We start from the raw sequence: 86,999 nt of genomic DNA, 5'->3' as shown, positions 1-86,999 counted from the left end.
GCCCAGGCGCCCAGCCCCACCGCGTACGCCCCGCCGAGCCACGGCCCCAGGCCCGGCACCTCCACCGCCGCGAAGGGCACGGCCGCGAAGACGCGCGTCAGCACGAGGAGGAGCTCCGACGCCCAGGCGCCTGCCCACAGCACCGGCGTCGCCACGACCGGCGCCACGACGAAGAGCGCCGCGCCGCCCGCCGCGAGCCCGGTGAGCACGCCACACAAGGGCAGGGCGACGATGTTGGACACGAGCCCCGCCAGGCTCACCCTTCCGAACGCCGCCGCCACCACGGGCAGACCCACGAGCGTTGCCGCGCCGCTCGCGCACAACGTCTGCGCCACGGTCTCCCGTGCCTGGGCGGCCCACCGTTTCATTCTCCGGGGCTCGGAAGGAGACGGCCGATCCAGGGGGAGGGCCTCGCGCAGCGCGGGCGACAGCAGCACCAGCCCCAGCACCGCGAGGAACGACAGCCGGAGCGACAGGTCCACGACACTGGAAGGCGTCCAGGCCACGAGCACCAGCGCCGCCAGCGACAAGCCATTCAGCCCATCCGCGCGCCGCCACAGCGACAGGCCCAGCAGCACCGCCGTGGCCATCACCGCCGAGCGCACCGCGGGCGCCTGGTTCCCCGTGAAGAGCACGTAGGCCCAGACGAAGGGCACCGCGGCCGGAGCCGCCCAGCGCCGTGCCTCCAGCGTCCGCCAGCGTCCACCCAGCCGCACCATCCCCAGCCTGAGCAGCGCGAGCGTCATCAGCGCGAGCGCCGCCACGTGAAGCCCACTGACGCTGAGCACATGCGCGAGCCCCGCCCGCGAGAACGCGTCCTCCCAGGAGGCATCCAGGTCCGCGCGCTGCCCGGCGGCCAGCGTGAGGAACAGCGCCGCCGCGTCCGCCGAGGGCGCGACCCCATGCACCGCCGTCGTCAGCCGTCCGCGCACGTCCTCCAGCGCGAGCCGCCACGAGGGGGCAGGGGAGAGCGCCAGCACGCGCCCCGGAACGAAGCCGCCCGTGAAGGCCACGCCCTGCCGCCGCCGCGCCGACGAGAAGTCCCGCTCGCCCGGATTCGAAGGAGGCGCATCCGGCGCGAGCCGCGCTTCCACCCGCACGCGCTGCCCGGGGTGCAATTCCAGACCCTCACCTCGTCCGGAAAGGCTGACGCGGAAGCGGGCGGCGGCCGGAGGCTCTGGAATCAGCCCCGCGCGGGCCACAGCGAGCCGCAGTCTCACGGCGCCATCGAAGCGCTCCACGCGCTCCAACTCGCCTTCAAGGACCGCGCTGCCGCCTTCTCTCAGGGAGGGAGGGAGGTCGACCCGGGCCTCCAGGGCGGAAAGCCCCGCGCCTGTCAGGGCCAGCGCGCCGAGCACCGCCAGATGTGCTCCAGGCAAGGGGCCGAGCGCCACGCCCAGCCCACCCAGGCAAAGCGCGCAGAGGAGAAATACCCCGGCGAAGCTCTCTGTTCCGGTTGCCCAGAGGGCGCCGAGCAAGAGGCTCAGCGCTGGAAAGAACAACGGACGCGTACCCAGGTCGCGCCACGAATAACGAACCAACACCCACCCCCACCCACCGCCCCGTCCGTCTCGCGGCGCTCACACCGAGCGACACCGCACACAAAACCGGACACCGTAGTGTGGCTGTCATCGGGTGGTCAAGGCGATTTCGTTGCCCGTGGATGTAGTTTGTGGTAGTAGTGGCGGGCGTGAAGGCCGGGGTCGAAGCTTTCTCCAAGGAGGCAGTTAGTGCAGACCAGCTTCAAGACTGGTGACAAGGCGGTTTATCCGGGCCAGGGCGTCGGTGAGGTGATGGGCATCGAGCACACCGAGGTCGCCGGGCAGCGCCAGTCGTTCTACGTGCTGCGCATCCTGGAGAACGGGATGCGGATCATGATCCCGATCAACAAGGTCGGATCGGTCGGCCTCCGGGAAATCATCAGCGAAGAGGACGTCAAGCAGGTCTATTCCATCCTCCGCGAGAAGGACATCTCCGTCGACTCCACCACGTGGAACCGCCGGTACCGCGAGTACATGGAGAAGATCAAGACGGGCTCCGTCTTCGAAATCGCCGAGGTGCTCCGCGACCTCTACCTGCTCAAGGGCGACAAGGACCTGTCGTTCGGCGAGCGCAAGATGCTCGATACGGCGCGCTCCCTGCTGATCAAGGAGCTGTCGCTGGCCAAGGACTGCACCGAGGAAGAGGTCGAGTCCGACCTGAAGAAGATCTTCAACCTCGCCTGAGTCCCCGCGTGACGCGAAGGCCCCAGTGGCTGTCGCGTTCGCACCCCGCGCCCCGGGTTCCCTCGATGGAATCCGGGGCGTCGTGTTTCTGGGGCCCGGCACGCGCCAGGCCCCGTGAGCCTCAAGGCGCCTGGGTGGCCAGTGCCGCCAGCTGTGAGTGGGCCTCGGCGTTGTCCGCGTCGTACTCGAGCGCGGCGGTGAAGGCCGCGCGGGCGTCGGCGAAGCGCTGGGCCTGAACGGCTTCCTGGCCCATGCGCACGTACAGCCCAACGAGCTGGCGGCGGAGGGCGACCCCCTGACGGCTCCAGCCCTGGGACAGCTCCTTGTCCGCCCGCACGGCGGCGCTGAGCGCATCGAGCGCCCGGGGACGGTCCTTCTGCGCCAGGGCGGTCCGGGCCGTGGCTTCGGCGGTCTGGAAGCGGGTGAGCTGTTGCACCAGGGGCGTGAGGTTCGCGCGCTTCGCCTGGGCCAACGCCCCGGCGACGTCATCAGATTCATAGCGAGCGAGGATGTCCGCGCGCTGGCGCTCGTCCGGAGGCCCCGCCTGTTCGGTCGAGGGCAGGGATTTCCGTCCGGACGCGGCAGCGACCTGGCCCGCGCTCGAAGAGAGCGTATGGGGTTCGCCCGCCTTCGCGGCCCCCGAGCCCTTCGCGACCTCCTGGGCGCTCGGAGCGGCGTTCCTCGATGTCGCCCCGGTGCTCGGATGCAGGCCGCGCGCGATGTCCGAGGCACTCGGAGACACCTGGCCCGATTGAGCCCTTCGCGAGATGTCCGAAGCGCTGAGGTCCTTCGCCGCTCCCAGGCTCCCGTGATTGGCATCCTTCGCGGGCGTCGCCGCCTCGATCTCCTGGGCTTCCTTCGCGGGCGCCGCTGGAGTCCTGGGGGGCTGAGCGGGCGCACCTTCCTCCGGAGCCCGCGCGGGATTCCGGTCCGCCGTACGCACGGCCACCACGCTGATCAACGCCGCGACCGCGGAGCCCACGACCGCCGCGGCCACCGCCACAGCGACCCCATTCCGCCGGCGCTTCGCCATGCGAGGCAGCAGCGGATCGAACGCCGTCCGGCTCACCGTCGGCCCGGCCCCTGAGCCGCGCAGCCGCAAGGTCGCGTTGCCCAGGCTCAGCTCGTCCCCAGGCTTGATCTCCACCTCGCCCTTGATGCGCAGGCGGTTGACGAAGGTGCCGTTCTGGCTGCCCAGGTCGCGCACCATGAAGACATTGCCCCGCCGGGTCAGCTGGGCATGGCGCCGGCTGATGGACGCATGCTGGAGCCGCAGGTCCGACGTGGAGGACCGCCCCAGCGTGATGGAGCCCTGGCGCAGGGGCACGAGCTGCCCGGCACCCGGCCCGCGCTCCACGTACACGAACGCGGGCGTCAGGCCCGGATCCGAGTACTCCTTCGCCCAGTCATACCGGGGAGACAGCTCGCGGTCCGACCGGGCGCGCTCGCCCGGGCCTCGCCGCTTCGCCTTCCGGGGGCCTGCCGGATACTGGGGCACGCGCTGCGGGCGAGGATCATCCGCCTGAAGGGGGGCCACCTCGTCGTCGTCGAACGGGAGCTCCTCCGACGGGTCATCCGACGACGCCTGCTGCCCCGGAGGGCGGGGAGGGCGCGGCGGACGCTTCGGATTCGGCGGAGCCATGCGGCGATTCTCCCTATCCGACGCTTCCAACGCCAAGTGCTGGCCTGTGTGGGACCCGGGATCCTAGAGTGTGTATCGCGTTGCGCAAGTGCCGCGCCCGCCCTGTTCCCAAAGGAGGACCCTCCACCGTGGCCCCCTCATCCATCCGGCTCTTCAACACGATGTCCATGCAGAAGGAGCCGCTGGAGCCGCTCGTGCCCGGCGAAGTGAAGGTCTACGTCTGTGGGCCTACGGTCTACAGCTACATTCATATCGGGAATGCACGCACCTTCACGTCGTTCGACGTGGTGGTCCGATACCTGCGCTACCGGGGCTTCAAGGTGACGTACGTGCGCAACTACACGGACGTCGACGACAAGATCATCAAGGCCGCGCACGAGACGGGCGAGGCGCCCGTGGACCTGGCCTCGCGCTTCGTGGAGGCCTTCCGCGAGGACGCCCGCGCGCTGCACCTGCGCGAACCGGACGTGTCCCCGCGCGTGAGCGAGACCATCCCGGAGATCGTCGCCATCATCCAGACGCTCGTGGACAAGGGCTACGCCTACGAGGCGAAGGGCGACGTGTACTTCGCCGTCGACAAGGACGAGGACTACGCGAAGCTGTCCAAGCGCCACCTGGACGACCTGTGCCAGGGCGAGCGCGTGCATCCCGGCGACCTCAAGCGCCAGCCGCTGGATTTCGCGCTGTGGAAGACGGCGAAGCCCGGTGAGCCGTCGTGGGACAGCCCCTGGGGCAAGGGCCGTCCGGGCTGGCACATCGAGTGCTCCGCGATGAGCGAGAAGTTCCTGGGCCGCACGTTCGACATCCACGGCGGGGCGTTGGACCTCATCTTCCCTCACCACGAGAACGAGATCGCCCAGAGCGAGTCCGCCACCGGCCAGACGATGGCGAAGTACTGGATGCACTGCGGCTTCCTGGACCTGGAAGGCGCGAAGATGTCCAAGTCGCTGGGCAACGTGGTGCGCCTGCGCGACGCGCTCGCCAAGGTGGACGCGGAGGCCCTGCGCTTCTTCTTCCTCTCCACGCACTACCGCCACCCGCTCAACTTCGGGGAGAAGGCGCTCCAGGACGCGGAAGGGCGCATGGAGTACTTCTACGAAACGCTGCGCAAGGTGGACGAGCGCGTGGCGGGCAAGGACTTCGGCAAGGGCCCGCTGCACGGCGACCCCGCGCGCTTCCTCACGGAGTTCGAGTCCGCCATGGACGACGACTTCAACACCGCGAGCGCGCTGGGCGCGCTGTCCGGGCTCTTCGGCTTCATGAACGAGCTCACCGACAAGCCGCCCGTGAAGGACAAGCCGCTGGTGGGCCGCACGCTCCAGGCGCTGCGCGAGCAGGTGCGCGAAACGTCCCGCGTCCTGGGCGTCTTCGAGGACGACCCGGGCGAGTGGCTCCTGCGCCGTCGCGACCGCGCGGTGCGTGAGCGCGGCATCGACGTGGCGGAGGTGGAGCGGCTGCTCTCCGAGCGGACCGCCGCGCGCGCCGCGAAGGACTTCGCGAAGGCGGACGAGGTGCGAGGCGCCCTCAAGACCCTGGGCGTGGACATCATGGACACGCCTGCCGGGACCTCCTGGAAGGTGGCGGCGCCCGCCTCCTGAAAACCCGCTGGGGGGCGCCCGTGCGGCCATGCTACGCACGGGCCCATGAGGCTCCTCCCCGCGCTGTTCGTCTCGCTGTGCTCCCTGGGCTCGGTGCCCGTCCTGGCGGCGGGCGCGCCCTCTGTCACGCCGCAGGAGAAGACGGCCGAACAGGCCATCACGGCGGACCTCCTGCGCGCGCACGTGCGCTTCCTCGCGAGCGACCTGCTGGAAGGCCGCGGCCCCGGCACGCGCGGCGACGCGCTGGCGCAGGAGTACATCGCCACGCAGTTCGAGGGCCTGGGCCTCAAGCCGGGCGCGGAGGACGGCAGCTACCTCCAGCGCTTCGACCTGATGGGCATCCACAGCCGCCCGGGCCCCATGACCTTCCAGGCGAAGGAGGGCCGCGTGGAGCTCCAGCCGCGCGAGGACTTCATCGCCGTGTCCGGCGTGCAGGCCCCGGAGGCGAAGCTGGACGCGTCCGAGCTGGTGTTCGTGGGCTACGGCATCGTCGCGCCGGAGTACCAGTGGGACGACTTCAAGGGCGCGGACCTGAAGGGCAAGACGCTGGTCATCCTCAACAATGATCCGGAGGACGACCCGCGCCTCTTCGGCGGCAAGGCGCGCCTCTGGTACGGCCGCTGGGACTACAAATACGAGCAGGCGGCGAAGACGGGCGCGGCGGGCGCCATCATCATCCACACCACGCCCAGCGCGGGCTATCCGTGGCAGGTGGTGCGCACGTCGTGGACCGGAGAGCAGTTCGAACTGCCCGCGGGCGACGGGCCCCGCCTCCAGGTGAAGGCCTGGACGACCGAGGACGCCACGAAGCAGGTGATGAAGCTCGCGGGGCAGGACCTGGACGCGCTGCGCGCCTCCGCGCAGAAGCGCGACTTCCGCCCGGTGCCGCTGGGCGTGACGCTGTCCCTGCGCCTGTCCAACGAGGTGCGCCGCCGGCCCACCGCGAACGTGCTGGGCCTGCTCCCTGGCAGCGACCCCACGCTGGCGAAGGAAGTGGTGCTCTACAGCGCGCACCATGATCACCTGGGCAAGAAGGACGACGGCAAGCCCGGTGAGGACGTCATCTACAACGGCGCCCTGGACAACGCGGCCGGCGTCGCCTCGATGCTGTCCGTGGCCCGCGCCTTCACCTCGCTGCCCACGCCGCCGCGCCGCTCCATCCTCTTCGCCGCGGTGGCCGCGGAGGAGTACGGCCTGCTGGGCTCCGCGTACCTCGCGGCGCATCCTCCCGTGCCCTCGGGCCGCATCGCCGCGAACATCAACGTGGACGGCGGCAACGTGCTGGGCCGCACGCGCGACATCACCGTCATCGGCCTGGGCAAGTCCTCCCTGGACACCTTCGTCACCGCGATGGCGAAGACGCAGGGCCGCACGGTGAAGGCGGATCAGCTCTCCGACCGCGGGTTCTTCTACCGCTCGGATCAATTCAACTTCGCGCGGCATGGCATCCCCGCCGCCTACTTCGGCAGCGGCATGGACTTCATTGGCCGGCCGGAGGGCTGGGGCAAGGCGCAGCGCGGCCAGTGGGAGGCGAAGCACTACCACCAGCCCTCCGACGAGGTCCGCCCGGAGTGGGACCTGTCCGGCGCCGTGGAGGACACCCGGCTGTTCTTCCTCGTGGGCGCCCAGGTGGCGAAGGCCCAGCGGATGCCCGTGTGGAACAAGGGGGACGAGTTCGAGGCCGCTCGCCTGAAGTCCCTGGAGGCACTGAAGGCCCCGGCCGTGAAGTAGGCGGGCGCCCCGTCCTTTGTCGGACGGACGTGCACGAAGGTTCAGTACACAAGCAGCGGGGATGTTAGATCTGTCCCCTATGCCGGAGTTCGAACTCGTCAGTGAGCACAAGCCAGAAGGCGACCAGCCCAGGGCCATCGGGGAGCTGACCGAGGGCCTGCTTCGCGGCGACCGCTACCAGACCCTCCTGGGCGTCACCGGCTCGGGAAAGACGTTCACGATGGCGAACCTCATCGCCAACGTGCAGCGGCCCGCGCTGGTCATCGCGCACAACAAGACGCTGGCGGCGCAGCTGTACGGCGAGTTCAAGTCGCTCTTCCCCAGCAACGCCGTCGAGTACTTCGTCTCGTACTACGACTACTACCAGCCCGAGGCCTACGTCCCGTCGACGGACACCTTCATCGAGAAGGACTCGTCCATCAACGACAACATCGAACGGATGCGCCACTCGGCGACGCACAGCCTGCGCACCCGCAGCGACGTCATCATCGTGGCCAGCGTGTCCTGCATCTACGGCCTGGGCGCCGCGCGCAGCTACGTGGACCTGGCCATCCGCGCCAGCGTGGGCGAGGACATGGGCCGCGACGGCTTCATGCGCAAGCTGGTGGAGGCCCAGTACGAGCGCAACGACCTGGACTTCCACCGCGGCACCTTCCGCGCCCGCGGCGACACCGTGGAGGTGTTCCCCGCCTACGAGGAAGAGCGCGCCGTGCGCGTCAGCTTCTTCGGCGACGAGGTGGAGCGCATCACCGAGTTCGACCCGCTGCGCGGCCAGACCCTGGGCCAGCTGGAGAAGATCGTCATCTTCCCCGCCAGCCACTACGTCGCGGGCCCCGAAGCGCGGCAGAACGCCATGCGCACCATCCGCGACGAGCTTGCCGAACAGCTCCAGAAGTTCAAGGCGGAGGGCAAGCTGCTGGAGGCGCAGCGGCTGGAGCAGCGCACCATGTTCGACCTGGAGATGATCGAACAGGTCGGCTACTGCAACGGCATCGAGAACTACTCGCGCCACTTCACCGGGCGCGCGCCGGGTGAGTCGGCCCCGTGCCTCATCGACTACTTCCCTCGCGACCTGCTGGTGCTCATCGACGAGAGCCACCAGACGGTGTCCCAGATTGGCGCCATGTACCGCGGCGACCGCGCCCGCAAGGAGACGCTGGTCAACTTCGGCTTCCGCATGCCCAGCGCGCTGGACAACCGGCCGCTGAAGTTCGTCGAGTTCGAGGAGATGGTCCCCCAGGCCGTCTTCGTCTCCGCGACCCCCGCCGAGTACGAGCTGCAGAAGTCCAAGGGCGTGGTGGTGGAGCAGATCATCCGCCCCACCGGCCTCACCGACCCGGAGGTGGAGACGCGCCCCGCCGGCAACCAGGTGGACGACCTGCTGGAAGAGGTCCGCGTGCGCGTGTCGCGCAAGGAGCGCGTGCTGGTGACGACGCTCACCAAGCGCATGGCGGAGGACCTCACCGAGTACTACAGCGACGTGGGCGTGAAGGTCCGCTACCTGCACTCGGACATCGACGCCATCCAGCGCATGGCCATCATCCGCGACCTGCGCCGGGGCGAGTTCGACGTGCTCGTGGGCATCAACCTGCTGCGTGAGGGCCTGGACATCCCGGAGGTGTCGCTCGTGGCCATCCTGGACGCCGACAAGGAAGGCTTCCTGCGCAGCCACGTGTCGCTCATCCAGACCATTGGCCGTGCGGCGCGCAACGTGAACGGGCGCGTCATCATGTATTCGGACCAGATGACCGACTCCATGAAGCGCGCCATGGAGGAGACCGCGCGCCGCCGCGACATCCAGCGCGCGTACAACCTGGAGCACGGCATCACGCCGCGGTCCGTGAAGAGCAACATCACCGACTTCACGGAGAACATCCCGGACTACGACGCGGGCGCGGGCGCGCTGCCCATGGCGGCCGAAGGCGAGAACGACCTGCTGGAGCCCAAGGAGATCCAGCGCCTCATCAAGGAGTTCAGCGCCGACATGCTCAAGGCCGCGGACGAGATGCAGTTCGAGAAGGCCGCCGAGTTCCGCGACCGCGTCCAGCTGCTCAAGGACATGGACCTGGGGCTCAAGCCCGCTTCTCGCTCGCTCTTGCGCGCGCCGCCCAAGGCGGTGGACCAGCCCGGCACCACGCCCAAGAAGGGGCGGGGACGCGGACGTCCGTCCTCGTCGGGTGGCAGTTCTTCTGGCGCGTCCGGGGCGTCCAAGCCCTCGGCCCGTTCGCGGTCACGCAAGAACTAGCGAGGCCCGCCATGGACATCCGGCTGCAGGAGAAGCTGGACGCGCTGCCCACCGAGCCCGGCGTGTACCTGATGAAGGACAAGCGCGGGACCATCATCTACGTGGGCAAGGCCATCAACCTGCGCAGCCGCGTGCGCAGCTACTTCAACCGCTCCGGCGACACCCGCGTCTTCGTGTCCCTGCTGGACACGATGCTGGGCGACCTGGAGACGGTGCTCGTCCACAACGAGAAGGAGGCACTGCTTCTTGAAAACGAGCTGATCAAGAAGCACAAGCCGCGCTTCAACGTCCTGCTCAAGGACGACAAGCAGTTCATCTCCCTGCGCCTGGACCGCAGCCAGTCGTTCCCCCGGCTGGAGGTGGTGCGCAAGTACGAAAAGGACGGCGCGCGCTACTTCGGGCCGTACTCCAGCGCGGGTGCCATCCGCGAAACGCTGCGCCTCATCAACCGCTTCTTCCGCCTGCGCACCTGCACGGACCACGTGCTCGCCAACCGCAAGCGGCCGTGCCTGCTGCATCAAATCGGACGGTGTCCGGCCCCATGCGTCTACCCGGTGCCCCCGGAGGACTACCGCAAGAGCGTGGACGAGGTGGCCATGTTCCTGGAGGGCAAGGCCGGGCAGCTCATCGAAGGGCTGCGCGCGCGGATGAAGCGCGCGTCCATGGAGCTGAAGTTCGAGGAGGCCGCGCGGGTGCGTGACCAGCTGCTCGCCATCGAGCGCAGCCTGGAGCGCCAGAAGGTGGCCACCACGGACTTCAAGGACCAGGACGTGTTCGCCCTGTTCCGCGAGGGCGACCGCATCCTGTTCTACGTGCTGCACGTGCGGCAGGGCCGGCTCAACGGCGGCCAGGCCTTCCCCTTCGGCAGCCAGGAGTTCCCGGACGACGAGCTGCTCGCCTCGTTCGTGAACCTCTACTACGACCAGGGCGGCTTCGTGCCGGAGGAGATCCTGCTGCCCCTGGAGCCCGGTGACGGCACCGACGGCCTGGAGGCCCTGCTCACGGAGCGCAAGGGCGAGCGCGTGCGCGTCTTCGTCCCCAAGCGCGGGGAGAAGCATGAGCTGGTGAACATGGCGGTGAAGAACGCGGAGCAGGCGTTCGTGGAGCGCAAGCGCACCAAGGACGAAACGGACACAGTCCTGTCCCGGCTCCAGTCCAAGCTGGGCCTGCGCAACTTCCCGCGTCGCATGGAGTGCTTCGACATCTCCCACTTCCAGAGTTCTTCCATCGTGGCCTCACAGGTGGCCGTGACGGACGGGGAGACGGACAAGTCGCGCTACCGCAAATACAAGATCAAATCGGTGGAGAAGCAGGACGACTTCGCCAGCATGTACGAGGTCATCACCCGCCGGCTCAAGCGCGGCCTGGAGGACAACGAACTGCCGGACCTGCTCGTCATCGACGGCGGCAAGGGTCAGCTCGCCAGCGCGCACGCGGCCATGAAGGACCTGGGTGTGGAGGGCGTGGACGTGGTGGGCCTGGCCAAGAGCCGCGATCAAGAAGTTTTTGACCGGGACGCGGAGAGCGCGAAGAGTCCCGAGCGCGTCTTCGTCCTGGGTCGCAAGGATCCCATCGTCCTGCCGCAGAATTCAGCGGAAATGTTCATGCTCACGCGCATGCGGGATGAGGCGCACCGCTTCGCCATCACCTTCCAGGGCAAATCCATGCGCAAGAGTTCCTTGCGTTCCGCGCTGGAGGACATCCCCGGCGTGGGGGAAGGCCGGCGGAAGATGTTGCTGCGCCACTTCGGTTCTCTCAAGCGGGTGGGCGAGGCCAGCATCGAGGAGCTGACCGAGGTCGTGGGCCCGGCGATGGCCGAGCGCGTCCACGCGGGTCTGCATGGCGACCCCGAGGACGACACCGAGGACCCGGTGCGCGAGGCGTCCCTGGATGACGCTTCCGAACCCGTGCACGAAAAAGCGGATGGAGGGTCGCCACCCGGTGCGGCATGATTAAGTTCCGCTTCGGACGCCGGGGGGACTGGCCGCTGGAACCCGCGACGTTCCTAGGGTTTTTCATTGCGACCATGCTCCGCGCTGATTTATAGCGGTTGAAGATCCGAGCACGTTTGAAGAGGACGAGGGACCGACATGAGGCTGTATCCGAAGGTGATCCCGATCATCTCGCGCGAGGCCATTCAGCAGCTCATGCAGGACGGGGACATCGAGGTGGAGCCGATGCGCGTGGCCGACGCCGAGATGGATCTCTCCGCCATCATGCGCGAGTACCTCGCCAACGAAGAGCGTGTGAACCAGGCGACGCGCGAGGCCCTGGAGCGTCGGGGATATGACTACTCCAAGTTCAACCAGGTGAAGCGCGAGATGGCGGACGTGCGCGGCTTCAAGATGGGGGACGAGGGCATCGAGTACGTCATCAACCAGATGATTGAGTTCCTCCTCATCAGCCGGAACGTCGAGGAGGTCTACTCCCCCGACAACGTGCTGCGTCAGAAGATGTTCCAGGGCATGAAGAAGCACCTGGACGTCGACGACGAGATCGACCGGGAGGCCCGCTCGCGGCTGAAGCACCTGCAGGAAGGCACGAGCGCCTTCGACATCGAGTACAACAAGACGGTCGAGCAGATCCGCCGCGCCCGCGGTCTGATTTAGTCCCGGGGCGTGCCACGGCCCGCTCCGCTGCCTACCTTCAAGTTCAAGGGAGGCAGCGTCGATGGCGGGTTCAATCACGAGCATCTTGCTGTCCGGTGTCCTGGCGGCGGCGCCAGGGAGCGACGGGTTCACGTTCGAGGGCCGGGAGGCCAGCGCGAGGACCGAGCGGCCGGACGGTTACTTCTTCGAAGGTCCCCTACCGTTCAACGACTTGACCGAGCGGGGCACGGGGCAGGCCTCGTTCTCCGTGAGGGATCGGGTCGGCATGCCGAACGCGACCTTCGGCGACAAGGCGCAGCTCTCCGCGAGCCTGCGCGTGGGTGGCACCGAGTACCGCGTGGAGCTGACGCAGACGGGCTTCCCGCCGGTGCAGTCGATGTCGCCGGTGCCCGCCGGGCCGCTCCCCCCTCCGCCGCCGCACCTCATCGAGGGCGGGGTGCTGATGGGCACGCCCATCTACGGCGAAACAGGCATTGGCTGGCGCGCCACGACGCGCGCGCACGCGGCGATGGCCGTCTGGGGCATTGGCAGCGTGTGGCGCAACGGGACGCTGCTGACGGACTCGGCGCTGGTGCACGCGGCGGCGTTGGACGCGGGCACGTTCTCGGATGACGACACGACGCGGCTGTTGCGCGAAGCGCGGCCTGGGGACACGGAGCTGGTGGTGGTGGTGTGGAACCTGCCGCCGCAGGCGGAGCCGCGCGGGTTCATCCAGTTCCTGTTCGACAACGTGTCCATCGAAGTGGAGGGGACGCGGGTGCCGTCGCTGGCGGTGGTGCCCACGACAGGGGAGATGCCCTCGTCGCTCGCGACGCTGACGCCGGTGGCGCCCACGGCGTTCCCGGCGGCGGTGGCGCCCATGTCCGCGCCACGCTTCGCGCAGGGCACGGGCGGCAGCGGCACGGTGGGGACGACGGGTGTCGCGACCACGGCGGGGCCGGGGACCGGCGCGGTGATTCCGGAGGTGGGCGCGGCGGGGACGACGACGGTCATCCTGCCTTCGGCGCCCGCACTGCCTTCGGAAGCGCCTTCGACGTACAGCGGGTCGTTCGCGCCCTCGGCGCCCACCAATCCGCCCTCGGTGGTGTCGGGAGTTACGCCGGGCTCCGCGGCCCCGGTGGGGCAGGGGACGTTCGCCACGCCGCCGACAGTGGCGGGCGTGTCCGTGGGGGGCTTCACCGCGCCGCAGATGTCCGCGCCGGACTTCAACAACTTCGTGGGCACCAGCCAGGTGAGCCCGGGCATCCTCGCCACGGTTCCACCGCTGTCGCAGTCCGCCAGCACGCCGGCGTCGCCCATCCTGGGCACGCCCGCGCCGCTCAACACCGGAACGCCCGGGCCGCTCCTGGGGACGCCCGCGCCGCTCAATTCCTCGCCGAGCATCGCGTTGCCGGCCACCCCGTCCCCGGCCAACGCCGCGCCCGCCACGGCTCCCGCGGCGGCCCCGGCACCGGCGGGTGGTGCCGCGGGGCCCGCGCCCTGAGGGAGTGTCGCGACGCCGCCGTGACCTGCCCGCCCGATGCGATTCAAACCTGTCCGACAGTCGGACAGGTTCGCGAGCCGCGCCTCTGACGGGGCCGCGTTTCGCACCGGCGGGCAGGGGGTGGGAAAATTGACCGGGCGCTACGGACCTGTAGCGTCCTGAGCATGCCCCCTCCCGTGGCAGCCCTCGCCACCCCCGCGATGTTGCGCCGTACCGACCCCGTTCGCGGGGCCGTGGAGCGCCTGGCCCGGACGCTGCCCGTGCGCGAGGACGCCACCGTCCTGCTGGACTTCGTGGAGGACGACCTCCGCGAGGGCCTGGATGCCCTGGGCGACGTGCAGGCGCACTTCTACGATCTGCTCCTGGCCCTCCACCGCGAGACGCTCACGCCGGTCGCCCTGATGAACGCGGGCGAGAACCTGCACGTGCTCCAGCGCCTGGAGGACCTGAACGAGGTGGTGACGCAGCTGCGCCGCCGCTTGTCGCAGGCCGCCGGGATGATCCGCAACGGCTGAAGCCGGGCGCTACATCGACTGGAGGAAGCGCACCAGCGCGTCCCGGTCGCTGGCGGACAGGTTGCGGAACCCCTCCCGCGCCCGCTCCGCCTCACCACCGTGCCACAGCACGGCCTCTTCCAACGTCCGGGCCCGCCCGTCGTGCAGGTAGCCCGAGTACGGAAGAATCGTCTGTGTCAGTCCCAGGCCCCACAGGGGCGCAGTGCGCCACTCGGTGCCGGTGGCGTCCCCATCCGGCCGCCCGTCCGCCAGGTCCGCGCCCATGTCGTGCAGCAGCAGGTCCGTGTACGGGTGGATGCGCTGATGCGACAGCTCCGCTACCGGGTGCTCCCCGGTCTCCAGCGTGTCGCGGTGGCACTTCACGCAGCCCAGGTCCTTGAACTTCGTCTCGCCGCGCTTCACCGCCGCGTTGTCCAGCGCCGTGCGCGCCGGCACCCCGAGCGACTGCGCGTAGAACACCGCTGAGTCCAGCGTCTTCATGGGCAGCTCGAAGCCGCCCCCCGCGTCCGGGAAGAGGGGATTCGTAATCCCCATGTCGTTGAAATAGGCCTCCGCTGACTGCTGCCGCAGGTTGGGGCTGTTCGCCTTCCACCCGAAGCGCCCCGGCACCAGCGCGAGCGCCTGCACGTCCCACACGGTGTTCAGCCGGCCGGAAATCCCGTCGCCGTTCGCATCCGTGGGGTCTTCCAGCGCCCGCAGCGTGGCCAAGTCCACCGCTTCCAGCAGTCCCAGTCCCACCACCGGCGGCGGCAGGCGCAGCGACGTGAGCATTCCCGCGGACGGGGACGAACCGTCCGGCATCACGATGGTGATGCGCGGCGAGCGCAGGCCATAGGCCGTCCCGTCCGCGTACTTCCCCGCGCGCTCCTCCCACGCGAGCGTCACGGTGGCCTCCGGCGACGCGCCGTAGACGGCCTGGTCTTGAATCTGGAGCCCCAGCCCGGGCACCGGCACCGAGCCGTTCGGGTGCTCTGGCGTGCCGTCCGGAAGGCTCACGCGCACCAGCAATTGCGTGCGCGTCGGTCCGCCCCCCATCACCGGCATGCCCCGCCCGTTGCGCAGGTGACAGCCATTGCAGGAGGCGTTGTTGTACGCGGGCCCCAACCCCGGGTTCACCGGGGCGGGGCCGGGCACGAAGACGGCCGCGAAGGCGGCGTCGCCCTCGCGGTGAAGCGCTTCATGCTCCGTGGTGAGGTTGGGGGCGGGCTGCGCGAACGCTCGCGACGTGCGGTCGTCGATGGTCGTGTCGCCCCCCGCGCGTGGCGAAGCCCCAGGGGCTTCGGCTTCCGTGCCGCAGCCCGCGAGCCACAGCAGCAGTCCGAGTCCCAGCGTCTGTCGCATTGCGTTCCCCCGCTCCCACATCAGGGAAGGATGATAGCCTTCACGTCCACCTGGAAGGTGTCGTGCAGCTTGCGGATGGCGGCCTGCGCACCCTCGATTTCATCCGCGGAGGCCGGGTCCTTGATGGACACCGGGAACGGCTCCGGCACCTTGCCCAGCGCCGCGATGGCCGCCGCGATCTCCGCCTTCACGCGCGTGTCCAGCGCCGCGTCGCGCTCCTTCACCACGTCCGACATGGACAGGCCCTTCTGCGCGGTCTCCGGGCGGTGGCCCAGGTAGACGTTCTCCACGCTGCGCATGTTGTTGGTGAAGTCAGACAGCGAGTTGAGCGCGAACTGGCTCTCCACCAGGTTCGCGTCCTTCGCGTCGTACGGGTCGGCGATCTTCCCGTTGGCCACCTCGTCCAGGATGACCAGGATGCCGCCCAGCATCTCCTGCGCGCCCGCCTCCACCGTGGGGTACGCCGTGTTGCCAGACCCACCCGCGGTGGCCAGCGTGTCGCGGTACGGCGCCTGGCCGTTCACGCCGGTCGCCCAGGACGCCGCCAGGTTGCCGGACACCGTCTTCAGCTCCGCCGTCAGCGCGAGCAGGTACTCGAACTGGCGCGCGTTGAACTCCTCCGGCTTCTTCACCTGGCCCTCGCCGAAGAGCAGGTACTCCGTCGTGTGGAAGCCCTTCTGCGTCTCCTGCAGGTTGCTCACGTACTGCTGGGACAGCGTGTCGTTGTTGCCGAGCACCGCGTCCAGGTCCGTGCGGTTCACCGGCCAGCTGTCCATCGCCGGGTCCCACCCGTTGCTGTCCACCGGCCCGAACAGGAAGGACTCGCTCTGCTCCCACGGCACTCGCGCGGCGAACCACGCGTCCTGTGCCCCCTTCAACGTCGTCGTGCTCGGGGCGTTCCTCAGCGCCTGCGCCGCCGCGTCCAGCTCAATCATGCGCGTGGCGAGCAGGTTGTACGTGGGCACCACCACGTTGTCGGCGAAGTTCACGACGAGCTGCTGATCCAACGACTCCAGGTTGGTGTCGTCGTCATCGCCACAGGCGCCCAGCAGGAGCGCTCCGCCCACGAGCAGGGAGAGTTTCAGGGAACGGGAGGACATGGGGTGTACCTTCAATGCCTTTCTTTGCGACAGCGTTTGAGACAGTCGGGGATGGCGGATCAGTAGACGAAGCCCGTCGACATCCGGAGCGCGTTCTCAGGCCGGAAGACGGAGCTGCCCATGCGCCGCTGGCTGAAGTCGAGCTTCAGCACGGCGAGCCCCGCGAGCGTGTAGCTGGTGCCCACCGTGTAGACGGTGCGCTCGAAGCGGGGGGGGTCGAACAGCTCGGCGCGGGGCTTGAACTGCGAATCCATGTAGTCGATGCGGACGTAGGGCTCCAACCGGTGGTTCCCGTCGAGCCCCAGCCAGGGCGCGATGTCGTAGCCCAGCTCGCCCCACGCGGAGAGCGCGTTGTCGGACACCGGCGTGCGCAGCACGTTGAGCAGGTTGGACAGACGCGCGTTGCGCGCGGACACCGCCGCGGCGTTGCCCAGGTGGCCGTACATCACCATCGCGTGCGCGCGCCACCGGTTGCGATTCACCGACAGGTGCACGTCCGCGATGAACAGGGGCGCGCTGATGTATCCGCACGGCGCCACCATGTTGGGGTTCGCGTCGTCGCACTGCTTCACCAGGTCCGGCTTGGGCCGGTTGCGCGTGGTGCCGCCGTAGTACGCGGACACGCCGAAGTTGAAGCCCTCGAAGCGCCGCACGTCCGCGCGCAGCACCCCCGCCAGGTCCGACGCGCGCACCAGCTCGAAGCGCTGCTGCAGGCCCGTGGCCACCCACGTATTCGAATTGAAGCCCGTGGAGTCCAGCCCGTTCACCACCTGCCCGGTGAGCCGCACGCCCCAGGGCGTGTCCCATCGCAGCTGCATCCCCATGTCGTTCCACGTGTTGGGGATGATGCGCGTCTCCGCCTCGGAGCGGATGGTGGCCAGGTAGGACGTGGGCAGGTAGTCCGCGAAGAGCGTGCCCACCGCGACGTAGAAGCGGCCCACGGACAGCTCCACGTCCCGGCCCAGCTTCTTCGTCAGGTACAGCTCCTCCACCAGCGCTTCACCGGCCTTCTCCACGTCGGTGTCGAACTCACCGAACTCCTCGTACTCCAGCTCCATCGCCGCGCCCGCGCCGCCGTGCTCGAACTCCACCTCGAACTCGGCCTCGAGCCCGTACTCCGGCAGCCCCGCTTCCAGCTCCAGCACCAGGCGCGTCGTGTCGAACACGAGCCGCGAGTCCTTCTGCGAGCCGTTCGCCCGGTTCTGGTTCTCGCCGTAGTTGAAGTACGCGAACTGGAGGTCCGCGTACGCGTTCACGGACAGGTCCAGCTTCGGCTTGCTGCCTACCGTCAGGACGCGCTCCTTCTCGTTCTCACCGACGCGGCCTTCGTCGGCGCGGGCCGCGGAAGGCATCAGGAACAGGGGGGCGCACAGCAAACTCAGGAGGGGGTGCAAGTGTTGGGGACGCATCGAGCGGCGCGCACCCTACGCTCGGATTTTTGATTTTGCAGACCATTCTCAACTTTGAGGCAATGAAAAGCCCGCGCTCCATGCGGGAGGCGGGCCTGGGGCGGGGGCTCAACCCCGCGTCACCACTTGAGATCTTCCTTGCCCTGCGCCTCCAGGGGTTTTTCACCGGGGCGCTTCACGCCGGTCAGCGTCAGACGCACCGCGCCCAGGTCGATGGCGCCCACGGCGGCCAGGGGGAGGCGGCGGTCGTCGTCGGAAATCCACACGTGGATGTCGCGCGTCTGCGACGGCCGGTCGATGCGCACGGCGGTGCCGGCCAGGTGCCAGGCGTCGAACTCGCCCAGGGGCAGCGACACGTGCTCGCGCTCCACCACGGTGGCCGTCATGCGCCACATGCGGCGGATGCCGTACACGTCGAAGCACACCGGCATGTCCTTCTTCAGGGGCAGCTGGCGGATGAGGTAGATGGCGCCCGCGACGTCCAGGCCGTCCTTGTCGTAGGCGTAGTCGAAGTGGCCCTTGGGGCGATCCCCAATCTGGTAGTCCACCTTGACGCTCTTGTCCTGCGCGCTGAAGTCCACGTTCACCTTGCGGCGCTGCTCGTTCTCCACGGCCTCCTCGGTGTAGCGCGAGGGGCGCAGCGTCTTGGGGTGCAGGTAGCTGGTCGCGCTGCCGCGCACGCGGCGCACCTTGGAGAACAGCGTGTTCGTCTGAGCCTCCACCAACACCGGCAGCGAGCCGTTGGCGGGGCGCTGCACGCGCATGGTGAGCTTGCCCGCCTTCGCGCCCATGGCGTCCATGTCGAACTCGAGCAGCTCCCCCGGCTTGAAGGCCAGCGGGGAGCGCAGCACGGGCAGGCCCTGCTCACACGGCTTCACCGCGACCACGGGCTCGTCCGGGGCCGGGGTGGAGGACGCGTCGCCGGTGTTCTCCGCGGTCGCCGCGGGCTTCGCCGGGTCGGAGGGGTCCGTCACCGTCGGGAGCCTGGAGGGACTCAGGATGTTGATGGGACGGGGCTGGGCCTCCTGGGCCTGTCCCGGGATGGCGCCAAGGGCGCTGAAGGCGAGGCAGGCCGCGACGAGGGTGCGCATGGGCTTCATTCTGCTTCCTCCCAGGGGGGAGTGACTACGGGGTTCCCCCGGAAGTCCGACGTCCGGAGCGCTTCGCTTGTTCAGCCGATTTCCGCTTCACGATGCGCTCGGTCACTTCCTTGCGCACCGCTTCCCATTCCGCCGGGTCCCGCGTGATTTCGTACCCGGACTTCGCCAGCCGCTTCGCCGCCGCCTTGGCGAAGGCTCCGTCGCCCAGGGAGGTGAGCAGGCGCAGGTATTCGTAGTCCTCCAGGCCGTCACGGATGTGTTTCAGCCGCAGGGAGACCACGGGTTGATGCTGCGTACCCCCCAGCTTCGCGGGCGTGCCCGGGTAGAAGAGGGTGCCGTCGCCGTTGCCGCCGAACTCGAAGAGGTCCGCCCAGACATCCTTCTTCGTGTTGTAGGCGAAGACGGTGTCGAAATAGAGCTCGCCGTCCACGCCGCTTTCGAAGGCCAGAGGGCCCATGGCGCGGTTGAGCGGGGCAGGGTGGTCCACCATGTACGAGGCCCAATCGCTGTACGCCTTGTCCAGCGCCCTGTCCGGCGGCGGGCCGCCCGTGCAACCATGGGCCATACAGCTCTGGTACCACCACACCTTCGCGCGCGAGCTCAGCTTCGTGCGAGCGGTCGAGGCGTTGGCCACGTTGTGGCACGTCTGCGGGCCTTCGCGCGGATAGAAGCAGTTGATGATGGGCGTGAGGATGTCCACGGAGCCCATGAGCGCGGGATTCAGCGACGTGGTGACGAGCACCGGGATGTCCCCCCCCGCGTCGCGCACGCGCCTGGACTGCGCCTTCACCAGCGGGAAGTCCGCGGGCTTGGGTTCGTCCTTGGCGTAGAAGAAGAGCTGCGCCTTCCAGCCCTTGTCCTCGAAGTGCTTCTGGAAGGCGCGGTAGTACGCGCTCTTCTCCGCGTCCGTGGAGGCCTTGCGGTTGTCACGCACGTCCGCCGTGGTGAAGCGCGCGCCGGAGGGCAGCACGCTTCCGTCCAGGAAGGGTCCCATCTCCGCGTCGTACGCGGTCCAGTCCAGCACCGCGCGGCCGTCCTGGAACTTCACCGGCGGCGGGTCCATGCCCATGCCGTGCGCGCTCACGCGGTGCTCCAGCAGCGCCTTGCCGTACTCGCGCAGGAGCGCCTTCGCCTCCGGAGACTCCGCCGGGATGCCGTGCCCCTTCGCGATGCTGTACAGCGAGATGCCGAAGCTGTTGGGCAGCGACGACGTCGCGGGCAGTTCGAAGGGCTGCACCTCCACGCGGAAGGGAACGGCCGGCAGCTCCTTTCCATCCACCGCCGCGCTCAGGCTCCCCGCATAGGTGCCAGGGGCCTGCTTCGCCGGAACGCAGACCTCCACGTAGACGACCGTCGGATGTCTGGGATTGGCGGGCGCCGACAGGGGCACCAGCGCGTCGGGCCACGGGCCCGTCTTGCCCTCGCCGTTGGAGGGCGTCTTCACGTCCAGGTAGGCCTCGCGCCACGCGTCCACGGTGAGCGGCGCGCCTGGCCCCTTGAGGGCCAGGGGCTTCATCGTCACGCGCGTCACGCCCTGGGGGAGCACCAGCTGCGTGCCCTCGCATTCACCCCGGGCGGCGCTGAGGCGGGCCTCCTTCGCGCCCTTCGGCGTCGCGTCCGGCCGCACCTTCACCAGCGGCGACACCACCTGCACTCCGCCCGGCGCGGCGGAAAGCGCCGCCGCCACTGCCCATGCCCAACCCACGCCCATGCCCCCTGCCTTCCCCTGGTTGGCGGACGACGCTTTTCAGTCGCCCGAGTTGTCCGCCCGGGCCACCGCCACCACGCGGCCCGGCTTGTAGTCCGTCAGCTCCGCCACGACGGTGCCCAGCGCGAAGTCCGCTTCGATTCGCACCGGCACGTGATGCGCATCCGCGCTGAGGTACGCCACCAGGTCGCGCTTGGATTCCAGCTTGCCGCCGAAGTCGGTGTGCACGCGCACGCGGAAGGTGTCTCGCGCTCCCGCGGGCGTCGTCACCGTCTCGCGGCCCTCCACCGTGGCGCTCATGGTGAACTGCTTGCTGCCGGTGAACACCGGGTAGGAGTAGGAGCGGCCCACCACCAGCTCCTGGCCGCGCAGCGCGAACGTCGCGCCCGCCACGTCCATGGTGCCCTCGGGCAGCGTGTGCTCGGACTCGCGCGGCGGGTCGCTCTCCTTCTGCTTGATGACCTTCGCGCCCGCTCCGTCCGCGGAAAGCTGGATGCGCTGGCGGCGGCGCTTGCGGTTCTCCTCCGAGTGCAGGTCGCTTCCCGTCACCCGCTGGCTGCCCGCGTCCCAGTACGACACGAAGCGGCTCTTGAGCGGGTAGACGCCCACCAGGTCGTCCGACTTCGCCATGGACACGATGGGCCACACGCTCTGGCCCCACTGCGTCATGGGCGCGCCCACCGTCACCGTCGCCGTGCCGGCCGTCAGCCCCAGGTAGCGCACCCGGTACTGGGCCTGCTCACCCGGGCCGAACGCCGCGCCGGTGGGCTCCTGGGCATGCGCCAGCGTGGACCCCATGAGTCCCACCACCGCCGCCGTGAACCCCCACCTGGACAGACTGCGCATCGGGTGTGCTCCCTTGCTTGCAAGTTAGGTGGCCGGCCCGCCCAAGCCAACCGCGCCCCTCAACCGCCCCCGCCACCGGACATTTCCAGGACGGGCGGCCGTGGGACAGCATTCAAAGCCGTCTGGCCGCCCTCCGGACGCGCCTGGGAAAGACTGACAGGGGACGGAAATGGCGGCCCGCAGGGGTACACGCCCGCAAGGGTCGCTGACAAATGGCGGACAGTCCGGCGCGCCTGCCTGGATGCCTGGCAGGGCACCCCCGGACGCAACGCCCGGTGCTAGCGTCCGGGGCCATGGCCAACGACTTCCACTTCGACGACGACGACTTCGCCAAGGACTCGGGCTCCGGCGGCAGCCGCGTGTTGAAGGAGTTCGACTGTCCCGGCTGCAACGCCAACAACCCCGTGGACGAGACGTTCACCGACGGGGACGAGGTGCGCTGCAACTACTGCGGCTGCGAGTACAAGGCGCTCGTCAACCAGGAGGGGCGGGTGCGGTTCCGCGAGCTGTGAGCGGGCTTCAGGCGCGCTCGCCGAAGATGGCGGTGCCCACGCGCACGGCGGTGGCGCCCTCCAGGATGGCCTGCTCGAAGTCGTGCGTGGTGCCCATGGACAGGGCCCTCAGCGCATGCGTCGCCGCCAACTCGCGCAGCCGGGCGAAGCCCTCGCGCATCCGCGCCACGTCGTCCGTGGGCGGCGGCAGCGCCATCAGCCCCACCACCTGGAGGTTCGGCAGCTCGCGCACCTGCGACAGGAAGCCGCCCAGCGCGTCCGGGGTGAGCCCGTGCTTGGTGTCCTCGCCGCCCAGGTTGAGCTCCACGTAGCAGGGCAGGGGAGGGGAGCCCGCGCGCCGCTTCGACAGCTCCGTGGCGACGTCCAGCCGCTCCAGCGCATGGAAGGCGTGCGCGACGCGGGCCACGTACTTCACCTTGTTCGTCTGCAGCGACCCGATGGCGTGCCAGCGCAGTCCGTCCAGGTCCTTGAGCTCCTCTGCCTTGTCCCGCAGCTCCTGGGCGTAGTTCTCCCCGAAGTCGCGCTGCCCCGCGGCGTACGCCTCGCGGATGAGCGCCGCGGGCTTGAGCTTGGACACGGCCACCAGCGTCACCGACGACTCCGGCCGCCCCGCGCTCGCGCAGGCCTTCGCCAGGCGCTCGCGCACCCGCGCCAGGTTGTCCGCCACGCTGCTCATCGCTGACCTTCCGTCCAGGGCAGCGGCATGCCCACGCGCTTCAGCAACGCCAGCGTCTCTCCCAGCGGCAGGCCCACGACGTTGGAGTGGCTGCCGTCAATTCCCTGCACCAGGAAGCCGCCCTTGCCCTGGATGGCGTAGGCGCCCGCCTTGTCCAGCGGTTCGCCGGTGTCCGCGTACCAGGCAATCTCATCCGGCGAGAGCGTGCGAAAAGTCACCTGCGTGCGAACCACCTGGGCGTCCCGGGCACGGCCGGCCACCGCGATGCCGGTGAAGACCTCATGGATCCGGCCGGACAGCCGGGCGATCATCCGCCGCGCCTCCGCCGCGTCCCGGGGCTTGCCGAGCAGCTCCGACCCCAGGGCCACGGTGGTGTCCGCGGCCAGCACCCATGCGTCCGGGTGTCGGGTGGCGACCGTGCGAGCCTTCTCCACGGCCAGCCGGAGCACGTAGTCCGACGCAATTTCTCCGGCCATCGGCGTTTCATCGATATCCGCCGCCGCCACGGTGAAGCGAAGGCCCAACTGGGCCAATAAATCCTTGCGCCGGGGCGATGCGGAGGCGAGAACGAAGCGTTCGGTTGGATCCATGGGCGGGTGCGGGATGTTTCGCGCTCGCGGGCCTTAGCAGACTTGCGCTCCAGAGGGCACCTCGATGAATCCCGCGGACCTCCTGTCGGCCATGAAGCGGACAGTGGAGCAACTGGCCGCCTACAACGAGATGGCCAAGGCGCTGACCTCCACGCTGGAGCTGCGCGAAGTGCTCGCGCTGGTGATGCAGAAGGTCAGCGCACTGCTCAAACCGCGCAACTGGTCGCTCATCCTCCAGGACGAGCGCAGCGGAAAGCTCTACTTCGAAATCGCCGTGGGGGAGGGCGCCGAAGCGCTCAAGGGCCTCCAGCTCAATCCGGGGGAAGGCATCGCCGGGGCGGTGTTCTCCTCGGGCGTCGCGCGGCTCGTCCACGACGTGGCCGGCGATTCCAGCTTCGCGCCCCGCTTCGATGAGGCCTCCGCCTTCCACACCCGCTCGCTGCTCGCCGTGCCGCTGGTGGCGCGCGAGCGCGTGCTGGGCGTGATTGAGCTGGTCAACGGCCCCACCGAGCCCGGCTTCACGCATGACGACCTCACCGCCCTGTCCGCCATCGCGGACTACGCGGCCATCGCCATCGAGAACGCGCGCAACTTCCGCCGCGTCCAGGAGCTCACCATCACGGACGAGCACACCGGCTGCTTCAACGCGCGGCACCTGCGCGCGCAGCTGGAGCAGGAGGTGAAGCGCTCGGCGCGCTTCCGCCACCCGCTGTCGCTCGTGTTCCTGGACCTGGACCACTTCAAGTCCATCAACGACCGGCACGGGCACCTGGTGGGCAGCGCCACGCTCAAGGAGGTGGGGGACCTGCTCATCAGCCTGGGCCGCCACAACCTGGACGCCGTCTTCCGCTACGGCGGCGACGAGTTCGCGGTGATGTTGATTGAGACGGACAAGGAAGGGGCCCAGGTCATCGCCCAGCGCATCTGCGAGGCGTTCCGCGGCCAGCGCTTCCTGCGCGCGCAGGGGCTGGACGTGGCGCTCACCGCGAGCGTCGGGGTGGCCTCCTTCCCGGAGCACGCCACCACTTCCACGGACCTCATCCGCGCGGCGGACTTCGCCATGTACGCGGCCAAGGGCCGGGGCCGGGACCGCATCGCGGTCTCCGAGGCCCCTTCGGCGGAGGGGACCCCGCTCGAGGTCCCCTACGCCCGCTCCGGCGGGTGACTACCCCGCGGCGCCCAACACCGAGTCGATGGCCTCGTTGTTGGTGACGACGTTGCCGCTCTTCTTCAGCGACTTGAGGAAGGACTCCGTCAGCTCGATCTGCTTGGCCTGACGGGCCTGGGTGCGCAGCTCCTCCTTGCGCTTGTCGAAGCCCGCGGTGTCCGGCTTCTCGCGCTCCACCACCTGCGCGACGATGTTCGCCTCGCCCACGGTGAAGACCTCGCCCAGCACCGCCGGACCGCTGGCCTCGAAGGTGGCCTTCACCAGGCCCGGCGCCGGACCCAGGTGCGGCACGGAGTCACCCTGAGCGGTGAAGCTGTCCGTCTCCACGGCCTCCGGCTTCGTCTCCGCCTCGAAGCGCAGCAGCGCGGGCTGCTGGCCGGCGGGGACCGGGAACTGCTCCTTCAGGGACTTGCCGGCCTTCGCCGCCGCCAGGGCCTTCTCGGCCTCCGCCTTCGCCAGCCCCTTCGCCTGCTCCTGCTTGTAGAGGCTGGTGGCGATCTCGCCCTTCACGTCGTCCAGCTTCTTGGCCTGGGCTTCCTTCTTCTCCTCCACCTTCACCAGGTGCACGCCCAGCGCGGACTCCACCGGCTGCGTCACTTCCCCGGCCTTCAGGGAGAACGCCGCGTCGGCCAGCGCCGGGTCCCACGTGGTGCGCTCCACCCAGCCCAGCTCGCCGCCCTTCAGCTTGGTGGCGTCGTCGTCGCTGCTCGCCTTGGCCAGCGTGGCGAAGTCCTTGCCGCCGTCCAGCTCCTTGCGCAGGCCTTCCGCCTTCGCCTTCGCCTGGGCCTTCTGCTCGGGCGTGGCGTCCGGGGCCACCTTCACCAGAATCTGGCGGGCGCGGATCCGCTCCGGCACGTTGTAGACGAAGCTGTTCGCCGCGTAATAGTCGGCGATCTCCTTCTCGTGCGTCTTCTGGAACTCCGCGAGCTTCGCGGGCGTGGGCGCGGGGACCTTGTCCGCGAACATCGTGGGCAGGAAGCGGGCGAACACCAGCTTCGCCTGGTTGCCTTCCTTCTCGTAGCGGGCGCGGACCTCGTCGTCCGACACCACGGCACCCGTGCGCACCACGTCCAGCATCTTCTGGGCGGCCATCTGCCGGCGCAGCTCCTGCTCGTACTCCTGGGGCGTGCGGCGGTAGAAGTCGCGCAGCACCTGCTGGTAGCGGGCGAAGTCGAACGCGCCTTCCTTGCTATGGAAGTCGGTGTTCTCGTGGATGAGCTTGCGAAGCTCCTCATCCGAGGGGCTGATGCCGTGGCGCTCCGCCGACTGGGCGAGCAGCTCCGCGTTCACCAGCCGGTCGAGCACCTGCTTGTCCAGGCCGAACTGGCGGGCCACCGACTCCGGGATGGGGTTGCCCTGCGAACGCAGGAAGTTCATCTGCCGCGACCAGGCCATGCTGAAGTCGCGTACAGGGATCTCCTTGCCATTCACCGTGGCCACCGCGCTGGCGGTGGGCGCCTGGCTGCCCTTGTCCGCGAACCCGTTGCTGCCAGGGCCGAACTGGAGCGTGAACACCACGGCGATGCCGATGATGAACAGGAGGGAGAAGACCTTCCGGGGATTCAAACCGTCCATTGTGGTCACTTCACGGTCGGAAGCGCCCGCGAATCACCTTGCGGAAGGTCTCGCGGCGCCGTGTTGTTGGTAGCCCGGCCGGTGGGGATGCATGAGTGTCAACACCCCCTCATCCGGGCCTTGACTGCCTAGGACAACAGACCGGAAAATGCAAGCGATTCAGCCAGCTTAGCCCGACCCTCTCCCCCTTCCATCCGCGTCCTTCGCCCACCCCGGGAAAGCCCCCGTCCGTGCTGTCTCTTCTCAAGCGGTACCGCCGCTTCCTCCTCGTAGCCGCCCTCCTCCTGTACCCCCTCGGCGCCTTCCTGCTGGGCGGGCGGCGTGGCCGCGACCCGAACTTCGTCGACCGGGGCGTCATCGCGCTCACGGCCCCCGTGCAGCAGGGGCTCACCGCCGGCATCGACGGCGCCGTGGCCGCGGTGCGCAACTACCTGGACCTGCGCGGCGTCCGTCAGGACAATGACGCGCTGCGGCTGGAGAACCTGCAGCTGCGGGCGACGGTGCAGGCCCTGGGCGAAGCCCGCTCGGAGAACGGGCGGCTGCGAAAGCTGCTGGCGTACGCGGAGGCCGTGCCCGGACCGGAGATTCCGGCGCGGGTGGTGGGCGTCAATCCGGTGGCCAAGCTCCTGTCGGTGCGGATCAGCAGCGGGGAGAAGGACGGGGTGTTCCGGGGCATGTCGGTGGTGACGCCGGACGGGATTGTCGGGCAGGTCATCCGGTCCACGGGCGGCTACGCGGACGTGGCGCTGGTGACGGATCCGCAGAGCCGGGTGGCGGTGCGGGTGCAGCGCTCGCGGGCCCGAGGCACGGCGGCGGGCGCGGGCAGCGGCCCCCTGACGCTGGAGAACATGCTGCGCACGGAGGACGTGGAGGACGGCGACCTCATCATCACCTCCGGCACGGACGGCATCTATCCTCCGGGGCTGGTGGTGGGGCGGGTGACGCAGCTGGAGAAGAAGGAGCACGGCATGTTCCAGGGCGCGGACATCACTCCCGCGGTGGACACCAGCCGGCTGGAGGAGGTGTTGGTGGTGGGCAGTCCGTACAGTGAGATGACCGCCACCGGCGGGGCCTCCACGGAGGGCACGCAGAAATGAAGTTCCTGGTGACCGTCATGCTGGCGCTGGTGCTGCTCACGCTGGAGTCCGTGTTCGTCCAACAGGCAGGGCTGGTGCTGGGCCGCGTGGACGTCACGGTGGTGCTGGTGGCCTTCCTCGCGCTCCGGGCGAGCCTCACCGAGGGGGCGTGCTCCGCCTTCGCGGTGGGCTACCTGCTGGACCTGATGAGCGGCCAGCCCACGGGCCTGTTCACGTTCCTCGCGGTGTTCACCTTCCTGGTGGGCCGCCTGGTGGCGTCGTTCGTGGACGTGCGAGGGCCCGTGGCCTTCGCGCTGTTCGCCATGGGCGCGGACCTGGGGCACGCCCTCTTGTCCACGTTCTTCACGTGGCTCACGCTGAAGGACGGCTCCACGGCGCCGCAGCTCTCCGGCATGCCGGTGCAGCTGGCGCTCACGGGCGTGGCGGCCCTGTTGCTCTTCCCGCTGTTCAAGCGGTTTGAAGTGGCGCAGGAGCGCCCGGCGGGGTTGCTCCGTTGACGCCTCCGACCATTGGCAACACCACTCCAGGCCGGGACCTGAAGCGCCGCTTCCTGTGGCTGGGCCTGGCCATGTCGCTGGGCATGGTGGCGCTGGCCATCCAGCTGTACCGGCTCCAGCTCATCCGCCATGAAGAGTACGCCGCCAAGAGCGTGGCGAACTTCGTGAAGGAGGTGCGCCTGCGCGCCGACCGCGGCGTCATCAAGGACGCGCGCGGCACCATCCTGGTGGACAGCCGTCCGTCGTTCGACGCCTTCGTCACTCCGGCTTTCTGCACGGACTGCTTCGAGCAGGTGATTCCCCGCCTGGGCGAGCTGCTCCAGTGGGACCCCGAGCAGCGCAAGAAGATTGAAGACCTGGTCCGCTCGAGCCGCCGCAACGCGCCCTTCCAGCCGGTGCCGGTGCGCGTGGACCTGACGCGCGACGAGTACGACCGGCTCAACGCCCGGCGCGACATCCTGGACGGCGTGGAGGTGGTGCCCGTGCCGCACCGCAACTACCGCGCGGACACGGTGCTGTCGCACGTGCTGGGCTACATGAACGAAATCACCCAGGAGGAGCTGGAGCGCCTCAACGGGGACGGCGCGAAGTACGCGCTGGGCGACTACATCGGCCGGCGCGGCCTGGAGCGCTACTTCGAGTCCAAGCTGCGCGGGCGGGACGGCGTGCGCAAGGAAGTGGTGAACGCGCGCGGCCAGACGATTGAAGAGCTCAACGACAAGCTGGGGGAGAACGCCGTCATTCCGCCCACGGCCGGCAGCAACGTGGTGCTCTCCATCGACATGCGCCTCCAGGAGGAGGCGGAGCGCGCGTTCCCGGGCGTGACGGGCGCGGTGGTGGCCATCGACGTGAACACCGGCTTCATCAAGGCGCTGGTGTCCCGCCCCGGCTTCGACCCCAATCTCCTGACGGGCCGCGTGACGCCGTCGCAGATGGCCACGCTGGCGAGGGATCCGCTCCACCCGATGATCAACCGCGTGGCCGCGGAGCACTACAGCCCGGGCTCCACGTTCAAGGTCGTGACGCAGCTGGCGGCCTTCAAGTCCGGGGCGTTCCGGCCGGAGACGGTGGTGCACTGCTCCGGCGGCTACCGGCTGGGCGCGCGCGTGTGGCGCTGCCACAAGGACAGCGGCCACGGGCCCCTGGACGGCCGGGGCGCCATGAAGGCGTCGTGCGACGCGTGGTTCTACAAGGTGGCGGACACCATCGGCCTGGACCCCATCGCGGAGATGGGCAAGTCGCTGGGCCTGGGCCGCCCCACCGGCATCGGCGTGGTGGCGGAGGTGCCGGGCATCATGCCGTCCAGCGCGTACCACGACAAAGCCTCGCCGGGCGGCTACACCAAGGGCATGGCGCTCAACAGCGCCATCGGGCAGGGCGACGACAACGTGACGCCCCTGCAACTGGCGCTCGTCTACGCGGCCGTGGCCAACGGCGGGAAGCTCTACAAGCCGCAGATGGTGCAGCGGCTGGAGAACCTGGACGGGCAGGTGATGGAGGAGTTCAAGCCGGAGGTGGTGTCTCAGACGGACATCAACCCCGCGCACCTGAAGGCCATCGTGGAGGGCCTGGAGGCGGTGGCGCAGGAGCCCGGCGGCACCGCGTACCGCGCGAAGCTCAAGTCGGGCCTGCCCGCGGACTTCCTGGTGGCGGCCAAGACGGGCACCGCGCAGGTGGCGCGCATCGGCGCCGTGCGTCTGAAGACGCACCAGATGAGCTACTTCGAGCGCGACCACGCGTGGTTCGCCGGCTTCGCCCCCGCGAACAAGCCGGAGCTGGCCGTGGTGGTGCTCAACGAGCACGGCGGCCACGGCGGCGTGGACGCGGCGCCCACGGCGCTGGCCGTGATGAAGAAGTACTTCGAATTGAAGGCGCAGGACGCGACGTCACCGCCGCCCCGCGCCAACCAGCCCTACACGCCGTCGCTGCCGCCGGCGCCCAGCCTGGATGAAGCCTCGCTCACCCGCGCGGTGCCGCCGCCCAAGGTGAACCTGCCGGGAGAGCCCATCCAGCCGCCCTCGGAAACCGGAGACGACAGTGCAACTGCGGATTGAGCGCCGGATGATGCCCCACGTGCCGTGGGGGCTCGTCGTGTGCGTGCTGGGCGTGTGCGCGCTGGGCATCTGGAACCTGGCGTCCGCGTCCCGGCCCCCCATGGCGCCGGTGTGGACCAGCCAGGCGCTCTACCTGGGCGTGGGCCTGGGCGCGGTGCTGATGGTGTGCCTGGTGGACTACCGCTGGATCCAGCGGATGGCCTTCCCCATCTACGTGCTCAACATCCTGGCGCTGCTGGCGTTGCGGCTGGTGGGGCATACGGCCAAGGGCGCGGAGAGCTGGTTCGTCATTGGCCCGTTCCGCCTGCAGCCCGCCGAGTTCATGAAGATTGGCGTCGTGCTGATGCTGGCCAAGGTCTACCACGACGACTTCCAGCCCAATCAGCCGTCCTACGGGCTCGTACGGCTGTGGAAGCCGGTGCTGGTGGTGATGGTGCCCTTCACGCTGGTGCTGGTGCAGCCGGACCTGGGCACCGCGCTGATGATCTTCCTGTCCTCCGGCACCGTCATCCTCTTCGGCAAGGTGCGCTGGTACCTGGGCGCCACCATCGTGGCGGGCGTGCTGGTGGGCGGCCTCATCATCTGGAACGACTACGTCCGGGAGATGCCCGAGCCTCGCAGCACCGTCGTGCGCCACTACCTCAAGAAACACCAGAGCCAGCGCATCTCCGGGTGGTTGGACCCGGAAGCGGACCTGCGCGGCAGCGGCTATCACGCCGCGCAATCCAAGATTGCCGTGGGCTCCGGTGGCCTCACCGGCAAGGGCTGGCGTGAGGGAACCCAGACAGGTCTGCGCTTCCTGCCGGAACAGCACACGGATTTCATCTTCTCCGTGTGGGCCGAGGAGCACGGCTTCTTCTCTTGTCTCCTGTTGCTCGTGCTCTACGGCGGCATCTTCATTCTCGGGCTGGGCGTGGGATTCAGTGCACGAGACCGTTTTGGAGCGTTCGTCGCGGTGGGGGTGGTGGCCACACTTTTCTGGCAGGTGTTCGAAAACATCGGCATGGTCATTGGCCTGTTGCCGGTGACGGGCATCACGCTGCCCCTCATGAGCTACGGCGGCTCCTCGATGCTGTCGGTGATGTTGTGCATCGGGCTGCTGGTGAACATCAGCATGCGCCGTCACATGTTCTGACGGCCGCGGAGGCTTCCGATGGTGGTGCAGAGGAAGGGTGTGACGACGGCGAAGGCCGGCACGGCGGTCCGCGGGCCGGAGGACACGCAGGCACCCCGGCCGTTGGTTCCGCCGGTGGGCACTTCACGCAACGTGCCCCTGCCCAGCGCGGTGCCCCGCATCGAAATGAACCAGGGGGAGCCGGAGCACCGGCACTTCCCGCGCGCGCAGCTGGCCACGCACTTCGACCTCTGGATGGAGGACGACGCGGGCGGCCGGCGCTTCTCCGCCGGGCTCACGTCCGTGAACGTGAGCGTCAGCGGTGCCTTCCTCGCGAGCACCTTCTTCCTGCCCATGGGCTCGGTGGTGCGCGCGCGCTTCGCGCTGGAGGAGGGGGCCGCCCCCGTGGAGGCTCGCGCGGAGATTGTGCGGGAGGAGCGTGGCCCGGAGGAGGAGGGCCGCAGCGGGTTCGCCCTGCGCTTCCTGGACTTCTCAGGTCAGACGGAGGTGGCGCTCGCCCGGCTCTTCCTGGGCATGCGCCTGAGGGCCTTCACGGAGGACTACCTCAAGTCCCAGCGCGCCCGCTCCCTGCCCAATGAGCTGGAGCGGGTCATCGACGTGATGGCGGCCTGGGAGCTGCTCAAGGCCACCACGCCCGGAGACCCCTGGCGCGGCGAGTAGGGCCCCGGTACGGGGGTCAGGCGGGCTTGCCGGTGGCGATCTGCCTGCGGCGCTCGGCCTGGTAGTGCGCGGAACACAGGCCCTTGGAGCGCTGCTCGCGGGTGCAACCACTCACCGTGCAGCGGCGGTCCATGGGCACCGGCCCGCCCGCCACCGTCTTGGGGGGACGGCCGCGGCGGCGACCCGCCATCACCGCGCCATTGCCCGGCGACGCCGTGACGGCGCCCATGCTCGGCATTCCCGTGTTCAGCGCGCGCAGCATGCCGCGGCCGATGGCATCACCCAGGGCCTCCGCCCACGACGTCAGGGCAGGGGTCAGCGGTGCTTGCGAGGTCAATTCTTTGCGAAGGCGTGCCATGAAAACTCCTGTAGAAACTCGCCAATCAAGACAGGCGTGTACTCGCGACTTCTGTCTGTTGTGGCGAACTCTGTCAACAAGACATGTTGGGGTCGTGTTTGACTCGTAATGCAATTTCAATGTCTGTTGAACAAAACACGACGGGAGGATCGCCCAGCCGTCCCTGTCGGGCGTTTGTCTCAAGGGCAGAGAAATGTCTGCGTCAGGGGGCAACCTGCACCCGGTACGTGAAAGCCCTTAGCGTCGCGGTGAGTTGTCTTTCTACAGACATATCGAACCGCCAGGCATGTCACGCCGGGGTGTCTGGTTGGGAGCCCAGACGCAGCGTCCCCTCTCACCGGGCGCGGAGTCTGGCGGTGAGAGCCAGCGGCGCCGTGGGTGGGAGGGGACGAAGGAGACGGCCGCGAAGCGCGGGCCCGTCACCGGGGACACACGGACTTAGAGACTCTTCCGGATCGCGTCCTCGATGCGCGACTTCGGCACCGCGCCGACAATCTGCTCCACGACCTTGCCGCCCTTGAAGAGCAACAGGGTGGGGATGGAGCGGATGCCAAACTGCTGAGGCGTGTCCTGGTTCGCGTCGATGTCCATCTTCGCGAACGTCACCTGGCCCTTGTACTGGGCGGACAGCGCCTCCACGGAGGGCGCGATGGCGCGGCAGGGAGCGCACCAGGTGGCCCAGAAGTCCACGAGCACGGGTTGTTGAGAATCCAGGACCTGCTTCTGGAAGTCCGAATCACTGATGTTGATCACGTCGCCAGCCATGTCGTCACCTCGTGTCTACTGCTTGAGTAGGATACGTCCTGAGCTTCGCGTCCGGCGGGTGCCAGGGGGGCGGGAAGGCCGGGCCGCTTCCGGTGGAACGGATGCCGCATCTGGCCGGAGGTTGCACCCCATTTCCAGGCCCGCCGGACATGAGGGTGGTGTAGTCTGTGGGGCGTGACGAAGCTCTTCCTGTCCCAGGCCCAGCTCGAGGAGTGGGCGCTGGAGGACAAAGCAGACCTGCGCGAGGGCCGCCTGGTGGTCGCCGCCGAAGGCGGGAGCACCTGGCCGCTCACACCCGCTGTCCACGTGGTGCAGCTGGTGTCCGGGGAGGACACGCACCAACTGGTATCCCGGGTGAAGACCGAGGAGCAGCTCGGCCGGCTGGGCGCCGAGCAGATGGCCGACTCCATCCTGGTCGGGGACTCCGCGTACGAAGTCGTTCCGGGTTATGTCGCGGAGGTGGGGGCGCCCGCCCCCGAGCGCAAGCCCAATTCGGAGACCGACCTGCTGGCGGCCTTCATTCTCAATAAAATGTAAAACGGGCTGAGGCAGGACTGAATGCCTCCTCGGCCGGGGTTATGAGCCTGCCGCCATGAGCCATACGCTCGTCTCGCTCGCCTGCCACGCCTACGGCCTGGCCGCGCTCGTCTACCTCGCCTTCCTGGTCCGCCAGTCCCAGGTGCTCGCCGTCACCGGCCGGGTGCTGGTGGGGACCGGGCTGCTGATGCATTGCGTTGCGCTCATGGGCCTTCTGAGCGCGCAGGGGGGCCGGTTGGTGGGCCCCGCGCAGGGCATGTCCACCTTCGCCTTCCTGCTGCTAGCGCTCTTCCTGGCGCTGGATGTGCGCTACCGCAAGCCCGTCATTGGCGCGTTCCTCACGCCGCTGGCGGTGGCGGTGCTGCTCATCGGGATGCTGTTGCACGGCGGGTCCACGCCGCTGCCGGACGCGGTGCGCCAGCCGCTGTTGCCGGTGCATGTCACCATCGCGCTTCTGGGCATGACGGCCTTCGGTGTGGCGGCGGGGGTGGGCGTCATGTACCTGCTGATGGAGCGGGAGGTGAAGGCCAAGCACTTCGGGCTGCTCTTCTCCCGGCTGCCGTCCCTGGAGTTCCTGGACACGCTCAACCGGCGGCTCGTGGTGTGGGGGTTCATCGCGCTGTCGCTCACGCTGGCGACCGGCGCCCTGTTCACCACCACGCTGCGGGGGCTCGCCTGGGCGCTCGAAGCCAAGCACGTGGCGACGTTCGTCGCCTGGGGCGTGTTCGCCGCGCTCGTCAACGCGCGCATCTTCGCCGGCTGGCGTGGCCGGCGGGTGGCGCTGCTCACCATGGCCGGCTTCTGCCTGGTGCTGGTCTCCTTCCTGTCGTCCTACGACCTGTCCGCCGCTGGCCCGGGGATGCCGTAGCCATGGAAATCATCTGTATCGGCGTGTCACACCGCACCGCGCCCCTGGGTGTCCGCGAGCGGCTGGCATTGCCTGAAGCCCGGCAGTCGGAAGTGTTGCAGCGGCTGGCGCAATCGCCCGTGGAGGCGCTCTGGGTGTCCACGTGCAACCGCGTGGAGGTGTACCTGGCGGCCCCCAGCGCGGAGCTGGCGCGGGAGCGCGCGCGGGAGACGCTGCACTCGCTGGGCGGCGCGGAGGCGTTGGAGCACCTGTACGAGCACCAGGGCGAGGCGGCGCTCGTGCACCTGTTCCGCGTGGCGTCCAGCCTGGACTCCATGGTGCTGGGCGAGGCGCAGATTCTTGGGCAGGTGAAGGACGCCTTCGAGCGCGGTCAGGGCGCGGGCGCGGTGCGCGGTGAGTTGACGCGTGCGTGCGCGGCGGCGTTCGGTTGCGCCAAGCGCGTGCGCACGGAGACGGCGGTGGGTCGCGCGGCGACGTCCATGGCGTCCGCGGCCGTGCAGCTGGCGAGCAAGGTGTTCGACGGGCTCAAGGACAAGACCGTGCTGGTGGTGGGCGCGGGAGAGATGGGTGAGCTGGCGGCGCGGCACCTGAAGAACGCGGGCGCCGGGAAGCTCATCGTGACCAACCGCACGCTCGCCCGCGCGGAGGCGCTGGTGGCGGAGGTGGGCGGTGTGGCGAAGCCCTACGAGGAGCTCTTCACGCTGCTCGGCGCCGCGGACGTGGTGGTGACGAGCACCGCGTCGCCGGTGCCCATCTTCACGCGCGAAAATGTCGGCGCGCTGGGCAAGGCGCGCAAGGGACGGCCGCTGTTCATGGTGGACCTGGCGGTGCCGCGAGACATCGACCCGGCGGTGGGGACGTTGGACTGGGTGCACGCGTACGACGTGGATGACATCCAGAAGTTCGTCGCGGACAACACCGCCGCGCGCGCGGAAGAGGCGCACAAGGCGGGCGGGCTGGTGGCGCAGGAGGTGGCGCGCTTCGCCCGGGAGCGCGCGCTGCGCGACGGCATGCCCGTGCTGGCGCGCCTGCGTCAGCGCGCGGAGGCCATTGCCCGCGCGGAGGTGGAGCGCACGCTGCTGGGCCTGGGCGACGGCCTCACCGACAAGCAGAAGAAGAGCATCGAGGCCATGGGGCGAGCCATCGTGAACAAGCTGTTGCATGAGCCCACCGCGCGCCTGCGCGCCGTGGGCCCGCAGGGTGAGGGCAACCGGTTGGCTGGCGCCGCCGCGGAGCTGTTCGGCCTCACGGAGGCGGAGGCCGCCGCCATCGCTCCGGAAGAATCCGCCGCACCTCCACAGGAGGCGCGCAACACCGTGGTGGCCACCGGGAGCCGGCGATGAAGGCGATGAAGACGGTGCGCATCGCGACGCGGGAGAGCCCGCTGGCGCTGTGGCAGGCGAATCACGTGGCCTCGCTCCTCACCGAGCGCAACCCCGGCCTGGAGGTCACCCTGGTGAAGATGATCACCGAGGGCGACCGCTTCCTGTCCGCGCCGCTGTCCGCGGTGGGCGGCAAGGGCCTGTTCGTGAAGGAGATTGAGCAGGCCCTGCTCGACGGCCGCGCGGACGTGGCGGTGCACAGCCTCAAGGACATGACGTCGGTGTTCCCGGAGGGGCTCATCCTGGCGGCGGTGCCGGCGCGCGAGGACCCGCGCGACGCATTCTGCAGCCCGGACGGGCACACGCTGGCGATGCTGCCCGCGGGCGCGAAGGTGGGCACGTCGTCGCTGCGGCGCAGCTGCATCCTGCGCGCGCGCCGGCCGGACCTGGAGATCGTCTCCCTGCGCGGCAACGTGCAGACGCGCCTGCAGAAGACGCGCGATTTGCAGCTCGCGGGCGCCATGCTGGCGGCGGCGGGGCTCAAGCGCCTGGGATTGGACCACCACATCACCCAGGTGGTGCCGGTGGCGGAGAGCCTGCCGGCGGTGGGGCAGGGCGTGTTGGCCATCCAGTGCCGCGAGGCGGACGCGGACGTGCGCGCGCTGCTCGCCCCCCTGGAAGACGCCCTCACGCGCAACGCCGTGCGGGCCGAGCGCGCCTTCCTGGCGAAGCTGGAGGGCGGCTGCAGCGTGCCGCTCGCCGGCCACGCCACGGTGGAGGACGGCCAGGTGTACCTGCGCGGATTGGTGGGCCGGCCGGACGGTTCGCTGGTGGTGCGGGGCGAGGTGAAGGGGCCCGTACCGGAAGCGGAGCGGCTGGGCGAATCGCTCGCGGACGAGCTCCTTTCGCGCGGGGCGGGAGACATCCTGCGCGATTTCGGCCGCCGCGAAGGCGCGTCCCGCGCCTAGAGTGCCAGCCCGTGGACCGGCGACTGGATGGCATCCGAATCTTGGTGACGCGCCCCCGTGAGCGGGCAGAGGAGCTGTGCTTCCTCCTGGAGGACGAGGGCGCGGAGGTCCTCAGCCTGCCGCTGTTGGAGCTGCATCCGCCGGAGGACCCGCGCCCGCTCGCGTCCGCCGCGGAGCACGTGCAGCGCTACCACTGGGTGGTGTTCGCCAGCCCCTCCGCCGTGGAGTCCTTCCTGGAGGCCCTGCGGCTCGCCGGCACGTTGGACCGGCTGTCCCGCGTGAAGCTGGCCGCCGTGGGGCCGCGCACCGCGAGGGCCGTGGAGGGCTTTGGCCTGAAGGTGGAGGCAGAACCCCACGAGGGCACCGGCGCGGCGCTCTTCACCGCCCTGCGCGACGTGCTGGGGCCGGAGGACGACGTGCTCCTGCCCGCGGCGGAGGAGGGGCGGCGGGAGTTGGAGGACGGCCTGCGCGACCTGGGCGTGCGTGTCACGCGCGTGACGGCCTATCGCAGCGCGCCGGCCGCCGTCGACCCGGAGGCGCTCGCCCAGCTGGCCGCGTCCCCGCCCCAGGTGGTGCTCTTTGCTTCGCCGCGCACCGCGGAGGCCTTCGTGGAGGGGGTGGGCCGTGAGCCGCTGGCCTCCGCGAAGGTGGTGGCCATTGGCCCCACCACGGCGACCGCGCTGACGCAGCTGGGAATCCCCGTGGCCGCCGTGGCCGAGCGTCCCACGCCCGAAGCGCTGGTGGATGCCACCGTTCGCGCCGTTCACGGGTAGACTGCGCGCCCGGTGACGTCCGGGCGCCCAGTCGGAGCGCCCCGTGCGGACGTGACGTGACGAGGTGCGGGTGATGATGCGTGGGACGCAGCGGAGTGTCTTCCTCCTTGGACTGCTGGCGCTGGCCACGACGGCGCAGGCCCAGGGGGGCTACCAGTTCCTGGATCACTGGGTGCTCAACAACAGCCAGGACCCGTTCCCGTACTACGTGGACGCGCGCAACAACCAGCCGGCGGGCAATGACATCTCGCTGGTGGAAGACGCGGTGAAGAAGTCCTTCCAGGCCTGGCAGGACGTGGACTGCGCGTGGCCCGCCTTCACGTACAAGGGCCGCTCCACCATCGTCCCCATCCCGGACGTGAACGATCGGCTGGACGGCTTCAGCGTCGCCGCCATCTGGGTCACCGACCCGCTCAGCACCCAGTACAAGGACGTGCTCAACGAGACGAGCGTGTCCGTCGCGGTGCCTCTGAGCCACGGCGGCAACGTCTACCAGTGCGACATCTTCCTCAACGCCGTGCGCTACAAGTTCACCTCGTTCACCCCCACGCCCGCGGGCTTCATGGACATCCAGACGGCGGTGATGCGCGAGGTGGGCCACTGCCTGGGCCTGGGCAGCACGTATGAGTACCCGGACTCGGTGATGTACTTCGCGCAGGAGACGGGCGTGCAGCGGCGCACCCTGTCGTCCTATGACCGGGGCGCGTTCTGCCAGCGCTACCCGCAGACGGGAGCGGTGGGCTCGCCCTGTGACACCACCGCGTGCTCCGCGGGGCTCACCTGTGTCACGACCCAGTCCACCACCAGCGGCAACTCGATGAAGATCTGCTCCAAGGCGTGCCCGTCCGGTGCGCCCGGAGCCTGCCCGGACCCCTACCAGTGCCGCGCGTCCACGCTCATCGCCGGCTCGCAGTTCGCCTGTCTGCCGGAGGCGATTGGCACGGGCACCAAGGTGGGCAACCCCTGCGCCAGCGCCTCCTCGTGCGGCGCGGCGGATTCGCGCTGCCTCACGGACGCGGACAAGACCCCCGCCTTCCCGGCCTGGAAGGACGGCTACTGCACGGAGTCCTGCGTCGCCAACGCGGACTGCCCCACCGGCTCCACGTGCGCATCCGTGGGCTCCGTGGGCAAGCGCTGTCTGAAGAACTGCCGCCCGGGAAAGGGTGACTGTCGCGACGGCTATACCTGCAACACGCTGCCCAACGGCGGGGGCGACGTGTGCGTCGCCGACTGCTCCACCAACAACGACTGTGGCTCCAACTACGCCTGCCGCTCGTGCGACCACGCCTGCGTGCAGCAGCTGACGGGCACGCGCAGCGTTGGCGACCCGTGCCTCCAGGATTCGGAGTGCGGCTTCAACCAGCAGTGCCTGAAGCTCAACGGCAACCCGCAGGGCGTGTGCGCGGAGCCGTGTTCGGTGGCCGCTTGCACGTGCGGCCCCGGCAGCACCTGCCGCTCGGCGGGCACTGGCGAGGACCGCTTCTGCTTCCGCGACTGCGGCACGGGCACCTGCTCCTCGCCGCTCCAGTGCGTGCCGTTCCAGGAGGGGACCGCCTGCATCGCCCCCTGCCGCACCAACCAGGACTGCCCCAACGGCCTGTACTGCGGCAATGGCGGCCAGTGCTACGACCCGTACGTGAAGACGGACGGCGGCACCTGCACCCTGTGCAGTGACGGTGGCACGCCGCCGCCCCCTCCGTTGGACGGCGGCACGGGCGGAACGAACAACGACCCCGGCGGTTGCGGCTGCCAGAGCGGCCCGTCCTCCGCGGCATTCCTCGTGGGGCTCGGGGTGTTGCTCCTGGCCACCCGCAGAAGGAGGAACGTGTGACCCAGGCGCCTCCCCCCGGAAGCAGCGGCCCCTCGCGCGGCGCCACGGATTTCACTCTCGGCTTCGTCCTGGAGGCCCTGGTCGCCCAGCGCCTGCTGACACCACAGCAGGCGCAGGAGGTGCTGGCGCGAGAGCCCGCCGCGCGCGCCCGCGTCATCAAGGCGCAGGCCGGAACGGGCAAGGACGCGGCACGCTATGACGTGTCACCCGTGGAGCTGGTCGCGGCCTTCCAGATTCCGGCGCCGGGGGGGCGTGGCGTGCTGGACGAGGACCGCGTCACGGAGGCCGCCGCGCGCGCCGCGGGGCTGGCCTACCGGAAGTTGGATCCGCTGAAGATGGACATGGCGCTGGCCACCCGCACGGTGTCCCGGCCCTACGCGCAGAAGCACGTGCTGCTGCCCCTGGAGCGCACCGAACAGGGGCGGCTGCGCGTGGCGGTGGCCAACCCCTTCGACCGCGAGCTCTTCGAGTCCTTCCACCGGCTCACCGGCGAGCCGGTGGAGCCCGTGCTGTCCGCGAAGACGGACATCCTCCGCTCCATCGCGGACATCTACGGCTTCAAGAAGACGCTGGCCCAGGCCGCGGACGACTTCAGTGGCGCGAACGCGCAGATCGCCAACTTCGAGCAGCTGGTGTCGCTCAGCGGCACGCAGGAGCTGGAGGCGTCCGACCGGCCGGTGGTGCAGGCGGTGGACTACCTGCTGCGCTACGCGTTCGACAATCGCGCGTCGGACATCCACATCGAACCGAAGCGGGCCACCGCCGTGGTGCGCCTGCGCATCGACGGTGTGCTGCACCCCGTCTACACGCTGCCCGCGCAGGTGCACCCGCCCATCGTGTCGCGCGTGAAGATGCTGTCGCGCATCGACATCTCAGAGAAGCGCCGCCCCCAGGACGGCCGCATCAAGACGGAGCGCGACGGCCGCGAGGTGGAGCTCCGCGTCTCCACGCTGCCCACCGCGTTCGGCGAGAAGGTGGTCATCCGTATCTTCGACCCGGAGACGCTGGTGCAGGACATCGCCCAGCTGGGTTTCGATCCGGACGAGAAGGGCCACTTCGAGTCGTGGATTGATCAACCCCACGGCCTCATCCTGGTGACGGGCCCCACGGGCAGCGGCAAGACGACGACGCTCTACTCCGCGCTCAAGGCGGTGGCGGGGCCGGACGTCAACGTCACCACGATTGAAGACCCCATCGAAATGGTGTGGGACACCTTCAACCAGGTGCAGGTGCAGCCCAAGGTGGGCCTGGATTTCGCGGGGGCGCTGCGCCACATCCTGCGCCAGGACCCGGACGTCATCATGGTGGGCGAAATCCGCGACGCGGAGACGGCGGAGAACGCGATTCAAGCCGCGCTCACCGGCCACCTGGTGCTCTCCACGCTGCACACCAACGACGCGCTGGGCGCGGTGGCGCGCATGAAGGACCTGGGCGTGCCGGCCTTCCTCCTCGCTCAGAGCCTGCTGGGGGTCATGGCCCAGCGCCTGCTGCGCCGCGTCTGCGTGCACTGCGCGGAGGACGCGGTGCTCACGCCGGACGAACTGCTGGCACTCGATGCGCCGCTGCCGCTGTTGCCCGGCGGCGTGAAGCTGTCCAAGGGCGCGGGGTGCGTGCGCTGCCGCGGCACAGGCTTCTCCGGCCGCACCGGCGTCTTCGAAATCGTCTCCACAAACCGGGAGGTGCGTGAGCTCATCGCCCGCGAGGCGCCCTACGAGCACCTGGTACAGGCGGCGCGCCGCGGTGGCATGCGCACGCTGCGCGAGGCCGCCGTGCGCAAGCTGGCGCAGGGCCTCACCGCCTTCGACGAGGTGGTGCGGATGACGTCCGCCTTCTAGAAACACGAAGGGCCCGCCGTGATGCACGGCGGGCCCCGCGAAGCTGCCCGAAGAGGGCAGGGCGGCCTAGAAGCGCGCCTGCAGCAGCGTGTTGAAGCCCAGCGCGTGCGGCTTCTCGAAGTTCGGCTGCGCGATGCCCGTCACGTCGTCCTCGAACGTGGTCCGGTTGGTGTCGTACGTGTAGTAGACCTCACCCACGGCCGCGACCGTCTCCGACAGGTCCCACCGGAAGGTGGCCTTCGCGGACCAGATGAGCTCCGCCTCGCAGGCGCTGGTGCCACCGCAGGTGCTGGGCAGGATGCTCAGCTGGTTGGCGTCACGCACCACGACCGTGCGCGTCCCGGTGAGGCTGGGGGGCGGGTTGCTGCCGCCCACGAGCGGAACCGGGCTGCGGAAGGACGCCGGCTGCTGCGCGCCGATGATGAAGCCCGGCGTCAGGTGCAGCTTCTCGATGTTGTAGTCCACGCCCAGCGCGCCGAAGACTTCAGGCTTCAGGACCGTGCCCGTGGGGAAGTCCTGGAACGGGGGGAAGCCCGGCACGTCGAACTGGATGAAGGACAGGCTGCGCACCAGCGCCAGCGCGTTGAAGCGGAACCGGTTCAGCTTCGCGCGGCCCTGGAAGGCGAGCGCCACGGCCCCCTGGGGCTTGGTGGCGCCGAACTTGTCCGGGTCCTGCAGGGTCTGCGTGAGGTAGCTGCCCTCCAGCGACAAGGAGTACGACAGGCCACCCGGGTACGTCTCCGGCGCGAAGAAGCGCTGGTAGATTTCCGGGTCGTTCTTGTAGAGCCGGAAGTCCACGCTCGTGCCCACCGGCACGCCCACGTGGTAGACGACCTGCCCGGACACGCCGGCCGAGTTGACGCCCGCCTCGATGGACTGGTTCGCCAGACCCGGGACGATGCCCTTCTGGAAGTAGCCGCCGCCGGCCTCCACGCGCAGCGTCTCCAGGATGTCCCAGCCCGCGCCGGCCATCACGCCGTAGAGCGTTTCCTGCTCCAGGATGAGGTCGTTGAGCACCAGCGCCGTCTTGCCGCCCACGTACGCGTACCAGCGGTCGCGCGTCACCTGGAACTTGGCGCCCGGCACACCCGCCGCGGACGCGCGGTTGGTGAAGATGGAGCTGCCGCCCCAGGAGATGCGGTACGCATAGCCCAGACGGAAGCGGTCCGCGGACACCGGGAAGCCGGTGAGCGAGATGCCTTCCTTCTCACCCCAGCCCGGCGGCTGGTAGTTCAGGCGCACGTAGCTGGAGTTGTCGAGGATGTCGACACCGCCAGACGGGCGCTCCAGCACCAGCAGCGTGAGGGCCGCCTCCGTCGTGAGGCCCTCGAAGAACGCCGGCATGCGCTTGTAGAGCACGACGTTCGACAGCGACTCGAAGCCGGAGAACCGGGTGTTGAAGTTGTCGTAGAACTGCGTGTTCTGGTTGCCCGCGCCAAAGCGCGCGTTCGGGCTGTTGGGAGTGGTCTCTCCCGCGCCCGCCAGCACGTTGTCGTCCGCGAAGACGAACGACAAACGGGTGTCCACGAAGTCCCCGGCCCAAGCGGGCGCGGAAAGGGTTGTCAGGCCCGCCAGGGCCAGCGTCTGCAACGTTTTCAAATTCCCTCCAGGAAGCGGTCCGGGGGAGACCGCTCCTCCCAGCGCCCCGGCTTACCGCCGGGGCGCGCAATGCGACTGCTCAAATCAAAGGTGAATGGCGACTACGGGCACGGCTTGATGGGCTTCGGGCACTCCATCCCGGGCCCGGGGTAGCAGCACAGGTCGTCCTGGTCTCTCGGCAGGACGTTCCAGCGCGGACGCGCCGGACCCACGTGCTTCAGGTGACCCACGACGTCGAAGGTGGCCGCGCGCAGCTGCTTGCACTGGAGCGCCTTCGCCGCGTCGGCATCGTTCTCGTTGCAGTCCGGGTTGAGGTCCGGCACCGCGTCCTTGATCTGCAGGCTGATGCGCGAGCGCGTGTCCGGAGCGACCTTGCACGCGGCGTTGGCCGTGGCGGCGGCGTCGCGCACCAGCGCGACCGTCACCTCGGAGCCCTTCAGCGTGTACTCGAAGCGGGTGTTGGCCGCGATGAGCGTGTCCGTCTGGTCCGCCGTCACGCTCACCGGGCCGAAGCGCGCGTGCACCGGCTGGGTGCAGATGATGTTCATCCGGTAGCCCTGGGGCAGCGACTTGTCCGGCCGCACGGGCGTGGTGCCCACGTTGACGTTCATGATGCGGTTGGGGACGGACTCGTCCATGCCCATGGACGCGGGACCGGTGGCGTTCATCTCCACCACGAACTGACCGAAGCTCGTGTACGTCGTCTTCTCCGCGCAGATGGTGCCGGCGTACTCGCCAATGCCCAGCGTGCAGTCGATGACGCACTGGCGCTCCGGGAGATCCGGATCATCCGGCGGCTCCTCGAAGCAGTTCTGCCAGGTGCGCGACGCGCTGCTGCCCACCGGGCAGAACATGGGCATGTCGTTGTTGCCGTTGGCGTCGCAGTTGCGGAACACCTTGGGGAACTTCACCCGGCGCAGCTTCACCAGCGAAGACTCCAGGCTCTCCATCTTGTAGTTCTTGTAGCTGTAGCCGCACAGGATGTCGTCCAGGTACGGCGAACCGCTGTAGCCGCACAGCCGGCCGTTGATCTCCACGGGCGGCACCTGGGCCAGGTACTTGTTCCACTGGTCCTGCGGCAACAGGCGCACGTTCTCCCGCAGCGTCCAGGCGGGGAAGCTCATCTGCGTGGTGTTGGTGAACTCCGCCACCGTGCCGGACAGCGTCCAGAGCAGGTCGCCGGAGTCCAGCCCTTCCGGGAAGGAGTAGTTGTAGATGTAGATGCTGTTGAAGCGGCCCGGGTTGAAGCCATCCGGCTCCGCGGTCTGGACGTTCGCGCCCGTGACGCTCTTCTCCAGCACGCGGCAGGCCGTCATGTCCGTGACGTAGAAGCCGCTGGAGTCCGTGCCCGTCACCAGCAGCATCATCTGCTTGCCGTTGTTGGGGTCGGACGGGTCGCAGTTCTGCGTCAGCGGCTCGCCGGACTCCGGATTGCGGCCCACGCGCATGAACTGCTTGATGAAGACGCTCGTCTCCGAGCCGCCCTCGGGCAGGTTGATGGTGGCCAGGGAGGGCTCCTCGAACCGGATGCCGTGGGACAGGCCGGTCGCGAGGGTGCGCGTGGCCGGCTCCTGGGGCAGCTGGGAAAGGTCGCCCACGACGCCGCCGTCCGCGTAGACCAGCTCCAGGTCCTGGTCCTGCACCCAGACGTGCGTCTCGCCGTACAGGTGGGCCACGCGCACGGTGCCGGTGCCCTTGCCGTTGGTGAGCTGCGTCCAGCGCTGGCCGTACTCACCGGTGAGGTCGCCCGGGATGACCCGGAAGGACACCGGCCCGTTGAAGGTCGTCATCTCCCCACCGGTGCCGTCCAGCGCGGTGATGGACAGACCGATGTCCACGTCCGACCGGGGCAGGGTGTAGGGGCAGTCCGTGGTGCCACGCACCTCGGGCGGCACCGCGGCCTGGTCGTTGCCGTACTTCCCGGCGCAGGCGTTCACCACCGGCAGCAGCGTCGCGGCGGAACCCCCGGTGGTGATGCTCGTCACCTCCACGCGGAAGGACGTGAGTCCGGTGGGCTCCTCGGACTCCTTCGTGTAGCAGCCGGCCGCCAGGGCCAGCGTGGACAGCAGGAAGAGTCGCTTCATTACTTCACCCTCCGCCCGATGCGGCCATCCTCGATGGCGCTCGCGATGGGCATGGCTGTGGGCTTCTCACAGAATGAACGCAGCTGGCTCGTCACGTTGCCGCACGTGGGGTTGTTCCCCGTCAGCAGGTCCCGGCAGGTGCAGCGGCCGGTGTAGGGGCCTTGCGGCAGCGCGCACTGCTCCAGGGCCGCCTGCTTCGTCGTGTCCGCCAGGCCGCACCGGGCCATGGCCGCCGGCTGCTCCTGGGCGTTGTCGGTCACCTTGAGCAGGTCCCGGCACGAGCAGCTGCCCACGGTCTTGTCGAGCCCTTCCTCGAAGGCCTTGGACACCTTGCAGGAGTTCAGCGTCTTCTCGTCCACCGTCCACTTGCCGCCGACCAGCGAGCCGCAGCGCGTGCCGTTGCTGGACGTCTCCCGGCCGTTGAGCAGGTCGTCGCAGTTGCAGAAGCCCTGCATGTAGCCGATGAGCGAGTCGCGCAGGCTGATGCCCGTCTCGATGCGCGTGGTGTTGCGCTTGAGCACCGTGAAGCCGGAGCCGCCCTTGGCGATGTAGTCGTTCACCGCGACCTTGTACGTGCCGTTGGTGTCCAGCGGCCGGCCGTTGATCTCGATGTTGATGCCCGGGTGCGCCCAGCAGCGCGAACCCGCGGTGTCCTCCAGGCACTGCCAGGGCGCGTGGCCCTCGCGGTTCTCCTGGGGGCAGGCGGTGGCCACCGTGGCCGGGGTGCACGCGACGCGCAGGTCGTTGAGCTGCACCTGGGCACAGTCCATGGTGAAGCGGGCGCCGGAGACCTGCGCCTGGCTCACGCACCCGCGCTCCGCGGAGCGCTCGGTGACGAAGTCGAACATCTCCTGCATCTCCGCGCCGGACAGGTACATGATGTTGATGGTGTTCTCGAAGGGGAACACGTTGAACATCGCCTCCTGCGTCACCACGCCCGCGTAGAGGTTGTCGCGGATGCCCAGGGAGTTGGTGAGCGCCATCTCCGCCTCCACGCGGTTGCGCTTGCGCATGGAGTCCGCGGCGATGTTGCCCAGCGGCGAGTCACCGCCGTTGGAGTTGTTGCGCCGCTGCACGTCCAGGGGGGCGTAGGAGAAGATGGAGGTGAGCTGCAGCTTCACGTCCATGCCCAGCAGGTACGGGATGAGCAGGTCCGTCACCTGCGCGTCCTCCTGACGGCCGCACTCGGCGATGGCCTCGCGCACGCCCGGCGCGTTGATGAACTCGCCCGGGTCCCAGAAGATGTTGTCGTCGAAGCGGTACTTGCGCATCGCCTCGTTGCACCAGAGCGCGTCCACCGGGAACGCGTGGTAGTCCTGGCTGACGACCTCGGCGCCCTCGCCCTCGCCCAGCTGGTTGGGCATCTTCACGACCAGCTCCAGGCGGCCCACGTACTTGGCGAACGCGCCCGAGTGCGACAGCACGACCTTGCGGCCGGCGGGGTCCGTCACCAGCTGCGGCGGGTTGAGCACCACGTGCAGGTGGCCGCCCAGGATGACGTCCATGCCGGTGACGCCCGCGATGTGCACGCGCACCACCGACTTGTCGTTGCCTTCCGGCCCGAACCACTCCAGCACCTTCCACGCGTCGTGCGAGCGGTTGATGAAGGGCTTGGCGCGGCCGTACTCATAGTAGCCCTCGTAGCCCTGGATGAGATCCTGGTCCTCGGTGAGGCCCAGGTGGCTGACGATGACAATCAGGTCCGTCACCGGGCGCAGCAGCTCCACGTAGGCGCGCGCGGCCTCGTTCTGCTCCAGCGGCGTCACCTGGAGGCTGTTGCCGCCCTCCACGATGGAGTTGAGCGAGGAGATGTTCGCCATGCCGATGACGCCCACCCGCAGGCCCTTCACCGTCCGGATGCTGTAGGGGGCGGTCACCATGGAGGCGCCGTTGGTGCCGGTCGTCTTCGGGTCGTCCCAGTAGTAGTTGGCGGCCAGCAGCGGGAAGTTGGCGAAATTGCGCGCCTTCTGGACGAAGTTGAGGGCGCCCGCGTCGAACTCGTGGTTGCCCACCACGGCGGCGTCCAGACGGGTCTCGGAGAGGAAGCGGAACTCCGCCTCGCCCGTGTTCACGTTGAAGATGGGCGCGCCCTGGAAGCAGTCTCCAGAGTCCAGGTGCAGGACGCGGTCGCCCTTCGCGCGCTCGCGCTTGAGGATGGACCCGATGCGCGTGGCACCGCCAAAGGGACCGGCCTCCGGGATGAGCTCCAGGTCCTGGTCCGTCTTCAGCGGCGTGAAGTCGTACGGGACGAGCCGCGAGTGGATGTCAGAGGTATGGAGGAGGGTAAGCCGCACCTCCTGACCTTCGAGGTGGTAATCCTGGCCTTCCAGCACAGGCATGCACGAGGCGAGGGCCAGGGCGCAGGCGCAGAAGAGGCCGAGCAGTGCGCGACACATTCGTGGCGGATCCGTGATTCGTAGAGAGTGACGACTTGAGGACGGCGCAACCTACGGGATCAAGGGTGCACGGGCAAGCAACGCCACCGTGGCACCTCCACCTACCAGGACACCAGGAGAGCAGGCAGACATGCGTCCCAGCAGTTCCAATGTAACTGACATCGAGATCATCGAGGATTTCTCCGCCACGGCGCGTTGTGACGAGGGTTTCCTCCGAGTGCGTCGGCTGCGCTGCCGCAACCGGCGTGCGGATGGCTCGTCGTCTCCGGTGTACCGGGTGGATGTGGTGGACCGGCCCCGGTTGGACGCGGTGTCGGTGCTCATCTACCGCCGTGCGTCGGATGGAAACGTGGAAGTCCTGACGCGGATGAACCTGCGCCCCGCGGCGTACTTCCGCCGCGAGCAGACCGCGTCCATGACCGTGCCTGACACGGTGAGCCATCTGCGCGTGGAGGAAATCGTCGCGGGGCTGCTGGAGCCTGCTGACAAAGGTGAGGAGGGGCTTCGCCGCCGCGCGGCGGAAGAAGTGAAGGAGGAGGCGGGCTACACGGTGCGACCGGAGGACATCCAGCTGTTGGGCGGCGCGTTCTTCCTCGCGCCGGGCATCCTGTCGGAGAAGGTCTTCCCGGCCGCGGTGGACGTCACCGGCGTGGCGCAGGGCGAGGTGGAGGGGGACGGCTCTCCATTGGAGGAGGGCATCCACCTTCAGTGGCGGTCGTTGAACGCGGTGCTGGACGCGTGCCGTCGGGGTGACATCGCGGACGCGAAGACGGAGGTGTCCCTCACGCGACTGCTCGCCCGGCTTTCCTGACGCCGCTTGCTGTTTCCGGGGGGAGGACGGACGGGGTAGGGTGTTGCCCCGTTCCGCTTCCTCCTGCAGGCGAGGTTCGTCGCATGTCGTCGCTGCCCCCGTGGCTGGCCCAGCTGCTCCCCATCGTCATCCTGCTCGGGGCCATTGGCCTGGTGCTCTCACGGCTGCCGAAGGTGGAGCTGGGGCATACCGATGCGTTCCGCCGCCGCCGCTTCTTCAACTGGTTCCCGCTGGGCCTGACGTACGCGTTCCTCTATATGGGGCGCTACAACGTCAACGTGGCGACCAGCGCCATGGGCGCGCAGACGTCCAACGCGGACTTCGCCACCATCTTCTTCTGGGGGACGCTGACCTACGGCGCGGCCTTCCTCCTCAATGGCCCGCTGACGGACAAGCTGGGCGGCCGCTTCACCATCCTGCTGTCCGCGGGCGGCAGCGCGGTGGCGAACATCGCCATGGGCGGGCTGGTGTACGCGGTGCTGAAGAACGGCTGGGCCCCGCCGGGCGGCGTGGTGGCGTGGCTCGCGTTCCTCTACAGCGTGAACATGTACTTCCAGAGCTTCGGCGCGGTCTCCATCGTCAAGGTGAACGCGTCGTGGTTCCACGTGCGCGAGCGCGGCCAGCTGGGCGGCGTGTTCGGCATCCTCATCTCGCTGGGCCTGTACTTCGCGTTCGACTGGTGCCGCTTCATCGCGGACGCGGCGCCGGTGTGGTGGGTGTTCTTCGTGCCCGCGACGCTACTCCTGGGCTTCCTGGTGCTGGACTTCTTCGTCATCCGCGACACGCCGTCGCAGACGGGCCACCCGGACTTCGACACGGCGGACGCTTCCAGCGGGGAGACGGGCCCGGCGCTCACCGTGCCGCAGATGTTCGGCAAGCTGTTGAGCAACCGCGTCATCCTCATCATCCTGGGCGTGGAGTTCTGCAGCGGCTTCCTGCGCAACGCGGTGATGCAGTGGTTCCCCAAGTACGCCAAGGCCATTGGGGAGTCCGGCGGCTTCGTGGCCTCCAACTGGGGCATGCTGTCGTGCGTCGCCGGCATCCTGGGCGGCATGTTCGCGGGCGTCATCAGCGACCGCATCTTCGACTCGCGCCGGGGCCCCGTGTCCGCGGTGCTCTACGCGGGCCTGCTCCTGGGCGCTGTCGGCGCGGTGTTCCTCCTGGGGACGCCGGGCGCCGGCTGGTCCGTGGTGTTCATGTCCCTGTGCGTCATCGGCGTGCACGGCATGCTGTCCGGCACGGCCACCATGGACTTCGGCGGCAAGAAGAACGCGGGCATCGTGGTGGGCATCATCGACGGCGCGGTGTACGCGGGCACGGCCATCCACGCGCTCGTCTACGGGGCCATCCTGCCCACTGGCGACGCCATGAAGGACCCCGCCAACTGGAAGCCCTGGCCCCTGGCCATGCTGCCGCTGGCCGTCGTGGGCCTGGTGCTGGCGACGCGGGTGTGGAACGCGAAGCCCCAGCCCAAGGCGGCGCCCCTGCCGGTGGGCGACGTCGTCCCGGGCGCCGTGCCGGGTGCGTCTTCTCGTACGGGCACCAACGGTTGAGGCTCCAGCGGAAGGGCGTCCGGTGTGCCCCCCCTGACGCTCTACTGCCCCGAAGTGAGGGTGACTCCCGTGTGACAGCCCTGTGACATAGACTGGAGTCTGTGTCCCAGGTACCTGAAGCGCTCCACAGCCGATTCGACGTCCACGATCGCAAGCAGTTCGAGATCAAGCTCGAGTACCAGCCCACGGGCGCGGATGAGACGCGCTACCTGGTGGAGGCCTACCTCTTCCTGCCGTCGAGTCTGAACATCGACGCGGAGACGTACCCTCGCGCGGACTTCTACGCGGACATCCACAACTACGTGCGCTTCAAGACGCCGGTGATGGGGCTGGGGGAGCTCCTGTCCTCGGAGGGCTCGCCGCTGGTGAAGCTGGAGGCGTGGCAGCGCATTGGCCTGGCTCCGGAGTCGGACGTCGTCTACCAGGCGAAGCTCTTCTCGTGCGTGCTGCGCGGCGCGCTGCGCAGGTTCGCCACCACGGTGGAGACGCGCTGTGACGCCAAGACGGGCGAGGCGGGAAGGGTGGACCTGGAGACGGTGGTGCGGCAGGCGGGGGAGTCCGTGCCCGTGGTGCTGGAGCGCTTCCGTGCGTGGCTGCGCGCCACCGGTGAGGCGAAGCTCCAGGAGAAGACGCGCGCGTCGCTGCGGCTGGTGGACGAGTACGTGAGCCTGCTGGTGGAGCAGTTCTTCCGCCGCGCGGTGGCGGACATGGACGCGCTGCCGCGCACGGGGCCGTGGCTGCCCTTGCGCAAGGGGCTGATGGAGGCGGTGCTGCGCGAGGAGTCCTATCGCAAGGAGCACCGGCTGCGCTCCGTGTTGAGCCCCACCGGGGACAACGAGGAGTACATGCAGCGGCTGGGCTTCCTGAAGAAGTTCTGCATGAACGTGCTCTTCCTGTCCTCGCGCCGTCGCCAGCGGCGGCAGGGCTGGGAGGAGGTGCTGTTCGCCATCGCGGCGGGCGTGGCCATGGCCTTCGCCACGTCGGTGGCGCTCTGGGCGCAGGTCCGCTTCACGCAGGTGAGCCTCAACTTCTTCCTGGTGGCCGTGGTCGGCTACATGATGAAGGACCGCATCAAGGAAGGGCTGCGGCGCATGTTCAGCCGCGTGGCCGCCACGCACCTGTACGACCGCACCACGGACCTGGTGGACCCCGTCACGGCGCGCGCCATTGGCATCTGCGAGGAGCGCGTGGACTACGGCGCGGCGGTGAAGGTGCCGCAGGCGGTGTCGTCGCTGCGGCTGCAGGATGACTTCCTCACCGTGTCCCAGGGCGAGCTGTCGGAAGCCGTGATCCGCTACCAGAAGCGCATCGTGCTGGACGCGCGCCTGCTGCCCCGCTCCGAGCGCGGCCTCACGGGCGTCACGGACATCCTCCGGCTGAACGTGGGGCGCTTCCTGCGCGACATGGACGAGCCGGAGTTCGCGCTGGAGTACGTGGACCTGGAGGACTTCTCCGTGGGCCACATCCGCGGCGCGAAGCGCTACCCGGTGGACCTGGTCTTCCGCTTCACGGTGATGGAGGACGGCGTGCGTCATGAATCCGCGCAGCTGGTCCGCCTGGTGTTGGATCGCAACGGCATCCAGCGCATGCAGAACTTCGCCCGGGCCCCAGAGGCTCGGGTGGAGGCCTCGGAGCCCGCGGGGTCGCTGCCCATCCGGCCGGCCGCGTTGCGCCAGGGCGCGTGATTTGATGGCCAGCCTCGCGCCGGGGGCATGTATCTTCCGGCGTCCATGGCATTTGAAGATCTCAAGCAGCGCGTGCGGCCGGACTGGCGCGACACGCTCCAAAGCATCCTGGAGAAGGCCCGCTCGCTCGGTCCGCAGGCCGTCCTGGCGTTCGACCTGGACTCCACCCTCTTCGACAACCGGCCCCGCCAGGCGCGCATCCTGCGCGAGTACGGTGACGCGCGGTCCCTGAGCCTGCTCTCCGTGTGCGAGCCGCGCCACTGGGACACCGGCTGGGACATGCGCGCCGCCATGCGCGCGTGCGGCATGGAGGACGCGGAGGTGGAGCAGCGCTATGCGGACGCGCGCGCCTTCTGGCAGGAGCGCTTCTTCACCAGCGCCTACTGCGTCTCCGACGAGGCGATTGACGGCGCGGCCGCCTTCACGCAGGCGGTGGCCGCCACGGGCGCGCAGGTCGTCTACCTGACGGGCCGCCATGAAGCGATGCGTGAAGGCACCGTGTCATGCCTCGCGCGCTGCGGAATGGTGACGCCCCCCGGCGCGGACGGGCGCGTGCACCTGGTCATGAAGCCCACGCTCGCGGAGAACGACGACGCCTTCAAGCGCGAGGCGCACGCGCGCCTGGGCCGCATGGGCACCGTGGTGGCGGCGTTCGACAATGAACCCACGCACGCCAATGACTACCGTCACCGCTTCCCGGAGGCGACGGTCATCCACCTGGCCACGGACCACTCGGGACGGGTCGTGGAATTGAAGGATGGCATCGTGTCGGTGCCGCATTTCTCCATGGAGGATGTGACGCACCGCGCCTGAAAGAAAGGCACGGTGGACGACGGTTTCTGAAAGGCTTTGGAAGTCCCTTGGCCGCGCGCTAAGAGGCGCACGGCGTTCGCCGCCCTTCCCCCTCGGGTCTTCAAGGGGCGGCCCAGACGGAGGCATGCCGCGGTGGCCAGCGCGTACTCGAAGAACCTGTTGTTGACGATGTACCGGAAGATGTACCTCCTGCGCCGCTTCGAGGAGCGGGCCGGCCAGCAGTACACGCTGGGGAAGATCGCCGGCTTCTGCCACCTCTACATCGGCCAGGAGGCCGTGGCGGTGGGCTGCAACGAGGCCATCCGCCCGGATGACTACATGCTGTCCGCCTACCGCGACCACGGCCAGCCGCTGGCGCGTGGCAGCGACGCCGGGATGGTCATGGCGGAGCTGTTCGGCCGGGGCTCCGGCTACAGCAAGGGCAAGGGCGGCTCGATGCACATCTTCGACATCGAGCACCACTTCTACGGCGGCTACGGCATCGTCGGCGGGCAGATTCCGCTCGCGGCGGGCATGGCCTTCGCCAGCCGCTATCGCAACGAAGACCGCGTCACGGTGTGCTTCTTCGGCGACGCGGCCGCCAACCAGGGCGCGTTCCACGAAACCTTCAACATGGCGCAGAAGTGGAAGCTGCCGGTCATCTACATCTGCGAGAACAACCGCTACGGCATGGGCACGGCCATCGCGCGTACGTCCGCGGTGCCGGAGATCCACAAGCGCGCCTCCGCGTACGGCATGCGCGGTGAAGCGGTGGACGGCATGGACGTCCTCAAGATGTACGAGGCGGTGAAGGACGCCGCCGAGTACTGCCGCGCGGGCAAGGGCCCCGTGCTGATGGAGGCGAACACCTACCGCTTCCGCGGCCACTCGATGGCGGACCCGGCGAACTACCGCACCAAGCAGGAGGTGGAGGAAGAGCGCAAGGGCGACCCCATCCCGAAGCTGCGCGAGTTCGCGATGAAGCAGGGCTTCAACCTCACCGACGCGGACTTCGAGGCCATCGAGGAAGAGGAGAAGCGCGCGGTGGACGCGGCGGTGAAGTTCGCCGACGAGTCGCCCGAGCCCAGTGTGGACGAGCTGTGGCGCGACACCATCGTGGAGGAGGGCGAGCAGGACGTGCGCCCGCGCGAGCGCGTGCTGGGCGTGAAGGTCACCAACTGGCCGAGCTACCCGACGGGCCAGGAGCTGAAGGTGACCTGGGACCTGGAGCCCCGCGCCGAGGCCGAGCAGGCGGACAAGAAGGCGGGCCTGATCCGCTAGCGCTCACGTTCCCTCAAGCCACTACCCTTTCGAGATTCGAGTTCGGAGCCGACGATGCCCGAGTTGATGTATCGCGAAGCGTTGAACCAGGCGCTCGCCGAAGAGATGGAGCGCGACGCCAATGTGTTCCTCATTGGCGAGGAAGTGGGCCGCTACAACGGCGCTTTCAAGGTGTCCCAGGGCCTGCTGGACAAGTTCGGGAGCGCGCGCATCATCGACGCGCCCATCAGTGAGCTGGGCTTCACGGGTCTCTCCGTGGGCGCGGCGGCGGTGGGTCTGCGCCCGGTGGTGGAGATGATGACCTGGAACTTCGCCATCCTGGCGATGGACCAGATCGTCAACAACGCGGCCAAGCTGCGCCACATGAGCGGCGGCCAGCTGCGCTGCCCCATCGTGTTCCGCGGCCCGGGTGGCGCGGGCGGCCGGCTCTCCAGCCAGCACAGCCAGTCGCTGGAGGCCAACTACGCGCACTTCCCCGGCCTGAAGGTGATTGCCCCGGCGACCCCGGCGGACGCCAAGGGCATGCTCAAGAGCGCCATCCGGGACGAGAACCCGGTGGTCATGTTCGAGGGCGAGCGCCTCTACGCCATCAAGGGCGAGGTGCCGGAGGGCGAGCACATCGTCCCCCTGGGCAAGGCGGACGTGAAGCGTGAGGGCACGGACGTCACGCTGATCACCTGGAGCCGGATGTACTACTTCTGCATGGAGGCCGCGGAGGCCCTGGCGAAGGAAGGCATCAGCGTGGAGGTGCTGGATCTGCGCACCCTGCGGCCCCTGGACGAGGAGGCCATCCTCGCGAGCGTGCGCAAGACGAACCGCGTGGTCATCTGCGAGGAGGGCTGGGCGCTGGCCGGTATTGGCGCGTCCGTGGTGGACCTCATCCAGTCCCAGGCGTTCGACGACCTGGACGCGCCCGTCGCGCGCGTCACCGGGTTGGATGTGAACATGTCCTATGCGGCGAACCTGGAGAACGCGACCCAGCCGGACGCGCCCAAGATCATCGCTGCCATCAAGAAGGTCCTGTACCGCGAGGGAGCCTGAACGCGTATGGCGACGCCCATCCAGATGCCCAGCCTTTCCCCGACGATGAAGGAGGGGAAGATCGTCAAATGGCTGAAGAAGGTGGGAGACAAGATCTCCTCCGGAGACGCCATCGCCGAGGTTGAGACGGACAAGTCCAACCTCGAGGTGGAAGCCTTCGACGACGGTTACCTCATCCAAATCGCCGTGCCCGAGGGCGAGGTCGCCGCGGTGGGTTCGCCCATCGGCTTCCTCGGCGCCAAGGGTGAGAAGGCCACCGGTGGTGCGCCTTCGGCTCCGGCGCCCCAGAAGGCGGAGGCCCCCAAGGCCGCCGCTCCCGCCGCTGCGAAGCCTCCCGAGCAGGCCCCGGCTCCCGCCGCCAGCGGCGCGGGCGAGGGGATTGCCATCCTGATGCCCTCCCTCTCCCCGACGATGACGGAGGGGAAGATCGTCAAGTGGCTGAAGAAGGAGGGGGACAAGGTCTCCTCCGGGGACGCCATCGCCGAGGTGGAGACGGACAAGTCCAACCTCGAGGTGGAGGCGTACGACGACGGCACGCTCGCGCGCATCACCGTGCGCGATGGCGACATGGCCAAGGTCGGCGCGCCCATCGCGTTCCTCACGCCCAAGGGCGCCAAGGCCGGGGCCTCCGCTCCGGCGGCCGCGCCCCAGGCTCCGAAGGCCCCCGCCGCCGCGGCTCCGTCCGCGCCCGCCGGAGGACAGGTCGTTCCGCTGCGCCGCGAGCCCCAGGCTCCGGCAGCCGGTGGTGGCGCTGGCGGCCGGCTGCGCGCCAGCCCCCTGGCGAAGCGCATGGCCCAGGATCGCGGGCTGGACATCAGCCAGGTGCGCGGCACGGGCCCGCTGGGCCGCGTGGTGAAGCGCGACGTGGAGCAGGCGCTGGGCCAGGGCCTGGCGAAGGCTCCCGCGCAGGCGCCGGCGGCGAAGAAGGCCGGAGCGCAGCCGGAGGTTCGCGCCTTCGGTACGCGTCCGGAGCCGCAGGCGGTGCCCATGTCCTCCATGCGCAAGGTCATTGGCCAGCGCATGTCGGAAGTGAAGCCCGGCGTGCCGCACTTCTACCTCACGGTGGAAGTGGAGATGGACGCCGCGGTGAAGATCCGCGAGGAGGCCAAGGCACTGGACCTCAAGGTGTCCGTCAACGACATCATCGTGAAGGCGGCGGCCATCGCGCTGCGCCGTTCACCGAAGATGAACGTGTCGCTCCAGGGCGACCAGGTGCTGCACTTCGGCACCGTGGACGTGGGCATCGCCGTCGCCATCGAGGATGGGCTCATCACCCCCATCATCCGCGACGCGGACCTCAAGGGCCTGCAGGCCATCTCCGCCGAGTCCCGCGACATGGCGGAGCGTGCCCGCAAGCGCTCGCTGAAGCCCGCCGAGTACACGGGCGGCTCGCTCACGGTGAGCAACCTGGGCATGTACGGCATCGACCAGTTCATCGCCGTCATCAACCCGCCCCAGTCCGCCATCATCGCGGTGGGCGCCGTGGCGGAGAAGGCCGTGGTGCGTGACGGCCAGCTGGCGGTGCGCAAGATGATGACGGTGACGCTGTCGGGTGACCACCGCGTCATCGACGGGGCCACCGGCGCGGAGTACCTCCGCGAGCTGAAGGGGCTCCTGGAGCACCCCTCGCGGCTGTTGTTCTAGCGGTCGAGCGGTCCGCCGCCTCCGCCCCCGTGTGACACGCACGGGGGCGGGGCATGGCCTGGACTACTCCCGCGTCGGCTCGTCCGACTCGACGTCCTTCTCCAACTTGCGCTGGGCCTCCGTGACGTCCGCCTGTTCCGCGCGGCGCGTGCCCGTCTCCAGGTCTTCCTCGTGCTCGCGGCTGCGGCCCTGGATGCCAGGCCACGGCTCTGGACGCGTGGCTTCCACGTGCTTCACCGGCTTCACGTCCTCGTTCTTCTTGTTCGCCATGGTGCGTCACTCCTCCCTGAAGTCAGGGGTGTGGGTAGGACTTCCGTGGCGGTACGGTGGGATGCCCACGCTGGCGTGGCCACCCGGTGGGATGGAGGGGCAGAGCGCCTGGCTGCCTGACTCCCTTCGGACGGCGAAAAAAGGTCGGCAGGCGGCGCGGTTCGCTGCTTAACTTCTTACTCAATGAACGACGACATGACTCGCGAGCGCCTGGGACTTGGACTGCGGGAGGTGGAGCCTTCACCGGCCCCCCTGACTCCGGCGGTGTCCCTGGCGCACTCGCTGCAGCAGGCGCTGCGCGGCGCGGTGTATCCGCTCAGCGCGGAGCAGTTGGTCTGGGTGGCGCGGGAGAACGAGGCGCCGTCCCACGTGGTGTCGCTGCTGGGCACGCTGCCGCGGGGCCGTTTTCCGTCGGTGGACACGGTGGCCCTCGCGCTCGGGAACGCCTCCGTCTGAGGCGGAGTGCTTTCGCGCGACGTTCTCTTTCGGCCTGGGTACAAGGTACCCCCAGGCGCGCTGACGGACGTGCGCGTTATCTTCGGCGCGACCAGCCTGTCTTCCGGATGAGGAAGCCATGGTCTGGAGGAGCTCCATGAACGCCTCGGACCTGCCCGCCGTGCTGTACGTGGACGACGACGCCCTCAACCTGAGGGTGTTCGACGCCAACTTCGGGCAGCGGTTTCGCATCTTCCGGTGCTCGTCTCCCAACGAGGCCCTGGCGCTGCTGGAGCAGCGACGCCTGGAGATTGGCGTGGTGCTGTCCGACCAGCGCATGCCGGGGATGACGGGCGTGGAGTTGTTGGAGCGCGCTCGCACCATCGCGCCTGACGCCAAGCGCATGCTGGTGACGGCGTACGCGGACATGCAGGCCGTCATCGACGCGGTGAACCGCGGCCAGGTGACGCGCTACTTCGTCAAGCCGTGGGACCGCGCGGAGCTGCTGGCGGCGCTCGAGGACGCGCTCAAGATTGCCCGGTTGGAGCTGCGCATCCGCGAAGTGGAAGGCCGGATGATGAAGTCCGAGCGTCTGGCCACGCTGGGACAGGTGACGGCGGGCATCGCGCACGAGCTGATGGGCCCGGTGGGCTACCTCACGCAGAACGTGTCGTCGCTCCAGCGCGACATGGAGCGGGTGGTGCAGTACGTGTCGCGGCACCTGGCCACGGATCCGGACGCGGAGGTGTCCTCCACCATCGAGGACCTGCCGTCGCTCATCAAGGACCTGTCCGAGGGTGCCAGCCACCTGCGCGGCGTGGCGCTGGGCCTGCGCGCGCAGGCGCGTGGCGAGGACATGGAGGCCACCGCGGACGTGGCGGAGGTCGTCTCCTTCGCGGTGAAGCTGGCGCGAGCGGAGGTGCGGGACCGGGCGCGGCTCAGCAGCAACGGGGAGCCCCTCCGCATCGTCTTCGGGCCGGTGAAGCTGTGCCAGGTGCTGCTCAACCTCATCGTCAACGCGGCGCAGGCCATGGAGGGCACGGGCCGTCCGGGCCGCATCGACGTGCGGTGGGATGCGCGCGACGAGGAGGTGGTGCTGACCGTGTCGGACAACGGCTGCGGCATCCCCGTGGCGCTTCAGGAGAAGGTGTTCCAGCCGATGTTCACCACGAAGCCCGTGGGCATCGGCACGGGGCTGGGCCTGTCCATCTGCCGCGAGCTGGTGATGCAGTTCGGCGGTCAGCTGCGCCTGTCGTCCACGCCGGGCGAGGGCACCGAAATCGAGCTCATCTTCAAGCGAGCCCTGCTCCCTTGAGCCCGAAGGCGTTGTGCAGGAGCCGCCACACCCGGTAGAGGGTGTCGCTCTCCTGCGCCCGTACGTCCCGCACCAGCAGTGCGCGCCTGGGCGCTGTTTCCGGGCCGTACTCCACCACCAGTGAGTATCCGCCCTTCGGAGGCTGGACGATGTGCACCGCGCGCACGTCGTCGAAGGGGAACACCTCCGTGCGCGCCGCGCCCGGGGCCCACGCGAGCGTCTCCAGTCGCAGCGACTCCGTCTTGAAGTGCAGCACGAAGCGCCGCCGTTGAAGCCGCGCCTCCGTCACCAGCGCGCCGCCCACCATGGCTCCCGCCAGCACGAGTAGCAGGGCCGCGGCGCCCGGCGTCCGGGCCGAGTCCAGGACGAGCAGCAGCAACCCCACCCCCGTGCACACGGCGGCCAGGGCCACGAGGAGCGTGGGCAAGAGCCGCAGCGTCCAGGCTGGCGGTAGGGATTCCCCCACCAGGCGGCCCCCGTCGTAGAAAAGCCGGACGTCGCCCAGCCGCGGCGGCACCCGGTTCTCCCGCAGCGCGTCTTCGAAGCTCACCGGGAGAGCATAGTGGTCGCGACTGTTTCCCACCCTCGAAGTTGGACGAGAGCTGTGCGATCCTCCCAATTCATGGATCTCCCGTTCGAGACCGGTGAAGGTGAAGGGGAAGGGCGGGGGACGCTCGCCTCGAAGGTGCTGCTGGTGGATGACGAGCCAGTGGTGCTGGATATCTGCGTGCGCCTGTTGGGGCGGGAGGCGGACCTCATCGTCTCCCCCGTGGGCAGCGCGGAGGAGGCGCTCGTCCTCTTGAAGGACCAGCGCTTCGACGTGCTGGTGACGGACAAGAACCTGCCCGGCATGGGTGGGGTGGAGCTCATCGCGGAGGCGCGGCGGATGCAGCCCGCGCTGGAGGCGGTGATGATCACCGCCTACGCCAGCTCCGAGTCCGTCATCGCCGCGTTCGCCGCCGGTGCCAGCGACTACATCGTGAAGCCCTTCGATGATTTGCGCGTGCTGCGCGCCAAGGTGCGCGCAGCGTTGGAGCGCCGCTCGGAGCGCGTGCGCACGCGTGACGGTGCCCGGGAGATGGCCCGGCAGGCCGCCGCGCTGCTGGACGCCGGGCGGGATGCTCCGGAGCCCGCGCATGAGGCGCTGGAGACGGAGCTGCGCAACTACGAGCAGGCAGTGCGCCTGGGCCACACCGGCAACGTCGCGGTGGTGGGCAGCGCCGAGGCCGTGAAGGTGCTGCGCGACGCGTCCTTCGAGGTGGTGGAGCTGCCGCCGTACTCGCCCCAGCTGGAGAGCGCGGACGTGGTGGTGGTGGAGACCGGGGATCCGCAGTGGCACACGCTGGCGGAGCGGCTTCAGGGGCGCTCGCCGGACGTGGTGCTCCTGGCTGGCGCGGACGCGGACCTGAGCGACCTGCTGGAGGCCATCACCCTGCGCATGGACCTGGTGGGCTACGGCCAGTCCAACGCCACCCGCGTCCTGCCAGAGAAGGTGCGGATGCTGCTGATGCGCCGGGGCATCCAGCGCGCCCAGCAGCGGCTCACCGCCGCGTTGGACACCTTCCGCCAGAGCATCGCGACCCCGAACTGAAGAGGAGCGGCGCCCGAGCCTCGGGGCCACCGGGCCGCGTCCAGGGGCCTGGACGCGGCACTGCCCGAGGTCTGTCCGGAAGGACAGGGCGGAGTGCGGTAGCCCGCAAAGCGAGACGCCCACCTTCGTTTCCGAAGGTGGGCGTCTCTGAGTGACCCTGCCGGGATTCGAACCCGAGTTTGAGCCGTGAGAGGGCTCCGTCCTAACCGCTAGACGACAGGGCCGGCTTGCTTCCCTACAACCACTGTGTTTCTGCTGCTGCTTCCTACATTCTCCGTTCTGACCAGTCAACCGGAGATTTTCAGCTGGGGAACTAGGATTCGAACCTAGATAAGCAGAGTCAGAGTCTGCTGTCCTGCCGTTAGACGATTCCCCAAGGGGCTGCTGCTGCGGTGCTGCTTGTTGCGGGCGCTTCTACTACCGACTTCTGCTGCTGACTTCAACTACTTCGTTTTCCTGACCGGCTTGCCTTCAGTCTTCTTCGCCGGCTTCGCCGCCCCCTGCAGCGGGACGACATAGATGCGAACCTCTTCGTTCGCTTCGTAAATGTTCAGCCCCTCGAAGTTCTTCCCCGAGGGGTTGGAGATGTGCACGGCCTTGACGCCCGGCTGGTTGACGATCGACCGCCTCGGGTAGCTCGAGGTCGGGTAGACGTTCTTGTAGTAGTCGAGCGTCGCTTCGAAGTCTCGCGAAGCCCGGTACCTGTTCTCGCCCACCTTCTGGGCACCATCCGGAATCTGTGCGCCGTTCACCAGCTCGGCGCCGGAAGCCGTTGCCCAGAGGGCCAGCAGCACCGCCCCGAGCGGGCGCGCCTTATAGAAATGGGGTCGCAGGCTGTCAAGCGGTCGCGTCATCGCCGGCCAAGATAGGGCCCGGCGATGCCCGCGTCCACCGTCAATCTCACGTCCCGCGAGTCAGCGCCGCGTCGATGCGCCGCAGGGCTTCGTCGCGCCCCACGAGCAGCAGCGTCTCACCGATGCCGGGGCTGGTGGTGTTGCCGGTGATGGCCACGCGGATGGGCTGGGCCACCTTGCCCATGCCCACCTGGGCCGCCTCGCTCACCGTCTTCACCACGCCGTCCAGCGGCTCCACCGTCCAGGCGGGCAGGGCGGCCAGCTGCTCCCGGGCCTGGCGCAGCAGATTGAGCGAGTCCCCGCTCAGGTGCTTGGCGGCGGCCTTCTCATCCAGGGTGACTCCGCTCTTGAAGTAGATGGACGCGGTGTTCGCCATCTCGTCCAGGGTGCGCGAGCGCTCGCGCAGCGCGAGCACCAGCGGCTCCAGGCGCGCGTCGCCCTTCGCCTGGAAGCCGCGGGCCTCCAGGAAGGGGACCAGCCGCTCCGCGACCACGGCCGGGGGCAGCAGCTTGAACCACTGCTGGTTGAGCCACTGGAGCTTCTCCGGGTTCCACACGCCGGAGGTGCTGCCCACGCCGTCGAAGTCGAACCACTCCACCATCTGCTCGCGGGTGATGACCTCGTCGTTGCCGTGGCTCCAGCCCAGGCGGATGACGAAGTTGAGCAGGGCCTCCTGCATGATGCCCGTGCGCTTGTGCAGCATCACGTCCGCTTCCGGATGCTTGCGCTTGGAGAGCTTCTCGCGGTCCGGCCCCAGGATGAGCGGCAGGTGCGCGAAGTCCGGCGGCGTCCAGCCCAGCGCCTTGTAGAGCATCAACTGCGGGAAGGTGGAGTTGACGTGCTCCTGGCCGCGCGACACCAGGGTGATGTCCATCAGGTGGTCGTCGATGACGCAGCCGTAGTTGTAGAGCGGGATGCCGTCCGCGCGCATCATCACCCAGTCATCCAGGTCCGAGTGCGCCTTGGTGATGGTGCCCAGCACCTTGTCGTCGAAGGACACGGTGCCCTCGCCCGCGGGCATGCGGAAGCGGAGGACGGCGTCCTCCTGCTTCTTGCCGGGGGGCGGGCCCTTCAGGTCGTGGCAGGTGCCCTCGTAGCGGTAGCTGCCCTGACCCTTCGCCTTCTCCACCGCCTCGCGGCGCTGGGAGATCTCCTCGCGGGTGCAGTAGCACCGGAAGGCCTTCCCTTCCGCGAGGAGCTGGTCCGCGTGCTTGCGGTACGTGTCCAGGCGCTGGGTCTGGAAATAGGGACCGTACTTCGGGTCCTCCTTGCCGGGGCCCTCATCCCAGTCCAGTCCCAGCCAGTTGAGGCCATCCAGGATGGCCTTGACGGACTCGGGCGTGGAGCGCTCCTGGTCCGTATCTTCCATGCGCAGGATGAAGGTTCCGCCGTAGCGCTTCGCGTAGAGGTAGTTGAAGAGCGCGGTACGGGCGCCTCCGATGTGGAGGTATCCAGTAGGTGACGGAGCGAAGCGGACGCGGGGTTTTGACGGAGCCATGGGCAGGCGCGCGATAGCAGGACGGGTGCACGAGGGTCAACGCAAGCCGCCCGCTTGGGGTTAGGCTGCGCGGCCAAGGAGACTATCCATGCCGATTCGACACGCGGTTCGCACGGTGGTGCTGGCCACCCTGCTCGGAGGGCTGCCGGTGGGGGCCACCACGATGCTGCGGGCGGACCTGCCGCAGATGGCGCAGACGTCGGACACGGTGGTGCAGGGCGTCGTCCGCCGCGTGCAGAGCCGCTGGAGCGGGGACAAGCGCCGCATCGTCACCGACGTGGAGATTCAAGTGACGGAGGCCCTCAAGGGGCAGCCCGGCGGCACGGTGGTCGTCACCCAGCCGGGAGGCCGGGTGGGGGACATTGGCCAGGTGGTGGGTGGCCTGGCGTCCTTCTCCGAGGGCGAGGAGGTCGTCGTCTTCCTGGAGAAGCGCGGCGCGGCCGCGTTCCAGCTGGCGGGCATGGCGCAGGGCAAATACCAGGTGCAGCGCACCGGCCCGGGCACGATGGCGGTGCCGGCGTCCACCGGGGACGCGGTGTTGATTGATCCGAAGACGCGCCAGGAGACGGCGTCCAACGCGAAGACGGTGACGCTGGAGGAGCTGAAGGCGTCCGTGCGCGCGGCGGTCCAGGCGCAGCAGGCGGCGCCCTCGAAGAAGGGGGCGAAGTGATGGGCGCGCTCGCGTCGTGGGTGGTGCTGGCGGCGGTGATGGGACAGAGCTCCGCGCCGTACGTGCGCAGCCGCGTGTCCCCCGGGGATGAGAACACGCAGTGCCTGTATTGGACGCAGACTCGCGTCACCTATCAGCAGAGCACCGTGGGCAACCCGAAGGCGACGAACCACACGGAGTTCGACGCCATCACCCGCTCGTTCCAGAGCTGGCAGGACATCTTCGCCAGCTGCGGCAACCTGACGCTGGCGGAGGGTGCGCGCGTGAACTCCCGGACGGTGGGCTACAACCGCTCCGGCGACAACATCAACCTCATCCTCTTCCGGGGCCGCGCCTGTCGCGAGGTCGTGGACTCCAACGACGCCTGCTTCACCCAGGACACGTGCGCGAACACGTACGACTGCTGGGATGACAGCGACGGCACCATCGCCATCACGCTCACCACGTACGACGAGCGCACGGGCATCGTCTACGACTCGGACATCTCCTTCAACGCCGCGCGCTTCAACTTCACCACCGGCAACGCCGGGCCGTGCGGCATCGTGGCCACGCCGGACTGCGTGGACACGGACGTGCAGAACACGGCCACCCATGAGGTGGGCCACTTCGTGGGCCTGGACCACACGCTGGCGACGGGCTCCACGATGAACCCCAGCGCCCCTCCGGGCGAGACGTCCAAGCGCAACATCGACCCCGGTTCGCGCAGCTTCGTGTGCGCCGCGTACCCCAAGGGCAGCGCGAGCCAGCCCTGCTTCCCGGTGACCAACTCCAACGGCAACGGGAGTGGAGATGGCGACGGGGACGGCGATGGCTGCACCGCGGCGGCTGGCGGACTGGCGGTGCTGCCGCTGCTGGCCGCGGCCTCGCTGCTGGCGCGCCGCCGGCGGGGTGGACGGTGAGTTGTCGCCTGCTGCTCCTGGGAGTGCTTCTGTGCGCGGGAGCGGCGGGCGCGCAGCAGGACTTCAAGCGCACGCTCGTGCCGGGCCGGCCGTTGTGTCTGGTCTGGCCGGGGCGTGACTACGTCTACCACCTGGACGCGGCCGGCAGCACGCGCACGCCCGGGGACACGGAGGTCGTCGCCATCGAGGCGGCCTTCGACGCGTGGCGGGCGCTGTCCTCGACGTGCAGCGACTTCCGTTTCATCCGGGGCGAGGATTGGTCGCGCCCCGTCGAGATCGGCTACGACGAGGAGCACCGCTTCGACAACTACAACGTCGTCACCTTCCGCGAGCGCAACTGCCAGGACGTCGCCCCGCCGGACGATGCGTGCTGGGCGGAGGAGACGTGCGGCAACGTCTACCAGTGCTGGGCGCACGGGGGCGCCACCATCGGGCTCACCACTTCGTCGTTCAGCTTCAAGGACGGCTCGGTGGTGGACTCGGACATCGAGCTCAACGCGGCGGAGACCGACTACGGTCCCAGCTTCCTCTTCACCACCGTGAATGGGCCGCCGTGCTCGGGCCCACCGTCCACCGACTGCGTCGCCACGGACGTGCAGAACACGATGACGCATGAGATTGGCCACGTCGTCGGGCTGGACCACGTCTACTCCGCGGGCTCCACCATGGAGGCCACCGCCTCCCAGGGCGAGACGTCCAAGCGAGTCATCGACGCGGGCTCCGCGTCCGGCTTCTGCTCGGCCTATCCGCGCGGCCTGCCTCCCACGCAGTGCCGCATCCCGGAGGACCCGGGCTTGAAGCTCGTGGCGGACGGGAAGGGCACCGGCTGCGGCGCTTCCGCGGGAGGACCGGGTGTGGCCGTCGTGCTGCTCTGGGGCGTGGCGCTGATGCGCAGGGGCAGGCGGTCAGCGGCCCCTCGGGCTGGCCTCCCCGGCGCTGCCCCGGGCGGACCTCGCGGTTAGACTCTGACCGTGGCCGTCGCCTTCTTCGACCTGGACAGGACGCTGCTCGCCGCCAACTCCGCGTCGCTCTGGGTGCGCCGCGAGCTGGCGTTGGGGCACATCTCCCGCTGGGAGGCCCTGCGCGCCAGCCTGCTGCTCGCGCGTTACCACCTGGGCTTCGTGGCCATGCAGGACGTGCTCCTGCGCGCCACGGCGCTGCTCTCGGGCTCCGACGCCAGGGCCCTGGAGGCGCGCTCCGCGGACTTCTACGCGGAGGCCGTGCGCGGGCAGTACCGGCCCGGGGCCCTGCTCGCGCTGGAGGCCCACCGCGAGGCCGGAGACCGACTGGTACTGCTGACCTCGTCCTCGGGCTACCTGTCCGACCTGGTGGCGCGCGAGCTGCGCCTGGACGGCGTGCTGTGCAACCGCTTCGAGGTGGACGCGGCGGGACTGCACACCGGGCGTCCGCTGGGGGCCGTGTGTTTCGGCGAGGGCAAGCGGTTCTACGCGGAGGCCACCGCGAAGGAGGCGGGGGTGCCGCTGTCCGCGTGCGCCTTCTACACGGACTCGTACTCGGACCTGCCGGTGCTGGAGGTGGTGGGGCGCCCGGTGGTGGTGAACCCGGACCACCGGCTGCGCCGTGAGGCGCGGAGGCGGGGCTGGCCGGTGGTGGACTGGGGCGTGCCTTCTGGAGGCGCCACCCCGTCCGTCCCTCCGTCGCCGCCGCTCGTTCCCTCCACCGGCCCTTGAAGGACGCGGTGGAGGCGCGTTGCTTCTTTCAGCGGCGCGGGGACACGAGCCGCATGGTGAACGTGTAGTCCACGTTCGCCGGGCGGCCCTGGTACTGGATGGGCTTGTAGACGCGCGACTGGAGCGAGTCGAGCACCGCCTTGTCCATGTGCTGCACCATCTTCAGGATGCGGCAGTTCTCCACGCGCCCCTTGTTGGTGATGGTGCAGCGCACCGCCACGAGTCCCTCCGCCTTGATGGCGAGCGCCTCGCGCGTGTAGGCGATGTCCCGGCCCTCCTCCAGCAGCGTCGGCCGCTCCATGGCGTCGTTGAAGGGGATGACGGCGTTCGGGTTGACGGGCGCGAGCGCGCCAGTCGTGAGCGACGGCACCGCGAGGCTGCCCGCCGCGCTGACCGGTGCCGCGGCGGACACGCCCACCGCGCCCGGCGCCTTGTCCGTCGTCGTGGCGGGGACGGCCGCGGGGGTGGCCGGGTTCGCCGTCATCATCACTGGCGCCGCGAGTCCACCCGGCGTCGCCGGGGCCACGTTCTCGAAGTCCTCGGGGGTGGAGGCGGTGGCCAGGTCCACGCGGCTCGGGCGCTCACCGCCGCCCCGGCGCTTGGTCAGCTTCTGGGACAGCACCACCTCACCGGAGCCGCCGGTGATGATGGTCTCCGTCTGGTAGCCCTCCAGCGCGAAGGTCAGCTCCGCGGTGATGCTGCCCTCGCTGCCCAGCGGCAGCTCCAGCATGAAGGGCGTCACGCCCTTTTCCTTGCCCTTGTAATAGACGCGCGCGCCGGACGGCTGGCTCATCAGCCGGAAGCGCACCTTGCCCGGCGCGGGCGCCGCCGTGGGGGCTTCCGCCACCGGGGCCGGTGCGGCGGGGGCCGTGGCCTGGGTCACCGGCTGCGCGGGCTGCTCATCCGGGCTGCCGCCGCGCAGGAAGAACAGCGTGATGCCCACCAGGCCCGCGACCATCACGCCACCCAGCGCGCCCATCATGAGCGTGCGCTGGCGGGCGCGCTGCACGTCCGCCGGCACCTCCACGCTGATGTCCACAGCGAGCCCACCGTCCGCGGGCTCCGCGTTGCCCACGTTGGCGAACAGCGGGGACGCGTAGGGGCCCGTCGTCGGCGGCGAGGGGTAGGGGCCCGTCGTCGAGGCGCCGCCCAGCCGGCGGAACACGCCGCTGTTGCCGCCCGCGGCCATGTGCGCCTCGCGCAGGCCCTCCAGCACTTCGTCCATCGTCTGGAAGCGCCGCGCCGGATCCTTCTCCATGCAGCGGCGCACCACCATCTCGATTTCCGGCGGCACCGCGAGATCCGGGCGCACGGCCTGGAAGGTGGGGGGCGGTTCCTTGTAGTGGGCGAAGATGAGCTCGATGTGGTCGCGCGCGATGAAGGGCGGCCGGCCCATCAGCATCTGGAACAGCATGATGCCCAGCGAGTACACGTCGCTGCGCGCGTCCGCCACGTTGCGCGCCTGCTCCGGCGCCATGTACTGCGGCGAGCCCAGGAACGTACCGTTCTGGGTGATTTCGGGGCTGACCGGCCCCTCCTGCGGCCCCACGGACTTCACGAGGCCGAAGTCCAGGACCTTCACCAGGTCCTGATCCGCCTCATTGAGGATCATGATGTTCGCGGGCTTGAGGTCGCGGTGGATGATGCCCAGGGCGTGCGCCTCGCGCAGCGAGCGGCACACCTGCTGCGCCACCGACACCGCGCGCGCCCAGGGCAGGGGACCGGCTTGACCCAGCACCTGCTGGAGCGTGCGGCCCTCCAGGTACTCCATCGCGATGTAGTAGATGCCGTCGTCCGTCTGCCCGTAGTCGATGACGGTGACGGTGTTCGGGTGCCGCAGCTTCGACGTCAGCGACGCCTCGCGCAGGAAGCGCTTCTGGAAGCCGGGGTCGCGGCTACTAGGGAAGGTGGGGTTGAGCACCTTGAGCGCGACCACGCGCTCCAAGGGGGCCTGGAGGGCGCGGTATACCTTGCCCATTCCACCGACGCCCAGGGGCTCCAGAATGCTGAAGCGGCCGTTCAACGTCCGGCCGATGAGCGGATCCGTTCCCGGGGCCTCAGGGCTCGGGGAATCGCTCTTGATCATTCGTGTCCCCTAGAAGCTGCGTGCAACATGGTTTCTCCGGCAAAAGCAGCAGCTCCGTATCCAAGCACAACTCGCCGGTGCGGCGCACGCCAAGGGGGTCCGGAATCCACCACGTCGGGGCAAGCGCGACCCCGGTCGTAGGGGGGGATGTGAGTCGCGACCTTCGGGTAAGCCCGCATTGCTTTGGGTGGGGCTCCCGGATTACGGTTTTTCTTCCTGCCTGCCATCCGGCGGGCCGAGTTCTTCGATGGCCGAAACCCCCAGAGTCCCCGTCCCTCCACAGGCGCGCCGGCTCTCCGTGCAACAGCGCCTGAGCGCGCTGGAGGCGGAGCAGAACCAGCTGCGTCAGGAGCTCGTCACCTTGCAGGGCGAGGTCCGCCTGCCGGGCCTCTACCTGACCGTGGAGGCAGGCAACACGACCGCGCTCGTGCCCGCCAGGCAGGTGCAGGAGGTGGTGCGGCTGGTGGCGCTGGATCCGCTGCCCGGCGCGCCGGTGCACGTGTCCGGTTCATTCGTCTACCGCGGCAGCCCGGCGGTGGTGGTGGACGTGGCGCGCCTGATGGGCGTCAAGCGCACGCCGGATCTGGACTCGCTGCTGGTGGTGGTGGACGCGGGCCGCATGGTGGCGCTGCTGGTGGACCGGGTGAAGGACCTGGTGGAGACGCCGGTGCTGGTGGACGGCTCGCAGAGCGGCGAGGAGAAGCTGCCGTGGGACGGCACCGGGCTGATGGCGGGCTTGTGCCGCACGCCGGAGGGCCTGCGCCCGCTCCTGCGCACGAGCGCGCTGCTGAACGGGACGGAGGGCCTGTGAGCGACGGGCTTCTCGACGACGCCACGCTCGCGAAGGTCGAGGAGGTGCTCCAGGGCGCCTGCGGCCTGACGCTCGCGAGCAGCCTGCGTCGCTCGTTGGAGCCCGCGCTGTCCCGCGCGGCGCTGTCGCGCAACCTGTCCGAGACGGCCTTCCTGCGCCAGTTGCTCATTCGCGAGCCGACGGCGGTGGAGGCGTTCATCGAGCACGCCGTCATCGGCGAGACCTACTTCTTCCGCCACCCGGAGCACCTGCGCGCGCTGGCGTCCCGGGCGCGCCTGCACCAGGGCGGCCCGTTCAACGTCTGGAGCGCGGGCTGCGCGAGCGGCGAGGAGCCCTACAGCATCGCCATGGCGCTGATGGACGCGGGGCTGGGCAACGGCGGGCGCTTCCGCGTGCTGGCGACGGACGTGTCCGGCCGGGCCCTGCAGCGCGCGAAGGCCGGCGTGTACAGCCCGTGGTCGCTGCGGCGCATCGAGCCGGACCTGGAGAAGCGCTTCCTCGTTCCGCACCCGGGCTCGTCGGGAAATGACACGCAGCACTCCGTCACTCCGGAGGTCGTGCGCACGGTGGACTTCCGCCGCCACAACCTGGCCACGGACGCGGTGCCGTCCCTGGGCTTCCACGCCATCTTCTGCCGCAACGTCCTCATCTACTTCACGCCGGAGCTGGTGCGCGCGGTGCTGAGCCGGCTGGTGAGCGCGCTCGCGCCGGGCGGGCTGCTCTTCGTGTCGCCCGCGGAGGTGCCGCTCACCAACGGGATGGGGCTGGAGACGCTGGACGTGGACGGCACCCCCGTCCTGCGCATGCCCTTGGAGCAGCTGTGGACCGCGGGCGAGTCCGCCACCGTGTCCCCTCCGCGTCGCGACGCGCCCTCGGCCTTCACCGCCGCCTCGCTCCGCCGGGAGACGCCGGTGCCGGGCAGCTTGCGGATTTCGTCCCGCCGCCCCACGCCGTCCGCTCCCATGGCGGTCTACTCGGCGCGGCCGTCCAGCCCGGCTCCGGTGGCGGACGCCCCGCGTGCCCAGGCGTCCACGCCGGCGGCTCGCGCGGCCCAGGACGCGGGACTGCTGACGCGGGCGCTGGAGGCGGCGCACGCGGGCCACTTCGAGGAGGCGGAGGCGCTGGCGCGCGAGGCGGCGCGGGCGCTGTCTCCGGAGGCGTACCTGCTCCTGGCGATGGTGGCCGAATCGCGCAACGACCTGGACGCGGCGGTGGAAGCGGTGCGCAAGGCGCTGTATCTGGAGCCGCAGCTGGCGCTGGGACATGCGACGCTGGTAGCGCTCTACAGCCGCCTGGATCGGCGCGAGGACGCGGAGCGCGCGAGGCAGAACGCGCTGCGCGCGCTGGATGGATTGGATGACGAGCACCCGCTGCGAGGCGTGGAGACGACGATGACGGCGGGGGGCTTGCGGCAGGCGCTGGCTCCCCGGCCTTCGCAGATGGGCTGGCAGGGCGCGCGCTGAAGTCGTGGGGCGCGCCGGTACACGTGAGGTGGGGACAACGTGGAAGCGAAAGGTTTGAAGATGGCGTCGCCTCAAGGGGCGGATTCGACCAGGCTCAGCCTGCGGACGAAGATCCTCGGGGGCACGGGCATCTTCGGCGTCGTGCTGGTCGGCATCCTGACCTTCGCGTTCTGGATGCAGATGAGCGACGGCCTGCTGGATGAGCTGACCAAGCGCTCGCGCGCGGTGGGCATCGGCATGGCGTTCGCCGTGGGTGCGTCCGCCGCGGCGAACGACGCGATGATGCTCCAACTGGGCACCGACGCGGCTCTCAAGAGCGTGCCGGACATCGCGTACATCGTCATCCGCGACGCGAGCGGCAAGGTGCTGGCGCGCTCCGCGGACGAGCACTTCGCGACCGCCGCCGCCGTGGAGCCCGCGGACGGCGACGCGGTGGTGGACCGCCTGCTGACAGCGGGCACGCTGCCCGTGGTGGAGACGACGGCGCCCATCCTCTTCGGCCCGCCGGGCGGCGCGCTCAAGCGCGTGGGCACCGTGCAGCTGGCGCTGGACCGCGAGGCGCTGGCGGACTCGCTGTCCTCCAGCACCTGGCGCACCGCGGGCCTGGGCCTGCTGGTGCTGGTGCTGGGCCTGCTGGCGGCGGCCGGCATGGCCAGCCTGTTCATCCAGCCGCTGGAGCGGCTGGCCCGCGCGGCGGTGGGCATCGCGGCGGGGGACCTGCGCCAGCAGATCGACACGACCGGCACGGACGAGATTGGCGAACTGGCGGGCAGCTTCGCCACCATGGCGGACGCGCTGGTGCACCTGCTGCACGACCTGCGCGGCGCGGCCACGGACCTGGAGCACGAGGCCGCGGGCGTGCTGGCCACCTCCACGCAGCAGTCCGCGATGGCGCACCAGCAGGCGTCCGCCATCAACGAGACGAGCACCACGGTGGCGGAGATCGCCCAGACCTCCAAGCAGGCCACGTCCTACGCGGACGCGGTCATCGCCCAGACGCAGAAGTCGGAGTCGCTCAGCGCTCAGGGACAGAAGGTCGTCACGGAGAGCGTGGAGGGCATGGAGAAGCTGGGCGAACAGGTGAAGGCCATTGCCCTGGCCATCACCGACCTGAACGAGCGCACGCTGCAGATCAGCGACATCATCGGACAGGTGAAGGACGTGGCGGAGCAGTCCAACCTTCTGGCCCTCAACGCCTCCATCGAGGCGGCGAAGGCGGGCGAGCACGGACGCGGCTTCGCGGTGGTGGCCACGGAGATGCGCACGCTGGCGGAGCAGTCCCGCATGGCGGCCGAGCAGGTGCGCGTGCTCCTGGGTGAAGTGCAGAAGGGCACCCGCCTGGCGGTGACCACGACGGACGAGGGCAGCCGGCGCGCCCAGGCGGCGATGGAGCTTGCGCGCGGCGCGGGCTCCACCATCCTGGGCCTGTCGGAGGTCATCCGCGAGTCGTCCGGGGCGGCGCGGCAGATCGCGGGCAACACGCGGCAGCAGACCATTGGTGTGGAGCAGATCGCCACGGCGATGGGCGAGCTGACGTCCGCCATGAGTGATTCGGTGGAGGGCACCCGGCGCATCGAGCAGGTGGCCGGCAATCTCTCCATCTTGTCGAAGCGCTTCTCTGAACTTGTAGGCAGGTACCAGCTATGAACAGCAACGTGACGGGTGGGGCACGCAAGGCAGCGAAGGTGCTGATCGTGGAGGACACGAAGACCATCACCAACCTCCTGCAGGTCTACCTGATGGGGTGGGGGCTGGACTTCGTGGACGCGCCCAATGGCGCGGTGGGACTGAAGCGGGCGCGCGAGCAGAAGCCGGACCTCATCATCTCCGACGTGCAGATGCCGGAGATGGACGGCTTCGCGCTGTGCGCGGCCATCCGGGGCGACCCGAAGCTGCACGACACGCCCTTCATGCTGCTCACGTCGCTGAAGGACGACGCGAGCCGCCAGAAGGGGAAGCTCGTCGGCGCGAGCGCGTTCCTCAACAAGCCGGTGTCCGTGGACGACCTGCGCTCCAAGGTGCGGGACATCCTCAAGCTGCCGGCCACGAAGTACTGACCGCCCGCCCATGTCTACTGACGACCGCAAGCTGCTGCCCATCGACTTCGACGAGCTGAAGGCCTCGCTCGACGCGGCCCAGATGCTGCTGGAAGGCGCCACCGTCGTGAGCGCCCACAGGCGGCGCGAGGTGCTGCACCAGCGCGCGGTGGCGCTGGCGAACTCGCGCCACGAGACGCGCCAGGAGGTCGTCACGGTGCTCGCCTTCCAGGTGGGCGGCGAGCGCTACGCGGTGAAGATCGACTACGTGGACCACGTGCTGGAGTCGCGCGGGATGTGCTCGCTTCCCGGGGCGCCGCGCCACGTGCTGGGGGCGCTCCTGTCGCGCTCGCGCATCGTGCCGGTGCTGGACCTGCGGCAGTTGCTGGGGCTGGAGGGCGGGGGCATGTCCGACCTGAGCAAGGTCGTGGTGGTGGAAGTGGACGACGAGGCGTTCGGGCTGGCGGCGGAGGTCGTGGACGGACGGCTGGAGTTGCCGCGCGCGGAGCTGTCCCAGCCGCCGCCGGGGCCGTTCCTGTTCCTGACGCCGGACCGGCTCACGGTGCTGGACCTCACACAGCTGGGCAACCCGGCGGCCGCAAGGCGCGGCTAGAGGGGACTGGGGTTTCATGGATCCGCAGTTGCTGCGCAGCATCTGGCCGGTGTTCGCCGCGGAGACGCGCGAACAGATTCAGGCCATCGGGTCGAAGGTGCTGGGGCTGGAGCAGCCGGCCAGCGCCCGCGACGCGGACCTGATGCCGTCGCTGAAGCGCGTGGTGCACAGCCTCAAGGGCTCCGCGGCGAGCCTGGGGCTGGACGACATCGAACGCATCGTCCACGCCATCGAGGACGGGCTGTCCCACGTCGACGTGGATCAGCCCATCTCCCGGGGCGCCGTGGAGGCGATGCTCCGGGGCCTCTCCGCCATCGAGAACGCCCTCAACCGGGGCGACGCGGGTGAACAGCCCGTGGTGGACGGCGTGGGCTCGCTGCTCAAGGCCCTGGGCCACGAAGAGCCGGCCGCCCCCGGGTCCGACGACGCCGCCATCAGCGGCCCGTTGGGCGAGGACGGGCTGAAGGCGCTGGTGGCGCTGGAGACGGCGCTGAGCACGCTGGTGTCCCCCAAGGTGGAGGACCGGGCGGGCGCGGTGCGTTCAGCGGTGGACCAGGCGCACGCCCTGCGGCAGATCGCGGAGGCCGTCCAGGCGGATGCGGTGGCCACGCTGGCGGAGGCCGCGGCGCTGGGCTTCACGCGCATGGAGGAGGGCGGGGACGCGGCGGGACTGGCGGCGTCGGAGGTGGCGGGTGCGCTGGTGGACCTGCGCATGGCGCTGAGCGTGGCGGAGGAGGCTGTCGCGGTCCGCGAGCCCGAGCCTGTGAATCTGACTCCGGCCCCTGCGGCGAAGCCCGCGGCGCGTGCGAGCACTCCGGCTCCTGAGGGCCGCGCCGGGACGGTGGACCGCGCGGTGCGCGTGTCCGTGAAGACGCTGGACTCGCTGGCGCTCCAGGTGGAGCACCTGGTGTCCGGGCGGTCGCAGCAGGGCCGGCGCACGGAGGGCTTCCGGTCGCTGACGGATCAGGCGCACGAGGTGCTGCTGCACCTGGAGCGCGCCGCGTCGCAGCTGGCCATGTCCGGTGGCGGGTCCGCGCTGGAGCCGCTGCGCACGGGCGTGGGCCTGATGCGCACGATGCAGAAGCGCCTGCTGGAGCATGCGAAGGAGGCGCACCGCGACGGTGAGCAGCAGTCGCTCATCGGTCAGGTCATCCGCGACGACCTGCGCGACCTGCGCATGGTGCCGGCCTCGCAGGTGCTGGAGCCCCTGCGGCGCACGGTGCGCGAGACGGCTTCGCGGTTGGGCAAGGAGGTGGCGCTGGAGCTGGGTGGCACCGACGTGCGGCTCGACCGGCGCATCGTGGACGCGCTGAAGGATCCGCTGGTGCACCTGGTGCGCAACGCCATCGACCACGGGCTGGAGATGCCCGTGGAGCGCAAGGCGGCGGGCAAGCAGGAGACGGGCCGGTTGGTGGTGCGGGTGGAGGCGCGGGGCACGCGCATTGGCGTCATCGTGGAGGATGACGGCGCGGGCCTGGACCCGGTGCGCGTGCGCGCGACGGCGGTGCGCCGGGGCCTGATGAACCAGGAGGCGGCGGACAAGCTGTCGGACGCGCAGGCCGCGCGGCTCATCTTCCAGCCGGGCTTCTCCACGCGAGATGAAGTGACCTCCACGTCGGGTCGTGGGGTGGGCCTGGACGTGGTGCTGGCCACCGCGCAGCGGCTGCAGGGCAGCGCGGACGTGGAGTACACGCCCGGCAAGGGCACGCGCTTCATCGTGGACCTGCCGTTGACGCTGGCGGCGGCGCTGGGCCTGCTGGTGCGCACCGGCACCACCATCACCGCGATTCCCTCCGACACCGTGAAGCGCGTGCTGCGGCTGGACGCGGACGACGTGGGCACGGTGGCCGGACGCGTGGTGGCGCGGCTGGATGGCGAGCAGCTCACGTTCCTGTCACTCTCGGAGGCCATCGGCCTGCCGCGCATGCCGCTCGCGCTGGAGTCGGGCCGGCGGCAGACCGCGGTGCTGCTGTCGCTGGGCGAGGAGCGCGTGCTGTACGCCATCGACGAGGTGGTGGGGCAGCAGGAGCTGGTGGTCCGCGCGCTGGGCAAGCACCTGCGGGACGTCACGCACCTGGCGGGCGCGGCGGTGCTGGACGACGGCCGCGTGGTGCCGGTGCTCAACGCGCCGGAGCTGCTGCGCGCGGCCAAGCCGGACACGCGCACCTCCGGTGGTGAATCCAAGCTGCCGCGCATCCTGGTGTGCGACGACTCGCTCACCACGCGCTTCGCCATGAAGTCGCTGCTGGAGATTGCCGGCTACCCGGTGGTGACGGCGTCGGACGGCGAGGAGGCGTGGCAGGTGCTGGAGCGCGTTCACTGCCACCTGGTGGTCAGCGACTGGCAGATGCCCCGGCTGGACGGCGTGGGACTGGCCCGCCGCATCAAGGGCCACCCCATGTTCCGGCGCACGCCCATCATCCTGGTCACGTCGCTGGACAGCAACGAGGACCGCGCGGCCGGTCTGGAGGCGGGCGCGGACGGCTACCTGGTCAAACGCGAGGTGGAGCGCGGCAAGCTCCTGGAGCTCGTGCGCCAGCTGCTGCCGGGCTGAAGCAGGGCAGGGCAGCCTGGAAACGACGACGCCCCGTCCTTCGCCTGGAGCGAGGGACAGGGCGTCTGTTCTTTTCAGCCGCGAGGCGCTTCTTCAGCGCGGGCGGACCCACGCCTTGGGCCAGTCGTCGAACTCGGTGACCTCCTGGTCGTCGACGAGCAGCGTGTACATGGACTCCTCGGGGAAGTCGCCGATGCGCAGGCGCAGTTCCTTGCCCTCCGCCTTGGTGCGCAGCGGGTGGAGCGGGTCCGACGTCTTCACCCACTCCAGCTTCTGCTTCATCAGTTGATCAGCGTTCATAGCTTTGCCTGTGGCTTGGCGTAGATGTTGTCCACGGCCTGGTTGGTACGCTGCGAGCTGTTGATGATCTTGTCGTACGCCTGCGCCTCGCTCAAGCCGCTCTTCTTGGCCTCACCGACGAGCTGGTCGAAAGAGGGGCCGTCCAGACGGCCGTACTTGAAGAAGTCGCGCGCCTTGAGCATCGCGGATTCAAACGTGCCCATGAACTCACGCGCGCCCACGCGGGCCTCGTGGCGGATGGCGTGCGCGGCCTTCGCGCGGTCCGCCAGCGACGCACCCTGCGCCTGGAGCTTCGCGTCGTTCGCGGGGATGCCGGCGATCTGCTGCTTGTACCAGGCGCGGATCTCGGTGTTCGTCGTGGGCTTCTTGGCGCCGCTCGCCTGCGTGTTGTTCACGCTCGCCGCCCCTTCGGGGTTGCGCGGGCGGGTGCGCGACGGGCTGCCGGTGGACACGTCACTCGGCGGCCGGTTGGCCGTCGGGGGCGCTGAGTTCGACCGGGCGGGCTTCGTCGGCGTCGAGGACGGCGACGTCGTCGTGGTGGGCTTCGCATCCACGGAGTTGCTGCGACGCGGCTGCGGCGTCGACAGCGCCGAGTCGGACTTCGTGGAGAGCACGCTCGAGCTTCGGTTGAGCTTCATGGGGGAGGCCTTCGGGGTCAGGAAGGAAAACCGCTTTCCCTTTTATCGCAGTTGCGAGTAGGCGAGTTGCGACCTCCGCCTACCTTTCGCGCACTGGCCCGACGTCTCCCGCCTTCTCATACTCTCAGCAGTGGGCAGGTACGGGGAAGGCGTCATCCCCCGGCAGCACCAGGGTGATTTCCAGGCGGGGCTCCACGGCCACGGCCATCGTGCCTCCCAGCCGCTCCGCGAGCTGCTGGAGCATGGCCTGCGTCCGCGCCGTCAGGGCCGCGCCAGGGCAGGCCTGGACGCGCAGCAGCCACTGGGAGGCCTCCTGGGCCGGGCCCAGGTGGACGTCCACCGCTACGGCGCCAACGGTGCCCCTGGCGAGGGTGCGGGCGAGCAGCTCCCAGTCCGCCCGGGCGCCTCTCACCGGTACGGTCCGTTCCGCGGGCAGCGTCAGCGTGGGGGCGGCGCGGCCTCGCGTGGGCGCGAAGGCGCGCGTCAGCACGGGGCGCAGGTCATCCAGGCCCGGCACGGGTGGTGCCAGGCGCCGGTCGATGAGCTCCTTCTGATCCGCGGCGACCTTGGCGATGCGCTCCAGGTAGCGCTGCGCCTGCGGGCCCAGCGGTCCGCCGGTGCCCTTGAGCATCATGTCCACGTAGCCCTTGATGACCATGAGCGGTGTACGCAGGTCGTGCGCCGCGCGCGAGCGCCGCTTGTCCTGCACCGCCACGGTGCGCTCCAGGCGCCGCTTCGCTTCCAGCAGCCGGGCCTGTCGTGCGCCCTGGGCCGCCTCGCGCGAATGCGCCGCGAGCAGCGCCGGGGCGAACGTGCTGAAGCGCGCCACCACGCTCCGCTGCGACGTCGTCAGTGGCGCGGGCCATATCTCCATGACAGAGGACCGCTTCGATGCATCCGCGCGACGGGCGGGGACGTTCCCCACCTTCATCACGCAAACGCGTCCTTCATAGAGGGCCGCGCCGGTCGCACCGGTCAGCCGCAAGGACGCCTTGAGGAGAGCCTCCAGGCCCGCGCGCGTTCCTTTGCGCAGCGCCTGCTCGGCCACCGCCGTCAGCGTCGTTTCCATCCTGGCATCGAGGTCGTCCTCGATGCGCCGCCCCATCCAAGCCCCAGCCCGCACGCGCCAAGGAATGGTCATGCCCGTCAAGAGGCGCAATGGCTCCACCGGGGAGCACTTCCGTTCCGCACCAGGCAGCAATCCTTTACCCACGCTGATCACGCCGGGCGGACATTTTTACCGCCGTTCGGGCAGCCCCCTCGAGCCAAACCCTTGCTCTTGCTGGGAAAAGGTTTTGGCCAGCCGCTTGCTATCACCAGCCCACGTCAGGCTGGGCGGGAAGGGGCGGATGGGTACTCTCGATTACTACGCGACGATGGCTCGGATGGCGCCTGGGGCGCTCGCGAAGAGCGCGGTCCGCCGGGTCCAGAAGGTCGCACGGCAGGCGCTGTACCGCCGCCGGGAGCAGGTGGACGAGGCGCAGCTGCTGGAGTCCTTCGGCGCCACCCGCGCCGAGGACCTGGTGACGCTCGCGCTGGATCACCGCACGTCGCGCGCCTGGTGCGAACTGTCGCAGCGCGAGTCCGCTCGCGCCGCCATCCAGAAGCTTCCGGGCGCGAAGGTGCGCACGCTCGAGCGCGCCGAACAGGCGCTCCGTCAGGAGTGGGACGTCTTCGGCATGAAGGTGGCCTTCGGCGAAGGCAAGCCGGTGGACTGGTCCCTGGAGCCGGTGAGCGGCCGGCAGTACCCGGTGGATCCAGTGGAGCGCATGCCGCTGCACGTGACGGGCATGGATCCGAAGTACCCGTGGGTGATGGCCCGGCTGGACAGCGCGCTGGCCCTGGCCCAGGGCGCGTGGGTGGCGGACACCGAAGCGGAGCGCTCGCGCTTCGCCACGGCCTTCGTCGCGCAGACGCTGGACTTCCTGCAGGCGAACCCCGTGGGCATGGGCGTCCATTGGACGTGCCCCATGGAGATTGGCTTGCGCGCGGCCAACATCGCGCAGGCGCTGGTGATGTTCGCGGACGCGCCGGAAGTGCGCCGTCCGGAGTTCCTGGTGCCCGTGCTGGGCGCGCTCGCGGAGCACTGCGCTTGGGTGGAAGCCCACCTGGAGGACACCAGCGCGGTGCCCAACAACCACCTCGTCTCCAACTACGTGGGGTTGGCGGTGGTGGGGCTGCTCTTCCCGGAGCTGCCCGGCGCGCCCCGTCAGGTGGCGCTCGCGGCGAACGGCCTGCGCACTCAAATGGAGGCGCAGGTCCACCCCGAAGGCACGTCCTTCGAGGGCTCCATTCCCTACCACCGCCTGTCGGTGGAGCTGTTCACGCTGGCCTTCCTCGTCGCTCGCGGCGCGGGCGTGTCGATGGGCCCCGCGTACGAAGCGCGTCTGCGATTGATGTTCGTCGCGGCCCGCGCGTGGTCGTCGGAAGCCGGCCTGGCTCCACAGATTGGCGACAACGACAGCGGCCGCGTGTTCCCGTTCCAGGAGCGCGAGGACGGGGATCACAGCTACCTCGCGGGGCTGGGCGCGGCGCTCTTCAACGATGCGGGGCTGGGCGGCGGCGTGTTCCCGGACGAGGCGGCGTGGCTCCTGGGCGACGCGGGCCTGGTGCGTTTCAACGCGCTGCCCGTGGCTCCGGCGCCCGCGTCGGTAAGCTTTTCGGAAGGTGGCTTTCACATCTTGCGCGGCGAAGGGGTCGTGCTCACCGTCTCGGCCGGAAAGCAGGGGCAGCGGGGCGTCGGAGGACACAGCCACAACGACAAGCTTTCCTTCGAGCTTCACCTCGCCGGCCGCCCCGTCATCGTCGATTCAGGCACGGGTTCGTACACGCGGGATCCGGCTCTGCGCAACGCGATGCGGAGCACCGCGGCGCACAACACGCTTCAGGTGGATGGGGCGGAGCAGGCCCCGTTGGATCCGGCGCGGCTGTTCGCGCTGCCGGAGGATGCCCGGGCTCGCGTCGTGGCCTTCCAGCCCGGCGCGAAGCATGACCGGTTGGTGGTGCGCCACGACGGCTACCGCCACCTGCCGGCCCCGGTAGGGATTGAGAGGACTTTCTTCCTCGACCGGCACGTGCGCGCGCTGGCCGTGGGGGACCGGCTCGTCGGAACGGGCCGTCATGAGGTGGTCGGACGTTTGCACCTGCCAGATGCGCAGGCGCGGTGGTGCCAGCCCGCGGCGGAAGTGGTGGCGCGTGCGGGGCGCGTGCAGGAGGGCCCGGAGGCCTTCGATGCACGGGCCCTGGAGATTGGACCGGCGGATGCACCCGCGGGTTGGGTGCTCTTCGGGCGGGGGTTGGAGACCCTGCTCGTGCCGTCTCGCTACTCGCCCGCGTATGGGCGCGTGGTGCCGGCGGTGTCGGTGGAGTTCCGGAGGCAGCTGACGCCTCCGGCATGGTTGGGGTGGGTGTTCGTCTTCAGGTGATTGGTGTGGGTCGGGACGTGTGAGCCGGCGAGGCCGCACGTCAACTGCTGGGAGTAACGACAATGCGCGTGATGGTTGGCAACCCGTTGCTGGGTCGGATTCAGAATCGGGAAGCGAAGGTGGGCGTGGTGGGTCTCGGGTACGTCGGTCTTCCGCTGGGCATGGCCTTCGCGGAAGCAGGCTTCCCGGTCACGGGGCTGGACGTCGACCAGCGCAAGATCGACAAGATCGCCAAGGGTGAGAGCTACATCAAGCACATCCCCAGCGCGCCGCTGGCGGAGCTCACCAACGCTGGCAAGCTCAAGGCGACCAACGACTTCGCGAAGTCCCGCGAGCTCGACTGCGTCATCATCTGCGTCCCCACGCCGCTGACCGCGTCGCGTGAGCCGGACATGACCTTCATCATCCAGACGGGCGAGGCCCTGGCGCCGTACGTGCGCCCCGGCCAGCTCTTCATCCTGGAGTCCACCACCTACCCGGGCACCACCGAGGAGATCCTCAAGCCCCTGCTGGAGAAGAACGGCCTCAAGGCGGGCGTGGACTTCTTCCTGGCCTTCAGCCCCGAGCGCGAGGACCCGGGCAACAAGGGCTTCAACACCAAGACGATTCCGAAGGTCGTGGGCGGCTACTCGCCCGCGTGCCTGGAGGTGGCGGTCGCCCTCTACGGCAGCGCCCTGAAGGAAGTGGTGCCGGTGACCTCCACGCGCGTCGCGGAGCTCTCCAAGCTGCTGGAGAACATCTACCGCTGCGTGAACATCGCCATGGTCAACGAGATGAAGATGCTCTGCGACCGCATGAACGTGGACGTGTGGGAGGTCATCCAGGCCGCCAGCACCAAGCCCTTCGGCTTCCAGCCGTTCTACCCGGGCCCCGGCCTGGGCGGGCACTGCATCCCCATCGACCCGTTCTACCTGACGTGGAAGGCGCGCGAGTTCGAGTTCCACACCAAGTTCATCGAGCTGGCCGGTGAGGTGAACTGGCAGATGCCCTACTACGTGGTGCAGCGCACGATGGAGGCGCTCAACCAGAACAAGAAGGTCCTCAACGGCGCGAAGGTCCTCTGCATCGGCGCGGCGTACAAGAAGGACATCGACGACCACCGCGAGTCCCCGTCGCTGCGCGTGATGACGCTCCTCAAGGAGAAGGGCGCGGACATCGCCTACCACGACCCGTTCGTGAAGGAGCTGCACAAGGGCCACGGCTTCAACATGGAGATGAAGTCCGTCCCGCTCGACCCGGAGACGCTCAGCCAGTACGACGCGGTGATGATCCTCACCGACCACTCGCACATCGACTACAACGAGCTGGTCCAGCGCTCGAACATCGTCGTCGACACGCGCAACGCGACCAAGGCCGTCACCCAGGGCCGCGAGAAGATCGTCAAGGCGTAGGCCTGTAACGAACAGAGCATGCGGGCAGGAGGGTCCTCGCTTCACGCCAGGGTGCGTGAGGGGAGGGCCCTCGCCGCGTTTCTGGCTACAGTGCGTGGCCGTGCCCGGCTCCTCCCGTCCCCTGTTCCCGATGCTCATGGCCGCGTCGCTGCTGATGGGCGCGGCGCCCGCTTCCGACCCTCGCGCTCCGTTGCTGGACGCGATGAGCGCGGAGCTTCAGCGCAACCAGCAGCAGCTCAAGGTGAACGGCCATGAAGCGCCGTACTTCCTGAGCTACGGCGTGAAGGACTACGAGTCGCGGTTGATCATCGCGCGCTACGGAGCGCTGTTCCAGGACGACGACTACCGCGAGCGCAAGCTGGGCGTGGACGTGCGCGTGGGCAGCTACGACTACGACAGCTCCGTGGCGGACTCGCTCGACTTCGGCTTCAGCACCAGCAAGGGCTCCAGCTTCACCGCGCGCAAGGACGGGCCGCAGGACGACTCGCCGCTCGCGCTGCGCACGGCGCTGTGGCTCGTCACGGACGAGAAGTACAAGGCCGCCCTCTTCCAGTACCTGAAGAAGAAGGGTGAGGACGTCTACTCGGTGGAGGACCCCAAGCGCCCCGCGTCCTTCTCCAAGGAGACGCCCGCCACCTACGTGCAGCCGCCGGTGGCGTTCCCTTTTGATCGCCAGAAGTGGCGCAAGCTGGCGCGCGAAGTGTCCGCGCGCTTCAACGCGCACCCGGAGCTGTTCGATTCAGAAGTGCGCATCACCGCGGACAAGGTCACGCGGTTGTTTACGTCGTCGGAAGGCACGCGCCTCATCACGGAGGAGACGCTGTACGCGTTCCACGTCTCCGCTGTGACGCGCGCGCCGGACGGGCAGTTGCTCGACAACTCGCGCAGCTTCTACCTGCCCACGGAAGCGGGGATGCCTGACGAGGCGCGCGTGCACGCGGCGGCTCAGAAGGTCATCGACGAGCTGCTCGCGCTGCGGCAGGCACCGGCCATCACCCCGTACGCGGGCCCGGCCATCCTGGCGCCGGAGGCCGCGGGCGTGCTCTTCCACGAGACGCTCGGCCACCGGCTGGAAGCGGACCGGCAGGACGGCGACACCGACGGCAAGACGTTCAAGGGACAGGAGGGGAAGCAGATCCTCCCGGCCTTCCTGTCGCTGCGGGATGATCCGTCCCGGCGCGAGGTGAACGGCGAGCCGCTCAACGGCTACTACCTCTACGACGAGGAGGGCGTGAAGGGGCAGCCGGTGAGCCTGGTGGAGAAGGGCGTGCTCAAGGGCTACCTGATGAGCCGTCACCCGGTGGAGGGCTTCCCCAAGTCCAACGGCCACGGGCGCGGACAGGGCACGCTCCAGCCGGTGGCGCGCATGGCGAACCTGCTCGTGGACAGCACGAAGCAGGTGAGCGACGCGGAGCTCAAGAAGCTGCTCGTCGCGGAGGCGAAGCGGCAGGGCAAGCCGTACGGGCTCATCATCCGAGACATCACGGGCGGCAACACCAACACGTCCAGCTACGGCTACCAGGCCTTCAAGGGCGTGCCGCGCATGGTGTACCGCGTGGACGTGAAGACCGGCGAGGAGACGCTGGTGCGCGGGGTTGAAATCGTGGGCACGCCGCTGTCGTCCGTGAACCGCATCCTCGCCACGGGGCAGAAGCTGGGCGTGTTCAACGGCTTCTGCGGCGCGGAGAGCGGCAACGTGCCCGTGTCCACCGTGGCGCCCGCGGTGCTGCTCCAGGAGCTGGAGCTGCAGCGCACCATGGAAGGCAAGGACCGGCCGCCGCTGTTGCCCAGCCCGGCCGCCCCGCAGAAGGGGACGGCCGGACCGGAGGCGAAGAAGGACTAACCGACCTTCTTCAGCACCACGTAGCCGGCGGCGGGGATGTTCACCGGGGTGTTCCCGCCGTTCAGCGTGGCGCCGTAGTTGCCGAAGTTGCCGCCGCCGTACACGGAGGCGTCGCTGTTCAGCACTTCCTTCCACTGGCCCGGGGGCAGCGGCAGCGAGTAGCCCTCCAGGTTCTTCTGGTTGAGGCTGCCCACCACGAGGAACTCCTCGTTGCCCGACTTGCGCGTGAAGGCCATCACGCTGTCGTCGTTGTGGGTGTAGACGCGCTTCACCTCCGCCGCCGCGCTGAAGGCGTCGCTGCTGTTCCGCAGGCCGATGGAGTCCTTGTAGAAGCTGAAGGACTGCCGGCGGGTGACGTCCAGCATCGCGTCCTTGCGCTCGGAGGCGGGCAGGGCGGCCACTTCCGAGAACAGCTTCTTGTCGTCCGCGGAGAAGGCCTTGTACGCGCTGTCCTTCGCGCGCGCGTCCGGGGACAGCTCGAAGAGGCGCTCGTAGGTGGCCTTGGTGGTGTCGTTGAACGTCACCTTGCCGAAGTCCACGCCCTGGCCCACGTCCTGCCAGCTCCAGTCGCTGTCCCAGGTGGACGGGTTGCCCCACTTGAAGTCGTTCTGGGCGCCGAACTCGTCACCCTGGAAGAACATGGGGATGCCCGGGCCGGCCATGCCGATGCCGGCGGCGAAGCGGGCGGCGCCGCGCGACCAGTTGTCAGGGAAGTCGGTGGCCTCCGCGCCCTCCGCGGTGTTCATGGTGCGCTCCGCGTTCCCCACCTCGTCGTGGTTGCTGATGATGGACAGCGCGTGCTTCCAGCCGTCCAGGCCGCGCGGGTTCGTCATCAGGTTCACGAACGCGTCCACGTCCGTCTTCATCCCGCGCGAGGCGGCCTGGATCAGGCCCGGCTTGCTGTTGTCGCGCACCAGCCGGTGCTGGAACTCCGTGTACCACTGGGCGTCGAAGCCGCCGCCCGTGCCGTCCGACTTCGCCGGACGCGAGATGTCCGGCTCGTAGTCGAACTGCTCCGCCACGGTCCACGCGTCCGGGTTGATGAAGTGCACCTGGCGGTTGATCTCCCGGAGCATCTCCCAGCCGTCCTTGCCGCCCGTGCCCTTGATGGGCTCCGTGAAGTCGAAGCGCAGGCCGTCGAACTTCAGCTCGGCGATCTGCTGCACGGCGTGGTCCACGAACAGCTGCTTCACCTGTGGCGTGTTGTACGCGGGCACGGCGCCCCACGGGGTGTCGCGCTGCTCGAACTGGCCGGGCTCCTTGGACCAGTTGAAGTAGGGGTTGCTGGGGCCGCCCACGTTCCACAGGCCGTTGTGGTCGCCGAAGACGTGGTTGTAGACGACGTCCGACACCACGTTCAGGCCCTTGCCGTGGGCCGCGTCGATGAAGCGCTTGAGGGCCTCATCGCCCTCCACCCACTGGCCCGTCTCGTCCTCGAAGCCGAAGGAGCTCTCCGTGGCCAGGCTGTTCACGCCCAGGTAGCCCCAGTTGCGCGCGCCCTCCACCTCGTTGGTGGGCAGCAGCTCCAGCGTGGTGACGCCCAGCTCCTTGAAGTAATCCAGCTTCTTGATCAGGTCCTCCATGGTGGAGCGGTTGGCGTTGCCCGCCTCGCCCAGGAAGCTGCCCGGGTGGAGCTGGTACACCACCCACTTCGACGGATCCTTCTCACGCGGGACGTCGTCGTTCTTGAACTGGAACGTCGTGGGGTCGGTGAGGATGGAGCCGCGGAAGGACACGCCGCTGCCCGTGGTGATGAGGTCGCTCCACGGGTCGTTCTCCGCTGACGCCAGGCGCTCCGTGTCGGAGAGCTTGCCGTCGTTGTTCACGTCGTCGCGCAGGTGGAGCTTGCCCTGCGCGTCCTTGTCGAACACCTGGAACTCGTAGCGCAGGCCGGCCAGCTTCTCCGGGTCATTGACGAGCGCCGTCCACGCGCCGGCCTGGTTGGTCATCTTGATGCGGCCGTCGTCGGTGACGTTGCGCGACCAGAAGTCGTTGAGCTTCCCGCCGTGCAGCTTGTCGATGAGCGTGTCGTCGAACTTGCCCAGGCGCTCCTGGAGCTGCTGCTTGTTGAGCGGGTTGCCGTCTCCGTCCTTGAGGATCAGGAACGCGCTGTCCGCGTCCTCCGCGCTGTCGATGTCGAAGCGCATCAGGCCGGTGGCGCCGGTGAAGTAGCGGTCCACCTCCTTGCCGCGCGTGGGGTCCAGGTAGAGCCGGTCCAGGCCGCGCTGCTCGCCCATCATCCGGCGCGCGTAGGGGTCCGGCCGGTCGCTGACAGCGCCCGTGGAGTCCACCACTTCGTAGACGTAGGCCTTGCCCTCCATCTGCGCCCACGCGCCCTTGGCCTGCGTGGTCCAGTTGCCGCCCTCGTCGCGCGTCATGGGGATGCGCTGCTCGCGGCCCTGCTTGTCCGTCACCTTCACCTGCACGGCCCGCGCGTCCGGCGCCCAGAACTTGAAGTTCACGTCCTGGCCGGACTTCTGCGCGCCCATCGTGTGGTACGTCGTGGGCGAGTACGACGCGGTGGACTTGGACAGGTCCAACTTGAGGTTGCCCTCGCCCATCACCGCCCACTGGTCCTTGCCGGACGGGCCGTCCACGCTGACGCCCCACTCCCAGTTGCGAGCCAGGCCGTCGTCCGCCACCTTCACCGTGGCCTCGTACTTGCCGTTGCCCAGCGACTTCATGGGGATGCCGCCAGAGGACCACTGCGCGTTGTAGCGGCCGTCCGTGTCCCAGCTGCCCTTGAGCTTCGGGTTGGTGAGCTCCGCGTGAGGGCCCGCGTCGTACGTGAACGTGATGGTGCGCGTGGTGGGGTTCGCCACCGTCGCGCCGTTCTTCACCGCGGACGTGGGCGCGGCGCCCAACAGCGCGCTCGCGTTGGCGGAGCGGGCCAGGTTGCCGGTGCCGGCCACCGGAGCGCGAGCGCCCGTCGCCGGAGCGGACTCGAAGCCGGACTGGTTGCGCTTCGCGGCGGCGGCCTTCGCGGCGGCGGCCTTCGCGGCGGCGGCCCTCTGCCGCTCGGCCAGCGTGGCGGCATCCGTCGTGGTGTTACCCGTGGTGGGGGACGAGGTGGGTTTCGGGCGGTTGATTTTCGAATCGGTCACGGGGGAGACCTCCGGCGGCCCACGCATAGCGGGCTTGCTCAACTTGTCGGGCTTGGGGCCACCGGAGTTGTGTCCGGTGGCGTGGAAGTGGGCGAATGTGGGGCAGGTGGCGCTGGGAGCTTTGGATTCCCAGGAATTCCGCGCCCTTCCGGGCGTGGAAGGACCAGGGGTGGGGTCAGCCGGCCCCCCTTGAAGCCCCTCAGGTACACGTAGCGGCGGAAGTCGCGGAGGAAGGCGTCCACGGGCAGCCCGATGGCCTCCAGGAAGCCTCCGGTGAAGTCCTGGCCCCTGCGCATGGCGGCGAGGACGCCCCGGATGCGCGCCTCTCCGTAGCGCTCCATGAGGAAGGTGAAGGCGTGGTGGGCGGCGCCGTAGACGGTGGCGTTCTCGGTCTCGTAGAGCGACTCGGCGCGGGCGAGCGGATCCGCCTGGGGGTACTGGTGGAGGAAGCGGGACAGGTCCTCCAGGCTGGGGACGCGGTAGCCCTGGCCGGCGGTGTACGAGGCCATGCCCTCGCTGAACCAGATGGGGATGCCCTTCTTCGTCCAGTCCGACACGGAGGCGGACGCCTGCCACATGAGGCTGTGGGTGAGCTCGTGCAGGAGCAGCTCGTCCACCTGCTTCTGGGTGGCGCCGGCGCGCGTCCAGGTGCGGGGGCTCTGGACCTCCACCTGCTCGTAGCGGGCCCAGGCTCGCAGGAAGTCGTAGCCGGAGCGGCGTGCGGCGCGCTCCAGGGCGGCGTGGTTCGGGTGGATGACCAGGGTGACGGGCTCCTGGAAGGTGCCCCAGCGGGCCAGGCTCGGCGCGGCGTTCTCCACGGCGCGGCGGACCATGTCCGCGGCCTGGGTGTCCTTCGCGGAGTGCTCGAAGAGGAACTCACCGCCGGGCAGCGCCAGCGTGGCGGTGGGGCTGTCGGACTTCTTCGGCGCGGCGGCGCACGCGGAAAGGAGGACCGTTACCGCGAGCAGGGCGGGCAACAGGCTCCATCGTCCGGTACCGCCCACCCGCATCCTGCGTCCCTCTAGTTGGCCCCGAGCCAGCGGATCACCGAGCGGCCCACGTCCGCGACGGTGGAGAACGACGCTACCTCCGGGGCGGAGGGGCCGAAGTAGAGCATGGGCACGGCGTGCACGGTGTGTCCTCGAACCGACAGGTCCTCCACGTTGCCGTGGTCACTGCACACCAACACGCGCGCGTCGTGCGGGCGGGTGGCCGCCACGGCGCGCAGGAAGGCGTCGAAGGTGTCGAGTGCCAGGCGGGCGGCCGTGAAGTCCTGGGCGTGGCCGGCCTCGTCGGCGAGGTAGTGCTCGAAGAAGGTGAAGTCCGCCTGTCCGGCGATGCGCCAGAAGAGGGCCGCGGCTTCTCCGGGCGTGCGGTGGGGCACGTCCAATCCGTATGCGCGCGCGGCGACGCCAGTGATGTCGTGGGTGAGGCCGTCGCCGGCCCGCGCGTCGTCCAGCGTGCGCAGCGGTTCGTCTCCCGCGGCGAAGGCGAGCTTGGCGGCGGAGGGGCGCACCTTGCGCGCGGCGCGCTCCGACAGGGTGAACTCCGGTGGGGACGTGGACGGGCGCCGGGGAACGCCGAGCGCGTCCAGGTATGGCGCGGGGTACGCGTTGGCGAAGGTGGCGGTGCGGCCCGCGGCCTTGAGGCGCCGCACGATGGAGCGCTCCGCGAGCAAATCCCGCAGGGCGGTGTTGGGGTAGCCCAGCACGTGGCCGCCCACGAGGACGGGGGCGGGGTCTCCGGTGAGGATGGCCGTCTGGTTGGAGGCGGACTGGGGCCGGCCGGGCACGCCGAAGGTGGGGTCCACCGGAAGGCCCACGCCGCCATGGGGCATGGCGGGGGCCTTCCGG

General features: G+C 69.4%; 72 protein-coding genes and 2 tRNA genes. 45 read left to right on the top strand and 29 right to left on the bottom strand.

Annotated elements, in window-relative coordinates; genetic code table 11:
* Positions 1–1,541 (bottom strand): ComEC/Rec2 family competence protein (locus D7Y15_RS04910; protein WP_148712686.1); only part of this gene is annotated, 1,541 nt, incomplete at its 3' end.
* A 189-nt stretch (positions 1,542–1,730) separates the two neighbouring features.
* Between D7Y15_RS04910 and D7Y15_RS04905 the strand changes: the two genes are divergently transcribed.
* A complete protein-coding gene (locus D7Y15_RS04905; RefSeq protein WP_120533482.1) occupies positions 1,731–2,225 on the top strand; it encodes a CarD family transcriptional regulator in 495 nt (164 codons plus the stop codon).
* A gap of 121 nt (positions 2,226–2,346) precedes the next feature.
* Here the strand turns inward: D7Y15_RS04905 and D7Y15_RS04900 are convergent, their stop codons facing one another.
* Entirely contained in the window at positions 2,347–3,867 is a 1,521-nt protein-coding gene (locus tag D7Y15_RS04900; protein ID WP_121751832.1) for an FHA domain-containing protein, read from the bottom strand.
* Between the two features lie 128 nt (positions 3,868–3,995).
* On the opposite strand from D7Y15_RS04900, the gene cysS reads away from it, so the two are divergent.
* From cysS to D7Y15_RS04865, 7 genes are all read left to right on the top strand, one after another.
* Positions 3,996–5,465, top strand: coding sequence for a cysteine--tRNA ligase (gene cysS / locus D7Y15_RS04895; RefSeq protein ID WP_120580422.1), 1,470 nt, complete (start codon positions 3,996–3,998; stop codon positions 5,463–5,465).
* Between the two features lie 45 nt (positions 5,466–5,510).
* On the top strand, positions 5,511–7,196 hold the full coding sequence (locus tag D7Y15_RS04890) for a M28 family metallopeptidase (RefSeq protein ID WP_121751831.1): 1,686 nt from the start codon (positions 5,511–5,513) through the stop codon (positions 7,194–7,196).
* 79 nt (positions 7,197–7,275) lie between these two features.
* Positions 7,276–9,441 (top strand): excinuclease ABC subunit UvrB, encoded by a 2,166-nt coding sequence (uvrB, locus tag D7Y15_RS04885; protein ID WP_199745880.1) that lies wholly within the window; start codon positions 7,276–7,278, stop codon positions 9,439–9,441.
* 11 nt (positions 9,442–9,452) lie between these two features.
* Complete coding sequence (uvrC, locus tag D7Y15_RS04880; RefSeq protein WP_121751829.1) at positions 9,453–11,393, top strand: excinuclease ABC subunit UvrC; 1,941 nt, start codon at positions 9,453–9,455, stop codon at positions 11,391–11,393.
* Between the two features lie 138 nt (positions 11,394–11,531).
* Positions 11,532–12,050 carry a DUF507 family protein gene (locus D7Y15_RS04875; protein WP_014398200.1) on the top strand — a complete coding sequence of 173 codons (519 nt, stop codon included), beginning with the start codon at positions 11,532–11,534 and terminating at the stop codon, positions 12,048–12,050.
* A 61-nt stretch (positions 12,051–12,111) separates the two neighbouring features.
* On the top strand, positions 12,112–13,533 hold the full coding sequence (locus D7Y15_RS04870; RefSeq protein WP_121751828.1) for a hypothetical protein: 1,422 nt from the start codon (positions 12,112–12,114) through the stop codon (positions 13,531–13,533).
* A 164-nt stretch (positions 13,534–13,697) separates the two neighbouring features.
* Positions 13,698–14,048: a hypothetical protein gene (locus tag D7Y15_RS04865; protein ID WP_120574916.1), complete on the top strand. Its 351-nt coding sequence runs from the start codon at positions 13,698–13,700 to the stop codon at positions 14,046–14,048.
* A gap of 9 nt (positions 14,049–14,057) precedes the next feature.
* Here D7Y15_RS04865 and D7Y15_RS04860 read toward each other — a convergent pair whose 3' ends face one another.
* The 6 genes from D7Y15_RS04860 to D7Y15_RS04835 form a co-directional block, all read right to left on the bottom strand.
* Positions 14,058–15,389, bottom strand: a complete 1,332-nt coding sequence (locus D7Y15_RS04860) for a di-heme oxidoredictase family protein (RefSeq protein WP_121751827.1) — start codon at positions 15,387–15,389, stop codon at positions 14,058–14,060.
* A gap of 20 nt (positions 15,390–15,409) precedes the next feature.
* Positions 15,410–16,489 (bottom strand): imelysin family protein, encoded by a 1,080-nt coding sequence (locus D7Y15_RS04855; protein WP_121751826.1) that lies wholly within the window; start codon positions 16,487–16,489, stop codon positions 15,410–15,412.
* A gap of 59 nt (positions 16,490–16,548) precedes the next feature.
* A complete protein-coding gene (locus tag D7Y15_RS04850; RefSeq protein ID WP_233604825.1) occupies positions 16,549–17,883 on the bottom strand; it encodes a hypothetical protein in 1,335 nt (444 codons plus the stop codon).
* Between the two features lie 134 nt (positions 17,884–18,017).
* Positions 18,018–18,998 carry a DUF3108 domain-containing protein gene (locus D7Y15_RS04845; RefSeq protein WP_121751825.1) on the bottom strand — a complete coding sequence of 327 codons (981 nt, stop codon included), beginning with the start codon at positions 18,996–18,998 and terminating at the stop codon, positions 18,018–18,020.
* A 25-nt stretch (positions 18,999–19,023) separates the two neighbouring features.
* Complete coding sequence (locus D7Y15_RS04840; RefSeq protein ID WP_121751824.1) at positions 19,024–20,709, bottom strand: DUF4091 domain-containing protein; 1,686 nt, start codon at positions 20,707–20,709, stop codon at positions 19,024–19,026.
* A gap of 36 nt (positions 20,710–20,745) precedes the next feature.
* Positions 20,746–21,552, bottom strand: a complete 807-nt coding sequence (locus D7Y15_RS04835) for a DUF3108 domain-containing protein (RefSeq protein ID WP_121751823.1) — start codon at positions 21,550–21,552, stop codon at positions 20,746–20,748.
* A 293-nt stretch (positions 21,553–21,845) separates the two neighbouring features.
* Here D7Y15_RS04835 and D7Y15_RS04830 point away from each other — a divergent pair, with 293 nt between their 5' ends.
* Complete coding sequence (locus D7Y15_RS04830; RefSeq protein ID WP_120574921.1) at positions 21,846–22,064, top strand: hypothetical protein; 219 nt, start codon at positions 21,846–21,848, stop codon at positions 22,062–22,064.
* Positions 22,065–22,071: 7 nt separating this feature from the next.
* On the opposite strand, the gene D7Y15_RS04825 is transcribed toward D7Y15_RS04830, so the two are convergent.
* Together D7Y15_RS04825 and D7Y15_RS04820 are read right to left on the bottom strand one after the other, a co-directional pair.
* Positions 22,072–22,740, bottom strand: a complete 669-nt coding sequence (locus D7Y15_RS04825; protein ID WP_121751822.1) for a YggS family pyridoxal phosphate-dependent enzyme — start codon at positions 22,738–22,740, stop codon at positions 22,072–22,074.
* Positions 22,737–23,330, bottom strand: coding sequence for a nucleoside triphosphate pyrophosphatase (locus D7Y15_RS04820; protein ID WP_120574923.1), 594 nt, complete (start codon positions 23,328–23,330; stop codon positions 22,737–22,739). Before D7Y15_RS04820 ends, D7Y15_RS04825 begins: the two co-directional genes overlap by 4 nt.
* A 64-nt stretch (positions 23,331–23,394) precedes the next feature.
* On the opposite strand from D7Y15_RS04820, the gene D7Y15_RS04815 reads away from it, so the two are divergent.
* Positions 23,395–24,495: a sensor domain-containing diguanylate cyclase gene (locus D7Y15_RS04815; RefSeq protein WP_121751821.1), complete on the top strand. Its 1,101-nt coding sequence runs from the start codon at positions 23,395–23,397 to the stop codon at positions 24,493–24,495.
* Here the strand turns inward: D7Y15_RS04815 and D7Y15_RS04810 are convergent, their stop codons facing one another.
* A complete protein-coding gene (locus tag D7Y15_RS04810) occupies positions 24,496–26,073 on the bottom strand; it encodes a SurA N-terminal domain-containing protein (protein ID WP_121751820.1) in 1,578 nt (525 codons plus the stop codon).
* 230 nt (positions 26,074–26,303) lie between these two features.
* Between D7Y15_RS04810 and mreC the strand changes: the two genes are divergently transcribed.
* The 5 genes from mreC to D7Y15_RS04785 are packed head-to-tail and all read left to right on the top strand — an operon-like array spanning position 26,304 to position 31,516.
* Positions 26,304–27,170 carry a rod shape-determining protein MreC gene (gene mreC / locus D7Y15_RS04805; protein WP_120574926.1) on the top strand — a complete coding sequence of 289 codons (867 nt, stop codon included), beginning with the start codon at positions 26,304–26,306 and terminating at the stop codon, positions 27,168–27,170.
* On the top strand, positions 27,167–27,667 hold the full coding sequence (locus tag D7Y15_RS04800) for a hypothetical protein (RefSeq protein ID WP_120574927.1): 501 nt from the start codon (positions 27,167–27,169) through the stop codon (positions 27,665–27,667). The genes mreC and D7Y15_RS04800 overlap by 4 nt, the downstream gene beginning before the upstream one ends.
* A complete protein-coding gene (gene mrdA / locus D7Y15_RS04795) occupies positions 27,664–29,721 on the top strand; it encodes a penicillin-binding protein 2 (RefSeq protein WP_120574928.1) in 2,058 nt (685 codons plus the stop codon). The genes D7Y15_RS04800 and mrdA overlap by 4 nt, the downstream gene beginning before the upstream one ends.
* Before the next feature lie 7 nt (positions 29,722–29,728).
* On the top strand, positions 29,729–30,856 hold the full coding sequence (gene rodA, locus D7Y15_RS04790; protein WP_167548497.1) for a rod shape-determining protein RodA: 1,128 nt from the start codon (positions 29,729–29,731) through the stop codon (positions 30,854–30,856).
* Between the two features lie 18 nt (positions 30,857–30,874).
* A complete protein-coding gene (locus tag D7Y15_RS04785) occupies positions 30,875–31,516 on the top strand; it encodes a PilZ domain-containing protein (RefSeq protein ID WP_121751819.1) in 642 nt (213 codons plus the stop codon).
* A gap of 16 nt (positions 31,517–31,532) precedes the next feature.
* On the opposite strand, the gene D7Y15_RS04780 is transcribed toward D7Y15_RS04785, so the two are convergent.
* Both D7Y15_RS04780 and trxA read right to left on the bottom strand, forming a co-directional pair.
* Positions 31,533–31,874, bottom strand: coding sequence for a hypothetical protein (locus D7Y15_RS04780; RefSeq protein ID WP_120574931.1), 342 nt, complete (start codon positions 31,872–31,874; stop codon positions 31,533–31,535).
* 438 nt (positions 31,875–32,312) lie between these two features.
* A complete protein-coding gene (gene trxA / locus D7Y15_RS04775) occupies positions 32,313–32,639 on the bottom strand; it encodes a thioredoxin (RefSeq protein ID WP_120574932.1) in 327 nt (108 codons plus the stop codon).
* A 174-nt stretch (positions 32,640–32,813) separates the two neighbouring features.
* Between trxA and D7Y15_RS04770 the strand changes: the two genes are divergently transcribed.
* The 7 genes from D7Y15_RS04770 (at position 32,814) to D7Y15_RS04740 (ending at position 40,773) form a co-directional block, all read left to right on the top strand.
* Positions 32,814–33,176 (top strand): hypothetical protein, encoded by a 363-nt coding sequence (locus tag D7Y15_RS04770; protein WP_120574933.1) that lies wholly within the window; start codon positions 32,814–32,816, stop codon positions 33,174–33,176.
* 55 nt (positions 33,177–33,231) lie between these two features.
* Positions 33,232–34,044: an inner membrane protein YpjD gene (locus D7Y15_RS04765; protein WP_120574934.1), complete on the top strand. Its 813-nt coding sequence runs from the start codon at positions 33,232–33,234 to the stop codon at positions 34,042–34,044.
* A 2-nt stretch (positions 34,045–34,046) separates the two neighbouring features.
* Positions 34,047–35,387: a glutamyl-tRNA reductase gene (hemA, locus tag D7Y15_RS04760; protein ID WP_120574935.1), complete on the top strand. Its 1,341-nt coding sequence runs from the start codon at positions 34,047–34,049 to the stop codon at positions 35,385–35,387.
* 5 nt (positions 35,388–35,392) lie between these two features.
* Positions 35,393–36,334, top strand: a complete 942-nt coding sequence (gene hemC / locus D7Y15_RS04755) for a hydroxymethylbilane synthase (protein ID WP_120574970.1) — start codon at positions 35,393–35,395, stop codon at positions 36,332–36,334.
* An 11-nt stretch (positions 36,335–36,345) separates the two neighbouring features.
* Entirely contained in the window at positions 36,346–37,107 is a 762-nt protein-coding gene (locus D7Y15_RS04750) for a uroporphyrinogen-III synthase (protein ID WP_120574936.1), read from the top strand.
* Between the two features lie 73 nt (positions 37,108–37,180).
* Positions 37,181–38,938, top strand: coding sequence for an MYXO-CTERM sorting domain-containing protein (locus D7Y15_RS04745; protein WP_120574937.1), 1,758 nt, complete (start codon positions 37,181–37,183; stop codon positions 38,936–38,938).
* Positions 38,935–40,773 carry a GspE/PulE family protein gene (locus D7Y15_RS04740; protein WP_121751818.1) on the top strand — a complete coding sequence of 613 codons (1,839 nt, stop codon included), beginning with the start codon at positions 38,935–38,937 and terminating at the stop codon, positions 40,771–40,773. The genes D7Y15_RS04745 and D7Y15_RS04740 overlap by 4 nt, the downstream gene beginning before the upstream one ends.
* Before the next feature lie 66 nt (positions 40,774–40,839).
* Here the strand turns inward: D7Y15_RS04740 and D7Y15_RS04735 are convergent, their stop codons facing one another.
* From D7Y15_RS04735 to D7Y15_RS04725, 3 genes are all read right to left on the bottom strand, one after another.
* Positions 40,840–42,372 carry a hypothetical protein gene (locus D7Y15_RS04735; protein ID WP_169820980.1) on the bottom strand — a complete coding sequence of 511 codons (1,533 nt, stop codon included), beginning with the start codon at positions 42,370–42,372 and terminating at the stop codon, positions 40,840–40,842.
* Between the two features lie 101 nt (positions 42,373–42,473).
* Positions 42,474–44,456: a hypothetical protein gene (locus D7Y15_RS04730; protein WP_120574940.1), complete on the bottom strand. Its 1,983-nt coding sequence runs from the start codon at positions 44,454–44,456 to the stop codon at positions 42,474–42,476.
* Positions 44,456–46,750 (bottom strand): bifunctional UDP-sugar hydrolase/5'-nucleotidase, encoded by a 2,295-nt coding sequence (locus tag D7Y15_RS04725; RefSeq protein ID WP_233604824.1) that lies wholly within the window; start codon positions 46,748–46,750, stop codon positions 44,456–44,458. The genes D7Y15_RS04730 and D7Y15_RS04725 overlap by 1 nt, the downstream gene beginning before the upstream one ends.
* 232 nt (positions 46,751–46,982) lie before the next feature.
* On the opposite strand from D7Y15_RS04725, the gene D7Y15_RS04720 reads away from it, so the two are divergent.
* The 7 genes from D7Y15_RS04720 (at position 46,983) to D7Y15_RS04690 (ending at position 55,659) form a co-directional block, all read left to right on the top strand.
* Complete coding sequence (locus tag D7Y15_RS04720; protein WP_121751817.1) at positions 46,983–47,663, top strand: NUDIX hydrolase; 681 nt, start codon at positions 46,983–46,985, stop codon at positions 47,661–47,663.
* Positions 47,664–47,746: 83 nt separating this feature from the next.
* Positions 47,747–49,216, top strand: coding sequence for an MFS transporter (locus D7Y15_RS04715; RefSeq protein ID WP_121751816.1), 1,470 nt, complete (start codon positions 47,747–47,749; stop codon positions 49,214–49,216).
* Positions 49,217–49,317: 101 nt separating this feature from the next.
* Entirely contained in the window at positions 49,318–50,901 is a 1,584-nt protein-coding gene (locus D7Y15_RS04710) for a hypothetical protein (RefSeq protein WP_121751815.1), read from the top strand.
* 45 nt (positions 50,902–50,946) lie between these two features.
* Positions 50,947–51,714 carry a hypothetical protein gene (locus D7Y15_RS04705; protein WP_120574971.1) on the top strand — a complete coding sequence of 256 codons (768 nt, stop codon included), beginning with the start codon at positions 50,947–50,949 and terminating at the stop codon, positions 51,712–51,714.
* Positions 51,715–51,846: 132 nt separating this feature from the next.
* A complete protein-coding gene (pdhA, locus tag D7Y15_RS04700) occupies positions 51,847–52,974 on the top strand; it encodes a pyruvate dehydrogenase (acetyl-transferring) E1 component subunit alpha (RefSeq protein WP_120574945.1) in 1,128 nt (375 codons plus the stop codon).
* A gap of 54 nt (positions 52,975–53,028) precedes the next feature.
* A complete protein-coding gene (locus tag D7Y15_RS04695) occupies positions 53,029–54,015 on the top strand; it encodes a pyruvate dehydrogenase complex E1 component subunit beta (protein WP_120574946.1) in 987 nt (328 codons plus the stop codon).
* 6 nt (positions 54,016–54,021) lie between these two features.
* Entirely contained in the window at positions 54,022–55,659 is a 1,638-nt protein-coding gene (locus tag D7Y15_RS04690; RefSeq protein ID WP_121751814.1) for a pyruvate dehydrogenase complex dihydrolipoamide acetyltransferase, read from the top strand.
* Between the two features lie 63 nt (positions 55,660–55,722).
* Here the strand turns inward: D7Y15_RS04690 and D7Y15_RS04685 are convergent, their stop codons facing one another.
* Complete coding sequence (locus D7Y15_RS04685) at positions 55,723–55,929, bottom strand: hypothetical protein (RefSeq protein ID WP_120574948.1); 207 nt, start codon at positions 55,927–55,929, stop codon at positions 55,723–55,725.
* A gap of 195 nt (positions 55,930–56,124) precedes the next feature.
* Between D7Y15_RS04685 and D7Y15_RS04680 the strand changes: the two genes are divergently transcribed.
* Positions 56,125–56,385: a DUF2795 domain-containing protein gene (locus D7Y15_RS04680; RefSeq protein WP_233596674.1), complete on the top strand. Its 261-nt coding sequence runs from the start codon at positions 56,125–56,127 to the stop codon at positions 56,383–56,385.
* Positions 56,386–56,521: 136 nt separating this feature from the next.
* Positions 56,522–57,679: a sensor histidine kinase gene (locus D7Y15_RS04675; protein WP_120574972.1), complete on the top strand. Its 1,158-nt coding sequence runs from the start codon at positions 56,522–56,524 to the stop codon at positions 57,677–57,679.
* Here the strand turns inward: D7Y15_RS04675 and D7Y15_RS04670 are convergent.
* Positions 57,657–58,229, bottom strand: a complete 573-nt coding sequence (locus D7Y15_RS04670) for a hypothetical protein (RefSeq protein ID WP_233596675.1) — start codon at positions 58,227–58,229, stop codon at positions 57,657–57,659. The two genes, D7Y15_RS04675 and D7Y15_RS04670, sit on opposite strands and share 23 nt — an antisense overlap.
* Positions 58,230–58,301: 72 nt before the next feature.
* Between D7Y15_RS04670 and D7Y15_RS04665 the strand changes: the two genes are divergently transcribed.
* Positions 58,302–59,270 (top strand): response regulator, encoded by a 969-nt coding sequence (locus D7Y15_RS04665; protein WP_167548480.1) that lies wholly within the window; start codon positions 58,302–58,304, stop codon positions 59,268–59,270.
* Positions 59,271–59,422: 152 nt separating this feature from the next.
* On the opposite strand, the gene D7Y15_RS04660 is transcribed toward D7Y15_RS04665, so the two are convergent.
* The 4 genes from D7Y15_RS04660 to gltX all read right to left on the bottom strand — a co-directional run bounded on the left by D7Y15_RS04660 (position 59,423) and on the right by gltX (position 61,622).
* Positions 59,423–59,494: transfer RNA gene (locus D7Y15_RS04660), tRNA-Glu, on the bottom strand.
* 81 nt (positions 59,495–59,575) lie between these two features.
* Positions 59,576–59,646: transfer RNA gene (locus D7Y15_RS04655), tRNA-Gln, on the bottom strand.
* A 67-nt stretch (positions 59,647–59,713) separates the two neighbouring features.
* Positions 59,714–60,124: a hypothetical protein gene (locus D7Y15_RS04650; RefSeq protein ID WP_120574952.1), complete on the bottom strand. Its 411-nt coding sequence runs from the start codon at positions 60,122–60,124 to the stop codon at positions 59,714–59,716.
* Positions 60,125–60,170: 46 nt separating this feature from the next.
* Complete coding sequence (gene gltX, locus D7Y15_RS04645) at positions 60,171–61,622, bottom strand: glutamate--tRNA ligase (RefSeq protein WP_121751813.1); 1,452 nt, start codon at positions 61,620–61,622, stop codon at positions 60,171–60,173.
* Positions 61,623–61,710: 88 nt separating this feature from the next.
* On the opposite strand from gltX, the gene D7Y15_RS04640 reads away from it, so the two are divergent.
* From D7Y15_RS04640 to D7Y15_RS04625, 4 genes are read left to right on the top strand one after another with little or no spacing between them, the layout of a single operon-like run.
* Complete coding sequence (locus D7Y15_RS04640; RefSeq protein WP_121751812.1) at positions 61,711–62,292, top strand: hypothetical protein; 582 nt, start codon at positions 61,711–61,713, stop codon at positions 62,290–62,292.
* Positions 62,292–63,191, top strand: a complete 900-nt coding sequence (locus D7Y15_RS04635) for a myxosortase-dependent metalloprotease, MXAN_2677/MXAN_2678 family (protein ID WP_120574955.1) — start codon at positions 62,292–62,294, stop codon at positions 63,189–63,191. The genes D7Y15_RS04640 and D7Y15_RS04635 overlap by 1 nt, the downstream gene beginning before the upstream one ends.
* The gene (locus D7Y15_RS04630; protein WP_120574956.1) at positions 63,188–64,153 is read left to right on the top strand and encodes a myxosortase-dependent metalloprotease, MXAN_2677/MXAN_2678 family; all 966 of its coding nucleotides are present in this window, start codon (positions 63,188–63,190) and stop codon (positions 64,151–64,153) included. The genes D7Y15_RS04635 and D7Y15_RS04630 overlap by 4 nt, the downstream gene beginning before the upstream one ends.
* A 9-nt stretch (positions 64,154–64,162) precedes the next feature.
* Positions 64,163–64,882 carry an HAD family phosphatase gene (locus tag D7Y15_RS04625; RefSeq protein WP_120574957.1) on the top strand — a complete coding sequence of 240 codons (720 nt, stop codon included), beginning with the start codon at positions 64,163–64,165 and terminating at the stop codon, positions 64,880–64,882.
* 28 nt (positions 64,883–64,910) lie between these two features.
* Here the strand turns inward: D7Y15_RS04625 and D7Y15_RS04620 are convergent, their stop codons facing one another.
* Positions 64,911–66,968 carry a TonB family protein gene (locus D7Y15_RS04620; protein ID WP_121751811.1) on the bottom strand — a complete coding sequence of 686 codons (2,058 nt, stop codon included), beginning with the start codon at positions 66,966–66,968 and terminating at the stop codon, positions 64,911–64,913.
* A 247-nt stretch (positions 66,969–67,215) separates the two neighbouring features.
* Here D7Y15_RS04620 and D7Y15_RS04615 point away from each other — a divergent pair, with 247 nt between their 5' ends.
* From D7Y15_RS04615 to D7Y15_RS04590, 6 genes are read left to right on the top strand one after another with little or no spacing between them, the layout of a single operon-like run.
* Complete coding sequence (locus tag D7Y15_RS04615; protein WP_121751810.1) at positions 67,216–67,779, top strand: chemotaxis protein CheW; 564 nt, start codon at positions 67,216–67,218, stop codon at positions 67,777–67,779.
* Positions 67,776–69,242, top strand: a complete 1,467-nt coding sequence (locus D7Y15_RS04610; RefSeq protein WP_120574960.1) for a CheR family methyltransferase — start codon at positions 67,776–67,778, stop codon at positions 69,240–69,242. The genes D7Y15_RS04615 and D7Y15_RS04610 overlap by 4 nt, the downstream gene beginning before the upstream one ends.
* Before the next feature lie 60 nt (positions 69,243–69,302).
* Positions 69,303–70,889, top strand: coding sequence for a methyl-accepting chemotaxis protein (locus tag D7Y15_RS04605; protein WP_120574973.1), 1,587 nt, complete (start codon positions 69,303–69,305; stop codon positions 70,887–70,889).
* A complete protein-coding gene (locus D7Y15_RS04600) occupies positions 70,886–71,299 on the top strand; it encodes a two-component system response regulator (RefSeq protein WP_120566495.1) in 414 nt (137 codons plus the stop codon). Before D7Y15_RS04605 ends, D7Y15_RS04600 begins: the two co-directional genes overlap by 4 nt.
* Before the next feature lie 10 nt (positions 71,300–71,309).
* Positions 71,310–71,891, top strand: a complete 582-nt coding sequence (locus tag D7Y15_RS04595; protein WP_120574961.1) for a chemotaxis protein CheW — start codon at positions 71,310–71,312, stop codon at positions 71,889–71,891.
* Positions 71,892–71,907: 16 nt separating this feature from the next.
* On the top strand, positions 71,908–74,445 hold the full coding sequence (locus tag D7Y15_RS04590; RefSeq protein WP_120574962.1) for a response regulator: 2,538 nt from the start codon (positions 71,908–71,910) through the stop codon (positions 74,443–74,445).
* Between the two features lie 93 nt (positions 74,446–74,538).
* Here D7Y15_RS04590 and D7Y15_RS04585 read toward each other — a convergent pair whose 3' ends face one another.
* From D7Y15_RS04585 to D7Y15_RS04570, 3 genes are all read right to left on the bottom strand, one after another.
* Positions 74,539–74,745, bottom strand: coding sequence for a hypothetical protein (locus tag D7Y15_RS04585; RefSeq protein WP_120574963.1), 207 nt, complete (start codon positions 74,743–74,745; stop codon positions 74,539–74,541).
* On the bottom strand, positions 74,742–75,383 hold the full coding sequence (locus D7Y15_RS44040) for a hypothetical protein (protein WP_126932966.1): 642 nt from the start codon (positions 75,381–75,383) through the stop codon (positions 74,742–74,744). Before D7Y15_RS44040 ends, D7Y15_RS04585 begins: the two co-directional genes overlap by 4 nt.
* A gap of 124 nt (positions 75,384–75,507) precedes the next feature.
* Positions 75,508–76,452 (bottom strand): histidine kinase dimerization/phospho-acceptor domain-containing protein, encoded by a 945-nt coding sequence (locus tag D7Y15_RS04570; protein ID WP_233604823.1) that lies wholly within the window; start codon positions 76,450–76,452, stop codon positions 75,508–75,510.
* 280 nt (positions 76,453–76,732) lie between these two features.
* Here D7Y15_RS04570 and D7Y15_RS04565 point away from each other — a divergent pair, with 280 nt between their 5' ends.
* The 3 genes from D7Y15_RS04565 to D7Y15_RS04555 all read left to right on the top strand — a co-directional run bounded on the left by D7Y15_RS04565 (position 76,733) and on the right by D7Y15_RS04555 (position 82,042).
* Complete coding sequence (locus D7Y15_RS04565) at positions 76,733–78,808, top strand: alginate lyase family protein (protein ID WP_172813900.1); 2,076 nt, start codon at positions 76,733–76,735, stop codon at positions 78,806–78,808.
* Between the two features lie 71 nt (positions 78,809–78,879).
* Positions 78,880–80,199, top strand: a complete 1,320-nt coding sequence (locus D7Y15_RS04560; protein WP_120574975.1) for a nucleotide sugar dehydrogenase — start codon at positions 78,880–78,882, stop codon at positions 80,197–80,199.
* A 100-nt stretch (positions 80,200–80,299) separates the two neighbouring features.
* Entirely contained in the window at positions 80,300–82,042 is a 1,743-nt protein-coding gene (locus tag D7Y15_RS04555; protein ID WP_304988677.1) for a TldD/PmbA family protein, read from the top strand.
* Here the strand turns inward: D7Y15_RS04555 and D7Y15_RS04550 are convergent.
* The 3 genes from D7Y15_RS04550 to D7Y15_RS04540 form a co-directional block, all read right to left on the bottom strand.
* On the bottom strand, positions 82,039–85,146 hold the full coding sequence (locus D7Y15_RS04550) for an alpha-amylase family glycosyl hydrolase (protein WP_121751833.1): 3,108 nt from the start codon (positions 85,144–85,146) through the stop codon (positions 82,039–82,041). The two genes, D7Y15_RS04555 and D7Y15_RS04550, sit on opposite strands and share 4 nt — an antisense overlap.
* A 38-nt stretch (positions 85,147–85,184) precedes the next feature.
* On the bottom strand, positions 85,185–86,156 hold the full coding sequence (locus tag D7Y15_RS04545) for a hypothetical protein (RefSeq protein ID WP_121751807.1): 972 nt from the start codon (positions 86,154–86,156) through the stop codon (positions 85,185–85,187).
* Between the two features lie 11 nt (positions 86,157–86,167).
* The coding region (locus D7Y15_RS04540) for a metalloenzyme (RefSeq protein ID WP_121751806.1) at positions 86,168–86,999 on the bottom strand (832 nt) is incomplete at its 5' end.

It is taken from the genome of Corallococcus sp. AB030 (assembly GCF_003668965.1).
Taxonomy (GTDB): domain Bacteria; phylum Myxococcota; class Myxococcia; order Myxococcales; family Myxococcaceae; genus Corallococcus; species Corallococcus exiguus.
Note: the sequence above shows the minus strand (reverse complement) of the source record. Positions and strands in the feature narration are given on the sequence as shown.

Coding starts and splice junctions, on each gene's coding strand:
- D7Y15_RS04900 (WP_121751832.1), bottom strand. CDS start 3,867: ATGGCTCCGCCGAATCCGAAGCGTCCGCCGCGCCCTCCCCGCCCTCCG.
- D7Y15_RS04890 (WP_121751831.1), top strand. CDS start 5,511: ATGAGGCTCCTCCCCGCGCTGTTCGTCTCGCTGTGCTCCCTGGGCTCG.
- uvrB (WP_199745880.1), top strand. CDS start 7,276: ATGCCGGAGTTCGAACTCGTCAGTGAGCACAAGCCAGAAGGCGACCAG.
- uvrC (WP_121751829.1), top strand. CDS start 9,453: ATGGACATCCGGCTGCAGGAGAAGCTGGACGCGCTGCCCACCGAGCCC.
- D7Y15_RS04875 (WP_014398200.1), top strand. CDS start 11,532: ATGAGGCTGTATCCGAAGGTGATCCCGATCATCTCGCGCGAGGCCATT.
- D7Y15_RS04870 (WP_121751828.1), top strand. CDS start 12,112: ATGGCGGGTTCAATCACGAGCATCTTGCTGTCCGGTGTCCTGGCGGCG.
- D7Y15_RS04865 (WP_120574916.1), top strand. CDS start 13,698: ATGCCCCCTCCCGTGGCAGCCCTCGCCACCCCCGCGATGTTGCGCCGT.
- D7Y15_RS04860 (WP_121751827.1), bottom strand. CDS start 15,389: ATGCGACAGACGCTGGGACTCGGACTGCTGCTGTGGCTCGCGGGCTGC.
- D7Y15_RS04855 (WP_121751826.1), bottom strand. CDS start 16,489: ATGTCCTCCCGTTCCCTGAAACTCTCCCTGCTCGTGGGCGGAGCGCTC.
- D7Y15_RS04845 (WP_121751825.1), bottom strand. CDS start 18,998: ATGAAGCCCATGCGCACCCTCGTCGCGGCCTGCCTCGCCTTCAGCGCC.
- D7Y15_RS04840 (WP_121751824.1), bottom strand. CDS start 20,709: ATGGGCGTGGGTTGGGCATGGGCAGTGGCGGCGGCGCTTTCCGCCGCG.
- D7Y15_RS04835 (WP_121751823.1), bottom strand. CDS start 21,552: ATGCGCAGTCTGTCCAGGTGGGGGTTCACGGCGGCGGTGGTGGGACTC.
- D7Y15_RS04830 (WP_120574921.1), top strand. CDS start 21,846: ATGGCCAACGACTTCCACTTCGACGACGACGACTTCGCCAAGGACTCG.
- D7Y15_RS04825 (WP_121751822.1), bottom strand. CDS start 22,740: ATGAGCAGCGTGGCGGACAACCTGGCGCGGGTGCGCGAGCGCCTGGCG.
- D7Y15_RS04820 (WP_120574923.1), bottom strand. CDS start 23,330: ATGGATCCAACCGAACGCTTCGTTCTCGCCTCCGCATCGCCCCGGCGC.
- D7Y15_RS04815 (WP_121751821.1), top strand. CDS start 23,395: ATGAATCCCGCGGACCTCCTGTCGGCCATGAAGCGGACAGTGGAGCAA.
- D7Y15_RS04810 (WP_121751820.1), bottom strand. CDS start 26,073: ATGGACGGTTTGAATCCCCGGAAGGTCTTCTCCCTCCTGTTCATCATC.
- D7Y15_RS04800 (WP_120574927.1), top strand. CDS start 27,167: ATGAAGTTCCTGGTGACCGTCATGCTGGCGCTGGTGCTGCTCACGCTG.
- rodA (WP_167548497.1), top strand. CDS start 29,729: ATGATGCCCCACGTGCCGTGGGGGCTCGTCGTGTGCGTGCTGGGCGTG.
- D7Y15_RS04785 (WP_121751819.1), top strand. CDS start 30,875: ATGGTGGTGCAGAGGAAGGGTGTGACGACGGCGAAGGCCGGCACGGCG.
- D7Y15_RS04780 (WP_120574931.1), bottom strand. CDS start 31,874: ATGGCACGCCTTCGCAAAGAATTGACCTCGCAAGCACCGCTGACCCCT.
- trxA (WP_120574932.1), bottom strand. CDS start 32,639: ATGGCTGGCGACGTGATCAACATCAGTGATTCGGACTTCCAGAAGCAG.
- D7Y15_RS04765 (WP_120574934.1), top strand. CDS start 33,232: ATGAGCCATACGCTCGTCTCGCTCGCCTGCCACGCCTACGGCCTGGCC.
- hemA (WP_120574935.1), top strand. CDS start 34,047: ATGGAAATCATCTGTATCGGCGTGTCACACCGCACCGCGCCCCTGGGT.
- hemC (WP_120574970.1), top strand. CDS start 35,393: ATGAAGACGGTGCGCATCGCGACGCGGGAGAGCCCGCTGGCGCTGTGG.
- D7Y15_RS04745 (WP_120574937.1), top strand. CDS start 37,181: ATGATGCGTGGGACGCAGCGGAGTGTCTTCCTCCTTGGACTGCTGGCG.
- D7Y15_RS04730 (WP_120574940.1), bottom strand. CDS start 44,456: ATGAAGCGACTCTTCCTGCTGTCCACGCTGGCCCTGGCGGCCGGCTGC.
- D7Y15_RS04720 (WP_121751817.1), top strand. CDS start 46,983: ATGCGTCCCAGCAGTTCCAATGTAACTGACATCGAGATCATCGAGGAT.
- D7Y15_RS04715 (WP_121751816.1), top strand. CDS start 47,747: ATGTCGTCGCTGCCCCCGTGGCTGGCCCAGCTGCTCCCCATCGTCATC.
- D7Y15_RS04705 (WP_120574971.1), top strand. CDS start 50,947: ATGGCATTTGAAGATCTCAAGCAGCGCGTGCGGCCGGACTGGCGCGAC.
- D7Y15_RS04695 (WP_120574946.1), top strand. CDS start 53,029: ATGCCCGAGTTGATGTATCGCGAAGCGTTGAACCAGGCGCTCGCCGAA.
- D7Y15_RS04690 (WP_121751814.1), top strand. CDS start 54,022: ATGGCGACGCCCATCCAGATGCCCAGCCTTTCCCCGACGATGAAGGAG.
- D7Y15_RS04685 (WP_120574948.1), bottom strand. CDS start 55,929: ATGGCGAACAAGAAGAACGAGGACGTGAAGCCGGTGAAGCACGTGGAA.
- D7Y15_RS04680 (WP_233596674.1), top strand. CDS start 56,125: ATGACTCGCGAGCGCCTGGGACTTGGACTGCGGGAGGTGGAGCCTTCA.
- D7Y15_RS04675 (WP_120574972.1), top strand. CDS start 56,522: ATGAACGCCTCGGACCTGCCCGCCGTGCTGTACGTGGACGACGACGCC.
- D7Y15_RS04665 (WP_167548480.1), top strand. CDS start 58,302: ATGGATCTCCCGTTCGAGACCGGTGAAGGTGAAGGGGAAGGGCGGGGG.
- D7Y15_RS04650 (WP_120574952.1), bottom strand. CDS start 60,124: ATGACGCGACCGCTTGACAGCCTGCGACCCCATTTCTATAAGGCGCGC.
- gltX (WP_121751813.1), bottom strand. CDS start 61,622: ATGGCTCCGTCAAAACCCCGCGTCCGCTTCGCTCCGTCACCTACTGGA.
- D7Y15_RS04640 (WP_121751812.1), top strand. CDS start 61,711: ATGCCGATTCGACACGCGGTTCGCACGGTGGTGCTGGCCACCCTGCTC.
- D7Y15_RS04635 (WP_120574955.1), top strand. CDS start 62,292: ATGGGCGCGCTCGCGTCGTGGGTGGTGCTGGCGGCGGTGATGGGACAG.
- D7Y15_RS04620 (WP_121751811.1), bottom strand. CDS start 66,968: ATGATCAAGAGCGATTCCCCGAGCCCTGAGGCCCCGGGAACGGATCCG.
- D7Y15_RS04615 (WP_121751810.1), top strand. CDS start 67,216: ATGGCCGAAACCCCCAGAGTCCCCGTCCCTCCACAGGCGCGCCGGCTC.
- D7Y15_RS04605 (WP_120574973.1), top strand. CDS start 69,303: ATGGCGTCGCCTCAAGGGGCGGATTCGACCAGGCTCAGCCTGCGGACG.
- D7Y15_RS04600 (WP_120566495.1), top strand. CDS start 70,886: ATGAACAGCAACGTGACGGGTGGGGCACGCAAGGCAGCGAAGGTGCTG.
- D7Y15_RS04595 (WP_120574961.1), top strand. CDS start 71,310: ATGTCTACTGACGACCGCAAGCTGCTGCCCATCGACTTCGACGAGCTG.
- D7Y15_RS04590 (WP_120574962.1), top strand. CDS start 71,908: ATGGATCCGCAGTTGCTGCGCAGCATCTGGCCGGTGTTCGCCGCGGAG.
- D7Y15_RS04585 (WP_120574963.1), bottom strand. CDS start 74,745: ATGAACGCTGATCAACTGATGAAGCAGAAGCTGGAGTGGGTGAAGACG.
- D7Y15_RS44040 (WP_126932966.1), bottom strand. CDS start 75,383: ATGAAGCTCAACCGAAGCTCGAGCGTGCTCTCCACGAAGTCCGACTCG.
- D7Y15_RS04570 (WP_233604823.1), bottom strand. CDS start 76,452: ATGGAAACGACGCTGACGGCGGTGGCCGAGCAGGCGCTGCGCAAAGGA.
- D7Y15_RS04565 (WP_172813900.1), top strand. CDS start 76,733: ATGGGTACTCTCGATTACTACGCGACGATGGCTCGGATGGCGCCTGGG.
- D7Y15_RS04560 (WP_120574975.1), top strand. CDS start 78,880: ATGGTTGGCAACCCGTTGCTGGGTCGGATTCAGAATCGGGAAGCGAAG.
- D7Y15_RS04545 (WP_121751807.1), bottom strand. CDS start 86,156: ATGCGGGTGGGCGGTACCGGACGATGGAGCCTGTTGCCCGCCCTGCTC.